The sequence below is a fragment of the Microvirga sp. 2YAF29 genome (assembly GCF_052114605.1).
In the GTDB taxonomy this organism is placed as follows: domain Bacteria; phylum Pseudomonadota; class Alphaproteobacteria; order Rhizobiales; family Beijerinckiaceae; genus Microvirga.
The window spans coordinates 56,366-159,756 of the sequence record NZ_JBFRFB010000009.1 but is presented as its reverse complement, the minus strand read 5'-3'; the positions used below and the strand labels follow the sequence as shown (position 1 = coordinate 159,756).

Genomic DNA, 103,391 nt, shown 5'->3' with positions numbered 1-103,391 from the left:
GTCTTTTCCTTGCGCTCGCCGGTCGCCTTGTCCTTCCAGGTCTCGGACGTGGCGATGCGCAGATTGACGATGGGATCGCCGTTGTTGGTACGGCGCACCTCAGGGTCACGCCCCAGATTGCCCACCAGGATTACCTTGTTCACACTGCCCGCCATCGGAGCCTCTCCTCAATCACATGAGGGTGTTCTGGGGCCTCGGACGCCGGGCGACAAGTCGGATGGGCCATTCTGTCCCCAGATTAGATTTCGCCGCATTCCCTTACGAAATGCAGAGACAGGAAAAAGTGTCTCCTGCTTGGCTAGGCGGCTTACCTTGCCATGGCGCGCAGTTCTTCGAGCGCCCGCTCGCATCCGGCCGCATCGCCGGCTGCATCGGCCTTGCGCGCTTGCGCCAGCAAAGCCAGCGCGGTTTGCGCCCTGGAGCCATCCCCGCTTTTGCGCTCCGCGTTGGCGATCGAGCCTGGAGTGGGTTCATGATGCAGCATGGCGCCTGTGCTTTCTGGAGCAGCGGCTCCGCTCCCAGCCTGGGCGTCGATACGGGCATCGACCTGCTCTTGGGCCCGGTCGATCATCGGCGCGCAGGGGCCGGCGGCGGCATAAGAAACCGGAAACATCGTCACGGCGAGTGCCGCAAAGGCCTGAATGCGAAGGATCATGGCTTCTCTCCCGGCAAGCCCTTCGGATCTTCTCGTTCAACCTATGCCGGGCATGACAGATGTATGTGCGCTCAAACACATAATGTGCCCTTTTCCCCTTATGCTCCCCTGTTGCGTCTCGTACCCCGTTTGTTCTAGGATGAGGCACCTGGAATCATCCGCCGCATTGCATTGGCGGATGAGGCATCACATATCCGGAACCGGCCGCCGGTGGCCGTTTTCCCCTCAAATAAGGCTTGAAGCTAGGCCATGGCTAAACTCGACGATCTGTTCAACCGCGCCAAGGCGGGAGACCCGAATGCGCGCGTGATCTCCGTGCGCGGCGCGCGGGAGCACAACCTCAAGAACGTCGACCTGATGGTGCCGCGCGACCAGTTCGTGGTGTTCACGGGCCTGTCCGGCTCGGGCAAGTCGTCGCTGGCCTTCGACACGATCTATGCCGAGGGGCAGCGCCGCTATGTGGAATCACTGTCTGCCTATGCCCGCCAGTTCCTGGAGATGATGCAGAAGCCGGATGTGGACCAGATCGACGGCCTCTCCCCGGCCATCTCCATCGAACAGAAGACCACCTCGAAGAACCCGCGTTCGACCGTGGGTACGGTCACCGAGATCTACGATTACATGCGCCTGCTCTGGGCGCGCGTCGGCATTCCCTATTCCCCCGCCACCGGCCTGCCGATTGAGAGCCAGACCGTGAGCCAGATGGTGGACCGGGTGCTCGACCTGCCGGAGAAGGCCCGCCTCTATCTGCTGGCCCCCGTGGTGCGTGGCCGCAAGGGCGAGTACCGCAAGGAAATCGCCGAATTTCAGAAGAAGGGCTTCCAGCGCCTGAAGATCGACGGCGAGTATTACGCCATCGACGAGGCCCCTGCCCTCGACAAGAAGCTCAAGCACGACATCGACGTGGTGGTGGACCGCATCGTGGTGCGCGCCGATATCGCCGCGCGCCTGTCGGAATCCTTCGAGACCGCGCTCGAGCTGACGGACGGCATCGCCGTCATCGAATATGCGGACGAGAAGGATGAGAAGGGCAAGCCGAAGCGCATCGTCTTCTCCTCCAAGTTCGCCTGCCCGGTTTCCGGGTTCACGATCCCCGAGATCGAGCCGCGCCTGTTCTCGTTCAACAATCCCTTCGGCGCCTGCCCCACCTGCGGCGGCATCGGCCATGAAATGCGCATCGACGAGGCGCTCGTCGTGGACGAGACCCTGTCGCTGAAGCGCGGGGCGATCATGCCGTGGGCGAAGTCCTCCTCGCCTTATTACGGGCAGACGCTCGAAGCCATCACCCGGCACTACAAGTCGTCCATGACGAAGCCCTGGACCGAGCTGTCGGAGGACGTGCGAGAGGGAATCCTCTACGGGACTGAGAAGGCCATCCGCTTCGCCTATGACGACGGCATGCGGGCCTATGAAGTGCGCAAGCCCTTCGAAGGCGTGATCCCGAACCTGGAGCGCCGCTACAAGGAAACCGAGAGCGATTGGGCGCGCGAGGAAATCGGGCGCTTCATGAGCGAGACGCCGTGCGAGGAATGCGGCGGCAAGCGCCTCAAAGCCGAAGCCCTCGCGGTGAAGATCGCAGGCTCCGATATCGGCGAAGCTACGGCCCTGTCGGTGAAGGATGCGCATGAGTGGTTCGGAAGCCTGTCGAAGAAGCTCACGAAGAAGCAGAACGACATCGCGGGCCGCATCCTCAAGGAGATCCGCGACCGCCTGACCTTCCTCGTCGATGTCGGCCTGGAATACCTCACGCTTGCCCGCGCCTCCGGCACGCTCTCCGGCGGCGAAAGCCAGCGTATCCGCCTCGCCTCACAGATCGGTTCGGGCCTCACCGGCGTTCTCTACGTACTCGACGAGCCATCCATCGGCCTGCATCAGCGCGATAACGAGCGCCTGCTCGGCACCCTCAAGCGCCTGCGCGATCTCGGCAACACCGTGATCGTTGTGGAGCACGACGAGGACGCGATCCTTCATGCCGATTACGTGTTCGATATCGGGCCCGGCGCCGGCATCCATGGCGGCAAGATCGTCGCCGAGGGAACGCCGGACGAGGTCATGGGAAATCCGAAGTCGCTCACCGGCAAGTACCTCACGGGCGAACTCTCCGTGAAGGTGCCGGGCGATCGCCGCAAGCGCGACAAGAAGCGCATGCTGAAGGTCGTGGGCGCGAAGGGCAACAACCTTAAAAATGTGAGCGCGGAGATTCCTCTCGGCACCTTCACCTGCATCACCGGCGTGTCCGGCGGCGGCAAGTCTACGCTCGTCATCGACACGCTCTACAAGGCCGTCGCGCGCAAGCTCAACGGCGCGCTGGAGCATCCGGCACAGCATGACCGCATCGAGGGCCTTGAGCATCTCGACAAGGTCATCGACATCGACCAATCGCCCATCGGCCGCACGCCGCGCTCGAACCCGGCGACTTATGTCGGCGCCTTCACGCCGATCCGGGAATGGTTCGCCGGCTTGCCCGAGGCGAAGGCCCGCGGCTATCAGGCGGGCCGTTTCTCGTTCAACGTAAAGGGCGGGCGCTGCGAGGCCTGCTCGGGCGACGGCGTGATCAAGATCGAGATGCACTTCCTGCCCGACGTCTACGTGACCTGCGATGTCTGTAAGGGCAAGCGCTACGACCGCGAGACGCTGGAAGTGAAGTATCGCGAAAAATCCATTGCCGACGTGCTCGACATGACGGTGGAGGAAGCCCGCGAGCTGTTCAAGGCCGTGCCCTCGATCCGCGAGAAGATGCAGACGCTCGCCCGCGTCGGCCTCGACTATGTGCATGTGGGCCAGCAGGCTACCACGCTTTCGGGTGGTGAGGCGCAGCGCGTAAAACTCTCGAAAGAGCTGTCGAAGCGCGCCACCGGCCGCACGCTCTACATCCTCGACGAGCCTACCACGGGCCTGCATTTCCACGACGTGGCGAAGCTGCTCGAAGTGCTGCACGAGCTGGTGGACCAGGGCAACACCGTCGTGGTGATCGAGCATAATCTCGAAGTCATCAAGACCGCCGACTGGGTCATCGACATGGGCCCCGAAGGCGGCAATGGCGGCGGTCAGATCGTGGCCCAGGGAACGCCCGAGGACATCGCCAATTCCAAGGAAAGCCACACCGGCCGCTTCCTGAAGGAAGTGCTCGCGCGCAGGCCCTTGAAGAAGGAGGCCCCTGCGAAGGAGACCGCGAAGAAGCCGAAGAAAGCTGCGCGCCAGGAGGCGGCGGAGTAAAGCCCTGCCTCCCCCGCCGTACCTCGGATTCCTTTGCATGACTTGGGTCTACCGCCAATGACCCAGCGCCCCGCCATGAAGCCGCCGCCATCCGTCTGATGATGGCGGTGTTTTACGGCGGAGGAGACCATGGGCTCCAGCGACGCTGCTTTTGCCGGCTCGATTCCTGCGATCTACGAGCAATATCTTGGCCGGCTGCTGTTCGAACCCTATGCGGCCGATTTGGCCGCGAGGCTGGGGGAGATGCCGAAAGGCAGGATCCTCGAAGTCGCTGCGGGCACCGGGATCGTCACGCGTGTGATGGCGAAGGCGCTGCCCAAGAATGTCGAGATCCTCGCGACCGACCTCAATCAGGCCATGCTCGATCTTGCCGCCAAGAATCTCGATGCGCCCAACGTGACCTGGCGGCAGACCGATGCCCAGACCCTGCCTTTCGACGATGAGAGCTTCGACGTGGTGGTCTGCCAGTTCGGCGTCATGTTCTTTCCTGACAAGCAGGCTGCCTATCGCGAGGCGCTGCGTGTTCTCAAGCCCGGTGGGCTTTACCTGTTCAATGTGTGGGACAGGCTCGACGCCAACCAGCTGAGCAAGGTCGTCTCCGACGTAACGGGTGCGGCTTTTCCTGACGACCCCCCGAAATTCATCGAGCGTGTGCCCTTCGGTTATTTCAATCACGACACCATTCGACGCGCGCTTCAGGATGCGGGGTTCGGGCGCATCGACATCGATGTGGTCGAGAAAATCAGCGAGGCCCCTTCCCCGCTCCATCCGGCGACGGGTCTTACGCAAGGAACGCCGCTCCGTATGGAGATCGAGGCTCGCGGAGCGAACCGCCTGGAAGAAATCACGCACAAGGCGGAAGAGGCGCTGAAGGCCAGGTTCGGCGATGGTCCCATCGAGAACCGAATGAGCGCCATCGTGGTGACGGCTCAACGATAGGGGGTCAGGCCGAGATCACGACGTTGCGGCCATAATCCTTGGCCTTGTAGAGAGCCGTATCGGCCTCCTGCAACAGAATGCCGACGGACTTGCCCGAGAGCGAGCTTGCACAGCCGATGCTGACCGTCACCTGGGCCTGAGCCCCCAGCAGGGCGTGCCCCGCAGCGCAGAGCGCATGGCGAATGTCATCGGCCACGGCAATGGCTTCCCCACTGTTCATGAGCAGAACCGCAGCGAACTCTTCCCCTCCCAGACGCCCGAAAGATTGCGGCGGCAGATGCCGGGCGAGCACGTCACCGAACGACATGAGCACCCGATCACCCGCATCGTGACCGTAGCCGTCATTGATGGACTTGAAGTTGTCGAGATCGAACAGAAGGCAGGTGATGGGCCGGCCAGCTCGTCGTTCGATCAGCCGCATCGCGTAGTTCATGAAAGCTCGGCGATTGGGCACGCCCGTCAACGGATCGGAAAACGCAGCCTGCTTGTAGCCGTACTCGACCTTCTCCTTTGCCATCGACAGGAAGATGAAGGCCATGGTGGGCGTGAAGACCACGAGGAACAATGCCATCTCCGATGACCAGCGGCTCGCGAAGGCATCGATCCAGGGGATCGAGGTGAGGGTTATGCCGAGCCACCCGCGCAGGAAACTTAGACAACCCAGCCCGGCCAGCAGCAATACGGCGACACGCTGCGAGGCCAGCGGCTGCGGCGCGTTCTTCCAGAGTTCCCAGGCCGAGAACGATGCATATACGCCCGTGAGAAAGGCGACGAGCATCAGGCGGATCTGCGGCTCGTCCGCGATGAACGGGAAGGCTGCGATCCACACGAGGGGGCCAGCCGCGGCAGGCAACAGAATCCCCCTGCGGCCATTAAATCTCACGCACCCGGCATAGAGAGCGCCGTGAGAGAGCACGCCCAGCGCGTTTCCCGCCAGAAGCGCCATCGGCGTTCCGGAGATCTTACCGTGATTGACGAGGCCGATGCCGAGGCAGATCAGGCAGAAGGCCGCTCCCCACCATGCCAGCGCCTCGACTTTCCGGTTCTGCCGCCAGGCGAAAATGAGAAGAAGCCCGAGCACAGCCGAGAGAAGGACGAATGCGACATGAAGGGTGGCTGGATCAAGCTTCATCAAGGCTGCGTTTGGAAGGTGGCTTGGCGTTTTGCCCACCTTCCGCACAGGAAGGTATTCTTCAGCTATGGGCTGCTCTCCTTGAAAAGTCCAGTTTTCATGGCCGCATAAGGGGAGGCCCATACCGAAGTCAAAACGACGCAGAGCGATTGATGTGGAGCTTGTGCCGCTACCCAATGGACCTTTAGAATGCCGCCATGAAACGGTATCTGTTCATCATCGGAGCCCTCTGGCTCTGCTCGGGATCGGCGGCATTGTCAGCCTCGTCGTGTCCGCCCGGCTTCGATCTCTTGCAGAATTCGGATACCTGCGTCCGTGTCAGCGGGCGCGTTCGCGCGGAAACCATTCTCGGCTCCTCCCACAGGCGTAGCGAGGATACGAGTCGCATGAGGGCTACCGGAGAGGTTCGTCTCGATGTGCGCAAGCCGACGGAATACGGTCCGTTGCGTGCCGTGATCGGGGTGAAGGGCGCCAACCGTCTCGATTGAAAGAACCCTCGGCAAGGTTTCTCCTTGGCCGAGGGTTTGAGAGGCGCGTTGGCCTGAAGTTATTGCGGCTTCGTATCGCCGTAAGTCGCCGGGTTCGTCGTCTGCGAGCCGCTGGCATTCGGCACCGGCGGAACGGTTCCGATGGAGCCAGTCGCGGAAGGAGCCTGGAGGACCGGGTCGCTCGCCGTCGAGCCGTAGCTGCAAGGATTTGTCGCCTGCGAGCCGCTGCCGTTCGGCACGGGGGCGCAGGTGCCGCTCATACCGGGAGCGACCGTATTCATCCGGTCGGCGGGTGTCGCCGTGTTGCCATAGGAACCTGGGTTCGTCGCTTGAGAGCCGCTTGCGTTCGGCACCGGCGGCATAGTCTGAGCTATCGCACCAGCGGCACCGAATGCAAGCAGACCAACAGTCGTCAAAAGAATGCGTCGCATAACCTACTCCATGATGAAGCACGATGAGAATGAAATCGTGCCTTCGAGACCGGGGGCTAACGCAACCATTCGGACAAAGTTTCGGCGATTTCGAAGTTATCCCGCTGAGCGAACTTGGCAATACAGCCCTCGCAAGCTGTGCTGAAATGGCTTCCATCTAGGCCAATTCTCAAGCTTCAGGCATATGCGGTTCGCTCTGCCTTTTGCCTTCTACGAATACATGTCCGCGCAGTGCCGAGAGCATGTTTTGCAACGCCGCACAGCTTAACGATTCCTTTCGTCACTGTGCAGCTTAAGTTCACATTCACTCCTATAGGCTAATTCCTGTTCACGACCTCATCAGGAACAACGCCGCCATGGCCATTTTTCAAGCGTTCAATGCCGCAGGTGCGGGCTTCAACATGACAGACACGAGCAGCTCCGGCTGGACTTTCGTGGGGTTGAATCCATGGATCGATACGGTGATGACTTACGATAACGGAAGCCTCGCGAGCTACGATGTCTATGGCAGCACGATGGTGGACAGCTACCACGCCTGGTACTGGAGCAACGGCTACGACGTCATCATCGACGACCTGCTCTACGAGAATGGCGGCGCTGCGGTTCTCTCCATCAAGGACTTGAGCCTCTACACCAATGTGGACGGACTCGCGGACTACGCTTGGTACATGATGCTGAACGGCGCCAGCGACATTTTCTATGGCAACGACTATGCGGATGTGATCCGTGGCGGCAACGGCAACGACGATATCTATTCCTATGGCGGCGACGACATCCTGTTCGGCGATGCGGGCAGCGACAGGCTCTACGGCGGCTTGGGCGATGATGACCTCTACGGCGGAACGGGCCGCGATCTCCTGGTCGGCGATTTCGGCAGCGACTACTTGAGCGGCGGCCTGGACAGGGACACGCTTTATGGCGGCGCGGGCAAGGACTATTTCGTCTTCGACTCCACGCCCTCGACGGGCAATATGGACATCATCAAGGACTTCCGGCCCGTTGACGACACGATCATGCTCGACAACAATATCTTCACCCGCGTCGGCCGTGACGGCTGGCTCTCGGCAGCCGCCTTCAGGGTCGGATCGGCCGCACTGGATTCCAGCGATCGTATCATCTACCAGAAATCGACCGGCACACTGCTCTATGACCCGGATGGTGTCGGCGGAAAGTCCGCCATCAAGTTTGCCCAGGTCCAGGCCGGGCTGACGCTGACGAAGGCCGATTTCTTCATCCTCTGAAGCTCCCCGCCCCGTCATTCCATCCAGCAGCCCCGGTCCCAGCCGGGGTTTTTTTGCATCGTGCCATCTGCCCCCATACCCACCGGGCAGGGCCGTTAACCTGGCGTTAGGGCGCTATGCTACTAAAGCATAACAGACCTACATTATTACCACTCCTCTTTCGCATCGCACGTCCTTATATGCTGCATTGCACACGCAAGAACAAACGCCGCCGGTCACAGGGGCCGGCCTACTGAAGGAGTTCCCAATGTTCGTGTCCTACATGCTTGCTAAAGTCCGCGCCTATATGCGTTATCGCGACACTGTCCGTGAGCTCTCCATGCTCTCCGACCGTGAGCTCGACGATCTCGGCATCTCGCGCTTCCAGATCGACAGCATCGCTCGCGAAACCGCTGTCGCCTAAAAAATAGCTGCATCGCAGCAAAGGTCCTCGCCCGCTTCCAGCGGGCGTTTTCTTTTGTGCCGGGCGTTTGCCCGCTCAGGCCGAATTCTCCTTGATCGGAGCAAATTCGCTCGCTACTCCGTGCCCATGAGCACGATTGAACCCATTCACGTCATCGGCGGCGGCCTTGCGGGGTCGGAAGCGGCCTGGCAGATTGCCCAGGCTGGCGTTCCCGTCATTCTCCACGAGATGCGCCCGGTGCGCGGCACCGATGCCCACAAGACGGAAGGGCTAGCCGAGCTCGTCTGCTCCAACTCCTTCCGCTCCGACGACGCCGAGACCAATGCGGTCGGCCTGCTCCACCAGGAAATGCGCCGCCTCGGTTCGCTCATCATGGCCAAGGGCGACGCCAATCAGGTGCCCGCCGGCGGCGCGCTGGCAGTGGACCGCGATGGGTTCTCGGATGCGGTGACCGCAGCTCTCGAGGCGCATCCCCTCGTCACCATTGAGCGCGGCGAGATCGGCGGTATTCCGCCGGAGGAATGGTCCTCCGTCATCGTCGCAACGGGTCCCCTCACCTCGCCGGCTCTGGCAGAGGCGATCCTTGGTCTGACCGGTGAGACATCGCTCGCCTTCTTCGATGCCATCGCGCCCATCGTCTACCGCGAGTCCATCAACATGGACATCGCGTGGTTCCAGTCGCGCTACGACAAGGTCGGACCGGGCGGCACGGGCAAGGATTACATCAACTGCCCCATGACCAGGGAGCAGTACGAGGCCTTCATCGACGCGCTGATCGAGGGCGACAAGACCGAGTTCAAGGAATGGGAGGCCAACACCCCCTATTTCGACGGCTGCCTGCCTATCGAGGTCATGGCCGAACGTGGCCGCGAGACCCTGCGCCACGGCCCCATGAAGCCTGTCGGCCTCACCAACCCGCGCGATCCCGACGTGAAGGCCTATGCCATCGTGCAGCTGCGCCAGGACAATGCGCTCGGCACCCTGTTCAACATGGTGGGCTTCCAGACCAAGCTGAAATACGGCGCACAGACCGGCATCCTGCGCATGATCCCCGGCCTGGAGAACGCCGAGTTCGCGCGTCTCGGCGGCATTCACCGCAACACCTATCTCAACTCGCCAAAGCTTCTCGATCCGACGCTGCGCCTGAAAGCCATGCCGCGCCTGCGCTTCGCCGGCCAGATCACCGGCTGCGAGGGCTATGTGGAGAGCGCGGCGGTGGGTCTCATGACCGGACGCTTCGCCGCCGCCGAGCGGCTGGGCCGTCCCATCCAGCCCCTGCCGCACACCACGGCGCTCGGCGCGCTCATCAACCACATCACGGGCGGCCACATCGAGACCATCGATGAGGGCCCGCGCTCCTTCCAGCCGATGAATGTCAATTTCGGCCTCTTCCCGCCGCTCGATGTCGCGCCGAAAGCGGAAGACGGCAAGCGCCTGCGCGGCGCGGCCAAGACGATGGCGAAGAAGAAGATGCTCACGGATCGCGCGCGGGAGGATCTCACTGCCTGGATGGCTGCGGGCGAAATGCCGGCGGCTGCAGAGTAACTTGCTCTGCCGGCATGGCCGTCCCCGGACTTGATCCGGGGACGGCCATCCACGTCTTCTCACCGATAGCCCTCATCCTGAGGGATCGCGCAGCGATCGTCTCGAAGGACGAGGGCGTCTCCAGAGCTCTCTGGACAATCCTTCGAGACGCAGCCTAAAGGCTGCTCCTCAGGATGAGGTCGGTGGGGTGGAAATGAAGGCGTGGATTCCCGGAACAAGTCCGGGGATGACGCTGTGAAGACGGCTTGTTCCTAAAACGGCCCGCGCCAGAGCACCCAGATCTTCCGCCATTGCGGAAGATCCACCATCGTGTTGAGCGGATCGTAGTCGCTCCGTTCCATCGCCTTGAGATATGGCTCCACGAGAGAAAGCTGCCGAAAGGCTGGCTCGGCGGCTGAAAGAATCTTCGGACGCAGGGTTCGCACATTGGCGAGGTGCCTGCGGGCGACGGCGCGCAGATCGGCAAGCGCCCCTTTCAACCCAGGCCCACCACGTCCCGTCACCACATCGTCGCGAACGACGCCATGACGTCCGAGAATATCGGTCGGAACGTAGAGCTGGCCCTGCCGCGCATGGATCGGGAAGGCGCGCAGCAGACCCGTGATCGCATAGGCCACGCCCGCATGACCCGCGGCATCCGCGGTCCCCGGATCCTTGCCGTCATTGAGGATGATGCTGGCGAGCTGGATCAGGCTCGATGACGTTTCCCCGCAATAGCCTTCGAGATCGTTCAAAGAGGGCATGGGATCGTCGTAGAGATCGAACATCCGCGCATCGATCAGATTCACGAATGTCTGCCGGGGCAGGCGGAACTTGACGATGGTATCGTCGAGGGCGGCAGCAACCGGGTTGGCCCGCACATCGCCCCTCGCCTCGCCCTGCAACGCATCGCGCCACCATTGCAGGCGGATCTCGCCGAGCATCGGCTCGCGCACGGATTCCCTGACACGGGCGATCTCGTAGTTGAAGGCGTAGAGAGCATGGAGATAGCCGCGCTTATCCTCCGGCGCGAAGAGGCTCGCCCAATACCGGTCGGAATCCGCCTCGCGGACGAGCGCTTCGCAATGGGCGAAGTTGGATGGTGCCTCAGCCATATCAGCCAACGGCGATCAGGGCGGCGGCGACCTTGCGGTTCTCGGCCAGGAGAATGTTGTAGGTGCGCGCGGCAGCCCCCGTCTGCATGACGTCGAGGCCGATGCCGGCCTCGCGGAATCGCTCGCGGAAGACATTGGGAAGCGCCGCAATGTCGACGCCTGTGCCGAGAAGCAGCAGTTCGATCTCGCCAGCCTCGGCGATGATCGGCTCCAGCGCCTCGTCCGTCAGCTCTACGATGGAGGCCACCGGCCAAGCCTTGATGCCGGACGGCAACGCAAGAACCGACCCGCGATGGGACATTTCCGCGAAGCGGAACCCGCCGTTGCCGTAGGCATCGATCGGGTAGCGCCCGGGAACGAAACCATCATAGAGACGGCCTGTCATGACCTTACTCCGCCGCGACGGCCTTGCCTTCCGATACCTTCACGCTCTCGGAGCTGCGCAGGCCGATATAGATCAGCATGGGTGACGAGATGCAGATCGCCGAATAGGTACAGATCACCACGCCGTAGAGCATGACCTGGGCGAAACCCTGGATCGCCTGACCGCCGAACAGCACCAGCGCGAGCAGCGAAAGCGCCGTGGTCACCGCCGTCATGATCGTGCGGGACATGGTGTGGTTGATCGACAGATTCAGAAGCTCTTCTGTCGGCATGGTCTTGTAGCGGCGCATCAGCTCGCGTGTACGATCGAACACCACCACGGTCTCGTTAAGCGAATAGCCGACGATGGTGAGGATCGCCGCGATCGAGGTCATGTTGAACTCGTGCCGCGTGATCACGAAGAAGCCGATGGTAAGCACGATGTCGTGCAAGGTGCCGATGATCGAGGCCACCGCCAGCTCACGCTCGAAGCGGAACCAGAGATAGAACAGAACCGCGAGAACCGAGAGAACGATACCGATAGTTCCGGACTGCACCAGCTCGCCGGATACGCGCGGACCGACCGTCTCGACGCGGCGGAAATCATACTCGGCGCTGAACGTATCGCGCGCCTTCTGCACCACCGCCGTCTGCGCGGCCTCGCCGCCTGCTTGAGTCGGGAAGCGCAGCGAGACCTCGCCGACTGCACCGAATTCCTGCACCTCCACCTCGCCGAAGCCGAAGCCCTCTGCGGTCTGGCGGATCTGGGCGACATTGGCCTGGCCGGACTTGGCCTGGATCTCCATGAGCGTGCCGCCCGTGAAATCGATGCCGAAGTTCAGGCCCATGGTCATGAGCATGATCGCCGTCGCAATGGAGATCACCGCCGACAGCGGGAACGAGAAGCGCCGGAAGCGCATGAAGTCGAAATGGGAGTTTTCGGGCCAGAGGCGAATGAGGCGCACTGTACGCACTCCTTAGAACGGAAGGACTTTGGGACGCGTCCACTGATACCAGAGCGCAATCATCATGCGCGTGAGGGTCACAGCGGTGAGAACCGTGGTCAGGATGCCGAGAATGAACACGACCGCGAAGCCGCGCACGGGACCGGAGCCGAGGAAGAACAGGATCACGGCGGCGATCGCCATGGTGCTGTTCGAGTCCACGATGGTCGCGAAGGCGCGGTCGAAGCCGGCCTGAATGCCGGAGACGATAGAGCGGCCCGACCTCACCTCTTCGCGGATGCGCTCGTAGATCAGCACGTTCGAATCCACTGCCGTGCCTATGGTGAGCACGATGCCCGCGATGCCCGGCAGCGTCATCGTGGCTTCTAGCACGGACATGAGGCCGAGGATGAGGCCCACATGGACGAGGAGCGCGATGTTGGCGATGAAGCCGAACACGCCGTAGGTGGCGAACATGAAGATCACGACGAAGATGGCGGCCACATAGGTAGCCATCTTGCCCGCCTCGATGGAGTCGCGGCCAAGGCCGGGACCGACGGTGCGCTCTTCCACGATGGTGAGCTTGGCGGGAAGCGCGCCGGAGCGCAGCAGAACCGCGAGGTTGTTGACCTGCTCCAGGGTGAAGCTGCCCGAGATCTGGCCCGAACCACCGGTGATCGGTGACTGGATCGTCGGCGCCGAGATCACGCGGTTATCGAGGACGATCGCCAGTTGCCGCCCGAGATTTTCCGTGGTCGCCTGCCCGAAGCGCTGCGCGCCGCGGATATTGAAGCGGAAGTTCACGATGGGCTGACGGGTCTGGGAATCGAAAGCCGGCTGCGCATCGGTGAGGTCGCCGCCTTGGGCGATGACCCGGCGGTCCACGGGCACCCGCTGGCCGCCCATGTCTTCCATGGGAAGCATATCGACATCCGTCGCGCCGGCCTGAGCCAGCAGGCGGAATTCGAGATTGCCCGTCTCGCCGAGCAGCGCCTTCAGCTGCTGCGGGTCCTGAAGGCCGGGAACCTGGACGAGAACGCGGTCCGCGCCTTGGCGCTGGATGCTCGGCTCCGTCGTCCCGGTGGCATCGATACGGCGGCGGATGACCTCGATGGATTGATCGACGGCGCGGCGCACGCGCTCATTGATGCCGGCTTCCGTGTAGGTCAGCGTGATCACGCCTTCCGGCGTGGTATTGATCTCAATGGAGTTGTTTCCGGTCTGGCCCAGCACGGCACTACCGACGGGCTGCGCCAATTCCCTCAGGCGCGGCATCAACCGGTCACGGTCTGCTGCATCCGGAACCCGGATCTGCACGCCCCGCTGAACGGTCTGAATGCCGTTCTGAGACGAAGCGCGGGCATCCCTCAGGATACGGCGGACGTCGTCGCGCAGAATCGTGATCTGGCCGCGCAACAGGTCCTGTGCATCCACTTCGAGCAGGACGTGCGAGCCGCCCTGCAGGTCGAGACCGAGAACGATGGCGCGGGACGGCACTAGCCAGGATGGAACCCAGCTGGGAACGGCGGCTAGATAGGCCTTGCGCTGCTCAGGCGACATCATGCTCGGCACGGCCAGGACAAGGCCGATGATGATGACCGCCAAGGTCAGGAAGATCTTCGATTTCGAGAAGCGCAGCATCGTCCGCTCAACCTTTCTCAAACACTTTGCCACGCCTCGAACAGCGCGGCGAACCGGTCCCCGGAAGCCGAGGACCGGTAAACTCGTTAGGCCTTCACCGGCTCGCTCTTGGAGCGGACCTCGGAGATCATGGCGCGGGCCACCTTCACCTTCACGTTATCGGCGATCTCGACCTCGATATCGGCCGAATCCTCGAGCACCTTCGACACCTTGCCGATGATGCCGCCCGAGGTGACGACGGTGTCGCCGCGACGCACATTCTTGATCATTTCCTGGTGAGCCTTCACCCGGCGCTGCTGGGGACGGATGATCAGGAACCACATGATGATGAAGATGAGCACAAACGGAGCAAAATTCGTGATCAGGGACATCGTGTCACCCCCGGCGGGGGCCCCTTGTGCGAAAGCGGGGGAAATGAACAAGCGGCTCTCCATGGATAAAGGCGCGAGGCGGGCCTCATCGGTCCCACCCGCGCCATACGGGATTAGAAGTGGCGGGACTATACCCATCGACTCCGCGAAATCAATGAAGTTGGAGGGCTTTCCCAAGCCTCTTATCCTGTTTGGACCGCCTGATGCATGGACCACGGGCGTCTTTTCGGGCTAATCACGGGTTGTTCACCGGTTCTTGATCCATGTCCCAGCTGCCCGCCGACCTCACCTCCCCCGAATCCATTGCCGTTTTGAAGCGTATCGCCGACGCACTGGAGCGCCTGGTGCCTCCGGCGGTCCCTCAGGCAGACCTGAAGGCGGCGGACGCCTTCGTCTGGCACGCGGTGGGGCGCAAGCTCTCTCCCGTTCCCAAGGTAAACCGGGTCGAGATGAACCTTCTCCGGGGCATCGACCGGGTTCGCGACCAGCTTGCCGAGAATACCGGGCGCTTCGCCAAGGGCCTGCCGGCCAACAACGCCCTGCTCTGGGGCGCGCGGGGCATGGGCAAATCCTCTCTCGTGAAGGCGGTCCATGCGGAGATCAACGCAACGAAGATCGCGGGCGCCTTGCCCCTCAAGCTCATCGAGATCCACCGGGAGGATATCGAGACCCTGCCCGACCTCATGAGCCTCCTGCGCGCGGACCCGCATCGCTTCATCATCTTCTGCGACGACCTCTCCTTCGACGCGGACGATACCTCCTACAAGTCCCTCAAGGCGGTTCTGGAAGGTGGCATCGAGGGACGGCCGGACAACGTGATCTTCTACGCCACCTCCAACCGCCGCCACCTGCTGCCTCGCGACATGATGGAAAACGAGCGCTCGACCGCCATCAATCCCGGCGAGGCCGTTGAGGAAAAGGTCTCGCTCTCGGACCGTTTCGGCTTGTGGCTGGGCTTCCATAAGTGCAGCCAGGACGAATATCTCGACATGGTCTTCGGCTATGTGGACCACCTGGGCCTGCAAGGCGAGCGGGAGGCCATCCGCGCCGAAGCGCTGGAATGGGCCACGACCCGCGGCGCACGTTCGGGCCGCACGGCCTGGCAGTTCATTCAGGATCTGGCGGGACGGCTGGGCAAGGCGATCTGAGCCTTATCGCACTGAGCATTCTTACTCCCGCACGTCATCACCGGCCTTGTGCCGGTGATCCCGATTGCGTGAAGCGCCATACCTTTCCGATCGGGATGGCCGGGACAAGCCCGGCCATGACGTGAGAGTTAATCGCCCGCAATTACACCATGCCAAAAAGCAAAAGGACGGTGGCTGAGCTCCACCGTCCCCTTACTTGACCAGCCTTCGAATTCCGAAAGCCGGCCTAATCTTGTTACCGCAATCAGTCGGCGAGATGCTTCATCGGGTCGACAGGAGTCGCGCCCTTGCGGATCTCGAAGTGCAGCTGCGGCGAGGTCACGTTGCCGGTCTGGCCGGAGGTCGCGATCACCTGGCCGCGCTTCACCTGCTCGCCGCGCTTCACGTTGAGCGAGCCGTTGTGGGCGTAGGCCGAGACGAAGCCGTTCTCGTGGCGGACGAGGATGAGGTTGCCATAACCCTTCACCTCGCTGCCAGCATAGGTCACCGTTCCGGCCTCGGCGGACTTCACGGGAGTACCTTCCGGCACGGCGATGTTGATGCCTTCGTTGCCGCCATTGGCACCGAAGCCTGCGATGACGCGACCACGGGCCGGCCAGCGGAAGTCACCGACGGAGACGCTTGCGGTCTGCTCGGGTTCGGCCACGGGAGCCTTGGCTTCCGGCTGAGGAGCGGGTGCCACGGCCTGAGGCACGACGGGAGCGGGCTTTACAGGCTGCGCCGCGGGCAGTGCCGCGACCTGCTGGGGATGCTGCGGCTCGAGAGGACGCGGCGCGGAAACCAGCGGCTCGGGAGTGGCGGATGCCACCTGCGGCAAGGGGGCGGGCTTCAGCGGAGCGGGAGCCTGCATGGGAGCTGTCATACCGGGGCGGGTACGCGCGGCGGGCTGGACCGCGACCGGCTGCTCGTTCACGGCAACCTTGGTCTGATCGACAAAGCGAACCTTCGGCTGCGCGGCCGGCTGGGCCATGGGCACCGGGCGCGGCTGCTGCATCATGGGAGTGGGGGATTGTGCGGCGGCCATGCGGGTCGGCTGGGACAGGGGCTGAGCCTGAACCGGGGGAAGCGCCTGGGCCTGCACGGAAGAGGTCGGCATCGGAGCCGCCGCATAGGACGGAGTGGACTGGGACGCGGTCGGCGTACCGGGCGCCACGCGCTCGCTATTGGCGAAAGGATTGGAGAACGGGTTCTCTGAGAACCTCATGCTATCTCCGCTGCAGGCTGCCGCAGCACTTCCGATCAAACTGACCAACGCGATCCGCGACACCGCAACCCAATGCCCGGAACCCACACGCAAACGCATGACTCAAAACCCCAACCGCACGCAACTCGATGGGGCTATTAAAAGCCTGTTCAGGTTAAGCAACGGTTGACGACGCGAATTTTGTCGTAACTGTGTCAGAAAATTTTTTGGCGCCCTCGGTCAAAGAGTCGCCGCGACACCGGTGAGGAGCGGCGAGATCCGCAGGCTGCCGCCGATATATTGGTTGCATTCGCCGTCCGCGAGGCGTTCGATCTGGAGGAGATGCGGCCCATCCTCCTGTGTGACGGCTCCGACGATGCGCCCGCCCGGACCGATCAGCGACGTCAGGTTGCCTGGAATTTCAGGCCTCGCCCCATTCAGGAGAATACGGTCGAACCGCTCACGCACGCGCGTCGCAAGCCCATCGCCCACTTCCATTTGGACCTTGCCCGCCTCGACGATCTGAAGATGCTGAGCCGCGCTCGCGGCCAGCGTGTTGAAACGCTCGACCGTCGTCACCTCCGCGCCGAGCTTTGCAAGAAGCGCGGTGACGTAACCCGTTCCGGTGCCGACTTCGAGGATGCGCTGGCCGGGCTCGACGCGCAAAGCCAGGAGCATGGCCGCAACCGTTTGCGGGCTGGTCATGGTCTGGCCGCAGGGAAGCGGCAGGGCGACATCGGTGCGCGCGAGATCGCGGAAGCGGCGCGGTGCAAAGACATCCCTCGGCACAAGCTCCATCGCCCTTAAAAGAGCGATATCGCGAATGCCTTTCGCACGCAGGGAAAGAACGAAGGACGCAACGCCGATGGCCTCTTCCTCGTTGCGCAACTCCGCATCCGATGAATAAGGCATCTGGCTCATCGCGCCCTCACCATGGTTAGTCGAAAGCCTGCGCGTAACGCGTCAATGTCGGCTCGTCGGTCATGTCGATCCGCAAAGGCGTGACGGAGATGCGCCGGTTCGCGAGCGCCCAGAGATCCGTGCCGTTGCCGGGCGTGAAGGGCCTTCGGTCGAAGGCGATCCAGTAATAGGGATTGCCGCGCCCATCCTGCCGCGCATCCAGGTGCAGAAGCTCCTGCGTGCGCTGCCCCTGATTGACCACCGCCGTGCCTTCGACCTCGCCGGGCTCGCAGTCGGGGAAGTTGACGTTGACGAGGACGCCCTTGTCGATGCCCGCATCGAGAATCTTAGCAATGATCTTGGGACCGTGATGCTCTGCGCATTGCCAGCGCAGGTCATTGCGGCTCTTCGGACCATAGGCCTGCGAGAGCGCGATGGAGGGGATGCCGAGCAGCGTGCCTTCGATAGCACCCGCAACCGTGCCGGAATAGGTGACGTCCTCGGCGGCATTCTGCCCGCGATTGACGCCGGAGAGAACGAGGTCGGGCTTGTGCTCGCGCATCAGTTCGCGAACGCCCATGATCACGCAATCGGTGGGCGTTCCCTTCACGGCGAAATGCCGGTCTGAAATCTCGCGAAGACGCAAGGGATCGTTGAGCGAAAGCGAATGCGCGACGCCGCTCTGATCCGTCTCGGGGGCCACCACCCACACGTCGTCGGAGAGAGCGCGTGCAATAGTCTCCAGGGTCTTCAACCCTGGAGCATGAATGCCGTCATCGTTGGTGCAGAGAATGCGCATGTTATGCCTGACGCTCGATGCGGGTGACGCCGCCCATATAGGGTTGCAGTACGGCAGGCACGGTAACGCTGCCGTCCTCGTTCTGGTAATTCTCCAGAACCGCGACGAGCGTGCGGCCGACCGCAAGGCCGGAACCGTTGAGCGTATGCACGAAGCGCGGCGACTTCTCGGACGGGGTGCGGTAGCGCGCGTTCATGCGGCGCGCCTGGAAATCGGAGCAGACCGAGCAGCTCGAAATCTCGCGATACATGCCCTGCCCCGGCAGCCACACCTCGATGTCGTAGGTCTTGGTGGAGGAGAAGCCCATGTCGCCTGTGCACAATGTCATCGTGCGGAACGGAAGCTCCAGTTTCTTGAGCACGTTTTCCGCGCAGGTGAGCATGCGCTCATGTTCGTCGGCGGACGTCTCCGGCGTCGTGATCGACACGAGCTCGCATTTCACGAACTGATGCTGGCGGATCATTCCGCGCGTATCGCGACCGGCGGAGCCTGCCTCGGCGCGGAAGCTCGGGGTAAGCGCCGTGAAACGCAAGGGCAGCTCTTCCTCGGAGAGGATCTGCTCGCGCACGAGATTGGTGAGCGTAACCTCCGCCGTCGGGATCATGCCGTAGCGGGTGTCTTTGATCATCTTGGCGATGGTATCGCGCGGCTGGCATTCAAGGGCAGCACTCACGATCTGCTCAAGCGAATTGCCGGGGAAAGACCAGAACTGATCGTCCTCGAATTTCGGCAGCTGCGCGGTGCCGAACATGGCCTCGTCGCGCACCAGCAGCGGCGGGTTCACTTCAGTGTATCCATGCTCATTGATGTGCAGGTCGATCATGAACTGGCCGAGCGCGCGCTCCATGCGCGCGAGCTGGCCCTTCAGAACCACGAAGCGCGAGCCGGACAGCTTGGCGGCGGTCTCGAAATCCATGAGGCCCAGCGCCTCGCCGATCTCGAAATGCTGCTTGGCGCTGTTGATCGTCGGCGGCGTGCCGATGCGGTGGCGCTCCACATTGCCGTGCTCATCCGAGCCGACCGGCACATCCTCCTTCGGGATGTTCGGGAGGGAGCTCAGCACATCGAACAGGGCCTTTTCCGCAAAGCGCTCGGCTTCCTCAAGGGCGGGCATCGATTCCTTGATGGTCGCGACCTCGGCCATCAGCTCCTGCGCGCGAGCCTCTTCCTTCTTCGCTTTGGCCTGGCCGATCTCCTTGGACATGGCATTGCGGCGCTCGGTGGCGGCCTGCAGCGCGGAGATCGCGCTCTTGCGGGCATCGTCGAGGGCGATCAGCTTCGCGGACAGAGGCTCCATGCCCCGGTTCAGGAGGCCTTTGTCGAAAGCCGCGGGGTTTTCGCGGATGGAACGGATGTCGTGCATGGGACTGACTCGGATCTGCTTGATAACGCGGCCCTGCCCTTAGCACAGACCGCTCCTTTATTCACGCCAAGGATAGCGGCCTTTTGGAAGCTCTTTGGGAGCCTACCCTTCCGCCGCCCGCGCCGCCTCGGCTTCCGCGCGCTTCCTCTCAACCATGCGGACGGAGAAGATGGACGCCTCGTAAAGAAGCAAGGTGGGGACCGCAAGGGCGAACTGGCTGATCACGTCCGGCGGGGTCAGAACCGCCGCGAGGATGAAGACGAACACGATCGCATAGCGCCGCTTGCTCTTCAGGAACTCCGAATCGATGATCCCGGCCCGGGCCAGCAGGGTCAGGATCACAGGGAGCTGGAAGCAGATGCCGAAGGCGAAGATCAGGGTCATGATTAGCGACAGGTACTCGCTGACCTTGGGCAGAAACTCGATGGCCGGCGTGGTATCGGTAGCCAATTGCTGCATGCCGACAGAGAAACGCATGAGCAGCGGCATGGCGACGAAATACACGCAGGCGGCGCCGACGGCGAAGAGAACTGGCGTCGCGACGAGATACGGCACGAAGGCGCGCCGCTCGTTCTTGTAGAGCCCCGGCGCCACGAACTTGTAGACCTGACCGGCGATGACGGGGAATGCGAGGAAGCCCGCGCCGAACGCCGCCACCTGGATCTGCGTGAAGAGATATTCGAGGCCGTGCGTATAGACCAGATGCGCCCTTTCAGGCGAACCGACCGCGTATACGTAAGGCCACACGAGAATATTGTAGATGTACTTCGCGCCGGCAAAGCAGATGAAGAACATCAGCACGAACGCGATCAGCGCCTTGATCAGGCGCGAGCGCAGTTCGGTCAGATGCTCGATCAAAGGCGCGCGCGATGCCTCGACCTCATCCTCTTCAACGGCCATGGTCATCCGACTTTCGCGTCCGATTTGTCCTGAGAATTGGCTGGGGCTGTTTCGTCAGCGGCAGGCATCTCCTGCGCCGCAGCCATCTTGCGAGCCTCGATCTCCGCCTCGCGGCGAAGCGATTCCTGGATCTCCGCAGCCGGGTCGTCCATGGGTGGGGGCGGCAACTCGACCAGCGGATCGGCCGGCGCGGGCACCCTACCCTCCACGATGGCCTGGATAGAGGCATCGCCCGAGGGCTCGACAGGCTCAGGCTTGTCCGCCGTGACCGGAGCCTCGACGGAGGTCTTCAGCTCGTCGCGGATGCTCTGGATCGGGTTGAAGGGCTTGCCCTGCATGGACGTGACGGAGTCATTCACGCCCTGGATCTGCTTCTTCACATCGTCGAGCTCGGCTTCGCGCATGGCCTCGTTGAACTGGCCCTGGAATTCCGCCGCCATACGGCGCAGCTTTCCCGTCACCTGTCCGACCGTGCGCAACGCACGCGGCAGGTCCTTCGGGCCAATTACGATCAGCGCGACCGCGCCGATCACCATGACCTCACCCCAGCTCATGTCCAACATGGCGTGGCCTCGACCCTGCCTTTACGCATGGCAGCCCCGAAGGCTGCCGACAAAAACTCAACCGACCTTATGGTCCGTCGTGGCGGCATTCGTGGGCGTGCCGACCTGATGATCGATGTTGCGCACCGGCTCGACGGGCTCGACCGGCTTCGCAGGCGTGTCGTCCTCGGACATGCCCTTCTTGAAGGCTTTGATGCCCTTGGCGACATCGCCCATCATGTCGGAGATCTTGCCGCGTCCGAATAACAGGACAACGATCAGACCGACGACGATCCAATGCCAAATACTCGCGCCACCCATGGCAATCCTCCTGCGCCTCGATGAGGCGCGGCTTCGAAATGTAAACTTGCGGCCAACCTATGCGTCGGACGCGGCGAAAACAAGGACATCCTTTGGATCAACCTTGACCCCGATATCCTGTCCTTCCTTCAATCCAACGTGATCGTGAACCCTGGCCTGCAAAGGCCTGTCCACGCCTTGAACGTCAATATGGACCAAATCGACTTCCCCGAGAAAGCGACGAGACACCACACGTCCCGCCAGGCAGAAGCCTGGCGGTTTCAGCTTGATGCCCTGCGGACGCACGCAAACGACCGCCGGCCCGTCGCTGAGCCCGGGTGCCAGGAAGATGCCCACCGGGGAGCTGACCTGACCGTTGCGCACCACGCCTTCGATCTCGTTGAAGTCGCAGAAGAAACGGGCTGCGAAGAGGCTGACTGGTTTCCGGTAGATCTCCTCCGCCTCGCCCTGCTGAATAATGGAGCCGGCGCGCATGAGCACGATCCGGTCCGCGATCCGCATGGCCTCTTCCGGGTCGTGGGTCACGACGATTGTCGTAGCGCCGGTTTCTCTCAGGATTGCGACAGTCTCGTCGCGGATCGCATCGCGCATGCGGCGGTCCAAGTTCGAGAACGGCTCGTCCATCAAGAGCACACCCGGACGCGGCGCGATGGAGCGGGCGAGCGCTACACGCTGCTGCTCGCCGCCCGACAATGTATGTGGATATTCGTTGGCGTAATGCTCAAGGCCGACGCGGGAGAGCGCGCGGCGCGCGGCGACATCGGCCTCGAAGGCCGAGAGATCCTTCAGTCCGAACTTCACGTTCTGAAGAATCGAGAGATGCGGAAACAGAGCGTAGTCCTGAAACATGAGGCCGATGCCCCGCCGCTCAGGCTCAACGAAGGCCCTCGATCCGCTGACCTCCAGCCCATCCATGAGGACGCGACCGGAGGTCGGCACCTCGATCCCCGCCGCTATGCGCAGCAGCGTAGTCTTGCCGCAGCCGGAATGACCCAGCAGGCACACGAGTTCGCCCGGCTCGACCGTGAGAGATACGCCCTTGAGCGCTTCCGTGGAATGATAGGTCTGGACGATGTTCTCGAAGGTCAGCTGGGCCGGGATCGATGCCCCCGCCGTGCCTCGCAAACCCCAGCGGGGCAGACGGAAGCGGTCGCGGGCTCCTGAGCCGCCGCTCATTCTTCGCTGGCCTCTGCCTCGCCGGTCTCCGTCTGGTGCATATCGAGGGGTTCCTGGAACAGGTCGTCCTGGTCGAGCGGATCCTCGTCCTCTCGCAGAGCATCGGCATCGGAGGGCACCGGCACCGTGAGGTCCGAGGGAACGCGGCCTTCAATGAAGCCTGCACCTTTCAGCTCTTCAAGGCCCGGCAGGTCCTCGATGGCGTCGAGGCCGAAATGCTCAAGGAAAGCCGGAGCCGTACCATAGGTGACCGGGCGGCCCGGTGCCTTGCGGCGGCCGCGCAGGCGGATCCAGCCGGTCTCCAACAGGAGATCGAGGGTGCCTTTCGAGGTCGCCACACCACGGATCTCTTCGATCTCGGCGCGGGTCACCGGTTGGTGATAAGCGATGATCGACAGGGTCTCCATGGCCGCGCGGGAGAGCTTGCGCTGCTCCACCACGTCGCGGGCCAGCACGAAGGACAGATCGCTCGCAGTGCGGAAAGCCCATTTTCCGGCGACACGTACAAGGTTGACGCCACGCAGGGCGTAAAGCTCTTCGAGATCGGTCAGGATCTTCCCGATATCAGCGCCTTCCGGCAGGCGTCCGCCCAACTCGTCGGCACCAAGAGGTTCGGCGGATGCGAAGAGAAGCGCCTCGGCGATGCGCATGGCTTCGCCGTGGTCGGGCACATGAGTTTCCACGGAAGCCTCGGCTTCCGCCACATCAGCGGTTTCGTCCATCATCCTTGGGCTCCTGTTTCGGCTGGGTCCTCGGCGGGCTTGACCCAGACCGGAGCGAAAGCTTCGTCCTGCCTCATAGTCAGCTTGCCCTCGCGCACCATTTCGAGCGTCGCGGACAAGGCGGAGGCCATGACGGTCGACCTCATGGAGGGCTCGACCATGTATTCCATCAGGTAAGTATCCAGCGTGACCCAATCGCTCAAGTGCCCGACCAGCCGCTCCAGGGCATCGCGGGCGTCGATCAGGGACCAGACATTACGCTTATGCAGGGAAACGCGGCTGTTGAACTGTACCTGGCGCTGCTGGGCATAGGCCTTCAGCAGATCGTAGAGGGAGGCCTCGTAGCGGGCATCCCGGTGGATCACGACCGGCTCGGGCGAGCCCCTAGCGAAAATGTCGCGACCAAGGATCGAGCGCTCACCCAGCTTCTGGGCGACCTCGCGGATCGCCTCCAGGCGGCGCAGGCGCAAGGCAAGCGCGGTCGCCAGATCCTCGGCGCTCGGCTCCTCGCCCTTCGGGGGCTCGGGCAGCAGGAGACGTGACTTCAGGTATGCGAGCCAAGCCGCCATGACGAGGTAATCGGCCGCAAGCTCCAGGCGCATGCGGCGCGCTTCCTCGATAAAGGCGATGTATTGCTCGGCGAGCGCGAGGATCGATATGCGATGCAGGTCCACCTTCTGGCGGCGGGCGAGCTCGAGCAGAAGGTCAAGCGGCCCCTCGAAGCCGTCCACATCCACAAGGAGCGCGGGTTCGGTCTCGCCCCGCTCGGCGGCGGGTTCTGTATCCTCGAAGGGTAAGGGCTTGGCCATAAATGATACTCAACGCGTTGGGCGTAACCTTGGAGCCCTCAGGCGATCATCGCAAGGGCGGCGTCGAGTCTTGCACGGGCATCCACAGGATCGAGCGGCTCCGGCTCGTGCCTGATGCGCGCTAGAGCAGCATCGGCCCGGCGAAGCGCCTCACCCTCGAGAACCGGGGTGCCCTCGGCCACCTCGTTCATTTCCTCCATATCGCCATTGCAATGGAGCGCCATATCCACGCCTGCCGCAAAGGCAGCCTCGGTCTTCTCCCGGAAAGTGCCCGACAAGGCCTTCATGGAAAGGTCATCCGTCATGACGAGACCGTCATAGCCGATATGTCCGCGGATGATCTCCTTCATGATCACCGGCGAGGTGGTGGCGGACCGCTCGGGGTCGAGCGCCGTGTAAACCACGTGGGCTGTCATCGCGAGGGGCATGTCGGTGAGCATGCGGAAGGGTGCGAAATCGTGCCTCTCCAGTTCTTCGCGAGTGGCATCGACCACAGGCAGCGACAGGTGGCTGTCTGCACCTGCGCGGCCATGGCCCGGGATATGCTTCACCACGGGCAGGACGCCGCCCGCGATCAATCCCTCGGCGGCGGCACGGCCCAATACAGCGACCTTGTCCGGCGTCTTGCCGTAGGCGCGGTCGCCGATCACATCATGGGCCCCCGGCGACGGCACATCGAGAACCGGCAGGCAATCCACATTGATGCCGACGGAACGCAGATCATGAGCGATCAGGCGGGCGCCTAGCCGCGCCAGTTCCCTTTGGACCAGAGGATCGTTAGCATTGATGCGGCCATAGGCGGCTCCGGCCGGGTACTTCGGCCAATGGGGAGGCCCCATGCGCTGCACCCGCCCGCCTTCCTGATCGATAAGGATCGGCGCATCCTCGCGCCCGACCGCTTCCCTAAGGGAGGCGCAGAGCGCCTTCACCTGATCGGGCGTGCCAATATTGCGGCGAAACAGAATGAATCCCCAGGGAGCCGCCTCTTTGAAGAAGGCAACTTCGTCGGGGGTCAGCTCGAGGCCGGAACAGCCAGCAATAAAGGCGCGGGTTTTCATGCCCGCGCCTTACGTCCCTTAGTTACAAGGGTCAAGAAGTCTTCTCAGTCAAGCTGGCCCGATATTTCAGGCCAGACTTAATTCTTTCAGCTCAGTTCTTGGCAACGAAGCACTGGCCGCCCTGCCCCTGAAGCTTGGAGCAGAGGGAAGAGGCTTCCTCCCGCGACATCGGTCCGACGCGCACGCGGTAGATCTCTTTTCCGTTCACCTCGGCCTTGCGGATCAGAGAGGGCATGCTTTCGAGATCCGAGTACTTGCGCTGGTACGAGGAATAAGCCGTCTCAGCCGCCCCCTCGGAATTGGCAAGGCCCAGCTGGACAGAGAAGCCGCCGGTCACGGTCGTGGTGGCCTCAGGCATAGCCTGCGCCGGAGCGACAGCCACCGGCTGAGCCGAAGCGACCCGCTGCGGCGCGGGCGTGGCAGCTGGCGTGGCGGGCGCTGCCGTTGGCGTGGCCGCGACAGGAATGGGCTTCGGCGCCGCCGCAGGTGTAGAGGATGCGGGCCTGGGCTGAGCGGAAGCCATCTGCGGCGGGGTCGCCTGGGCAGCCTCCGGCAGGGTCAGGGTCGGGACCGGCGCTGGGCCATTGGAGCGCGCGGGCGCAGCATGGGCCTCGGGTGCGGCTCCTGCGACAGTGCCGTCGGGACGGATCGTCACCGTGCGGACCTTGCGGGGCTCGCCGAGGTTCAAGCTGTTGCCGTTCTGACGATGCGCGCCGTGAGCGGTCGCGCCGGTAGCATCGGCCACGGCGCTGCCGCCATTGTTGCGAACGGCCTGGCCAACATCGACCGGCTGCTCCTCGCGGTTCACGATCTTGGTCTCGGATTGCTGAGCGCGCTCGTAGATCTGCTTGTTCTGGTTCGGGATTTCGACCCCGCCCGGATTTTGCGGCTCTACCTTCACCGGCTCGGTATTCGCTACAACGAGGGGCGGTTCACCACCTGCGCCGACCGAGGTGCCGCTGAACAGATAGGCTCCGCCGCCGCCGATCACGATGGCACCGACGACCGCGCCCATGGCAAGGAGGCCCTTGCGGGACCGAGGCTTTTCTACAGGCGGATAATTCAGGCGCTCCGGCTGGCCATAGCCCTGGTCATCATAGCCCTGACCATTGTCGTCGTAGTAATCGTCGGCATAGGCCTGATTGTCGTACGAACCTGCCTGGGCAGCCTGAGCCGGCTGCTGATAGGCATGAACCTGGGCGCTGGTGGGCGCCTGGGGCTGAGCGTATTGATCGAGCTCGAAATCGGACACCTCGAACGCGGGCTGACGGGCTGGAGCCTGCGCCGGACGCGCTCCGGGTGTCATAGTGTCGCGGGTCGCAAAAAGATCGTCGATAGGCGAGGTCTGCTGACGCGGCGTGGCTGCACCGTCAGTAGCCAGAATGGCCTGAAATGGGTCGTCCTGCCCTACGATTCTGGCCAATTCGGCCAGGGGATCGCTCCGCGTAGCGGCGAAGGGCTGGGCCTGGGAGGCACCCGCCTGGGCGAGCTGCCGCTCGATGTCGTTCATATCGACAGCGAAACGGGGCTTCACTGATTCGTTCATGCGCCGGTTCTCCAGTTACGCGACAGGAGCTCGCAATCGCTCCGCCGGCACGACGTGACAACATCCGGTGCAAACGGTCCTTAAGCGGCTGATCCGCATAGGAAAACGTTAACGCATTTCATCGGGTGCCGTGACGCCCAGGATGGTGAGACCGGATGCGAGCACCCCCTTCAGGGCATGCACCAGAGCCAGCCTCGCTCTTGTTGAATCTTTATCAGTTTGATTAACAAAGCGTAATTGCGGCAAGTCTTTGCCCTTATTCCATAGAGAATGGAACGCGCTGGCCAGATCGTAGAGGTAGAATGCCACCCTGTGAGGCTCATGAGCCTCGGCCGCAGCCTCCACCATGCGCGGGAACTGGGCGATCCGGTGGATCAGTTCCATCTCCGACTCGTCCGACAGAATCGAGAGGTCGGCCTTTTCGAGCGCTTGTCCTGAGAAATCCTCGCCCGGGAACGCTTCCGACGCCTGCCGGAACACAGAGGCGCAGCGGGCATGGGCGTATTGCACGTAGAAGACCGGGTTATCCTTGGACTGCTCGACCACCTTGGCGAGGTCGAAATCCAGGGTCGCGTCGTTCTTGCGGAAGATCATCATGAAACGGGTGGCATCGCGGCCTACCTCATCCACCACGTCGCGCAGGGTCACGAAGTCGCCGGAGCGCTTGGACATCTTCACCGGCTCGCCGCCGCGCAGAAGCTTGACCAGCTGGCAGAGCTTCACGTCGAGGTCGCCCTTGCCATCCGTCACGGCTTTCGTAGCCGCCTGCATGCGCTTCACGTAGCCGCCATGGTCCGCGCCCCACACGTCGATCATGGAGGCAAAGCCGCGCTCGTACTTGGAGCGGTGATAGGCGATATCGGAGGCAAAATAAGTGTAGGAGCCGTCGGACTTCAGCAGTGGACGATCCACCTCGTCGCCGAAGGCGGTGGCGCGGAACAGCAGCTGCTCGCGATCCTCCCAATCCTCGTCCTTCTGCCCTTTGGGGGGCGGAAGGCGGCCCATATAAATCAGGTCGCGGCTGCGCAGATCCTCGATCATCTTCTTCACATGATCTTCCGCACCGAGTTGCAGTGAGCGCTCGGAGAAGAATACGTCATGATGGATGTTGAGCACCGCGAGATCGGCGCGGATCATGTCCATCATGGCATTGATGGAAGCCTCGCGCACGAGCGGCAGCCACTCGCCCTCCGGCTTGGTCAGAAGGCTCTCGCCGTGCTCCTTGGCGAGCATTTCGCCCACCGGCTTCAGGTAATCGCCGGGATAAAGACCTTCCGGGATCGCGCCGATGTCCTGGCCAAGTGCCTCCTTGTAGCGGAGGTAGGCCGAGCGGGCGAGCACATCGACCTGCGCACCGGCATCGTTGATGTAATACTCGCGGCTCACCTTATAGCCCGCGAAATCGAGGAGGCCTGCCAGCGCATCGCCGAACACCGCGCCACGGCAATGGCCCACATGCATGGGGCCCGTGGGATTGGCGGACACGTATTCCACGTTGACGGCCCGGCCCGCGCCCTGCCCGCTGCGACCGAAGGCATTGGCATCGACGACGGCGGCGCGCAAAACCTCGTGCAGCACCTGCGGATTCAGGCGGATATTGATGAAGCCGGGACCGGCGATCTCCACCTTGGTGACGCGCGGGTCATCCTGAAGATCGGCAACGAGAAGCTCGGCCAGGGCGCGCGGGTTCATCCGCGCTTCCTTGGAGAGCACCATGGCCGCATTGGTCGCCAGATCGCCGTGAGACGGATCGCGCGGCGGCTCGACCACGACGCGGCTGACATCCAACCCCGAGGAAATCTTCCCCTCACCGGCCAGACGGCCCAGCGCATCGGCAACCCGCTTCTCAAACAATCCGAAAATGTTCATGGTACTCTGTCTCTGAAGGACCCACGGCCCTGAATTCTGTTGTGCCGCCTAACGCAGGTCCGGCGTTACGTCAAACAAACGTCGGTGTTCGAGGATGGCATAACGATCCGTCATCCCCGCGATGTAATCCGCCACGCGGCGGGCGAGGCGGGACTCGTCGTCCCTCGGTAGATCCACCTGCCATTCCTCCGGCATCAGCTCCGGCTCGGCCTTGAAGCGGCTGAACAGGTCCCGCAGCACGTTGTCTGCCTGGGCACGCACCCGCATCACCTCGGGGTGGCGGTACATGTGGGCATAGAGGAAGCGCTTGATGGAGGCATCGGCCTCGCGCATCGCCTCCGAGAAGCAGATCACCGTCTCGGAAGCCTTGCGGATATCCTCGGCGCTCTTCGGGCCCAAAGCCGCGATCCTGCGGTCGCCCTCGGCCACCACGTCCTCCACGAAGCGGGTGATCAGCCGCCTGGTCAGTTCGTGGATGCGGCGGGACAGGTCGAGCCCCGGCCAGCGCCCGTCGATCTCGTCCAGAAGCCCGGCGAGGAACGGCACCTCGCGCAGGTCTTCGATCTTGAAGAGCCCTGCCCTCAGGCCGTCGTCGATGTCGTGGGCATCATAGGCAATATCGTCGGCAATGGCCGCCGCCTGAGCCTCGCCGCCGGCATAGGTCGCGAGTTCCAGATCCTGCAGGGCGTTGTATTCCATGATGGCGAGCGGCACGCCGCGCGCGGTATAGCGCATGGTAGGCTGGCCGTTGGCGTCGAGGAGCGGGCCGTTGTGCTTGACCAGGCCTTCCAGAGTCTCCCAGGCAAGGTTGAGGCCGTCGTAATCCGCGTACCGCCGTTCCAGCCGGGTCACGACTCGCAGGGCCTGGGCGTTGTGGTCGAACCCGCCGAAGGCCGCCATGCACTCCTCCAGCGTATCCTCGCCCGTATGGCCGAAGGGTGTATGGCCAAGGTCGTGGGAGAGCGCCAGAGCCTCAGCCAGGTCCTCGTCGAGGCCCAGCGAGCGGGCGAGAGCGCGGGCGATCTGGCTCACCTCGATGGTGTGGGTCAGGCGGGTGCGGAAATGATCGCCCTCGTGATAGACGAAGACCTGGGTCTTGTGCTTGAGGCGGCGGAAGGCCGAGGAATGGATGATCCGGTCCCGGTCGCGCTGGAACTCGCTGCGGGTCGGCGAAACGGCTTCAGGATACAGCCGCCCACGGCTGGCCCATGGATCGCAGGCATAGGGGGCACGCCATCTCTCGCCAAAGGGCCGCACGATCATCCTCGGGTTGAAGCCTTGTCAGGGTGCACTTACTTTGGTCTTAAGAGCTTGTCCAAGACTTATGTCCTTATGAGGACCTGGAAGACCCCATGGCTGGAATTTCCCTGACCGAACGCGCCGCCCGCCGCATCAACGAGATCATGACCGCAGAGCCTGCGGGTTCGATGCTGAGAATCAGCGTCAACGGAGGCGGCTGCTCAGGCTTCCAATATGCCTTCGACGTGGACAGCACCCATCAGGACGACGATCTCATCATCGAGAAGGACGGGGCCAGGGTGATCGTGGACGAGGTATCGATCCAGTACATGGACGGCTCGGTCATCGATTTCGTGGACGACCTGATCGGCCAGTCCTTCAAAATCGAGAACCCGCACGCCACTGCCTCCTGCGGCTGCGGCACGTCGTTCTCCTTGTGAAACCGGGTATCGGCTCAATATAGTCTCCCCAACCGCTCTTCCGATTGAGCTTTCGACTGGGGATTCGCATGAAGTTTCGTCACCGAGCCGGTGTCTGTGCGCTTGCTCTCGCTGCCGGCATGGCCGCCCTGCAGGTCGAGCCTGCCGTCATCCGCAACCTCTCCTTCGAGACGGCATCGGGACGCGTGAGCATCGGAGCGGTGAAGGTTCCCCTCTGGAGTGCCGCACTCGCCCAAGGCGCCGACAGCTTCTCGCTTGAGAACGTCAGCTTCACCCGGGGCTCGGCTACTTATGAGCTTAAGCGGATCGATCTATCGGGCGTCACGTCTTCGCGGGCCGAGATCGAGGCGCTGTTTGGCGCAGGCTCAACCGAACCGATGGCGGCCCGCCTTGCGAAGATCAATGCCAAGCGGATTGAGATTCCTGAAGCGAAGGTCAAGCTGACGCTCCCAGCCGAAACGCAGACGACTACCTATCGGAATACGGTTCTGTCCGACATCGTTGCCGGACGCGTTGCGTCGGCGACGTTCGAAACGGCGGCTGTCGAGATATCGAACAAGGATGCAACGATCCTGGCCAGCGTGGGCAAGTCATCGATCAACGATCTCGATGTGGGCGCATTGGCCGGCCTATACGAAGCGAAGGCGAAAACGTCATCCGAGCCCATGACCCGAATTTATGGGGCATTCGCTATCGATAACATCGATGTCACCGATACCAAGGGCACCTTCGCCTTCAAGTTCGCCCGCCTCAACGGACGCGACTTCCTCGCAAGGCCGACGCTCGAATCGTGGACGGGTACGGAATCCATCCTGTCCGAGTTGAGCGGCAAGGACACTCTCTCCGACGAGGAAACGTCACGGCTGTTCACCTTGGTAGCGGATATGATCAACGCCTTCCAGATCGGCCATGTCGAGGCCACCGGAATCGAGATGAAGAACCTCGTGCCGGATCCCGCCCGCAAAGGAACCGCGCCTGCAACCGGGCGCATCCAGCGCATGGCTTATGCGAGCGGATCGGGGCAGCAGCCTGCGGACATGCGCATCGAAGGCTTCGAAGTCGTTGAGAGCAAGAGCACCGTCAAGATCGGCACCATGGCCCTGACGGGTTTTTCCATCGCGCCCACGCTCGATGGCTTGAAGAACCTGCAAGGCAAGAAGATCGAAGAGCTCGATACTGCAACCCTGCGCACGCTCATTCCCACTCTCGGCACGCTCCGCTTGTCCGGCATCGATGTGGACGCCATGAGCAAATCCGAAGAAGGGAAGCAGCCGGAGCGGGCTAAGCTCACCGTCGAGGACTTCGCGCTGACAGGGGACAAGCCCCTGAATGGCATTCCCACGAATTTCAGGATCGAGCAGCGCAACGCCACCTTCGCCCTTCCAGCTGAGAGCAGCGACGAGCTAGTGCAGCAGCTTCTCGCGCTTGGCTACAAATCCGTGACGTCCTCCTTCACCGTCGCGGCCAATTGGAACGAGGCCGCGAGCGAGATTGCGGTGAGCGAAGTCTCGCTGCAGGGACAGGAGATTGGCGGCCTGATGCTGACCGGGCTGATCGGCAATGTCAGCAAGGATCTTTTCAGTACGGATGATGCGACGGCGGCAGCCGCAGCGATCAACCTGAAGGCCAAGCAGGCGCATGTGGTGATAGAGGACAAGGGCCTGCTCGACCGCTATCTCACGCAGGCCGCGAAGGACCAGAAGACCAAGCCCGAAGCCCTGCGCAAGCTTTATGCGGGCGCCGCACCTTTGGTGCTCTCCTCCATGATCGGCAGTTCCGAACAGGTTTCGATCCTGGCGGAAGCGATTTCGAAATTCATCGCGAAACCCGGCAAGCTCACAATCGATGCCACGCCGAAGAATCCGACCGGATTCGGCTTCATGGATGCAGTGCTGGCACCGGAGCCGGCGGATATGCTGGAGAAGCTGAATATTTCGGCGAAGGCGGAGTAAAGAGAGGGTCGTCATGGACGGCGGAGCCGATCCGGGATCGCATGTAGAATAGAGCACGGTCTTCCCTCCCCCTTGCGGGGAGGGATCGAGGGCGGGGTTCGCAAAGTCAGAGCGCTTCGCTTTGTCGGTGAATAGGAACAGCCCTAACCGTCATGGCCGGACTTGTCCCGGTCACCCCGATTGGTAGAGCGCAGCACTTCACCGCACGTCATCACCGGCACAAGGCCGGTGATGACGTGCGGAGTCATACTGGTTTCTTCTCTCACCCAGCCGAACCACCCCACCCTAACCCTCCCCCACAAGGGGGAGGGAGTAACCATGGCGTCTGATGGATCTCGCTCAGATCAATGTCGGCTGATCCTGCTCCAAGGCCTGTGCCTCCACCACGGCAATCGCGGTCAGGTTCACGATGCCGCGCGCCGTCACCGATGGCGTGAGGATATGCGCGGGCTTGGCCGGGCCGATGAGGATCGGGCCGACGGGGAGTGAATCCGCCAGGATCTTCGTGAACTGGAAAGCGATATTGGCCGCATCCAGGTTCGGCATGATGAGAATGTTCGCCTCACCCTCGAGGCGCGAGCCGGGGTTCACCCGGTCGCGGATCATCTGAGAGAGAGCGGCATCCGCCTGCATCTCACCGTCGACTTCGAGATCCGGCGCGCGCTCGTTGATGCAGGCGAGTGCCGTGCGCATCTTCACAGCGGAACGTGTATCGGCGGCGCCGAAATCCGCATGCGACAGCAGGGCGATCTTCGGTTCCATGCCGAAGCGGCGCACATGGCTCGCGCAGGCAATCGTCATATCGGCGATCTGCTCAGCATTCGGATCGAACTGCACATGGGTATCGGCGAGGAAATACGCGCCTTTCGACGTGATGACGAGCGACAACGCTGCCATCTCATGCACGCCGGGCGCAAGGCCGATGATGTCCTTGATGTGCTTGAGGCGGGACTGGAAGCGCCCTTCGAGACCGCAGATCAGCGCATCGGCATCGCCGCGCCGCACGGCGAGCGCGCCGATGACGGTGGAATTGGTGCGCACCAGCGTCTTCGCTGCATCCGGGGTGATGCCCTTGCGGCCTGCGGCTTCCACATAGGTCGCTACGTAATCGCGATAGCGCGGATCGTCTTCCGGGTTTACCAGCTCGAAGTGACGGCCGATCTCCATGGAGAGGCCGAAGCGCTTGATGCGCGCTTCCACAACATTCGGGCGGCCGATGAGGATGGGCTTCGCAAGCCCCTCCTCCACGATCACCTGCACGGCGCGCAGCACCCGCTCGTCCTCGCCCTCGGCGTAGATCACCCGCTTCGGGTTGCCTTTCGCCTGCGAGAAGAGCGGCTTCATGATGAAGCCGGAGCGGAAGACGAAGCGGCCGAGAGAATCGGCATAGGCCTCGAGATCCTCCAGCGGCCGCGTGGCGACACCGGAATCCATGGCGGCCTTCGCCACAGCCGGCGCGATGCGCAGGATCAGGCGCGGATCGAAGGGGCTCGGAATGAGAGACTTATTGCCGAAGGGATGCGCCTCGCCGCCATAGGCGCGCGCCACCACTTCGGACGGGGCTTCGCGAGCAAGGCTCGCAATCGCCTTCACGGCTGCGGCCTTCATCTCCTCGTTGATGGTCGTAGCACCCACATCGAGGGCGCCACGGAAGATGTAGGGGAAGCACAGGACGTTGTTGACCTGGTTCGGATAGTCGGAGCGGCCCGTGCAGATCATCGCGTCGGGACGCGCGGCCTCGGCCTCTTCCGGCATGATTTCGGGGTAAGGATTGGCGAGCGCCATGATCAGCGGACGCGGCGCCATCTTGGCGAGCAGTTCCGGCTTCAGGATGCCGCCGGCCGACAGGCCGAGGAACACGTCCGCGTTCGGGATTACATCACTGAGCGTGCGGGCATCGGTCTTCTGCGCATAGACCGATTTCCAGCGGTCCATGAGCTCGTTGCGGCCGTCATGGACCACGCCTTCGATATCCGTGACCCAGATGTTCTCGCGCCTGGCACCGAGCGACACCAGCAAGTTGAGGCAGGCGAGCGCCGCAGCGCCCGCGCCCGAGGTGACGATCTTCACGTCCTCGATGCGCTTGCCTGCAAGCTCCAGCGCGTTCGTGACGGCGGCGCCCACGATGATCGCGGTGCCGTGCTGGTCGTCATGGAACACCGGAATGCCCATGCGGGCCTTCAGCTGCTCCTCCACCTCGAAGCATTCGGGGGCCTTGATGTCTTCGAGGTTGATGCCGCCGAAGGTGGGCTCCAACGCAGCGATCACCTCGACGAGCTTGTCCACATTCTTTTCCGCGACCTCGATGTCGAACACGTCGATGCCGGAGAACTTCTTGAACAGGACAGCCTTGCCTTCCATCACGGGCTTGGAGGCGAGCGGGCCGATATCGCCGAGGCCGAGGACCGCCGTGCCGTTGGAGATCACGGCCACGAGGTTCTGGCGGGATGTGAGATTGGCGGCCTGCGCGGGATCGGCGGCAATGGCCTCGCAGGGGGCCGCAACGCCCGGAGAATAGGCCAGAGCCAGGTCGCGCTGATTGCCGAGAGGCTTGGTCGGCTGGATCTCTAGCTTTCCGGGGCGCGGGTACTGATGGTAGAACATCGCTCCCGATTTCAGATCCTGCGAGATGTTGTCTCCCATCCCCAACGCTCCTTGCACCAACCGTTACGTTCTGGAGGCTCTTGTGCGCGCCCTGCCCCCTTGTCGTCAATGTTCTTCTCACCCGGACGGCGTTGCCAGATGAAACTCGGCCATCGTCTGAAGAATTGGCGCAACCCGCACAACCAGACCCGCCTGCACCTCGCCCGCATGGCCGGGCGCTACGGCTACGACATCGGGGAGTTCTCCTATGGCCGTCCCAAGGTGCGTTTTCCCGAATCCGGCCGGAAGCTGACCATTGGGCGCTATTGCTCCATCGCTGACAAGGTCGAGATCCTGCTCGGTGGCAACCACCGGACCGATTGGGGCACGACCTTCCCCTTCTCCGCCTTCCGGGAGCTCTGGCCCCATGCCCCCGCGACCGAGGATTACCACACCTCAAGGGGCGACGTGGTCATCGGCCATGACGTGTGGCTGGGCTCGGGCGCGATGATCATGTCTGGTATCACTGTCGGCCACGGGGCCGTCGTAGCGGCACATGCATTGGTGACGAAGGACGTGCCGCCCTATGCCATCGTCGGCGGCAACCCGGCCAAGGTGATCCGCTATCGTTTCGACGAGGCGACCATCGCGGCGCTGTTAGAGGCACGCTGGTGGGATCTGCCGCGTGAGAAGATCGCGACGCTCATTCCGCTTCTGCAGAGCGACCGGATCAGGGAGTTGGTGGCGGCGGTGAAGGTGCTGCACACGCAGTGTGGTTAAGGTGACCACTTCTGCCATTTCGGGGCGCCGCAGGCGAGCCCGGAACCTATAACCACCGCACATGCAGAATAAAGCGAGCGAATGCCGCAGCACTCTTCTTGGAGACGCCGTGGTTATGGGTTCCGGGCTCTCGCTCTCGCTCGCCCCGGAATGACAGAGGGGCGTGTTTAAAACGCCTTACGCCCCATCATCGCAGCCCAGGCGCCCGCTGCCGAACCGCCGTAGCGCTCGATGAGCTTGCGTTGAAACGTGAGGTAGGCCCCGAGTGCCTTGAGCCCATTGACCGCGAACATGCCGGGCGCCGGGTTCGGCAGGCCGTATTTGAGGCTTACATAAGCCCGCGACCAGGCTTGGTGCCAGCGGGAGGCGTAGATCCGTCCGCGCTTCGGTTCGCTCGACCGGCCACGCCCGTGACGCACGCCGGCCTGGGGCACATAGATAAGTGCTGAACCGACATCCGCGATGCGGCGGCAGAGATCGTCGTCTTCGTAGAACAGAAAGATGTTCTCGTCGAAGCCGCCGAGTTTGAGGAAGACATCGCGCCGAACGAGAAAGCACGCGCCCGAGAGAAACGCCGTGCAGGCCTCGCCTTCCGGCAGCACGAGCTTGCCGGTTGGATTGTGGAGATAGGGCGAGAGCAGCGAGCGGGGCTGGAAGAACACGCGTCCGTTTGGCTCGATGATCTGCGGCGCGAAGAGCGCGGCATCGGGATAGCGCCGCGCCGCATCGATGAGCGTAGCGACTGCACCAGAATCCACAATGCAATCGGGATTGACGACGAGCACGAACTCCGTGTCCGCCGCCCGCGCGCCGCTGTTATTGGCGCGGCCGTAGCCTTCGTTGCGGGGATTGCGGATGACGCGCGCGCCCTGCCCTTCGGCTATCGCGATGGTGTCATCCGTGGAGGCGTTGTCCACCACGAGCATGGGCACGCCATCCGCCCGCAACGCGCCGAGACACTCCGGCAGCGCATGGGCGCTGTCGAAGGTCACGACGATAGCGGTGACGTCGCTGCGGGTCATTTCTCCTGCAGATTCGTCCGGATGTGAAGCTCACGCAGCTGCTTGGGTGTCGCCTCGGAGGGTGCGCCGAGCAGCAGATCTTCCGCCTTCTGGTTCATGGGGAAGAGCGTGATTTCGCGCAGGTTCTGCGCGCCGCAGAGCAGCATCACGATGCGATCCACGCCCGCCGCCATGCCGCCATGCGGAGGCGCGCCGTACTGGAACGCGCGGTACATGCCGCCGAAACGGTCCATGACTTCCTGCTCGCCGTAGCCTGCGATCTCGAACGCCTTCACCATACGGTCAGGGCGGTGGTTACGGATCGAGCCGGAGGCCATCTCGTAGCCGTTGCAGACCATGTCGTACTGGAATGCCGTCATCTTGAGGATCTTGTCCTTGTCCGACGGATTAAGCGCCATGAACTCGTCGTGGTCCATGTTGCCCATGGAGAACGGGTTGTGAGAGAAGTCGATCTTCTTCTCTTCCTCGTTCCACTCGTATTGCGGGAAGTCGACGATCCAGCAGAAAGCGAACTGGTCCTTGTTGCCGAGACCCAGCTCGTCGCCGATGCGCACGCGCGCCTTGCCGGCGAGCGAGGCAGCCTTGTCCTCATTGCCTGCGGAGAAGAACACCGCGTCGCCTGCCTTGATGCCCGCCTTCTCACGGATGACGGCCTGAGCCGCTTCCGGAATGAACTTGGCGATCGGGCCCTTGGCGACGATCTGGCCGCCCTCTTCCTCGAACACGATATAGCCGAGGCCGGGCGCGCCTTCCGAGCGGGCCCAGTCGTTGAGCTTGTCGAAGAAGGAGCGCGGCTGCGAGGCTGCGCCCGTGGCCGGAATGGCGCGCACGACGCCGCCACCCTTCACCACGTTCTTGAACGCGTTGAAGGTCACGTCCTCGCGCTCGAACACCTCCGACACATCGGCGATGATGAGCGGGTTGCGCAGGTCCGGCTTGTCGGAGCCGTATTTCAGCATGGACTCGAAATACGGGATGCGCGGGAACACGTCCGTCACCGGCTTGCCGTCCGCGAATTCCTTGAAGGTGTCGCGGATCACCGGCTCCATGGTCTGGAAGATGTCTTCCTGCGTGACGAAGCTCATCTCCACGTCGAGCTGATAGAACTCACCGGGCAGACGGTCGGCGCGCGGGTCCTCGTCGCGGAAGCAGGGCGCGATCTGGAAGTACCGGTCGAAGCCGGACATCATGATCAGCTGCTTGAACTGCTGCGGGGCCTGCGGCAGCGCGTAGAACTGGCCGGGATGAATGCGCGAGGGCACGAGGAAGTCGCGAGCGCCTTCGGGCGAGGAGGCCGTCAGGATCGGTGTCGTGAACTCGAAGAAGCCGCTGGTCTTCATGCGGGTGCGAAGCGAGTCGACGATGGCGCCGCGCTTCATGATGTTGTTGTGCAGCTTCTCGCGGCGCAGGTCGAGATAGCGGTACTTGAGGCGCGTCTCTTCCGGGTAGTCCTGGTCGCCGAAGACAGGCATCGGCAGCTCATCCGCCGGGCCGAGCACTTCGATATCCGTGATGTAGACCTCGACCATGCCGGTGGGAAGCTCGGCGTTCTCGGTGCCCGCCGGGCGCTTGCGCACCTTGCCGTCCACGCGGATCACCCACTCGGACCGGGCCGTCTCGGCGAGCTTAAAGGCCGGGGAATCCGGGTCGATCACGCATTGCGTCATGCCGTAATGGTCACGCAGGTCGATGAACAGTACGCCGCCATGGTCACGGATGCGGTGGCACCACCCGGAGAGGCGGGTGACCTGCCCGACATCGGATTCGCGGAGCGCGCCGCAGGTATGGGAACGGTAACGGTGCATGGAGGCGGACATGGAAAAAGCCTGCTGGTTCGAAGTTACGCGCAACATCCATGGGAGGCCGGGGAAGTCAAGGACGAAGGGCGAAATGAGGGGCATGTTCCGGCGTTCCCGCCTATTCGGGCGAGTGGCTTCCGGCTAGTCCTGGCTTGGTCCGTCGTGGAGAGGGACGCGCGGGACGCGGTTTGAAGCCTCGCGATCCTTGGCGGGAGCGCGAAGATGGGTCGGGACGGGAGATCCGCCCGGAGGGGAAGCTGCAACCGCCTCCCGCGCACGGCTTTTCGATCCCGGCCTCGACGCTCCGGCGCCATCAGGGACGAACCCTCAGAGACGCTTCACGGCGCTTGTTCAAGCGCGGCCCTGGAGATCCAGCTCCAGCACCGGCGAGGCTGGGGGAGCGTCGACGCAGCCTGCCCGAACAAGCTCAGCGCCTCTTCCTCCCCGCTCGAAACCCTGACCGTCCGGGGATGCGACGCCCCTTTCCGTCAGAACCGTATCCAGCCTCCGCAACCGACGCCTCGGGCGCGTCCCTCGCGAAGCTGGACCGGGGAACCTTAGCCATAGGGGAAGGCTTTTGTCAAGAACAAATGCAGAACATGACACTTGAGTATTACCGTTGTCATTCCGGGGCCGCGCAGCGGAGCCCGGAACCCATAACCGCGACGATTGAAAGAAAGCACTCCGAGCCGGACAGCCTTATTCAGCACCTTCGGTGTTTATGGGTTTCGACGCCTGCGGCGCGGCCCTTCGGGTCGGGCTCTCGCTATCGCTCGCCCCGGAATGACAGAGGATATTGACACCTCCTGCACGCGATCCCGGATCTCCGCTCCGCTCCGTCCGGGATGACACCCCCCTCTCGATCATCCCCTTTTTCACCCTCAACCCCTTATTTTCCAACGCCTTTTCCCTTGCGGAACAAACCATGAATACCCATATCTTCCTTATGATCCAGAACCCTGCATCCGCCCTGCTGAATCCCGGCCGGAACGCTCCGAATGAGGAGCGGATCGAGGGGAATTGGCATGTCTATCCCTTCGATGGCGCCCTCGAGATCGACTACGTGGACCAGGCCGGAAATCCGACCCGGCGCTGGGTGATCGCGCGTGAGCTGAAGGTCGGCCCCGGCAAGATGCTTCTGGGCGGCATCGATATGGCCGATGACGGGTATCGTGGCTTTCGGGTGGACCGGATCGAGCGCCTGGAGGATGCAGAGACCGGGATCGAGGTCGACCGCAATATCCTTGACTGGCTCATGAAGCGGGCCGAGCGGCAGGCGAAGGAGCGCAGAAAAGCGCTCAAAAGGCTCGGACGCACCATTTGATGCGGAAAACCGTGCCTATGGGTCCGTGCCATGCACCGGGAGGGGTCGCACAGACCAAAAGCTTAAGCTAAAAGACCTTATGGACTTGATCACCTCCACAGACGCCCTGGCCGCTGCCTGCGCCCGCCTCGCCGCCCATCCGTTCGTCACCGTCGATACGGAGTTCCTGCGAGAGACGACCTATTACCCCAAGCTCTGCCTGATCCAGATGGCAGGGCCGGATCCGGTCGATTCCTATCTCATCGACCCGCTGGCCGAGGGAATGAGCCTTGAGCCCTTCATGGCGCTCATGGCCGATCCGAAAGTGGTGAAGGTCTTCCACTCGGCCCGCCAGGACCTGGAAATCATCTGGAACCTGGGCGGCATCGTTCCCGCCCCGCTCTTCGATAGTCAGGTCGCCGCCATGGTCTGCGGCTATGGCGATTCGGTCTCCTACGAGCAGCTGGTGAACGATCTCGCCAAGGCCAAGATCGACAAATCCTCCCGCTTCACCGACTGGTCCCGCCGTCCGCTGAGCGATGCGCAGCTCACCTACGCGATCTCGGACGTGACCCACCTCGTGCAGGTCTACGAGGCCCTGATGGCGCAGCTCCAGAAGAACGGCCGCCTCGACTGGCTGGCGGAGGAGATGTCGATCCTCACCTCGCCCGAGACCTATCAGGCCGATCCCGACAATGCCTGGCGTCGCCTTGCCGGCCGCCTGCGCAAGCCGAAGGAGATCGCCGTCCTCATGGAGGTCGCCGCCTGGCGCGAGCGCGAGGCTCAGAACCGGGACGTGCCGCGCGGACGCATTCTCAAGGACGACGCGATGATCGACGTGGCCACCTCCGCTCCGCGCAGCGTCGAGGCCCTGGGCCGCCTGCGGTCGATCCCCAACGGCTTCGAGCGCTCCCGTACCGGCGGCGAGATCCTGGAAGCCATCGAGCGCGGCCTTTCCCGCGATCCCTCCACTGTCCCCGTTCCTGAGCGCAGCCGGGGTCGCGGCAATACCGGCGCCGTCGTGGATCTGCTGAAGGTCCTGCTCAAGGCGGTCGCCGAGCAGGAAGGCGTCGCGCCGAAGATCGTCGCGACCGTCGAGGAGCTGGAGGCCATCGCCGAGAACGATGCCGCCGATGTGCCGTCCCTCCACGGCTGGCGCCGCGCGCTGTTCGGTGAGAAGGCGCTCGCCCTCAAGAACGGCCAGCTCGGGCTGGTTCTAGAGCGTGGACGGGTGAGGCTGCGGGAAATCGCGTCGGCTTAGGAATTGGCGCAGCTGCCTCTCACGTCATGGCCGGGCTTGTCCCTCACTCCATAGCCCTCGTCATAAGAGTCTGGCCCTTAAAGGATGCGGCGCGTGCTTCCCTCCCCCTTACGGGGAGGGATAAAGGGTGGGGGTCGGAGAGTCGGGGCACGCGCTTCATCCAGTGAGCGCGACAGCCCTACGTGTCATGGCCGGGCTTGTCCCGGCCATCCCGATGGGAAAAGCGCATCGCTCAACGTGATCGGGATCACCGGCACAAGGCCGGTGATGACGTGAAGTGGTCAATGCCGATCAAAGCATCCCCTTCAGCCGCAACAGCCCTAGCGTCGCCACCGTCGCGGCGTCCTTGATGATGCCATCGGTGATCATCCTCAGAACTTCCTCGACCGGGAAGGCGCGGCTGATCATGTCCTGCTCGCTGTGCTCCCGGTCCACCTGCCCCGGCTTGAGCCCTTTGGCGAGATAGATGTCGAACCCTTGGGTCGAGTAGCCGTAGCACTCGAACAGGTGGCCGGCATGGATCATGGTGTCGGCGGAGAGGCCCGTTTCCTCGCGCAGCTCGGCACGGGCCAATGCCAGCGGATCAACATCGGAATTCTGCTCCCATGAGCCTTGCGGCAGCTCCCAATAGCGGCCTTTGACCGGATAGCGGTATTGCTCGACCAGATGGATCACGCCATTATCGATGGGCGCGATGATCGCGAAGTCGGTCTTCTCGACGACGCCGTAAATCCCGGACGAGCCGTCTTGCCGGCGAATGGCGTCCTCGCGCACCCGCATCCAACGGTTTTCGTAAACGATGCGCGTCGCAGTCGTTTCAATCTCAGCGACCATGCCCCTGCCCGACCGTGATAAGTTTATGGCCGAGCATAGCCCGGCCATATCTATCTTTCCAATGCCGCCAGAGAGCTTTACCGCCCGAAGATGCCCTTGAAGAACTGAGCCAGCTTGTTGTTCTTCTTCTTGCGATCCACATCGGCCTGACTCTTTACCCAGGCGATCTGGATGACGCGGCGCTCGCCGGAGAACGGCAGGTGACCGTGCCAGGAATTGTCGGAGCGCAGGAAGGCGAACATGGTGCCCATGACCGGCGGCACCTCGAGCTTGTAGGGCTCGAAGTTCTTTCCGTCATAGAGCACGCGCAGGCGTCCACCCTCGTCCTGCTCCCACTCGTCGTTCATGTAGACGAGCATGGTCATGACCTTGGACGGGCCGTCCGTATGGATCGCGCCGTATTTCGGCTGCGAGCGCTTCATGATGGTGGTGAGTCGCGGAAAGGGGCTCAGATCGATCCCGAACTTTTCCGACAGGGCCGCAGTCAGCTCGGGGCCTTCGAGTTCCTCGATGAGCTGCTTGAAGCGGCCATGGAGATTGACCTCATCGACGGTCAGATAACCGGGCTTGTCGATTTGCGGAAAATCTCGCCGGATATCCTCGATGGCCTCCTTTTTCAGGAAGCCGGACGTCAAAAGGTGATCGTAGGGTTCGCGGGAATGCTCGGCATTCTGAACAGCGGACAGGTTGATAAGGCTCATAAGTCACTCCCACTGTGCCCCACCTTCTTGTTTTGACCGGGGCTCACCAGATCACCTGAGGTTGCACCGGCCTTTCAAAAAAATCAAATCCCCGTGAAGCCTTATGCCCCGATCTCGATCACCGGCTCCATATTGAGGAGCTTGCCGAGGGCTTTCATGCGGCCGCCCAGGCGCTCGTTGGCGAGGTCCTGCATGTGGGATGGGAGTTGCAGCACAACCTGACTGCCGCGTGCGCGCAAGGAGGCCTGCGGGAGAATGCCCTCCATGGAGACCGAGACCGGATAGGCGACGCGCATGAGGGCCGCGAGCAGGCGGGCGCGTTCGATATAGCGCGGACCGGCGAGCGACTTGATGCGCGAGCCTACCTTGTCCGGCGATAGGCCCTCGTGACGGAAGAAGATCGCCAACGCCAGATAGGCCCGGCCCGGATGGTCGAGCCCGGCGAAAGCGCCATAGGCGATGAGGTTGAGGCTCTGCTCGCCGCGATAATCGGGGTGGGCGCGCCATCCGATATCGGCGAGCAGGCAGGCCGCGCGGCGCAGGCGGGTTTCGGTTTCCGATTCGGTGAGCCCGAGGCTTCTCATGAAGGTCTCGGTCCACTCGCACAATTCCTCGCCATGGCGCGGCGAACGGGAGCGCAGCAGATTCAGGTCGCTCGCCGCGGCAATCAGCGGATCGCGCTTCTGAGTCTCAGGATCGAGCTTGTCGAAGAGCACGCCTTCACGCACGCCGTAAGCGGAGATCGCCACTTCTTTCGGCTCCCCGAGGCGGATGATCTCCTCCAGCACGATGGCGCCATAGGCCAGCAACGGACGGCGGGCCTCGGAGACGCTTTCGATATCCTTGAGAGTCTTGGTGTCGGCCCCCTCCACGAGCTGAAGGAAGTCGAGTCCGCTCTTCGGATCGAGGATGTAGCTGTGCATGATGTGGAGCGGATAATCCGTCGCCGCCTGATGCAACCGCGCGAGCGCGCGCCACGTGCCGCCCACCGCATAGAACGTCCGCCCATGCAGGCTTTCGAGATATTCCGGCGCCCGTTCGAGCGCGGCGCGGACGATCCGCTGCGCCTTTCTTAAAGAACCGCCGCTCACGTCCTGCAGGGCAAGGCCGCCCAGCGGCATCGTGGTGCCCTGCCCGATCGTCGCGCCCTTCACATCGACGAGTTCGAGGCTGCCGCCGCCCATGTCGCCGACGATCCCGTCAGGCTGAAAGAAACCCGCAACGATGCCGAGCGCCGACGCCCGCGCCTCTTCCGCGCCCGACAGCAAGCTGATGGGACGCCCGCAGGCCTTTTCCGCCGCTTCGAGAAAGGCAGGTCCGTTGGAGGCATCGCGCGCGGCTGCGGTAGCGAGCACGAACACGTCGGAGACCTGCATCGTCTCGCAGAGCACGCGGAAGCGCGCGAGTGCGCGAAGCGCCCGGTCCAAGGCATCCTCGTCCAGACGCCCGGTTGTCGCGACGTGGCGGCCGAGACCGCAGAGCACCTTCTCGTTGTAGATGGGCGTAAGCGCGCGCGCCATGCCCTCATAGGTCACGAGGCGGACCGAGTTCGATCCGATATCGATGATGGCGACGGGACGGCCGATCTTGAGCCGCCCCTGAGCCTCGCGGACGATGGTGTCCATGTCAGCGTTGTCCCCGCTTCGCAAGCGCCTTGGGGCTGGAGGTTTTGAGGGATTTGCCACGGCCTGACAGGCTTGGATTGGTCATGAAATACTTGTGGGCGTTGAATGGTTCCTCGCCCTTGGAAGGCACGACCCGGCGGCTGGTGCCGTCGGGCAGCACCGTCCAGCTCTGCTCGTTATCGAGCAGGTTGGCGAGCATGATTTGGTCGAGGACCTGCTGGTGCACGGTCGTGTTGACGATGGGCAGCAGCGCCTCGACACGCCGGTCGAGATTGCGCGACATGAGGTCGGCGGAGGAAATGTAGACGTGCGCCTTCGGATTCGGCATCCCATGCCCGTTGCCGAAGGCATAGATGCGCGTGTGCTCCAAAAAGCGCCCGACGATGGACTTCACCCGTATGTTCTCCGACAGCCCCTTGATGCCGGGACGCAGGCAGCAGATGCCGCGCACGATGAGATCGACCTGCACGCCCGCGGCACTCGCGTCGTAGAGCGCGTCGATGATGTCGGCATCCACGAGAGAGTTGCACTTGCCCCAGATCGCCGCCGGACGTCCCGCCTTCGCATGCTCGATCTCTTCCCCGATATGCTGGAGGAGACGCTTCTTCAACGTCAGCGGAGAAACCGCCATGCGCTCCAGCTCAGCAGGCTCCGCATAGCCCGTCACGAAGTTGAAGATGCGCGAGACATCGCGCCCGATCACCGGATCGGCGGTGAAATAGGACAGGTCCGTATAGATGCGCGCGGTGATAGGGTGATAATTGCCCGTACCCACATGGCAATAGGTGATGAGCTGGCTGCCCTCGCGCCGAACCACCATGGAGAGTTTGGCGTGAGTCTTCAGCTCGATGAAACCGAACACGACCTGCGCGCCAGCGCGCTCCAGATCGCGCGCCCAGCGGATATTCGCCTCCTCGTCGAAGCGCGCCTTCAGCTCCACGAGCGCCGTGACGGACTTGCCCGCCTCCGCCGCCTCGGCCAGCGCAGCGACAATGGGTGAATCCGAGGATGTGCGATAGAGCGTCTGCTTGATCGCGACCACGTTCGGATCGCACGCGGCCTGGCGCAGGAACTGCACCACCGCGTCGAAGGATTCATACGGGTGATGGACGATGATGTCCTTCTCGCGGATCGCCGCGAAGCAATCGCCACTATGTTCGCGGATGCGCTCGGGAAAGCGCGGATTGTACGGCTTGAACTTCAGGTCTGGGCGTTCGAGCGCGACGAGCTGCGAGAGATCGCGCAGGCCCATCATGCCCTCGACGACGAAGACCTCGTCCGCGGCGACTTCCATCTCCTCGGCCACGAAGAGGCGCAGGTCTTCAGGCATGGCGGCTTCGACCTCGAGACGGATCACGCTGCCGCGCCGGCGCTGCTTGAGCGCCGTCTCGAAGAGCTGCACCAGATCCTCGGCCTCCTCCTCCACTTCCAGATCGGAATCGCGGATGACGCGGAACGCGCCCTGCCCTTGCACATTGTAGCCGGGGAACAGGCGGCTGGTGTAGAGCACGATCATCTGTTCGAGCGCGATGAATCGCGACGAACCGGTTTCTGCGAAATCGGGCAGGCGGATGAAGCGCTCGCCCCGCGACGGCAGGCGGATCAGCGCATTCAGCACCTTGCCGTCGCTCTGGCGCACCAGTTTCAGCCCGATGGACGAGCCGAGATTGGGCATGAACGGGAACGGGTGCGCCGGGTCGATGGCGAGCGGCGTGAGCACCGGGAAGATGTGGTTGAGGAAGTAATCCTCGAGCCAAGAGGCCTCGGCCTTCGTCAGCCCCGGCCCTTCGACCAGAATGATGCCCTCTTCCTGCAGGATCTCGCGCAGCTCGCCCCAGCGGCGCTGCTGATCGGAAGCGAGATTCGAGACCTCGACCGAAATCTTCGTCAGCTGCTCCTGTGGCGTCAGCCCGTCCTGCGAGACGCTGGACACGCCGGAGCGCACCTGCCCCCGCAGGCCCGCGACGCGGACCATGAAGAACTCGTCCAGGTTCTCGGCGGAAATCGACAGGAAGCGCAGTTGCTCCAGAAGCGGGTGAGTGCGGTTGGAGGCTTCTTCCAGGACACGGCGGTTGAACTGGAGCCAAGATAATTCGCGATTGATATAGCGCTGCGGGAACCGCCGCAGCACCGCGCCGTCGAGCTCGATATCCGGCGGAGCCTTCGGCAGCGGGGCTTCGCTGACGGTCTCGACTTCCTTCAATGCAATCTTGCTACGCACCTCGATCTCCGCGTCATCCTGGTCCGGCTTCCGTTTTGCTTTGGACTTTGCGACGGTTTCACGACGGTTCGGGGCCAGGGCGTTCTGATCGGGCTTCACTCGTTGTCATCCGTTTCCTGCGAGGCTCCAAGGATCTCGGCGGCTATCGCCCGCGATACGCGCCGCCCCCGGCTGAGCGCCTCCCTGTCGAGAAGCGTCACAAACTCGGAAGCCCGCGCCAGTGAGCGTTCGATCCTCAGCGAAATATAGTCGACAACGGACGTGTCGACCACGAGTTGCCTGTCCACGAACAGCTTGACCAGGACGGCCTTGAGCAAGGCATCGTCGGGCGCGTCCAGGGTGACGCTCGGGGCAAGGCGCAGACGGGACAGGAGATCGGGCGTGCTCAAGCCCCAGCGGTCGGGCGGGGTCTCGCAGGTGATGAGCAGCGCGGCCTTCTTCTCCCTGGCGAGATTGAGGAGATGGAAAAGGGCCGCCTCGTCCCGCGCTCCCCGGTCCATGTCCTCGATGGCGAGCGCGCCGTTCGAGACGAGGTGCGGAACCTTGTCCTGCGTGATCTCGGCGGCATCGACGGTCCAGGCATGGGCGTTGGTGGCCCAGATGGAAGCCAGATGGCTCTTGCCGCTGCCGCGAGAGCCGATCAACAGGAGAATGCTGTCGGGCCATTCGGGCCAGCTCTCGATCAGCCCATAGGCCTGCTCGTTCGACGGGCTGACGAGGAAGTCCTCCGCGCCGAACCGGGGATCGAGCGGCAGGTCGAAGGCAAGCTGCTTGGGTGCATCAGGCATCGAGCTCGGTCTTCCGGTTGGCTTCGATTTCGAGATGCGGGCCGGGCGGTGCAATAGTGGGTCCGGCACCACTATAAAGGGGGCTCGCTAGATATCTACCCAAGGAGAACCGGGCGATCACGCCCATGGCGGCGGCGAGCGGCACCGCGAGCAGAAGCCCCACGAAGCCGAAAAGCGCGCCGAAGGCGAGTAGCGCGAACATGAGCCAGACCGGGTGCAGCCCCACGGAATCGCCCACCAGCTTGGGAGAGAGGATGTTGCCCTCGACGAACTGCCCGAAGATGAAGATGCCAAGAGTCGCTGCGATCATGGTCCAGTCCGGCCAGAACTGCACGATGGCGACGCCCATGGAAATGATGAGGCCCGTGAGCGAGCCCACATAAGGGATGAAGCTGAGGAGGCCCGCCGTCATGCCGATGAGGGCGCCGAAATTCAGCCCGATCACGGTGAGGCTGACCGCATAGAAGGTCCCGAGAATAATGCAGACCAGCGCCTGCCCGCGCACGAAGCCGGCAATGGCCCGGTCGATGTCGCGGGCGATGCCGCGGATGGTCTCCCGCTGGTGCACCGGCATCCAGGAATCGATGGTCAGCACCATGCGGTCCCAATCGACGAGCATGTAGAAGGCGACGACCGGGGTCACGACCAGCAGGGAGAAGATGCCGATAAGCGCCTGCCCGCCAGACCAGAGACCTTGAAGGAAGGTCGCGATCCAGGCGATGCCCTGGCTGATCAGATTGCCGACCGAAGTCTGCATTTCCGGCAGGGCGCCGTTGGCGCCGAGCCGTTCGAGAAGAGGCTTCAGCTGCTCGTTCGCCAGCTCCTGAAGCCTCGCCACATAGCTCGGCACGCGTTCGACGAAAGCCCCCACCTGCTGGGCCGCGAAGGGCACCAGAATCATGAGGGTGATGATGAAGACCAGGACGAAGATGACCAGGATCAGGAGGCTGGCGCCCAAGCGTCCGATGCCGACATTCTGAAGCTTGTCGGCCAGGGGATCGAGCAGATAGGCGAGCGCAAAGCCCGCCACGAAGGGCAGAAGGATACCCCGCAGCACGAACAGCAGAAGCACTGCCACCGCCAGCGCCGCAAGCCAGAATCCGATCTGCCTTTGGATCGTCATCGGTACTCCATACCCTTATAACGCGGCGTCACACGGCCATGTGCCGCAGCCAGCCCCCGAGATAGGCACCGGCGGATGCCACGGTCAAGGTGGCGACCGCCAGCATGGCGATATCTTCCAACCCTCCAAGCTCCGCCCCGAACGCATTGGCGGCAAGGGCAAAGGCCGCAAAGGCAATCTGCGCCACGGTATTGAGCTTGCTCACCATCAGCGGCTTGATCTCCACCGGGCGGCTCATGACCCAGGACAGGAGCACCGCCGCCACGATCATCGCATCCCGCGAGACCACGACGATGGCAAGCCAGCTCGGAATCGCCCCGACCACGGCGAGCGTCACATAGATCGAGACCAGGAGCGACTTGTCCGCCAGGGGGTCGATATAAGCCCCGAACTCGCTTTTCATGTCGAAATGCCGGGCGATGAACCCATCCACCGCGTCCGAGATCCCCGCCGCCACGAACAGGACGAACGCTGCCATCCACCGGTGCTGCATGATCATCACGATCACGATGGGGACCATGATGAGCCGGGCGATAGTGATGATATTCGGGATCGTCATCAGGAAGGATGATGGCGGTTTAGGCGGCGGAGTTCAATGTTGGATAAGCGGTCAAGTTTCCAATGCACAGCCATTGCAAGGAAAGACTACATATATCAGTTGCTTACATGAAAAATTGGTGCCAGATTGCCACAATATTCACAAAATTGGAAATCGCATGAGCTTGCGTTGGGTGGCCAAATTTAGGGGCATGCTATCGCTTGCTCTGATCCTCATCCTAATACCGGTCTCACAAGCATTCGCCTGCCGAGGGAAAGGTTATGAGGAAAAGGAATCGTCGTCGATGATTCAAGGTTTTCCGTTTCCAGACTCCCTCGAAGGCTTAGTACGGAAAGAGTTACGTGTCCCAACCTGCAACTTCCTCGATGAAAGTTTTAGCGTTGTTTATGGGGCTGAAGGATCACGCCAGTTGGAGATCACCATCATGGATCGTGATCCAGAAGTACCTGCCGACAAAGTCACTCGTGTGAATGCCGCAATCGCCTATAAAATCGCTGAGCTCTACAGCATGAAGTTCAATAAGAAGGCGACGCTTCTGTCGAACGATGTTGGCGGCAAGGGCGGCATTAGCATTCTTGCCTATCGAGATGATGGGACTGAATATAAAATTGTCCTATTCACAGTCCTGATGCAGTCTCAAGTGATCAAGATCAAATACGGCACGTCCGATCTGCGGCTAGCTGAAGAAAATGCCTTGGCTGTCAGAAATGCCTACTTTTCTCAGCTCAGGGCCTCATCTCTACAGGTTTGGGAACCCTGACAAATCCTCTGAGTCAGATCGTACCCTGAGACCCTCAAGCCATAGATACATCCATTGGGCCAAGATGGCTTAGAGCAGCTTGCATCTAAATCCCCTTGCCTCTCGCCCCCCTTCGCCTTACTCCCCACCCAACACGGGGTGTGCCATGACGACCGAGAAACCCGAGAAGCAGACGAACGGCCTGACCTATGCCCAAGCGGGCGTCGATATCGACGCGGGCAATGCCATGGTCGACCAGATTAAGCCCCTGGTGCGCTCGACGCGCCGCCCCGGCGCGGATGCCGAGATCGGCGGGTTTGGCGGCCTGTTCGATCTCAAGGCCGCAGGCTTCAAGGACCCGATCCTGGTGGCCGCCAATGACGGCGTCGGCACCAAGGTGAAGATCGCCATCGACACGGGCATCCACGATACGATCGGCATCGATCTCGTGGCCATGTGCGTGAACGACATCATCGTCCAAGGCGCCGAGCCCCTGTTCTTCCTCGATTACTTCGCTACCGGGAAGCTCTCCCCCGAGGTCGGCGTTCATATCGTCAAGGGCATCGCAGAGGGCTGCCTTCAGGCGGGCTGCGCGCTGATCGGCGGCGAGACGGCGGAAATGCCGGGCCTTTACGCCAAGGGCGACTACGACCTCGCCGGATTCGCCGTGGGTGCTGCCGAGCGCGGCACCCTGCTGCCTAAGGATGTGACGGTCGGTGACGTTCTGATCGGCCTGCCCTCCTCCGGCGTCCATTCCAACGGCTTCTCCCTGGTTCGGCGGATCGTCGAGCATTCTGGCCTTGCTTGGGATGCGCCTGCGCCTTTTGCGGCGGGCAAAACCCTTGCCGAGGCCCTGCTGGAGCCGACCCGGATCTATGTGAAGGCCCTGCTCGAAGTGCTGAAGGGCGGCGACGGCATCAACGCGCTGTGCCACATCACCGGCGGCGGCTTCCCCGACAATATTCCACGCGTCCTGCCGGACGGCGTCGGCGTGCGGCTCGACCTCGATGCGATCAAAGCCCCGCCCGTTTTCGGCTGGCTTAGCCGTACCGGCGGCGTCGCCGACTCCGAGATGCTGCGCACCTTCAACTGCGGCATCGGCATGATCGTGGTCGCCAGCGCCGACAAGACTGACGCGGTAATCGAGCGTCTGCGCGAGGCCGGCGAGAACCCGGTGCGCATCGGCGAGACCATCGCCCATACCGGCGGCGAGCCTGTGCAGACGTCCGGCTCACTGAAACTCTAATGTCCCGCCGCGTCGCCATTCTGATCTCAGGGCGCGGGTCCAACATGGTCTCGCTGATCGAGGCCGCTGGCAGCGCCGATTTCCCGGCCGAGATCGCGCTCGTCGTCTCCAATCGTCCCGATGCGGAAGGTCTTGAGCATGCGCGGGAAGCCGGCATCGCCACGGTGGCCTTCGACCACAAGACCCATCCCACCCGCGAGAGCTTCGAACAGGCGATGGATGAGGCGCTTGTCGCGCACGGCATAGAGTTCATCTGCCTCGCCGGCTTCATGCGCGTGCTCACGGACGGCTTCGTGGAGCGCTGGGCCGGTCGGATGATCAACATCCACCCTTCCCTCCTGCCTTTATTCCGAGGCGTGCACACTCATCGTCGGGCGCTGGAGGAAGGCGTTCGCGTTCATGGCTGCACGGTGCATTTCGTGGTGCCTGAACTCGATGCCGGCCCGATCATCGCGCAAGCCGCCGTGCCGGTGGTGCCGGGCGATACGGAGCAAAGCCTCGCCGCCCGCATCCTTGTGCAGGAGCATATCCTCTACCCGAAGGCGCTGCACATGATCTGCGACGGCAGCGCGCGGTTGGACGGTGGGCGCGTGGTGTTTTCGGGGCGGTGGGATGCCGGCTGCGCGTTGCGTTCGCCGGGTTAAATCACCCGTCATGGCCGGGCCTGTCTCAGCCATCCCGATCCGAAAGGCGCGGCGTTCGACCTTATCGGGATCACCGGCACAAGGCCGGTGATGACGTGGAGAGGTTAAAGCTGCGGCCGCTGCAGCTTGCAGGAATCGATGGCCGCCAGGGCCTTTCCGCGGGCGGTGTCGTTGAACACGCCCGTATCGCGATAGGCCTGAACCTCGTCGGCGCTCAGCGAACGCATGGTGCGGCCTGCATAGCAATCGCATTTACGGCTCAGCGAGATTTCCGTCACGTTCTGAGCCTTGGCCTGCGTGATGGTGCATGCCTCGCTCACACGTGCGCGCAGATCGGCCATGCTGGCGGTCTTCAGCGCCGGATCGAGCTGGTACTGGGTGGGCATGTTGGAGGCGGCGGCGAAGGCGGCGGCCGAGCCCGTGGCGATGGCGGCCACGGTCAGCAGCACGCGCAGAATGGATGTCATGGAAAGCTCCCGAGCGACAATATCACGTCGACGCTTAAGAATAGGCTCGGGCGCTCAGGATCAAGGGACAGTCGCAAATAGGCTTAAGAAGGTCTCAATGCTTGGTTTGTGCGGGAGGCCTCCACAGAGGCCGCCAAAAAGGATAAGGCGCAAGTTCCCCCTCCCCCTTGTGGGGAGGAGAGCTGCCGGCGCTTGATCGGCCAGGCTCTCAGGATGAGGGCTATGTTGTCAGGTTAATCGGGTCAGCTCAAAACCGGTTCGGTCCGACCGCGAATAACCGCATGCGCCGCTTCCGGCACGAGATCGGCAGGGGCCTTCTCCAGCGCCACGCGGTTGTCGTGGAAGGCCGCGCCGCCATAAGGCGCAACCTGATCGCCGCCGGTAAGCGTGTTGATGCCGCGTCCCAATGGATGCGCCTTGTTCGGCCAGATGCCTTCCGCGATCAGCACGCCGCGCCGCACGCCCTCGAACAATTTTGCGCGTAAGAATACCTCGCCGCGATGGTTCTTCAGCTTCACCCAATCGCCATCCGCAATGTTCAATCGCTCCGCATCGAACGGATGCACCATCACCTCGGGCCTGCCCTCCTTCGCGATGGAACCGGGCGTCTCGGTGAAGGATGAGTTGAGGAAGCTGCGCGCCGGGCTTGTGGCGAGACGGAACGGGTATTCCTCCGTTGCGGCTTCAATGACGCCCCAATGGTCGGGGAATGCCGGCATGCTGGCCCATGGCCCCATAGGCCCGTCATTGTAGGACGGCACCTTTGTCCAATCGGGCTTGAAGCGGAACTTGCCGTCGGGATAACCGAAGCCCGTCAGGTAATGCGATTCATCGAAGGGCGGCTGCACATCCTTGTGCACTGCGACTTCCAGTTCCTCGATGCTGCCCCAGCCGGAATTGCGCAGGGTCCAGTCGATGATCTCGCGCGGCTCCATGTCGAAGCCGCGATGCGTGGCGCCGATGCGCTTGGCGAGTGCGCGCGTGACCTCGTGGTTCGACCGGCATTCGCCCGGCGCGTCGATGAGCTTCGGTCCCATCTGGAAATGCTGATGCCCGCCGCCGGAATAGAGATCGTCATGCTCCATGAACATGGTCGCGGGCAGCACGATATCGGCCATCATCGCCGTCTCGGTCATGAACTGCTCGTGCACGCAGACGAACAGATCCTCGCGGGCGAAACCCTGCTTCACCAGCTCCTGCTCCGGCGCGACGGAAACGGGATTGGTATTCTGGATCAGCATGGCCTTGATCGGCGGGCCGCTGTGCAAAGCTTCCGCATCGCCCGTGAGCACGCGGCCGATCTGCGACTGATCAAGATTGCGGATCGCCGGGTCGCGCGCGTCATGCGCCTCGATCAGCGCCTTGTTCCAATGGAAGATGCCGCTGTTCGAATGAAACGCACCGCCACCTTCGTACTGCCATGCGCCTGTAACGGCCGGGATGCACGAGGCCGCATGCATGTTCACCGCGCCGTTGCGCTGGCGGCCGAAGCCGTATCCGAGGCGGAAGAAGGTGCGCTTGGTCTCGCCGACGAGCCTTGCGAAAGCCTCGATCTCTTCCACCGACAAACCGGTGATGCTCGATGCCCAGGCGGGATCGCGTGTCTTCAGATGCTCCTCAAATTCACGCGGATGATCGGTGTAACGCTCCAGATAATCCCGATCCGCATGCCCGTCGCGGAACAGCACATGCATGACCGCGCAGGCGAGCGCGCCATCCGTTCCCGGCTTCACGAGCAACGCCATATCGGCCTGCTTCATGGTGGCGTTCATGTAGATGTCGATGGCGACGATCTTCGCCCCGCGCTCCTTGCGGGCGCGCATGGCATGCGTCATCACATTGACCTGGGTGTGAACCGGGTTCGTGCCCCAGATCACCACGCAATCGGACACGGCCATCTCGCGCGGGTCCGCGCCCGCGAGCTTGCCGGTACCGGCGACATAGCCCGTCCAGCCCATGGGCGTGCAGATGGTGGAATACTGGCCGGAATATTTCTTCACGTGGCGCAGGCGGTTGATGCCGTCGCGCATCACGAGGCCCATGGTGCCCGCATAGTAATAGGGCCAGACCGATTGCGCGCCGAAATCCCCTTCCGCCTTCAGAAACTCACGAGCGACGATGTCCAGTGCCTCATCCCAGGAGATGCGCTCGAACTGTCCCGAGCCCTTCGGACCCGTGCGCTTGAGCGGATGGAGCAGCCGATCCGGATGATGGATGCGCTCGGCATAGCGCGCCACCTTCGCGCAGATCACGCCTGCCGTGTAGCTGTTGGTCTTGGCCCCATGAACGCGCCCAATGCTCTTGCCCTCGATCACCTCGACATCGAGGGAGCAGACGGACGGGCAGTCATGCGGGCAGACGGAGGCGCGGCGGTCGACGCGGGGCGCTTGGTTCATGGCCCACCTTTGGCAAGATCCTGGAAATTGTCTCTGAGCACCTGCACAGCGCTGCTCATGGGAAGATTCAACATCTCCTCGTACATGGCAATCGCTAGGTCACAATATCGCGCCCGATGAGAAGGGCTGAGATTCCCTTGGGTCAGCAATTCAATCTCATTAGCGCCGAAGCGTTTCGCGAGCTGTCCCCCGACGATGCTCCAAAGCGGCTCTGCAGCCTTGGCGGAAACGGTCTCACGTGCCGTAGCAGTCTTCAGAATACGCTCGCTGAGTTCAACCTCCCTCTGCCGCATAGGCCCAGGCAGATAAGCAACGTAGTTTTTGGTGGCATCGACACCTGAGGCGTATTCATAGCAAAGCTGCTTATCGACCGCGGACAGGGCCTTGTACTGATCAAGAAGGAGCCTGCCTTGGTCGAGGATGGTTTGGTCGTCCGCAAGAGGGCGATATTGGATAATGATCGGCAGCATCTGCGCCCGAGCAGCATCGATGACGGCCCCTTCGGACTCGCCGAAGAGATAGCCGTTCGTCACCCGGTCCACCATTTTGGTAAAATCCTGAGGACGAGCACTCTTGAGCGCGGCAAAAACGGAGCCGACCTTGAGGAGTTGCTCCTCGATCTCCGCGCGGCCGACATTCGCCCCCCAGCCCGAGACCGCAAACTTGTAGTTATCCGCAACACCGGTAGCCGCGCGGGCCGTCACCAGCTCTTCACGGGTGGGATACCACATGGTGCTGTTGGGCGTCGCAAGAGCGCGTGACACGAACTCCGAAGGCACGCCCGCCTCGATCATGAATTTCCTTTGGCTGCTTGAGGCCTCCGCTGCATCCGAGGCGCCCATGCCGGGGAATGTCGGCGCATGGAAACCCAGCCGTCCGTTCGGATGAATCCAGCGCTCGCGGCCCGCCATGAAGGCCATCGTGCAGGCTGACGCGCAGCGCCTGGACGTATAGGTGCTCAAACCCAGCTTCCGGATTGTATTATAAAGCTTCTCGGCTTCTCCAAGCCGTCCGCCATCGCTGTTGAGGTGAACCACTTTGACCTGAGGGGCGGCCTTAAGAATGCGGACGAAGTCGTCATTGAGGCCATATTTGAATCCGCCCGACACCTCAACTTCCGTGCCGTTCCTCATAATGCGAATGGCATAGGCCGGAATGTCCGGATCGTCGAAGAAGGCCATTCTCACGGTCTCCGTGATTTGCGGGTATCCGACCTGCCCGAACTCGAGCACCATGCGCAGGATGCCGAGCACCACTGCGATTTTCGCCAGGCCTGCCCATACCCTCGAACCTTTCCGGCTCACATGTCGATCCGCCGACCGCCAGATGCCCACGAGCTGCCACACGGCGATGAGACCGATCCCAACCCAGATGGACACGAGAACGATCAGAATCTTTGTCGGGTTGTAGTCTCCACCTTCGGAAAGCACGCCGCTGACCGCGACGACGAAGATGGTGGCGACAATATTCGCGAGGAAACCGAAAACCCAGTACGAGACCCAGAGGGGCAGCTCCCCACGCCAATGACGCGCGATGAAATTCGCCTTGGGCTTTTCAGTCCCCCTTTTTGGAAGTTCTTGCGGCGCGGCGAACGGAGCCGAATGGTCGTCGGCAGAGAGCGCAACTTGGGCCTCGGAGGGGAGAGCAACGGACAGAGGCGTCGCATTAGCATCGGATTGCGATGATGGAGAGTTTGCAGGCACGGCTGCGGCAGCCTCGCCTTTCTCTACGCGCCGGACCTTCCGGCCGTCGCGAACGAGGCCGATGACGAGCCATGCGAGCTGAGGAATGGCAAATGAAGCGAAAGCCGCCTGAAATTTGGGCTCGCCACCATCAGCTTTCCCGAAAGCATTGAGCAGGCTGATCACGAAAAGGGAGAGCCCATTGGCGACCAGCAAACGCGGCACCGAGGCATTCCAATGTTTCAGGAGCCAGAGGAAGAATTGCGTTATCAGTGCAACAATCAGGAGAGCCGTTACAAAGAAACCAGTAGCGTAGCCGACACTATACATTTTGCCCATTCTCGTCTTTGCAATGGTTCATACAGTAAAAAGCAGCGCGCAAAAATACCGTCTATTCAGCAAAAAGGCCGCCCGGGGGGCGGCCTTTTCGTTCAGGGTCGGAAGCCTAAGGCTTAGCCGACGATCTCGTTGCCCGAGAAGAACTGGGCGATCTCGATCTTGGCATTGTCCTGGCTGTCGGAGCCGTGGACGGAGTTCTCGCCGATGGACTTGGCGTAGAGCTTGCGGATCGTGCCCTCGGCAGCGCTCTCCGGGTTGGTGGCGCCCATGATCTCGCGGTAGCGGAGAACGGCGTTCTCGCCCTCGAGAACCTGCACGACGACCGGAGCGGAAATCATGAAGTCCACGAGCTCACCGAAGAAGGGGCGCTCCTTGTGGACAGCGTAGAAGGTCTCGGCCTCGCGGCGGGACATGAGAATGCGCTTCTGCGCCACGATGCGCAGGCCGGCTTTTTCGATGACGGCATTGACGGCGCCGGTCAGGTTACGCTCGGTCGCGTCGGGCTTGATGATGGAGAAAGTGCGCTCGATGGCCATGATATTGCTCTTCAAGAGGGAAAATCGGAAAGTGCGGCGCTTATAGCGGCGCGCCCCCCTGCTCTCAAGCGCCTTTTCGGACTTAAGTTTAATGGCGGGCGCCCTTCTCTTGGAAAGCTTAACCCGCTGGTCTAGCCTCACCCCGGACGACAGGCTCCGAGGGAGAAATTCGTGAAACCTGCAACCCTTTCTGTTCTTTGCCTTTTTCTGACCCTTGGAGCAGCCTGGGCCCAGCCCTCCGACCCGAGCGGCACCTATTTGAGCGAGACTGGGGAGACCAGGGTTCGGATCGCCAGATGCGGCGAGGTTCATTGCGGCACCATCCTCTCGGTGCAGGGCGAGACCAAGGATGTGCACAACCCTGATGCGGGCCTGAAAAACCGTAATCTCGTCGGGGTCCAGATGATTGCCGACATCCGGCCTGCCCCGGAAGGCTTCACTGGAAAGCTCTATAATTACAAGGACGGCCGGACCTATACCGGCAAGATGACCTTCGCCGGAAAGACCATGCAGCTCTCAGGCTGCGTCCTCGGCGGCCTGATCTGCCGCTCTCAGACCTGGGCGAAGTTGAATTGAGCTCCTAAACGGTCATCCCGGACGGCAAAGCTGATCCGGGATCGGGTGCAGGATGAGGCGCCCGAATTTCCCTCTGTCATTCCGGGGCTAGCGCTAGCGAGAGCCCGGAACCCATAACCGCGACGCTGCCAAGAAAAGCCCGGCGATCCGAGCTGCTTTCTTCTGCATCTGTTGTGGGTATGGGTTCCGGGCTCGGCTCTGACGAGCCGCTCCGGAATGACAGCGGTGGGTGCACTCATCCTGCCAGCGACTCCGGATCGGTTTCGCCGTCCGGGATGACGCCGGTTGATTACCGCGCCTTCTGGCCGAAAAGGATGGCCTGAACGGCGGGGTCCTTCATGTCGTTCGATCCGCGATCCTCGGCTCCGACCACGAGAGCCCTCTTCACCGCCGGGCGCTCCATTACCGCTTTCAGCCAGCGCTTCACATGCGGGAAGTCCTCGATGTTCTGGCCCTGGCGCTCCCACAGCTTCGCCCAGGGGGCGATGGCCATGTCGGCGATGGAATATTCGCCGGCCACGAATTCCCGGTCCGCGAGGCGCTTGTTGAGCACGCCGTAGAGGCGGTTGGTCTCGTTGGTGTAGCGCTCGATGGCGTAGGGCACCTGCTCCGGGGCGTAGATGCGGAAATGGTGCGTCTGGCCGAGCATGGGGCCGAAGCCGCCCATCTGCCAGAACAGCCATTGATCGACCTCGACGCGCCCGCGCTCGTCCTGCGGGTAGAACCGGCCCGTCTTGCGTCCGAGATATTGGAGGATGGCGCCGGATTCGAACACCGAGATCGGCTGCCCGTCAGGCCCGTCATGGTCGATGATGGCCGGCATCTTGTTGTTGGGGGAGAAGGACAGGAAATCCGGCTTGAACTGATCGCCCTTGCCGATATTCACCGGGTGAATGACGTAAGGCAGCCCGCATTCTTCGAGCATGATGGTGATCTTCCAGCCGTTCGGGGTCGGCCAGTAGTAGAGATCGATCGGTTGCTGCGTGGAAGCTGCCATGGCATGCCTCTCCTTCGGTAACAATACAGGTCTGGCGCGGACGTTAACGCATCAGGCGGAAAAGTGGACCCGATTTTCCGCTTAAACGATGCGCGACTGTAGAAATAAGCATCGCCTCCCGCACCCTCATGACAATGGTTTGCAGTGGATAGAGGGCATGGCCGAGCCCGCGGCCTTGCATGTTTCATTGTTTCATATGAGATGAATCGAGCGCAGGTTGAATGCGCCTAAGGGGAACCCGATGATCAAGAAACTTGCTGCAACAGTGCTTGCAACCGCCATGACCCTGTCTCTCGCCGTTCCCGTCCAGGCGGCTGGAGAGGCAAAGCCGAAGAAGGAACCGACCGCCGCCCAAATGGCCGCCCGCGAGCGCATGACCAAGTGCAGCGCCGAGTGGAAGGAAGCCAAGGCCGGCGGCAAGGTCGAGCCCGGCATGAAATGGCCGAAGTTCTGGAGCGCCTGCAACACGCGTCTCAAGGGCGGCACGAAGGCTTAAACAACCAAGCATCTCGGACTTTTTCCATAAAAGAGTCCGAGATGCCAAAACTGGCCAAAAGAATTGCTCATGAACCGACGAGTGAAAGTACTTCTTTTGATCGCCTTATGCATTGTTGCAGTTGCATACTGGCTATATGGGCTTATTCACTTCGACGCCTGCCTTGATCGCATCAATTACGACAGAGCTTTTTGGCACCTGTGCGAAGAGGACTACAATTATCAACCCGAACTCTGATCAGTAGAGTTTGGCAGCCGCTCACCTAGGTGGCTCTCAAAGCTTCTTCTTGAACCCCTCGTGACTCCGCGAAAACCCGAGCCGCTCGTAGAAACGGTGCGCGTCCTTGCGGGTCTTGTTGGAGGTCAGCTCCATGGCGGCGGCGCCTTTGGTGCGGGCGTAATCCTCTGCGAAGGCCATCATTCGGGCCCCGATGCCGCCGGAGCGGCGGGAGGCTTTCACCTTCACGCTCTCGACCTTCACGCGCATCGTTCCGCGCCCGGTGAGATTGGGAATGAAGGTAAGCTGAAAGGTGCCGATGACCTCGCTGCCATCGGTCGCCACGAAGAGCGTGTTTTCCGCCGAGCGGGCGATGGCCTGAAACGCTGCCTCATAGACTGGCTTCGTCTCAGGGTTCCACACGTCGCCGTGCGTTCCCAACGTGTCCTCTTCATGCAGGCGGATGATCGCCTCGAGATCCTCGAAGCGCGCTTCCCGAACCAGAATCCCGCTCATGCGGCTGACCTGGATTCCATGGGCAGCATGGCCTTGGGAGCCTTGAACCCCGGCAAGGCCTCGACGCGCGCCGCCCAGGCCTTCACCTGAGAGTATTCGGTCAAGTCGATGCCCGCCTCGCCCGCGAAGGCCACAACGCCGTAGATGTCGATATCGGCGATGGTGACGCCCTCGCCCACCATCCAGGTGCGTCCGGCGAGATGCGCCTCGACGACAGCGAGCCCAGCCCTGGCATTGGCGCTGCAATCCTCGAACACCTCGGGTGGAGCCTGCCGGATGCCGAGCTTGATGACGCGGGCCCGATAGAGGGGTGCGGCAAGACGGTCGAAGTCCCAGTAGAGCCATTCACGAACTTGGAGGCGTTCGTCCAGGCTCGCGCCGCCGAATTTGCCCAGGGTGTCGGAGAGATATTCGAGCAGAGCCGCCGACTGGCAGAGATGCCTGCCATTGTTGCGGTCCAGGAGCAGCGGCACCTGGCCGTAGCGCTGGCGCGACATGTGCGGGGGCTGCTTGTGCTCGCCGGCCATCATGTTCACGTGCACATAATCGAAAGGCTCAGCCGTCAGCGAAAGCATCAAGGCAACCTTGTAGGTCGGTCCGGAAAACGCGAACCCGTGAAGTTCGAAACGTGCGGTCATGAGCCCCTCTGTGCGCAAAAGTCTAGCTGAGACTTTATTGGATTGCTTCGCAGCCAGAAAGGTTGAAAATCACACCGAAGGTTCGGCTCACCAGTCTCTACGCTCATCCTGAGGGGTGCGGAGCGACCGTCTCGAAGCACGAGGGCCTAGCCTTCTGAGGATGGTGCCATGGCCAAGATGGATAGCGAACGCAAGCTTCTGCAGCAGAGTGTTGCCGTCGTGGCGACGGTTCCCGTGGCGATCGGGCTCTATGGCGTTCTGTTCGGCCAGGCGCTCACGGGCGATGCGGTGAGCATTTCGGCGGAAAGCCATTTTCGGTTCCTGTCCGGCCTGCTTCTCGGCATCGGCCTCTGTTACTGGAGCACCCTGCCCCGCATCGAGACCAGAACTGGCCGTTTCCGGCTCCTCACGCTCCTCGTGGTGATCGGAGGTCTTGGGCGCCTCATCGGCCTTGCCCTGACCGGCCTGCCGTCACTCTTCATGATCGGCGGCCTCGTCGTCGAACTCGTCGTCGCCCCCGTTCTGTGCATCTGGCAAACGCGGATCGCGAACCGCTACGCTGAGGAATACGGGGTCGCATGACCGCCTTCGGGCAGTGAAAGATTATGATTTATGCCCGATTTCTTGCGGAATTCGGCGGTTCACCTTGAACTTTGCCATGTTCTGGAGCCACATTCTCAGGATGTGACGAGGCGTTTTGCCTGAATTTTCCTGACACTGCCGGCCTCGCCCGCCCCTCCAGGGAGGTGGCACCATGAACGAGAACCAGAATCTCTTCGCCATTTTACGACAATCGGCGAATAGTGCCGTTGTCGATCAGATCGAGCGCCTTATCCAGGATGCCCCCGATCATGAGTTGAACCGCGTGAACGTTCTTGCGTTCGCGGCGAAGCACAATCTCGATGAGGAGAGCACCATTGCCGCCTTCCTGCACGCGGCGCGGCCCGGGATCTTCGAGATGTCCTGGAACGTCCTCTGCCCGGGCTGCGGCGGAGTGCTGGATGCAGGCACCAGCCTGAAATCCCTCAGGCAGGAGGAATACAGCTGCGCCTTATGCGCGGCTGGCTATGAGCCGACCCTGGACGAGATGGTGGAAGTCACTTTCACGGTCAGCCCAAGAGTGCGCAAGATCGCAGCCCATGAGCCGGATACGCTCCCGATGTCGGAGTATCTGCGGCAGGTGTTCTGGAGCTCAGGCGTCGATCTGCCGGAAGATTTCGAGCAGCGGCTCGAAGACATTGTTCTCGATGCGGTCGAGCTTCCCGCTGGCGAGCGGGTGATCCTGTCATTGCAGCTGCCGCCGGGCTTCGTGATCGTCTTCGATCCTGTGACTCACGCAGCCCAGTTCCTGGATGTGAAGGGTGAGCCGACACGCGAGCGCCAGAATTTATCGATGATCCTGAGCGAGCTTCACGCGGATAACCGGATACTGGAGGTCCGCCCCGGTCCTGTAAGGCTCCTGCTGGAAAACCACGCCAAGCACCGGACCCTTCCGGCCGTCTGGCTCGCGGGTGACGAGCTACACAAGTTGATGGAGCGGCGGCGTCCCTTCCTGACCGCCAAGCGCCTGCTGACGAACCAGACCTTCCGCGACATCTACCGCACGGAAACGCTCGATATCGACCAGCGCCTCAAGATCACCAGCCTCACCTTCCTGTTCACGGATCTGAAGGGCTCGACGGAACTCTACGAGCGCGTCGGCGATCTCGTCGCCTACGACCTCGTGCGCGAGCATTTCCGCGTGGTCAACGAGATCGTGGCATCCGAGGCCGGAGCCGTGGTGAAAACCATCGGCGATGCGGTCATGGCCACCTTTCCCAACCCGGAACATGCCATCGCGGCGGCGCTCAGGATGCGCGATGCCATGCGCAGCCTCAACGAGGAACGCGGGGAGGAGGATCTGCTCCTGAAGATCGGCATTCACGAGGGGCCATGCCTTGCCGTGGTTCTCAACGACCGGCAGGATTATTTCGGGCAGACCGTCAACATCGCCTCGCGCGTGCAGGGGCTGGCGGACTCACGCTCGATCTACGCCACCGGAACGGTGATCGATAACCCGGAGGCGCTGGAATTGATCGAAACGAGAGGCCTTCACCCCAATTTGCAGAAGACGACCCTGCGCGGGATCAACGACGAGTTCGCCGTTTACGAGATTCCTTGAGGCTTTAATCTCCGACGTCATCACCGGCCTTGTGCCGGTGATCCACGTCTTGCCACCAACGATGCCCTCATCCTGAGGAAGCGCGTAGCGCTGTCTCGAAGGAGGCTCCAGCGCACACTGGACGATCCTTCGAGACGCCGCTTTCAGCGGCTCCTCAGGATGAGGGCGGAGGATTGGAAGCGAAGACGTGGATCGCCGGGACAAGCCCGGCCATGACGAAGGGTGAATGAACAGCCTCAGAGATTCTTCTCGAAGAAGTATTCGACCGAGTTGGAAATGTCGCCGAGATCCCGCTGTGCGCCTGTCTGCGTGAAGCCGAGGCGCTTGCCGAAGAGATCCTGCGCGTCCTCATCGACGACGGAACGAAGAACGGGCACATCGATCCTCAACGCCACGGTCAATTGGTCCTCTCAGGCAACACGGCGGCCACTGTCTCTGCCAACATGTCGTGCATCAGGCGATACCCCTCAGGCGAGAGATGAATGCCATCCACGGTCATTCCTTCGCGCGCGGCGCCCTCATCGTCTGACAATGCCGATTGCAGATCGACGATGGCGGCGGCGCGGCCATCGCAGGTCTCGACAATGCGGCGGCTCATATCTGCAATGGCATCGGTGGAGTAGAAGCTGGTGACGCGCTTGGCTTTCTCGATGGGCGGCGGCGTCATCGCGATGAGAGGCACGCCCGCCTCATCGAAATGACTGATGATCCGGTCGAGATTTTTGACCGCATCATCGAGGCCGTCTTCGCTGCAATCCTTCTTCGCATCGTTGGTGCCGACAAGAAGAACCGCGAGCGAAGGCTCGGCAGATTTAAGGAGAAGCGGAATCCTGGGCTCCAGAGCCTCCGCCCAGATGCCGGAATAGCCGGCGTTCAGCACCGGAAGCGATCCAAGGCGGTTCCAGTAGAACCCTTCGACGATGGAGTCGCCGACGAACAGCAACCCGCCCGGCCCGACCGCGGAACGATGCGCGCTGATCACGATATCGCGGATCAGCCAATGAGGAGCGAAGGGATTGGGTTGCGTTGCCACCGGTTCCTGCTTCGAAAAAACCCGGCAGGGCTGCGAGCCTTTGCCGGGTTTTTCGATTGCCTTACTCGATCCCGAGCTTCTGCTTCAGGATTTCGTTGACGGCCTGCGGGTTGGCCTTGCCGCCGGTCTGCTTCATCACCTGGCCGACGAACCAGCCGAGCAGCGTGGGCTTCGCCTTCGCCTGCTCCACCTTGTCCGGGTTGGCTGCGATGATCTCGTCCACGGCCTTCTCGATGGCGCCGGTATCGGTCACCTGCTTCATGCCGCGCTTCTCGACGATCTCGCGCGGGTCGCCGCCTTCGGTGAAGACGATCTCGAACAGGTCCTTGGCGATCTTGCCGGAGATCACGTTCTCGCCGATCAGCTCGATGATGCCGCCGAGCTGGGATGCTGAGACCGGAGACTCGGTGATGTCCTTGCCGTCCTTGTTAAGGCGGCCGAACAGCTCGTTGATGATCCAGTTCGCGGCGGCCTTGCCGTCGCGGCCCTTGGCGACTTCCTCGAAGAAGTCGGCGGAGGAGCGCTCGGCCACCAGCACACCCGCGTCGTAGGACTGCAGGCCGTAATCGGCCATGAAGCGGGCCTTCTTCTCGTCCGGCAGTTCCGGCAGATGCTGGGCGAGTTCGTCCACATAAGCCTGGTCGAACTCGAGCGGCAGCAGGTCCGGATCTGGGAAGTAGCGGTAATCGTGCGCCTCTTCCTTCGAGCGCATGGAGCGGGTCTCGCCCTTGCCCGGATCGTAGAGGCGGGTTTCCTGGTCGATCTTGCCGCCATCCTCGATGATCGCGATCTGGCGGCGCGCCTCGACCTCGATGGCCTGTCCGATGAAGCGGATGGAGTTGACGTTCTTGATTTCGCAGCGCGTGCCAAGCTCCTCGCCGGGGCGGCGCACGGACACGTTCACGTCGGCGCGGAGGCTGCCCTTGTCCATGTCGCCGTCGCAGGTGCCGAGATAGCGCAGGATGGTGCGCAGCTTGGTCACATAGGCGCGCGCCTCGTCGGCCGAGCGCAGGTCCGGCTTCGACACGATTTCCATGAGCGCGACGCCCGAGCGATTCAGATCCACGAAGCTTAAGGTCGGGTGCAGGTCGTGGATCGACTTGCCGGCATCCTGCTCCAGGTGCAGGCGCTCGACGCGTACCGTGATCGTCTCGCCGCTCTCCGGCACATCCACGATCACTTCGCCCTCGCCCACGATGGGGCTCTTGTACTGGCTGATCTGGTAGCCCTGCGGTAGGTCCGGATAGAAATAGTTCTTACGGTCGAAAGTGCTCTTGAGGTTGATCTCGGCCTTCAGCCCCAGGCCCGTGCGGATCGCCTGACGCACGCATTCCTCGTTGATGACGGGCAGCATGCCGGGCATGGCCGCATCCACGAGGGAGACATTGCTGTTGGGATCGTTGCCGAAGGTCGTGGAGGCGCCGGAGAACAATTTCGCCTGGCTCGTCACCTGGGCATGAATTTCCATGCCGATGACGATTTCCCAATCGCCTGTCGCGCCTTTGATGAGCTTCTTAGGGTTGACCGGAGCATTCATGAGCCGTGCGCCTTTGATATCTTGCGTTTGACTTGGGAGTAAGAGCGACGCGAAACCGGGTCAACCCCTTTCAAGATGAACAGGCATTCAGATTAGTGCGTCATAAGGCCGAGATTAATTATGGTTTGTGCACAGGGATTTAAGATAATTGCCACGCTGGGATGAAACCGCATCCAAGATTGGGCGTTGAACGGAAGGTAAAACGGTCAAGGAGCTTAAAAATGGCTATGGATCCCATGGATCGCGAACCGAACGTCTACAATCGTGAGACAAATGTCTACGAAACTGATCGTCGCGGTTCCAACACTCTTGCCTACGTGATCGGCGGACTTGTTGTCGCGCTGGGCCTTCTTGCCTTCCTCTTCTATGACGGCGGCAACGAGCCGAGCACGACCGGCAGCACGACCGGCACGCAGACGGAACGCTCCTCGCCGAGCACCAGCCCGTCCCCGGTCACCCCGATGACTCCGTCGTCCCCCGCGGCCCCCGCCGCTCCGGCCTCGCCGTCGGCCCCGGCTTCCCCGCAGCAGTAAAAGTAGTCTGGCGTAACTTCTGCGTCACAAGGGCCTGACCTCGGTCAGGCCCTTTTTCATGCGGTCATGCTGGAACGGCAACAACGCGCTTTCTTTCCGGAAGGGTCATGAGAGCGACCCCGACCAGGATGCAGACCAGCCCGACCAGAGCCGTCGTATCGGGAACTTCGTCGAGAAAATATGCGCCAATGGCCACACCTAGCGGCACCCTGAGATAAGCCTGCGCCGTCGTGCCGACCGATCCTAAGGTATGGATCAGCCGGAAATAGATGACGAAGGCCAAGGCGGTAGAGAAGATGGCCAGCGCGATCAGCGCCATGATCGAGGCGCCAGACGGTGCCAGGGTCCAGGGTCGATCGACCACGAGGCTGATTGGGATGAGGATCATCGCACCCGACAGGAGAGACCCGGCGGCGGGCGCCATGGGATCGAGATTCTTGAAATTCCGCCCAAAGATTGCGGCTCCCGCATAGCATGCGGCAGCCAGAACCACCGCGAGCTGCGCGTAAAGCTCCTGGCCCACATGGGTGAGAGCCTGATTGCCGATGATCACGCAGGTCCCCGCAAGCCCCACCACGACACCGGCGAACTTGCGGATGCCGGTCGTCTCATGCCGGGTCCGGACCAGTGTGATCATGAAGGTGAAGACCGGCGTCATGGAATTGAGGATCGCGGCCAAACCCGCATCGATGGATGTCTCCGCCCAGGCGATGAGCGTGAAGGGAACGGCGCTGTTGAGGCAGGCCTGGATCATGAAATTGCGCCAGCTTGCGCGGTCACGCGGAAGGCTCACTCCTCGCAAGTGCATGATCAGGACCAACAGGCTTCCGGCGATCAGGGTGCGCGTCGCGATGAAGGTGATGGGCGGAATGGTCTCGACCCCGACCTTGATGAAGGTATAGGCCGCCGCCCACAGGCTGGCGAGGGTTGCCAACAGGGCAAGCTCAAGAGCGTAATTGGTCTTCTGGTGTTGGCCTGTCGGCATGGGAATCGTACCTGCTCTTGCTGTTTCGATGCGGCGCGAAACTGGCACGGGGCCGCGCCGCTGTCGTCATGGAATGCTTCGGCCGCGACCGAAATGTTGCTTGGTGACCGACGTGCCTCCATTCCCTAGGATCAGGTCCATGGCATCCATGGTCTCAGGCATCACGCTCGCGGAAATCGCCGCCCTGATCGGCGATGTGGCCCGCGCCAATATCCTCTCCGCCCTCATGGACGGACGGGCGCTCACCGCCGGCGAGCTGGCGTGGCATGGCGGCGTCGGCGCTTCGACAACGAGCGGACACCTCGCCAAGCTCAGCGAGGCCAACCTGATCGCCCTGGAGCGCCAGGGCCGCCACCGCTATTACCGCCTCGCCTCTCCCGAGGTGGCACAGGCCATCGAGGCGCTGATGGCCGTCGCCTCATTCGGCCCCAGGCGGCACCGCCCGGTCGGCCCGAAGGACGAGGCGCTGCGCAATGCCCGCACCTGCTACGACCATCTGGCAGGACGCCTCGGCATCGCCATCGCGGATTCGTTGAGTCTCAGAAACCATGTGGTTCTCTCGGAGAGCGCCGGCGTCATTACGGAGGAAGGTCAGCGCTTCCTCTGCGATCTCGGCATCGATCTCGATGCCGGGCCTAAAGGCTCACGCGCGCCCTGCCGCACCTGCCTGGACTGGAGCGAGCGCCGCCCTCACCTGTCGGGACGTTTGGGAGCCGCGCTCTGCACGCGGTTTTTCGAGCTGGGATGGATCGCGCGCATCAAGGACAGCCGGGCGCTATCTGTCACGGCAGAGGGGCGCGGCGGGTTGAAATCGACGTTTGGAATCGAGATTGGGTAATCTCTCCCCTTTGTCATTCCGGGGCGCCGGAGGCGAGCCCGGAACCCATAACCACCGTGGGCGCAGAATAAACTATTCGGGTCAAAGCGCTTTTCTTGAAACGTCGTGATTATGGGTTCCGGGCTCCGCTACGCGGCCCCGGAATGACAAGGGTAGTGCTTTTCCGAAAGGTCTTTCAGCGCTTCGCCAGCCGGCGCGCGCCATAAGCGATGCTGGCCCAAAGAATCGCCGACCCCACCCGCACCGGGAACAGCGTCAGCGCATCGGAGCGGATCGGCGCGATCCAGGGAATGCCGAGGCTGGTGACCAGCCACGAGAAGAGCACCGACACGCCCAACGCCGCGATTGCCGCGATGAGCACCTTGCCAAACTGATCCGCCTTCCAGCCGAGAGTGACCGCGACCAGGATCAGAACCGGATCGAAGGCGGCGGGCAGCCAGTCCCACAGGTGGATGACGGGAACGGTGGGATGCACGTGATTTAAGCCCACCAGGCCTGAGGCAGCTTGATGCGGCCCGCGGCATCCTCGATCACCTGACCGACGGCGAAGAGGGTCTCCTCGTCGAAGGCGCGGCCGATGAGCTGGAGGCCGAGCGGCAACCCTTGAGCATCGAGACCGGCGGGAACCGCGAGACCTGGCAGGCCCGCCATGTTCACCGTCACCGTGAAGATGTCGTTGAGATACATCTCGACCGGATCGCCCGAGCCCTTCTCGCCGATGCCGAAAGCGGCGGACGGGGTGGCGGGGGTCAGGATGGCGTGAACTCCTTCAGCATAGACCTTCTCGAAGTCCTGCTTGATGAGCGTGCGGATCTGCTGCGCGCGCACGTAATAGGCATCGTAATAGCCCGCCGAGAGCACATAGGTGCCGATCATGATGCGGCGCTTGACCTCACGGCCGAAACCGGCGGCACGGGTCTTTTCGTAGAGTTCGACGATGTCCTTGCCGTTCTCACGCAGGCCGTAGCGCACGCCGTCATAACGGGCGAGGTTCGAGGAGGCCTCCGCCGGGGCCACGATGTAATAGGCCGGCAGAGCGTATTTCGTGTGCGGCAGGGAGACGTCGACGATCTCGGCGCCGGCCGCGCGCAGCCACTCGATGCCCTGCTGCCAGATTTTCTCGATCTCGGGCGACATGCCGTCGATGCGGTATTCCTTCGGAATGCCGATCTTCAGGCCCTTCACGCCGCGCGTGACGGCGGCCTCGTAATCCGGGACCGGCATATCCACGCAGGTGGTGTCCTTGGCGTCAGCGCCGGACATGGAGCGCAGCATGATCGCGGCATCGCGCACGGTGCGGGTGATGGGGCCTGCCTGATCGAGCGACGAGGCGAAAGCCACCGTGCCCCAGCGGGAGACGCGACCATAGGTCGGCTTGATGCCGACCGTGCCGGTGAAGGCTGCGGGCTGGCGGATCGAACCGCCGGTATCGGTGGCAGTCGCACCCAGGCACAGGTGAGCGGCCACAGCCGCCGCCGAACCGCCGGAGGAGCCGCCGGGCACGAGCTTCCTGTCGCCCTGCTTCCAAGGCGAAACCACAGGGCCGAAGGCGCTGGTCTCGTTGGAGGAGCCCATGGCGAACTCATCCATGTTGAGTTTGCCGAGCATCACGGCGCCGTCGTTCCACAGGTTCCGGGTGACGGTGGATTCGTAGGGCGGGTTGAAGTTGCCGAGGATCTTGGACCCGGCGGTGGAAACCACGCCTTCGGTGCAGAACAGGTCCTTGATGCCGAGCGGAATGCCTTCCAACGGGCGGACCTCGCCCTTGGCGATCTTCTCGTCGGAGGCCTTCGCCATGGCGAGCGCCTTCTCGGGCGTCTCGAGCACATAGGCGTTCAGCGCCCTCGCCTTCTCGACGGCGGCGACATGGGCCTGAGCCAGTTCGGCGGCGGAAAAGGTCTTGGCCTTCAGGCCGTCGCGGGCTTCGGCAATCGTGAGATGGGTCAGTTCGGTCACTGGATCATCCTGTCATCCCGGGGCTACGCAGTAGAACCCGGGATCGTCTGGAAGAAGAAACTGGATTTGGCGATCCCGGCTCTTAAGCTCATGCTACAGCCGGGATGACGGGTTCTTATTCGACCACTTTCGGCACCAGGAAGAAGTTGTCTTCCGTAGCGGGGGCGTTCTGGACGATTTTGTCCGGATAGCCGCCATCGGTCACGCCGTCCTGGCGCTTCTTCATGACCATGGGGGTCACGGAGGTCATAGGCTCCACGCCGTCCACGTTCACTTCGTTGAGTTGCTCGACGAAGGAGAGAATCGCATTGAGCTCGTCCTGGAGGTGAGGCACCTCCGCATCCGTCACGGCAATGCGCGCCAGATGGGCGATGCGGCGGACCGTTTTCTCATCGACCGACATGGATGGTCATACCCTTTGGAATTCCGATGGGCGGGCTATAGCACCCGCCCGCCCAAAGCCGCAACTTCGGATGCAACGGAAGTCTGCCCCTTACCATCCTGACAGAAGATGCGACCAGGGGGAAAAGGGGCCTAACGCTCGGAGGGGATCCCCCGGCATAGGGGCTCACCAGGGCTGGACAGTCCCGCATCAATGTTACATTTAACAATCAGGAAAAATTGCAAATCGGCTTGCCGAAGGGGTTGGGTTATGAGTGCTGGTTGGGTGAAAATGGGTTTTCTGGTGGCCATTACCGCCGTCCTCGGAAGCGCCTCGCCCAATGCAGTAGCGAAAGAAGCGCCCCAGAAAGGTTCGCAGCGCCAAGCACGGAGTAGCGAGCCAGCCATCATTCTCGTCCGTGTCCAGAAAGATGGGGAAGGCTGCAGAGGCGTCGCACGACTACGACCGATTAATCGTGGGCAAATGGACATGAGCCGCTTTGTCGATATCGGCTACGTCACAGACTTGGATAGGAAACCCCAGTTACAGGCCATGGGTGAATTTTTTGCCAAAGGAATAACCCTGGATTTCAAGGGACTTTTTGCTGACACGAACAAAGGCCGCAAGGACCAGTTCGTTACCATCGTGCCCGGTTCCTACGTTGTAACCAATATCCTCTGTGAGCAAGGTCGAAAGAAGACCTGGATTGGCGGCGACCACTCCAACCTGTTTGCGGCAGAGACCGGCCATGCCGCTCCCATCAAAGGCGCAAACGTGATCGAGGTGAAGTCCGGTGAAATCCTGGATGCGGGCATTCTCGAAATCAAAAGCGACGAAGTAGGCTTCTTCGAGACGAAGACGGCTTCAGTCATCGCAGCCCTTACATCCGCGGACGAACAGGCTCAGCTCCGCGAAATCTTCCAGGAGGCAGGAAAGCGGCTCCGCTTCACGACCTTCCGCGCAGGCGTCAAGTAGGTTCGCGAAACGAAGCGCTTGGCTTCTATCCTCCGCGCTCCTGGCTTTCAAACCAGGGGCGCGAATTGCTTATACGATGTGATTAAAACTTCACCGCCACCGTCTTATGCGGCACCACAACCTGGACGCCCTTCCCTTCCATGGTGGCCACGAAGCGGTCCGCGTTCGGCACGAGGAGCGGGAACGTGGCGTAGTGGCAGGGGATGACCGCCTTCGCGTTGCTGAAGAAGCGCTGGATCGCGAGGGCGGCGACCTCGGGCCCCATGGTGAAGCGGTCGCCGATGGGCACAATGACCACGTCCGGCTGATGAATTTCGGCGATCAGAGCCATATCGCCGAAAATATCCGTGTCACCCATATGATAGACGGTGGGTTCGCCCGGGGCCTTCACGATAATACCGTTGGCGCTACCGAGGGGATAATTCACCCCCATCTCTACAAGGCCCGCCGAATGATCCGCCCGCACCAATGTAACGGTGAAGCCGTCCTGATCCGTCGTGCCTCCCGTATTCATGGGGTCGAAGTTCTTCAGGCCCTGCTCGGCCAGGTACATGCACAGCTCGAAATTCGTGACCACCTTGGCGCCGGTCTGCTTCGCGATCTCTAATGTATCGCCCACGTGATCCCCGTGGCCGTGGGTCAGGAGCACATGGGACACGCCGTCGAGGATCTTCGCGCGGTCGCCCTCGAAGGCCGGGTTCCCCGTAAAGAACGGATCGATGAGAACGGCCTTGTCGGCGAAGTCGAGACGGAAGGCGGAATGGCCGTACCAGGTGATTTTCATGAGGGTATCCTTCGATTCCAGGAGCATGGAGATGGGGCGATGCCTGCGAACGGCCATGTTCCAAAGGAACAAAAAGTTCCGTCGAGTCTTATGAAGCTAAGCAATAATTCTTAAAGCCGTTGGAGGATAGCCATGTCACGCCTGCTCACCTCTCTCACTCTTGCCGCTGGACTTCTTGCATCGGCGAGCGCCTCCGCCGTCGAAGTCTCGATCTCATGCAGCGCGCTCGGCAAGGAATATGAGATCTGCAAGCAGGGTGTCGATGCCTGGGCCAAGAAGACAGGCAACACTGTCAAGATCGTATCGACCCCCAACTCCGCCACCGAACGCCTCGCGCTTTATCAGCAGCTTCTGGCCGCTGGTGCGGGTGACATCGACGTGTTCCAGATCGACGTGGTGTGGACGGGAATTCTCGGCCAGCATCTGCAGGACCTGACCGCCAAGGGCCAGAGCGTGGTCGGCCAGCACCTGCCCGCCATGGTGGAAACGAGCCGCGTCGACGGCAAGCTCATGGCGATGCCCTGGTTCGCCGATGCGGGCCTGCTTTATTACCGCACCGACCTGCTTCAGAAATACAACCGCCAGGTTCCGCAGACTTGGGCCGACCTGAGCGAGACCGCCCGCATCATCCAGGACGGCGAGCGCAAAGCGGGCAAGGGCGATTTCTGGGGCTATGTCTGGCAGGGCCGTGCCTATGAGGGCCTGACCACCGTCGCGCTCGAATGGATCGCCTCCTACAACGGCGGCACCATCGTGGATGAGAAGGGCGAGATAACGGTCGATAATCCGAAGGCTGCCGAGGCCCTGAAGGCGACCAGCGGCTGGGTCGGCACGATCACGCCCGAGGGTGTTCTCAACTACACGGAAGAGGAAGCACGCGGCGCCTTTCAGGCCGGTAATTCCGCCTTCATGCGCAACTGGCCCTATGCCTGGGCGCTGGCGCAAGGCGGCGACAGCACCATCAAGGACAAGGTCGGCATCGCACCACTGCCGAAAGGCGGCGCGGATGGCCGCCATGCGGGTACGTTGGGCGGCCAGCTTCTCGCCGTGTCGAAATATTCGAAGAACACTGACGCCGCGACCGATCTCGTCATGTATCTGACGAGCACGGAAGAGCAGAAGCGCCGCGCCATCGAGGGCTCCTTCAACCCCACCATCGTGTCGCTCTACACCGATGCGGACGTGACGAAGGCGAGCCCCTTCATCGGCGATCTGCGCGACGTGTTCACCAACGCGGTGGCGCGCCCTGCATCCGTGACGGGCCAGAACTACAACAAGGTCTCGACCGAGTTCTTCAACGCGGTGCATCAGGTGCTCTCGAAGCGCTCTCAAGCAGAGCAGGAGCTCAACCGCCTCGACCGTGACCTGAAGCGGATCAAGCGCAACGGCTGGTAATCGTCATGAGCAGCGCGGTTGCCCAAAAGTCGGCTCAAGAGCCGGCCCTTGCGCGGGAGACCGCGCAGGGCAGCCGCTCCTCCCTCACCCGCTCGCGCATCAGGGCAGCGTGGATCTTCATCGCCCCGACCCTGATCATCCTCGCGCTCATCGCAGGCTGGCCTCTGGCGCGGACCATCTGGTTCAGTTTCACCGATGCCAGCCTGAACAATCTCAACGACTATGAATTCATCGGCTTCGAGAACTACCTCGCCAATTATGACGGCGAGTGGCTGGGCCTGCTTACCGATCCCGATTGGTGGCACTCCGTCTGGAATACGGTGTGGTTCACCCTCGTCTCCGTCTCCATCGAGACCGTTCTCGGCATCATCGTCGCGCTGATCCTCAACGCATCCTTTCCCGGACGCGGCATCATGCGCGCCGTCATTCTCATTCCATGGGCGATTCCGACCGTCGTCTCCGCCCGGATGTGGAACTGGATGCTGCACGACCAGTTCGGCGTCATCAACGACATGCTCCTGCGCCTCGGCCTGATCGCGGCACCCATCACATGGACCGCGAACCCCGACACGGCCCTGTGGACCGTCGTCATGGTCGATGTGTGGAAGACCACGCCCTTCATGGCGCTTCTCATCCTCGCGGCCCTCCAGATGCTGCCCGGCGATATCTATGAGGCCGCGAAGGTGGATGGCGTGCACCCGGTCAGAGTGTTCTTCCGCGTGACGCTGCCGCTGATCAAGCCAGCGCTCATCGTCGCGGTTATTTTCCGCGCGCTCGATGCGCTTCGCGTGTTCGACCTGATCTATGTGCTCACCGCCAATTCGCGCGACACGGCCTCCATGTCCGTCTTCGCCCGCCAGCAGCTCGTGGACTTTCAGGAGGTTGGATTGGGCTCCGCCGCCTCAACCCTCATCTTCCTCATCATCGCCCTTCTCATCGTCATCACCATGGCGGTGGGGCGTGTTCGTCTCGATGGAGATGCGCGATGAAAATCCTCACCCGCATCGGCTTCTGGCTTCTCGTCGCCATCATCGGCCTGTTTTCCATCTTCCCGTTCTACTACGCGGTGATCTCATCCTTCCGGTCCGGCGCGGCGCTCTTCACCATCGCCTATTGGCCTGAGAGCTTCGACATCTCGAACTACATCGCCGTGTTCGAGCGCCAGCCCTTCGGCACGAACATCTTCAACTCCATAGCCGTCGCGGGCTCGGTCGTCGCGATCTCGTTGGGCCTCGGCATCACGGCGGCCTATGCCTTCGGGCGCATTCGCTTCGGGGGGCGCTCGCTGCTGCTCATGACGATCCTCGGGGTCTCCATGTTCCCGCAGGTGGCGGTGCTCTCCGGCATGTTCGAGCTGATCCGCAGCTTCGGGCTCTACAACACCCTGCCCGGCCTCATCCTCGCCAATCTCATGCTCACCCTGCCCTTCACGGTCTGGGTGCTGACTACCTTCATGCGTGAATTGCCGAAGGAGATCGAGGAAGCCGCCTTCGTCGATGGCGCGACGCCCTGGATCGTGGTACGCCGGGTATTCCTGCCGCTCATGGCGCCCGCCGCCGTCACCACGGGGCTTCTCGCCTTCATCGTCTCGTGGAACGAGTTCCTCTTCGCCCTCACCTTCACCCTGACCAACGAGCGGCGCACCGTGCCGCCCGCCATCGCGCTCATGAGCGGCTCGACCGCTTACGAGCTGCCCTGGGGCACGATCATGGCGGCCTCCGTCATCGTGACCCTGCCGATCATTGCGCTCGTGCTCGTGTTCCAGCGCAAGATCGTGGCGGGCCTCACCGCCGGCGCGGTCAAAGGGTAACGTCAAGGAATTTCGATATGGCTGATGTCGTTCTCAAAAATGTCCGCAAATCCTTTGGGAAAGCCCATGTGATCCATGGCGTCGATCTCGACATCAAGGACGGCGAGTTCATCGTCTTCGTCGGCCCGTCCGGCTGCGGAAAATCGACCCTGCTCCGCCTGATCGCGGGCCTCGAAGACATCTCCGCCGGCGATCTCATGATCGGCAATGAGCGCGTGAACGATCTGCCGCCCGCAAAGCGCGGCATCGCGATGGTATTCCAGTCTTACGCGCTCTATCCCCACATGAATGTCTACGACAACATGGCGTTCGGGCTGGAGCTGGCGAAATCCTCCAAGTCCGAGATCGACGCCAAGGTCCGCGAAGCCGCCCGCATGTTGCAGATCGAAACCCTCCTCGACCGCAAGCCCAAGCAGCTTTCCGGCGGTCAGCGTCAGCGCGTCGCCATCGGCCGCGCCATCGTGCGCGATCCGAAGGTGTTTCTCTTCGATGAACCGCTTTCCAATCTCGACGCGGCCCTGCGCGTGCAGACCCGCATCGAGATCGCGAAGCTTCACACTGATACCGGCGCCACCATGATTTACGTGACGCACGATCAGGTGGAAGCGATGACGCTCGCCGACCGCATCGTGGTGCTCAATGCAGGCCGCATCGAGCAGGTCGGCACGCCGCTTGAGCTATACCACCATCCCGCCAACCTGTTCGTCGCAGGCTTTCTCGGCTCCCCTCAGATGAACTTCATCGAGAGCGAGGTCGTGCAGGCGGGTGCTGACGGCGTGCAGGTTCGCCTGCCGAACGGGAGCACGATCTCCGTTCCTGTTGCAGGCGATGGCGTGAAGCCTGGCGAAACCGCGACGTTGGGCATCAGGCCGGATCATGTCGAGGTAAGCCCGCAAGGCAGTCTCAGTGGCCAAATCGAGCTGGTCGAGGAACTCGGCGAGAACCATCTTCTCTATGTGGATGCGGGCCACGGCAACCGCATGACCGTCCGCATGCCGGGCGATGCCGATATGAAGGCCGGAAGCGAGGTCACGCTCGCGCTCTCGCGGGAATCCTGCCACCTCTTCCGGCAAACGGGTGAAGCTCTGCCGTCTCTGAGCCGTGCGACGAGCCCGGCTCCCTCCTCGCCGCGTCTCACAAGCAGCGCCGCCTGATCGCCCTCGTGTCATTCCCGGCCGAACGTAGTGAGCGGAAGGGAATCCACCCCCACACGATGCGCTATGGATCCCCTTCCCTCGCCTTCGGCTCGCCGGGGATGACACTGAATGCCATAAACCTCTCGCTCGACGCGAGCGAACTTCCTCTATACTGGCTGTGACCGGTCAGGATGTAAGGAGGCCGCCCATGCTCTCTCGGGACGACGAGCTGATAGCGTTCATCGAAGGTTTAAGCCCCCGCGCGCGCCTCATCGGGGTCGATCTCGGCACCAAGACCATCGGCCTTGCCCTCTCCGACGTGGAGCGGCGGATCGCGACGCCGCTGGAGACCGTGAAGCGGGTGAAATTCACGCCCGACGCGCAACAGATCAGGGCGCTCGCCGAGCGTCATGACGTCGGCGGCCTGGTCTTCGGACTGCCCCTCAACATGGACGGCACAGAGGGCCCACGCTCCCAGGCGACCCGCGCCTTCGTCCGCAATCTCAAGCCCATCCTGCCCCTGCCCGTCCTGTTCTGGGACGAGCGCATGTCCACCATGGTCGTCACCCGCACCCTGCTGGACGCGGATGCCTCCCGTGCCAAGCGCGCCGACGCCGTGGACAAGATGGCCGCCGCCTACATCCTCCAGGGCGCCCTCGACCGCCACGAGCGGATCGCCGCCGACGCGGCGGACGCCGAGGATGAGGCGAACTACCGGGCAAGCCTCGGCATGGATCGCACGCCGGAAAGCGGTTCCCTGGACGACTGAGCCGGGCCGATCCCGACGAGGCGCTTTTTAAACGCAAGAAGAACGCTGCCAGCTCGTCGGAATCCGTCAGGGCACAGGCAGTCAGCGGCCACGCTGTTAGGCTGTTCCCGACTAAGGATCTCTGAGATTGAAATTTGGGAATGCAATGTTCAGGACAAGCAGGCCTTGGCCCTGAAAGACGGCGCTCATCTGCGGGCGAAGTGCATTCGCTAGTGTGGAATTATATTACACGTTTAGTTTCAGAGAGCAAGATAGCCTCGCGCAGGAGAGGGCCGCGCTTTTGCCGCTGCTCAATCAGCAATAGGTCTCTTAAATTCGCGCCCAGGGAGCAAAAGATGCGATCTGGACAAATGACGAAATTGGTTAGAATTCTCGGGATGCTCGGTTCTGATCACCCGGGAGAGCGGGCCTCCGCAGCTCTCGCGGCCCACCGCCTGATTAAATCGCTGAATACAACGTGGTGGGATCTGCTGAATCCGAAGACAGTGGAGAGTTCGGGAAACGTTATTATCAGGACAGTGTACGAATGGGGGATTGATCATGCCAAGGCGGCGGAGTCGAGAATCCGGCAACTCAAGGAGGAAAACGAACGGCTGATGCGGGAGCTCAAGAAGCTTCGAAACTAAGATTATTGACGGTCGCCTGCCCGAATTTCAAAAATGAAACCCCGCCAGCCGAAGCCAGCGGGGTTGGTATTCCACTCAGCCAAATACTCTTTGTCTTAGATGACGAAGAAGTCCTTATAGGTGAGCTTGAGGTTCTTGGAGAGCGTGGCGATCTGAACCTGCGCCTGCGATCCCGTACCGTCTGCATCGTAGTACAAGGCCCCCGTCTTCTTGTCGTAGATGACGTGATCGTCCCGGTCGTGCGCCTTGGTGCCCTGGTAGAACTCGCCCGACTTGATCACACCCTTCTTCGCCATCTTCGTGAACACGCTCTTCGCCAGATGGATCGTGTCGTCCTTCACGCTGAAATCGACGATCCGGTCGATGTTCGCCTTGTTTACCTTCGACGACTTCGACAACTTGGTATCGAACACGAAGATGTCCTGACCGGCCCCGCCGGTGAGCACGTCCTTGCCCGCTCCGCCAGAGAGTTTGTCGTTACCCGCCTCACCCAGCAGGGTATCGTTGCCGGCCAACCCGTAGATCACGTCATTGCCCGCCTCACCTTCAAGGCGATCCACGCCGGCCGTGCCGCGCAAGGTGAACGGGGTCGTCTCGACTGCATCGAGCACATTTACGGTGAACACCGACGTCGAGGTGCCGCCAAACGGATCGGAGGCCCGGACCGTCACGCTGTGCTGGGCCTTGGTCTCGAAGTCGAGAGAACCAGTCAGCACAAGCAGGTTGCCATCAATCCGGAACGGCCCGTCGGTCGCGTCCAGGCTGTAGGTGAGCGGATCCCCGTCGGCATCAGCACTCGCAAGCGTCGCCACAATTGAGGTCGTGAGCATGTCCTCGGACGCTTGCGTGCTCGACAGCGAAGGCGCCGATGGAGCAGTATTTCCTGCCGGCAACACAGTCTGGTCCTTGAATTGCAGGATGCGGATATTCTTGAGGGTGTCGGTGCCGTCCGGACCGGTGACTGTGGTGGTTCCATCGCTGTTTTGAGTCACCGTATAGGCGGACGCATTCCCGGAGAAGATCGCTGTATTCGTGCCGCCGCCGCCCTCAAGGGTGTCGTTGCCGCCAGCGCCCGTGAAGGTGTCGTTCCAAGCGGTGCCATAATAGTGGTCGGCTCCAGCCGTGCCTTTGACGGTCACGGCGCTGGTGCGCATGTCGAAGATCTGGCCGCGAATGTCGACGCCGTCATTGGTGCCGGTCGAGTTTTCTGTCCAGGCGAACATGATGCGTCCGTCAGCCAGGCCCGTAATGGTGGGGCCGTTCTGACCGTGGGTGGCGAAGATGCGCTCGTCATTGCCCTGCGGAACGCCTTTAGCGTCGAAGGTGCGGATGCGGGCGACGTCGTTGCTGTCAACATAGTCGTTGAAGACGATCGCGAAACCGCCGGTGGCCAACGCCGTCACTTGAGGCGTGGTCTGAGCACCTGTGGTAGACGAGTTGACCTGGAAGTCGGAGCCGAACAACGTGCCGTCGTTGTTGAACATCTGCGCCCGGATCGAGCTGCTGGACCCATCGACAAGGTCCGTCGTGCGGTAGACCAGCACGAACTTGCCATCCGCCAGCACAGCCGTGTCTAATTGGTCCTTAGCGTAATTGGCTGTCGAGGCTGGCAATGCAATCCTATGCGAAGCACCATCAGTCCTAAAAATGTTAAGGGCGAAGCTTAGCCCTCTCCATTTACTGAAGATAGCGTAACGATCTCCTAATCCGACCATCTCGACCTCGGATGTAGGAGCATAGTCATTGTTAGTAGACTGATACGCTTGAACAACAGATGTTGGCTCGAGGCGATAACCAGTTCGATACACCTGATCAGCATAATAATCACTATTACCGACAATCAACCAATCTTTGTTATTGCCATCTTTCACAAAAGCAGCTTTGGAATATTTCTGTTGGCGGCCAATGAACGAAAAGACAAGCTTTTCCGTATCGAAAAGTAATCCTTCGGAATTAAATACACTTGCACGAATGCCACCAGTGGTACCTTGTACACTCTCCCATGTGACAGCGAAGCGGTCATCGTCCAATACGGCCAGCTCCGGGTTCATCTGATCGCCAGCCGTCGTCGTGTTGATCAGAAGCTCCCCGCCCTTCGGTGAGCCGTCAGCTTTAAACAACTGTCCACGAATGGCCCGGCCGCTGGTGTCGCCACCCGTTCCGCTCAGGTCCTCCCACACTGCCACGAAGCTGCCGTCCTTGAACGCCTGCAGCTTGACATTGAGCTGAGCGGCCGCATCAGTCGCATTGAGCTTGAAAGGCTGGCCCCACAGTGTCGGCTTTGGCATTGTCACGGTTTCCTTTTGGAGAGGGTCTGGCAAACACAAGCTCGATCCATGCCATGCCTTCCGCTGGGGTGTCTCTCGTTGAACAGATAGGTTCTACAGTCATGCCGACGCAGGGCACGCCGCTATAAACGGGCCTTCTCCGATACAGCCTAAGCGAGAGTAACGCAGACTATCGCGCGAGCCTGGGCCTGAACCAAGTCCGTGAGAGACTAGCTCATACAGGCTTGTCGCTGTGGTGCGTCTGCCGAGCATAAAAGAAACACGCGTCACGCCCAATTAGCGATACCCTGAGGACGGCTCCCTGGATGACTGAGCCCTGGAGCGCGCCCTGAGACGGTTACGCTTCCACATTTTTAGACCCCAAAAGCGCATAGAATGGGGTTGACGCCCCCGCAAAAGCAGCCTATCTGCACCCATCCACGACGCCGTTGGAGACTCCTTCGCACCGGATCGAACATTTCTCCGGAAGAGTGAAGGATTTCAAAAGCTTGGTGGGGAATAGTTTAATGGTAGAACAGCGGACTCTGACTCCGCTAGTCTTGGTTCGAATCCAGGTTCCCCAGCCACTTTCGTTTTCAGTAACTTAGCGGCACTTCCAGACAATTCGAGAGAAGCGTTCAGACACCCGTTTTACGGCTGTTTAGACATATTGGCCTTCGCTCGCAGTCCCCTCACGACTTTTGAAGTCGGCTCTTCTTTTGGTTCATCACGCCGGTCGTACCTCCATTTAGCTTCTAGGCACCCGTGCCGAACCGGTGGACTTTGGTTGCGGTGCAATTTCCCACTGTCGGGGCGGCCCGGCTAGTAACGCTTAGGCATGATCATGCTCCTAACCGGCTCCGGCCTGATGCAGGCAACCCTCGATGGGGTCGACTTCGATGTCTACACTTACAGGCCGAGCGGCACGATCAACGGTATCCTGCTCGTCTATCACGGCAATTCGCGCACGGCTGGGAACTACCGCGACTACGCCATCGACCTCGCCGACCTCGAGGGCTTCGTGGTCGCTGCGCCGCTGTTCGACAAAGGCCGGTTTTCCGGCCACGACTACCATCGTGGCGGCCTGATAAACGCCTCCGGCGATCTTAAGCCTCCCAGGCAGTGGACCACACGCTTCGTCGCTCTCCTCGCCGAATGGGCGCGGAAGGAGATGGACTCGACACTGCCTTACTGGTGCTGGGGTCACTCGGCCGGCGGGCAGTTTCTGTCGCGCGTTGCCGCATTCGAGCAGATCGAGGCAGAGCGTATCATCATCGCCAATGCCTCGACGCATGTGCTGCCGCTGCTGGGCAGCTATCCTGATGGCGAGGCGGTTCCTTTCGGCATGGGCGGCGTCTACGATGGCGCAAAGGAGCAAGAGAGGCTGCGGGCCTATTTGGCAGCGCCAATCACAATCTATCTCGGCACCGACGACGACGATCCCGACGACCCCGAATTGACCATGATGCCTGAGGCACAGCGTCAAGGGGAGCAACGCAAGGATCGCGGCGAGCGGACCTTCGAGCTTGGCCAGAGCCAGGCGGTTGCTTTGGGCTGCCCATTCGGATGGGAGCTGGTCTACGCGCCGAAGACCAAGCACTCGGACTTCCAGATGATTCATTCCCTGAGCGTGCTCAAGGCCATAGACTAGTATTCTGTCGCCCTCTCCCGACACGACCTGTTCGCGCACAACCGCTGCGTCGCCCTTTCGCGTCCTGGCAGCGACTTCAATGCGGTTTCGTCCGGATCTTCTTGCCCGGTACAGCGCCGTGTCTGCGCAAGCGATCCCTGCATCAACTCGCGAGATGATACCTCCGTTGCGATCAATGCGAACTCATCAGCGCCATGGAGACCGACCGTTCCAAAGGCTGCAAGATGATCGGCAGACCCGTCAATCGATTGGCCATTCCAGGCGGAACATTCATCTCCTCCGCTGGCACCTCACGCAATGAACGTTGGCACGCTCAAAAATCATGAGTATCCTCTTCGGGTTGATCGAGAGTGAGTGTAGGGTCTTTGCAGGATGGGCACGATCGACAATTATCTTCTCGCCACATTGAGCTCCGAGGACTACCGGTGCCTGGAGCCGCACCTTACGCAGATTGAGCTGCCTCATGGTGCGGTCATCGCTCAGGAAGGCGAGATCCTGCGGCATATTTATTTTCCCACCACAGCGATCATAGCCCTGGTTTGCGATTTGAAGGACGGCGGCGTTGCCGAGATGGCCACCTTCGGCCGCGAGGCCATGGTGGGGCTGCTCTTCAGCGGCATCCGTGTTGAGACATTGGGTCGTTATTTGGTGCAAATCCCGGGCAGCATGTTGCGTATCCCCAGCGAGAAGTTTCAAGCAGCGCTCGCTTCCCGCCCCGGCATCCAGCTGATGGCCGCGCGTTACACGGAAGTCCTGATGGTCATGACCTTGCAGTCGGTTGCCTGCAATGCCGCTCACAACGTCGAGTCGCGCTGTTGCCGCTGGATCGTCAGCACAGCTGACCGAACAGGACGGATGGAGCTTCCCCTCACCCATGAATTCCTGGCTGAGATGCTGGGCGTTCAGCGCTCGACGGTGAGCGAAACAACCCGCGCCCTTCAGCAGAAGGGGCTGATCAGCCAAGGGCGAGGAACGATCAGGATTCTCGACCGCCCGCGCCTCGAGGCAAACGCCTGCGAGTGCTACGGCCGCCTACGGGAGAAATACCTGCAGCTTCTTCCCTTGAACGCGCCAATCGATAAATGAGGCGTCATGGCAGGCTTGGGGGATTGGAAAGAAGCGTCTGGCCGATGCCCCATGGAAAAGGGCCGCGCCTGATCTTTTGACCATGTGCGCGACCCGCCGGTCCGTAGTGCCCCTACGGGAGCTTACCGTATAGATACCTACAAAGAGGTATGCAATAAGTATGAATGCCTAGATCAGGGCACGTATCCTACAGAAGTTGAAGCAGATTTATTTATTAGTGTCGGGTATCCGACTGACACCTTGCCTCACGTAGAGTAATCATAATGCCAACGGTCCCAATACTTGCCCCTACGGACCGAACCTTATAGCGCCCGCACTTTCGGGCGCTTTCTTTTTGCCTGATTACTGCGCAGTTGCCAGCATTTACGGCGTATTCGCACCCGAGCATTCACGAATAATGTAACCTGATTGCTGCTGATGCTATTGGCAGACATCGACCCAATCGGCTCCGACGAGATCCGCCATGCGCTTTGGATCGATGCGGACCGCAGCATGGATGGAGCCGGCGGCGGGCACCACCTCTTCGAAGTCCTTCAATGAGACATCGCAATAGACGGGTAAGGATGTTGCCAAACCGAAGGGGCAAACACCGCCTACGGGATGACCTGTGAGAGCGAGAACCTGCTCTGCATCCAACATGGATGCCTTGCCGCCGAAGGTCGATTTTACCTTACGATTGTCCAGGCGAGCTGTGCCGCTCGTCACCACAAGGAAGTGGCGCTCGCCCACCCGCAACGACAATGTCTTTGCAATCCTTTCCGGCCCAACTCCATGCGCTTCGGCCGCCTGAGTCACGGTGGCGGTGCTGGTCGGCATCTCGATGATCTTAAGGTCGGGTGCGTTCTGAGCGAGAAATGCGCGAACGGATTCAAGGCTCATGCCGGATAGGCTCCTTGCGGGTAAGGTCAGCCGAACCAATACCACACACCCGCAAGAAGTCCGACGAGAACCAAGAAGAAGATCGGGAACCAAGGTGGCAAAGGTCGCTGGTGCCCATGGTAAGCCATTCAGAGGTACTCCGTAAGGAAAAGCTGCTTACGGCTGCAATGGCGATGGGGCGGCCTTTGTTCCTGCAGGCACGCCGCGAAGTTCCGCTGTCCCTAAAGCATCGGGCGGACTCGATGAGCCGCCCGATGCACTGCTTCAACAGCGTGAACATTGGACCCAAACGGGGATTCCACTTGGGGTCCGATGCTCTAGATGACGAAGAACTCGTGGTGGCTCATGGGAAGCCCCTTCTTCAGCTGAGCGAACTTCACCTGCGCGGCTGCTCCATTCCCATCCCGGTCGTAGTAGAGCGCACCATTCGAGGGATCATAGATGATCCGGTCGTCGGCATCGTGCGCCTCGCTCCCTTTCCAGAAGAACTTGGCTTGAAGTTTGAGAGGCTTTTCCAGCGGCCCTGCTCGACCGATTCCCTTGAAAACGGTGTTCTCGAGCCAGATCGAATCGTCTCTGACCCGATAGTCGAGGATCTTGTCGAAGTTTGCGCGGCTGTGAGGCCGGGTGTCGAACACGAATGCATCTTTTCCAGGCCCGCCCATCAGCAGGTCTTTCCCCGCTCCGCCATAAAGCTTGTCGTTGCCGGGCCCACCATTGAGCCTGTCGTTGCCCGCTCCTCCATAAAGCCAGTCGTTGCCGAGCTCGCCATAGAGAATGTCATTGCCTTGGGCGCCGAACAGTCTGTCGTCTCCGCCTGCCGCGAAGAGCCGATCGTTTCCGCGCAGACCTTCGATCGTGTCGTTGCCCGCCCCGATATGGGCATTGATGCCGCGTCCGAGCAGGATGGTATCGTGGCCATCGGTCCCGATGATGTGCACGCCGGTGACGGCGGGGGCAGCCCTCTCGCCAGAAACCTGCACCTCGACGCCGTCATTGCCGCCGCCATCGTCACCGAAATAGAGGTACTTGCCTCCCCCTGACAGGGCTTGGTTCAGCAAGGCGGTGAGCGATCCGCCTTCGCCAAGGGAGACGAATTTATCATCGTTGATACCGAGCGTGGACAGATCCGAACTATAGGTGTTGGCTCCAACCGTGCCGAAAAGATTGGGCGCGCTTCTGGATGGGGGCTCGGTCGGATCCCACGGCTGCAGGAATCCAGGCCGATAGACGACGCCGCCGAGGAAGTCGAAGATGGTGTCTCCCACCAGTCCGGATGCCGTGGATGGATCACTCGTGAATGTCGACGAGACTTTCATGAAATCCAGATCGAAACCCGAGGCCGCTCCCGTTCCACCCGAGATGACTTTGTCGTCGTAGACCGAGATGGCCCCGATAGAGGCCAAGCCACTCTGCGAGAGATCGACACGATAAATGCCAGTATCACCAATCGCACCAATGTAAGTTGCGTTTAATTTAACGGTAGCCATGAACCGGGCCTCATGTTTCCAGAGAACTCACCGAAGTGAGATTCCGTTATAAGGCCTAAGATTTGAGGGGCCGTGGGCTCTTCAGGGCTACTCCATCGCCGAAACTAGTCCTTTTGTCGTTGTGCGCCGCACGCGTTCATAGCCCCAGCGACGCCGCCACCGAAGCAAGATGCGTTTGGGATGCAAGACGGATAGGAGCGTTTATGGCGCCATAACCACGATAGTCGCGCCGCTCGACGATCTCGAAGAAGAAGCCTCCGCCGAGCGTCCTCGTATAGACCTGGAAATACTCGGACGCTCCATCGCGATCATAGAGAATATTGCCTTCCCGCAGGCGCTCCAGGTCATCGCTTGAGAGATCCACTCGGACTTCGAGATCGTCGTAATAATTTTCCGGAATCGGCAGAAGTTCGACACCATTCGCTTTCAAATCCTCCACGGTCGCAAAGATATTGTCCGTCGCCAGCGCGATATGCTGCACGCCCGATCCGAAGAGTTCGGTGAGGAAGCGCGATGACAAGGTGCGCTGGCTCTGCGAGGCGTTGAGGATAAGGCGAAGCGACCCGTCAGTGGTCTCGATGGCTTGGCTCTGCACCACGCCGCCCGGATCGATCACGGTCTGCACGGGCGCCTTCCGCACATCGAGGAGAGAATTGTAGAACAGGAGCCAGGTCAGCATTTCCTCGTAATGCATGGACTGGGATACGTGATCGACCGACGTGAGCCCGGCTCCCGTGAAATCGCTTACCTCTGTCGGCGCGAAGTCCACGTCCCAGAGCTTGTCCAGCCCTGTCTTGTTATCCACGAAGTAGAGAAGGCTCCCGCCGAGGCCGCGCACGGCCGGAATGTTCATCTCACCGGGCGCAACAGGCTGCTGGAAGGGCTGGTCGAGGAGCGCAAGGGCGCGGTCCCCCGTTTTCGGCGCATCGTCGACCCGCAGCGCCAAAGCGCAGACCGACGTGCCATGCGTGATGTTGAAGGAATGTGCGAATCCCTCCTTATCCGCATTCACGACGATGTTGATGTCACCTTGCCGCCAGCGCGTCACCGCCTTGGAGCGATGACGACCCGCTTTCTGGAATCCAAGCGTGCTCAAGGTCTTCTCGAACCCGACGGCATTGCGCTCGTCGATGGCGAATTCGATGAACTCGATGCCGGAGCATTCCGCTTTGGGTGGAAGCAATGGAGCCAGGCCCGAGCGCTTTCGCAAATCGTCAAGCATCACGGTGAGCGAGCGCTGTCCATCGATGGCGACGCTGCGCGCGGAGCCCGCGCGGAAACGGTCATTGAAGATTTCCAGGGAGAGGAGCCCGTCGAAGCCCGTAGCATGGAGCGCATCCATGAACTCGTTGATGGGCAGATCGCCCTGCCCCGGGAAACAACGATAATGCCGGCTCCAGGACAGGTAGTCCATATCAAGCTTCGGCGCGTCGGCCATCTGGACGAGGAAGATCTTGTCCGAGGGAATGGAGCGGATCGCCGACAGGTCGGTTCCACGCGCGAGGATGTGAAAGGAATCGAGCACCAGACCGACCGACGGATGGTTTGCCCGCCGCACGACCTCCCAGGAATCGCGGTAATCATGGATATGCCGTCCCCAGGACAGCGCCTCGAACGCCACGCGCATGCCGCGCTTGGCGGCGCGCTCGCCGAGCTCGTGAAAATCCGCCGCGGCTCTCTCGATTCCGCCGAGGGAATCCGGGGAGACGTTGCTGCAGATCATCAGAAGATCGCAGCCGAGTTCCTGCATCACATCGAACTTGCGCTCGGCCCTGGCGAAAACCTTGGAGCGTTGCGGCTCCGGCATGCCCTCGAAATCGCGGAACGGCTGCAAAGTAACTGTCTCGAGGCCGAGGCCTTCGATCATGCGCCTTGCATCAGCGGGCGTGCCGTTGAAGGAAAGAAGATCGTTTTCGAAGATCTCCACGCCCTTGAACTGCGCGGCCGCGATGGCCTCGATCTTCTCGGTCAGAGTGCCGCTCAGGCAGACGGTGGCAATGGCTTTACGCATCCTCGTCGGTCCGTTTTCTCTGTGGTGACGGGAGCTTGATTGCCCCCCCTTTTAGCTGATGGTCCCCGTGGCCAGGGCGTGCTCGACGCCGCCCGCCACGTGGCGGGTCAGCACCTCGCAGGCGCGCGCCGCATCGCGCTTCAAGGCGCAATCCAGCAACTCGGCATGTTCGTTGGAGGCGATGTCGCCGCGATAGCTGAGTGCGATCATCTGGTAACGCAGGTACTTGTCGAAAACCGCCGCATGGTTGTCGATCAGCATCTTCGATCCGCAGGCGGAGATGAGCGCCTGGTGGAATTGCCAATCATAGCGTTTCCATTCCTCGGTATGGTCCCTCTCGCCGTCGGCCATCCGCTCCTCCATCCGCGCGAGGCGGTGATGGGCGGCGACAACGCGGCCTTCCCATTCCATGTCGCCCGCGCGGAACGACTGCTCCAGCGCGCGGCATTCGAGAAGTTGGCGCAAAGCCGCGATCTCCTTAAGACCGGCAATGGAAACGGGCGCCACTTCGAAACCCTTTTGACCTTCGGCGACGACGAGCCGTTCGGAATGCAGACGATTCAGGATCTCGCGCAGGGTGCTGACACTCGCACCGTAACCGCCCTTCAGCTGTTCGAGCTTCAGCTTTCTGCCCGGCGGCAGGCGACCGAAGATGATATCGGCCCGGATCTTCTGATAGGCGCTCTCTCCGACCGTGGCGGGCGGCGCAATAAGCACATCGTCACTCATGCCAGCGCTCCGCTTTCCAGCGTGTAGGCCACGCATCCGTTCACATGCTGTTCGAGCACGGCGCAGGCCCGGTCGGCATCCCGCGCCAGGGCGCATTCCAGCAGCACCTTGTGTTCCTTCGCCGCGATCTCTCCGCGAAACACCACCGCCACCATCTGATAGCGGAGATATTGGTCGAAGACGCCGCCATAGAGATCGAGAAGGGTCTGGGATCCGCATGCCTCGATCAGCACCTGATGAAACTCGCGATCATATCGCTTCCAAAGCTCCGTCCCCTCCTGGTCGCCAGCGATCATACGGCGCTCCATGAAAGCGAGCTTGTGATGGGCCGCCACGACGCGGCTCTCCCATTCCAGATCGCCCGCCGCGAAGGACAGGGGAAGCGCATAGGTTTCGAGCAGCAGGCGCATCGCCGCCACATCCTCGAAACCGGCAGGCGAGACAGGAGCCACCCGGAACCCGCGCTGACCCTCGGCAAGGACAAGTCCTTCCGAAGACAGGCGGCTCAGGATCTCGCGCAGGGTGCTGACACTCGTTCCATACTCCGCCGCCAGCCGGTCCAGCCGCAGCCGGAGTCCCGGCTCCAGGCGGCCGAACACGAGGTCGGACCGCATCCGGTCATAGGCACGATCCGCGATGGATGCCGCCACCAGTTCGATGCTCATGGGGCCACCGCCCGGCTGTGAGCCTTCATCAGGTTCTCCAAGGCCGCCCTGCCCTACAGGCAAGGCGTCATCATATGTTGAAATCAAAAATATCAGATGTTTTTTAAAATGCCTATTGATTTCGAGATTATCGGAGCGGATGATGCCCCCAAGACGCAGAACAAGGCGCGGCAATCTAAAGGAGAGGAAACCATGGGACTTGAGATCAACCGGCGTATTCTGATGGCTGCAGGCGCGGCCGTTTTTGCATGCGGCCTGGCCGGAGCGGCTTCGGCGCAAACGGCACCGAATTTGAGATTTTCCGCCGTCTTCTCGGAGCAGGACATCCGAGCCGAGATGATGAAGCGCCTTAGCGCCGACCTGAAGACACAGAGCTTCAATCTCCAGCCTTATTACGGCGGCACCCTGTTCAAGCAGGGCACCGAACTCGTCGCCATGCAGCGCGGCAACCTGGAAATGGGCAACATCGCCCCGCAGGACATTTCCAACCAGGTTCCCGAGTGGTCCATCGTCACCTCGGCCTATCTCTTCCGCGATGCCGATCACCTGAAGAAGGTCTTCGCCAGCGATGTCGGCAAGCAGCTGAAGCAGATGGCCTCCGACAAGCTCGGCATCCATATTCTCGGCCCGACATATTTCGGCGCCCGCCATGTGGGCCTGAAGTCCAACAAGAAGATCAACAAGCCTGAGGACCTTGCCGGCATCAAGCTGCGTATGCCAGGTGGCGACGCCTGGCAGTTCCTCGGTCAGTCGCTCGGCGCCAATCCGACGCCGATGGCCTATGCGGAGGTCTATACCGGCCTCCAGACGGGCGCCATCGACGGGCAGGACAACCCGCTGCCGAACGTGCAGAACATGAAGTTCTACGAGGTGATGTCGCAGATCGCGCTGACCTCGCACCTCGTCGGCTTCGACGTTCTGGCCGTGTCCAACAAGGTCTGGGACGCCATGTCGCCGGAAAAGCAGGCCGCCTTCCAGGCCGCCGCCGACAAGGCCATCGAGTGGAGCAATCAGGAGCACCTGAAGCAGGAGGCTCAGCTTGCCACCTTCTTCAAGGAAAAGGGCCTCGACATCTACACGCCCGACCTGAAGGCCTTCCGCGAATTCGCACAGAAGAAGTATCTCGCCTCCGATCTCGCCAAGAGCTGGCCCGCTGGCATGGTGGACAAGATCAACGCGATGTAAGGCGCATGTTCCCCTCCCCCTTGTGGGGAGGGGGCTGCCGGAGCTTTTCCGGCAAGCTCTCAAGACGGAACCGCTCTCATGAATCCATCAACGCGGGCAATCGGCTCGTGGCTTGCGCAGCGCGCGGAGAACATCGCCGCCGCCATGCTGGCCACGATGTTCGCGGCCTTCCTCCTGCAGATCGCCTTCCGCTATCTGTTCGGCCTTCCCATCGGATGGACGCACGAGATCAGTGTCGTCCTATGGCTCTGGCTCGTTCTGTTCGGCGCGGCCTTTGTTGTCACCGAGAAAGAGGAAATCCGCTTCGATATCATCTACGGCGCGGTCGGCCCCAAACCTCGTCGCGTGATGGCGCTCATCAGCGCCTTCGCGGTGATCGCGCTCTACACCCTCTCGCTCCCTGCCGTCATCGATTACGTGACCTTCATGAAGGTGGAGCGGACAAGCTATCTCAAGATCAGGTTCGACTGGCTGTTCTCGATCTACGTCATCTTCGCCGTCGCCACGATCATCCGCTACATCTGGATTGCCTGGCAGGCCATGCGAGGCGTGGCGCCGGATGAATTCGATCCCACCAAAGCGAGCTCCGGCGTATGAATCTGACAAGCCCTTTCTCGATCTCGCTCGTCGCGATCACCGCCCTCGCCTTCCTCGGGCTGCCCATCGGCCATTCGATGATCGCAGGCTCGATCCTCTATCTGTTTCTCGCAGGCCTCGACATGGGAACCGCCGCCGAGCAGCTGCTCAACGGCATGTATTCCAACTACATCATTCTCTCGGTGCCGCTGTTCATCCTAGCCGCCGAGTTCATGAATATCGGCTCCATGACGGACCGCCTCATGGCGTTCTGCAATGCGCTCGTGGGCCGCTTCCGGGGAGGTCTTGCACAGGTCAACATCCTGCAGAGCATCATCTTCGCCGGCATGTCAGGCTCGGCCATTGCGGACGCCGCCGGCACGGGCCGCATGATGCAGGCCATGATGACCCGGGACGGACGTTATCCGGGAAGCTACGCGGCCGCCCTCACTGCGGTGTCTTCCGTCATCGGCCCGATCATCCCACCCTCGATCCCGATGGTGCTCTACGCCCTGGTATCCGATGCCTCCATCGGCTTCCTCTTCCTCGGAGGCGTCGTTCCTGGCCTGCTGATGGCCTTGAGCCAGATGATTATCGTCGCCATCACAGCCCGACAAAAGAACTTCCCCGTCGAAAAGCCGGTGCCGCTTCGCAAGCTGCCGCGCATCACGTGGGATGCCTTCCCCTCACTCATGATGCCCGTCGTCCTTCTCGGCGGCATCTATAGCGGCGTGATGACGCCAACCGAGGCAGCCGCCGTCGCGGCAGGCTATGCGCTCCTTATCTCGGCTGGGCTCTATCGCAGCGTGAGCTGGCGCAATTTCTATCAGTCGCTCGCCATCAGCGCGCGGACCACCGCCTCAATCGGCATGCTGATCGCCGGCGCGCTCGTCTTCAACTACGTCATCACCGTCGAGAATATTCCCGAGGGTGTGAAGGCGATGCTCGAAGGGTGGAACCTCTCCCCGGTCGGCTTCCTGATCTTCGTCAACGTCCTGCTGCTGCTCCTCGGCTGCGTGCTAGAAGGAACGGCGATCCTGCTGATCGTGGTGCCGGTCTTCATCCCGACTGCGCAAGCGCTCGGCATCGACCTCGTGCATTTCGGCGTCGTGGTCGTCGTCAACATCATGATCGGCCTGATCACACCACCTTATGGGCTGCTCCTGTTCATCATGGCGAATATCTCGGGCGAACCTCTGCGCGACATCGTGCGCGATACGCTGCCCTTCCTCTTCGCCATGATCGTCTCTCTCGCGATCATGACTTTTGTGCCCGAAACCGTGCTCTGGCTGCCGCGCCTCTTCGGCTACCAGGGATAAGTTTTCCAGAGATCCATGCCGATGAGCAAGCCGATCTACATTCTCAACGGGCCCAATCTCAACCGTCTCGGCATCCGCGAGCCTGCGATCTACGGGCGCACGACGCTCGCCGAGGTCGAGGCGAAATGCCGGGCCGCCGCGCCGGGCCAAACAATCGTCTTCCGCCAGTCCAACCGGGAATACGAGATCATCGACTGGGTGCATGAAGCCATCGACGAGGGCAGCGGCCTCATCATCAATCCGGCTGCCTTCACCTTCACATCCATGGCGATCATGGATGCGCTCAAGATGTTTCCCGGTCCCCTGATCGAGCTGCACATCTCGAACATCCATAAGCGCGAGCCGATCTATCACAAATCCTATGTCTCGCCGGTGGCGACCGCCGTCATCGCCGGGCTCGGCACCAACGGCTATCCGATTGCGGTTCGTGCAATGCTCGACATGATCGACCAGCCGGCCTCGACGCCATGACAGGCGAGCGATTGCGAGACAGCGCCTCCGTTCTCGTCGGCCTGATCGGCAGCGGCATCCAGGCGTCAAGAACGCCAGGGCTGCACGAGCGCGAAGGCGCGGAGCAGGGATTGCGCTACCTCTACAAGCTGATCGATCTGGAGACGCTTGGCCTCGATGCGAGTGCCCTCCCCGATCTGCTCACGGCAGCCCAGCGTTTCGGTTTTGCCGGCCTCAACATCACCCATCCCTGCAAGCAGGCCGTCATCCCGCTGCTCGACGAGTTGTCGCCCGATGCGGCAGCGCTCGGTGCCGTCAATACGGTTGTGCTGAAGGATGGCCGTCGCATGGGGCACAACACGGATTGGTGGGGCTTCGCTGAGAGCTTCAAGCGCGAGCTGTCGGATGTGAAGATCGGCCGGGTCGTCCAGTTCGGCGCTGGCGGCGCTGGCGCCGCGGTGGCACACGCGCTTCTCACCCTCGGCGCAAACGAGGTTACGATCATCGACACGGATGAAGCCCGAGCCGAGAGACTCGCGGCCGCCCTCTGCTCGCGGTTCGGGCCAGGCCACGCCATGACCGCGACAAGGATCGAGGATGCCGTCGCCAGGGCAGACGGCATGGTCAACACCACGCCGCTCGGCATGGCGAAATATCCCGGCGCGGTTGTCCCAGTGAGCTTCCTTCGCCCCGAGCTCTGGGTCGCGGATATCGTCTACTTCCCCCTGGAAACCGAGTTGCTGCGCATGGCGCGGACGCGAGGATGCCGCACCATGCCCGGCGGCGGCATGGCGATCTTTCAGGCCGTGGGCGCGTTCAGATTGTTCACGGGCCTGGAGCCCGACGCCGAGCGGATGCTTCGGCATTTCAGCGAAATGTAGCGCGTCGGATCAGGCCGACATGCGCTTAGCCTAGGAATGGCGAAGCTTGTGCAGGCCCCACCATGACAGGGTGAGACAGGTGCAGGAGCGCGGCCTTGTCCACGCGGCCGGTAGAGAGGATGTGCCTGCGGCACCGCCGAACAGACTGCACGGCTCCAGCACCCGACGATGCGCGTCCTCCTCGCCGTGATGGCGGCAGCAGACATCGGATAGGCTCTCCAATGCGAGAGCGGCCTCGTCGGCTTCCTGAGGTGTGGTGAAATAATAGACGGCTTGGCCGTTGGTCATGACCGACCAGAGATCTTCCTGGTGTCGAACGATGTCGAAACGCTGCATGGCTCACTCCCATGATACGACCAAGCTAATCCGTTGACAGCGGCGGCGCACATTCTCTGAGGGAGTAAGTCGGCTGCCTGAAGGGTGACCCCTTCGGACTCCGTAGCCTATGAGCCGAACGTGATCTTCATCACGGAATGCCGCGCGCCCTCGTGAGACAAGGGCGCGGCGCAAGGACGGCTCCCATGGTACAGCACATGCTCTCATTCATGCTCGGCACCGTCGCTCCCCTGATGGTCGTAGGATGGCTCTTCGTTCATTAGCAAAAGCCAACGAGGGAAGGTTTTTCCGGCACCCTTTCGTACCATTCGTCCGAGAATTCAACGCGCATTAATCCTTTATTAACCACGTTCCGGCGATCATCATCGTGTTGATCGTTTCCCTTCGATCAGCACTCTCTCAAGTGAAAGCGGGGCGCGGATGTACCGCCTCGTTTCGCTTGGGGAGCAGAGATGACGTTTCTTCTGTTTTGAGTGATTGGCGTGAAGGAGCTCTGCGGCGGTTGAGCATCCTGGTTTGCGTTCATTGAATTCGACAGAGACCTTCGGAGTTGACTTCCAACTTCCGTGCCGGGGCAACACGGCTATGGCCGCGAACACAGCAAGGCTGGGCGCGGCCTTTTTCTTGACCGCTGTTCGAGACGGCGCGTTTTCTCACCTGTGTGTTTTCGCTGCCCTATCGTCAAGCTTGTGCCGATGATACAGCACATGATGTGCAATCACGTAGGACGACAATGTTTCGCCTTTTCGTTTCTTCCTTCATGACGATGACCTGCATCGGCGCGGCTCAGGCCCAGAGCACGCAATGCTATGTACGTATCGGCGCGAATTCCGCGCAATACGAGGGGAAGTGCCCGAATTCGAACCTCAAATGGGAAACGTTCGAAAACCAATCAGGCGCCTTCGGCCGGAATTGCCAGGACGAGCCGTGGACCTTCGACCGGGCGAAAAGATCCTACACCAACAATCGGACCAAGGTCTCCCTGCCAATGACGGATTGCGCCGCGCAGCGGTGATCAATCCTACTGACTGACGCAGAATTCTCCGCCGGGACTCGCCTTGTAATTCGAGGGACATGCCGGCTTTGCCCTCACCCATTCCTTGCGCGGCGCGAGGATGCAATAGGTCCCGTCCGCTGTGCTGACATATTCAGCCGGGCACGAGCCTGGATTGCGGATCGAGCCTGGAACGCCGATCTGACAGAGAGCACCATTGGCGCGAGTATTGGGCGGACATTCATTGCCCGAATATCCGTTCTGCGCATGCGCCGACACGGCAAAGCCGCTGGCGAGCAGCGCGGCAATAGCTACTCTATTACGCATTGGGGCCCCTCATTGATCGTCGTTGTTATAGCGCCGCTTCCTTAACACGAGATCCATCAGGCTGCATGGCCTCCGAGTCCAATGCCCGCGCATTAACGCAAATTGGAATTCAAGGTGCCGGTGCCAGCACTCTCCTGTTAGGCTTGGAAAGTTCGTCGCCCGGATCGGATGCGCCCATGTTCGACTATCTTCTCGTCTATTACCTCCTCGCTGCAACGAGCGCCGCGCCGCAGCCTTCGAACATGCAGGTCAACAATCCCGCTCTTGTAAACCGCCCCGGTGCCGTAAGTGCCCAGGAGCGCTTCACCTCTCTTGAACAATGCCAGCAGCGGATCGAGGCCCTGCGCATGCAGGTGGCGCAGGTCGGTGCCATAAGCGAGCGCTTCGAGCTTGATTGTCATCCCGTCCAGAAATCCGGCGCGTCGTCCTGAAGACGCGCGGAGGCGGCTTCAGCGCAGCTTAACTTAGGTTAGTGCGCCCGACTGGATAGCGTCGTCCTCTGATCACGGATGAGAGAGCAGCGTTCGTGAACTCGCGCAAAGTTGCGCAGCTGTCATCGTTTCGCCGCAGCTTTGAGACTCAATCCGCCCCAGGGCGCGACAGGCAGCAGGAGTGTCCGGATGGACTCCGCCTCGCTCTGCCAAGATTCGTCGCATCGTTCGATGACGGAGGCGCAGATGCAGCAAGTATTTCAGGTCGGACAGCTTGTCCGTATCACGAACTCCTCCACCAGCTACGGGGATCGCCGCATTTATTGCGTCATCTGCCAGGTTCCACAGGCGGAAGGGTTCGAAATCTACCGGATCAAGAATGCGGTGGGTGTCGAGCGCCTTGTCCGCAGTGAGGAGATCGAGGCCGCCGCCCTCACGTCCCTTCCCTGACGGCTTCACCGACGCCTCCCTGCAACGCTTTAAGCCTGCAACATATTAGCCCATGGTATTGGTGGGCTGCGCCTTGTCGCGGGTGCAACGGCACGACACAATACCCTCCATAAAGCTCGACAAAGAGCAGCCGGTTCAAGCCGGCGAAACGCGCGGGGCCTGATCACCGCGCGACAGAGGAAACGAAGCCAAACCGCGCGCTGTAAGGCGCGTGGATCGTGGGAGGAGACGTCGGTGCCGGCGGCTGCGGATTCGCGCGACGATACGTTCCCTAAGCTGCTGGCGCGGAATGCCCGTGTCCGCCCCCATCGCACGGCCTTTCGCCATAAGGATCTCGGCATCTGGCAATCCTGGACCTGGGCGCAAGTGCACGAGATCGTCCGCGCCTATGCGGCGGGGCTCCAGGCTCTCGGGCTCCAGCGCGGCGGCAAGATCGCGGTCATCGGCTATAACCGCCCCTACCTCTATTGGACCATCTGCGCCGCCCAATGGATCGGCGCGATACCGATCCCCGTCTATGCGGATTCGGTGGCCGAAGAGATGGCCTATGTGCTCTCCCACGCGGAGGTGACGCATGCGGCGGTGCAGGACCAGGAGCAGGTGGACAAGCTGCTCTCCGTCTCCGACCAGCTGCCGCAATTGACTCAGGTGCTCTACGACGAGGAGAAGGGCCTGCGGGACTACGACCATTCCCGCCTCCACTCTATTCATTCCGTCGTCGAAGAAGGGCGCGCGCATCTCAAAAGCGCGGGCGAAGCCGAGGCGATCGAGCGCGAATTGCAGAACGGGATAGGCTCCGATCTCGCCATCATCCTCTATACCTCGGGCACGACGGGCCGCCCCAAGGGCGTGATGCTCACTTCCGACGCGGTGATCGCCGCAGCACGCATCGGCTGCGATTTCGACAAACTCGACGAGACGGATGAGATCATGGCCTACCTGCCCATCGCGTGGGTCGGCGACCATATCTTCTCCTATGCCCAGGCCTTCCTGGCAGGGCTCTGCGTGAACTGTCCAGAGAGCCCCGAGACTGTGGCGGAGGATCGGCGCGAGGTTGGCGCGACCTATGTCTTCGCTCCGCCGCGCGTGTTCGAGAGCATTCTCACCCTCACCATGGTGCGGATCGAGGATGCGAGCGCGCTGAAGCGGCGCATGTTCCACTTCTTCATCGAGCACGCCAACAGGGTCGGCGAGAAGATCCTGAACAAGGAGCCCGGCGTCAGCGCCTGGGATCGCCTGCTCTGGCAGATCGGGAACGTGCTGGTCTATGCCCCTTTACGCAACCGCTTCGGCATGACGCGCGTGAAGGTGGGCTACACGGCGGGCGAGGCTATCGGCCCCGAAATCTTCCGCTTCTACCGCTCCATCGGCGTGAACCTGAAGCAGCTCTACGGCCAGACGGAAGCCTCCGTCTACATCACCATGCAGCCCGACGGCGAAATCCGCGCCGACACGGTAGGACGCCCCGCTCCCGAGGTGGAGATCCGCATCGCGGAGAATGGCGAAGTGCTCTATCGCTCACCCGGTGTGTTCGTGGGCTATTACAAGGACGACGAGAAGACCGCCGAGACGAAGACCGCGGACGGCTTCGTGCATTCGGGCGATGCGGGCTTCTTCGATGCCAATGGCCACCTCAAGATCATCGACCGCGCCAAGGACGTGGGCAAGATGCGCGATGGCGCGCTCTTCCCGCCGAAATATGTCGAGAACAAGCTGAAATTCTATCCCAACATCAAGGAAGCGGTGTGCTTCGGCGACGGGCGCGACCATGTGGCCGCCTTCATCAATATCGACCTCGTGGCGGTGAGTAACTGGGCCGAGCGCAACGGCGTCACTTACGCGTCCTATCAGGAGTTAGCCGGCCATCCCCGTGTCTACGAGATGATCGAGAAGCACGTGGGCGAGGTGAACCGCTCCTTGGCCTCGGAGCCGAGAATGGGCGGAGCGCAGATCAAGCGCTTCCTCATCCTGCACAAGGAACTGGATGCCGACGACGGCGAGCTCACCCGCACCCAGAAGGTTCGCCGCGGCTTCATCGCCGAGCGCTACGATCCACTGATCAAGGCACTCTATGACGGTTCGACCGAGGCAGACATTTCGACGGAAGTGACCTTCGAAGACGGTCGCAAGGGCGTGATCTCCGCTCGGCTGAAGATCAAGGACATGAAGCTCTATCCCGTCGACAAAGCCACTCTCATCCCGGAGGCCGCCGAATGAGAGCGCCCGATCATCCCGTTCTCTCGAAAGGCGATGTGCTGCTCGCGGTCGATAACGTGTCCCTGCGCTTCGGCGGCGTGAAGGCGCTCACCGATGTCTCCTTCGACATCCGCAAGAGCGAGATCCGCGCCATCATCGGCCCCAACGGCGCGGGCAAGACCTCGATGCTCAATTGCATCAACGGCTTCTATTACCCGACCGACGGCCGCATCACCTTCAAGGGCGTGAAGCGCCCGAAGATGCGGCCTTACGAGGCCGCGCGCGGCGGCATCGCCCGCACGTTCCAGAATGTCGCGCTCTTCAAGAGCATGTCCACGCTCGACAACATCATGGCGGGCCGCTCGATCAGGATGAAGTCCAACTTTTTCTGGCAGCTCTTCCGCCACGGCCCAGCCATGAAGGAAGAGGTCGAGCACCGGAAGTTCGTGGAGGAGATCATCGACTTCCTCGAAATCCAGCACATCCGCAAGACCCCCGTGGGCCGCCTGCCCTACGGCTTGCAGAAGCGCGTGGAATTGGGCCGTGCGCTCGCCATGGAGCCGGACCTGCTGCTTCTCGACGAGCCGATGGCCGGCATGAACCTCGAAGAGAAAGAGGACATGTCGCGCTTCATCCTGGAGGTGAACCAGCAATACGGCACCACCATCGCGCTCATCGAGCACGATATGGGCGTGGTGATGGACCTCTCGGACCGCGTGGTGGTGCTGGAATACGGCCGCAAGATCGCGGACGGCACGCCGGATGAGGTGAAGCGCGACCAGCGCGTGATCGATGCCTATCTCGGCGTGGCGCATTGAGGGGCGATTGATGGACATTCTCTACAAGGTCTTCATCGAACCCTTCGTATTCATGGGCGAAGCGCCGGACCTTTTAATCCAGACCCTGTGGGAGGGCCTCGTCTCCGGTGTTCTCTATGCGCTGATCGCGCTGGGCTTCGTGCTGATCTTCAAGGCGTCCGGTGTCTTCAACTTCGCGCAAGGCATCATGGTCGTGTTCGCGGCCCTGATCCTGGTCGGCCTCTACGAGAAAGGCGTCCCTGCCTTCCTGGCCCTCGTCCTCGCGGTCCTGGCCATGTTCGTGCTGGCGGTCGTGGTGGAGCGGGTCGTGCTGCGGCCCCTGGTCAACCAGCCCGACATCATCCTCTTCATGGCCACCTTCGGCCTCACCTATCTTCTCATCGGCTTCGGCGAGCTCATCTTCGGCGGTTCTCCGCGCGAGATGATCACGGAACAGCTCCTCCTGCCTCAGGGCACCACGGAGATCGACGCGTTCGGCGGCTCCATCCGCCTCCAGCATCTCGACATCGCCGCCGCCGTGATCGCCTCCATCATGATCGCGCTGCTCGCGGTATTCTTCTCCAAGACCCGTATCGGACGGGCGCTCCGCGCGGTGGCGGATAGCCACAAAGCCGCGCTCTCGGTCGGCATCTCGCTCAACCAGATCTGGGTGATCGTGTGGTTTGCCGCCGGCATCGTGGCGCTTGTCGCGGGCATCATGTGGGGGGCGCGCTCAGGCGTGTCCTTCTCGCTTCAGATCATCGCCCTGAAGGCTCTTCCGGTACTCATTCTCGGCGGCTTCACTTCGATCCCCGGCGCCATCATCGGCGGCCTCATCGTCGGAGTGGGCGAGAAGCTCGGCGAGTTCTACTGGGGCCCGCTGGTGGGCGGCGGCATCGAGACATGGCTTGCCTATGTGATCGCCCTCCTCTTCCTGCTCTACAGGCCGCAGGGCCTGTTCGGCGAGAAGATCATCGAACGGATTTAGGGAGACGCCGACGTGCTCTACCGCGAGGCAGGCCAGTTCAAGACAAGCTACGTCAGCGATTCCTCGATCTTCCCCTTGCGCGAGGACAGGATCGGGATCGGCCTGATCATCATCGCCGCCTATGCGTTGGCCTTCCTCGGCAACAGCTTCCTGCTTCAGGCGGTGATGATCCCCTTCCTGGTGTTCTCGCTCGCCTCCATCGGCTTGAACATCCTCACCGGCTACACGGGCCTGCTGTCGCTCGGTACCGGCGCCTTCATGGGCGTGGGCGCTTATGCCTGCTACAAGTTGATGACGGCGTTTCCGGGCGTGAACGTGATCGTCTGGATCTTCGTCTCCGGATTCTTCTCCGCCGCCATCGGCGCGCTGTTCGGCCTGCCGTCGTTGCGCATCAAGGGCTTTTATCTCGCGGTCGCCACGCTCGCGGCGCAGTTCTTCCTGCAATGGTGCTTCATCCGCATCCCGTGGCTCGTGAACTACAACGTCTCGGGCGCGCTCGATGCGCCCTTACGCACCTTCTTCGGCATCCCGATCATCGGCGCCACCGCCACGCCGCAGACGCGCTATCTCGTGGTGCTCACCATCGTGATCGTGCTCACATGGCTCGCATCCAACCTCGTCCATGGCCGCATCGGCCGCATGTGGATCGCGATCCGCGACATGGACCTGGCCGCCGAGCTCATGGGCATCCGTCCGCTCCAGACCAAACTCTTGGCGTTCGCCGTCTCGTCCTATTATTGCGGCGTCGCGGGCGCGCTCATGGTCTTCATGTGGTACGGCGGCGCGGAATACGATGTGTTCAACATCAACCAGTCCTTCTTCATTCTGTTCATGGTGATCATCGGCGGATTGGGCAGCCTCATCGGCTCGTTTTTCGGCGCGGCGCTCATCTTCATCATGCCGATCGTTCTCGGCATCGTGCTGCCGGCCATGATGTCGCCCTTCGGCATCTCGGTTGGCGCGGACGTCATCGAGCACCTGCGCTTCATGATTGTCGGCGCGCTCATCATCTTTTTCCTGATCGTGGAACCGCACGGCCTCGCGCGGCTCTGGCAGATCGGCAAGCAGAAGCTCCTGGCCTGGCCGTTCCCCTATTGACGGCAAGCCTACCAAGGAGACGGGAAATCAAACCGGCTCGCTGCCGGACAACAACGGGAGGAAACGAACCATGTCGTTTCGTAAAATGAGCCTGAAACTGGTCGCTGCGACCCTTCTCGCCGGCACTGCCCTGCCCGCCTTCGCGCAGGATTCGATCTACGTTCCCCTCTTCACCTACCGCACGGGTCCGTTCGCGGGCTCAGGCACCTTCATCGCCGACGGCATGCACGATTATCTCCAGATGCTGAACCAGCGCGACGGCGGCATCGGCGGCGTGAAGCTCGTGCTGGAGGAATGCGAAACCGGCTACGACACCAAGAAGGGCGTCGAATGCTATGAGGCGGTGAAGGGCAAGAACCCGGTCATCGTCAACCCGTGGTCCACCGGCATCACCCTGCCGCTGATCCCGCGCGCATCCGTGGACAAGATCCCGATCCTGTCCATGGCCTACGGCCTCTCGGCCTCGGCACGCGGCGACATTTTCCCCTGGGTGTTCAATCCGCCGGCCACCTACTGGGATGGTCTGTCGATGATCATCAAGTATATCGGCGAGAAGGAAGGCGGGCTCGAAAAGCTGAAGGGCAAGAAGATCGGCTTCATCCATCTCGACGCGGCCTTCGGCAAGGAGCCTGTTCCGCTGCTCCAGGAATTGTCGAAGGACATCGGATTCGAGGTGGCGCTCTATCCTGTCGCCGCGCAGGACATGCAGAACCAGTCCTCGCAATGGCTCTCAGCCCGCCGCGACCGGCCCGATTACATGATCATGTGGGGCTGGGGCTCCATGAACGGCGCCGCCGTGAAGGAAGCGGTCCGTTCCGGCTATCCCATGGACAAGTTCTACTCGGTCTGGTGGCCGAGCGAGGATGACGCCCGCTCCGGCGGTGCAGGCGCCAAGGGCTTCAAGACCCTCAACTGGCATGCGGTGGGCGCGAACTTCCCGGCGATCCAGGACATCCAGAAGCATGTGGTGGACAAGGGGCTCTCCAAGGCCGCCAAGGACAAGGTCGGCGAGGTTCTCTACAATCGCGGCATCTACAACTCGCTGCTGATCGCCGAGGGCATCGCCCAGGCGCAGAAGATCACCGGCAAGAAGGTCGTGACCGGCGAGGACGTGCGCCGCGGCATGGAGAACATCAAGCTCGATCCGGCGCGCCTGAAGGAGCTTGGTCTCGAGGGCTTCACCGAGCAGCTCGTGCTCTCCTGCGCCGATCACAACGGCCACCGCCCCGCCTTCATGCAGGAATGGGACGGCACGAAATGGGCAAAGATCTCCAACCCCATCGAGCCGATGACAGACCGCACGAAGGCCCAGCTCGACGCCGCAGCGAAGGACTATGCCGAAAAGAACGCCGGCTGGCCCAAGCGCACGGAAGCCTGCGACAAGGCAAGCTGAGGCAAGCGCAACCTGCCCTCCTCCCCCTTGTGGGGAGGAGTTGGAGGTGGGGGTGGCGGCGATAGCCTATCAAGGTCTGGTGCCAACACCCCCACCCTTAATCCCTCCCCACAAGGGGGAGGGAAATCGAGGAAACTGATCAATGTCGAGCGCCGTTCAGATGCAGCCCGCATCCGCCGAGACCGTTCTGACCGTCAACAACATCGAGGTCATCTACGATCACGTGATCCTCGTGCTGAAAGGCGTGTCTCTCACCGTGCCCAAAGGCGGCATCGTGGCGCTGCTCGGCGCGAACGGCGCGGGCAAGACGACGACGCTGAAGGCGATTTCCAATCTGCTCCATGCGGAGCGCGGCGAAGTGACGAAAGGCAGTATCGAGTTCAAGGGCGAGCGGGTCGACAAGCTCTCGCCCAACGAGCTGGTGCGGCGCGGCTGCATTCAGGTGCTCGAAGGCCGCCATTGCTTCGGCCATCTCAACATCGAGGAAAACCTTCTGACCGGCGCTTTTACACGCAAGGACGGCAACGCCGCCATCAAGCGCGACCTGGAGGCGATCTACGAATATTTCCCGCGCCTGAAGCAGCGGCGCACATCCATGGCGGGCTACACCTCGGGCGGCGAGCAGCAGATGTGTGCCATTGGCCGGGCCATGATGTCGAAACCATCCATGATCCTTCTCGACGAGCCCTCCATGGGCCTCGCGCCGCAGATCGTGGAGGAGATCTTCGAGATCGTGCGCAAGCTCAACGAAACGGAGGGCGTCTCTTTCCTCCTCGCCGAGCAGAACACCAACATGGCGCTCAAATACGCCACCTACGGCTACATCCTCGAAACCGGCCGCGTGGTGATGGACGGCCCGGCCCAGATGCTGCGCGAGAACGAAGACGTGAAGGAGTTCTATCTCGGCGTTTCCGAGGGAGACCGAAAGTCGTTCCGTTCCGTGAAGAGCTATAAGCGGCGCAAGCGCTGGCTGGCTTGAGCAACAAAATACAGTACCCCCCAGGGAATGACCGGGCGAATGCTTGACCTCAGGAATTTCCTCTTCTTAGCATCTCGGCGCCCGAGCCATCGTTGGCTCGGCTTCAAGATTCCAATTGGGGGCTACCAATCATGAACTTCACTCAAGCCATCAAGTCCGGCCTATCCAAGTACGTCGACTTCTCCAGCCGTGCCTCGCGCTCCGAATACTGGTTCTACACCTTGTTCGTCATTCTTGTTTCGATCGTTACAGGCATCGTGGACAACATCGTTCTTTCCGGTATGCCGATCACTAACCTGATCACATCGCTGGCCCTGTTGCTGCCATGCATTGCCGTCACCGTGCGCCGCCTGCACGACACAGATCGTTCGGGCTGGTGGATATTGCTGTCCTTCATTCCGCTCGTCGGCGCCATCGTTCTCATCGTATGGTTCTGCACGCGCGGCACCATCGGTCAGAACCGCTTCGGAGCCGATCCGCTTCCGGCTCAGCCTTCACTGACGCAAGCGCAGTCGGCAGTCTGATCAGCGCCCGGATGGGCGTGTAACGGTCTGCCTGTGATGTGCTGCGGATGACAACCATTGTTGGAGTTCGAGGATATCCCATGGCAGACCATTTCGACTCTCTCGAAACGCGCGATCATGCCAAGCGTGAAGCGGACCTGTTTCAGCGCCTTCCGGAAATTCTTCGTAAAGCTTCAGCCGCTCCAGCCTATGCGGAGCGGCTGAAGGGAATCGATCTTGATCGGACCACCAGCCGCGAAGCTCTGGCAAGCC

At 61.8% G+C, this 103,391-nt stretch carries 102 protein-coding genes and 1 tRNA gene (1 of these 103 cut by a window edge); 47 read left to right on the top strand and 56 right to left on the bottom strand.

Going from position 1 to position 103,391, the window contains the following annotated elements; all coding sequences use genetic code 11:
* Positions 1–155: single-stranded DNA-binding protein (gene ssb / locus AB4Y85_RS13860; protein ID WP_441985497.1), on the bottom strand; the 155-nt coding region annotated here is incomplete at its 3' end.
* Positions 156–307: 152 nt separating this feature from the next.
* A complete protein-coding gene (locus AB4Y85_RS13855) occupies positions 308–655 on the bottom strand; it encodes a hypothetical protein (RefSeq protein WP_441985493.1) in 348 nt (115 codons plus the stop codon).
* Between the two features lie 249 nt (positions 656–904).
* Between AB4Y85_RS13855 and uvrA the strand changes: the two genes are divergently transcribed.
* Both uvrA and AB4Y85_RS13845 read left to right on the top strand, forming a co-directional pair.
* Positions 905–3,871: an excinuclease ABC subunit UvrA gene (uvrA, locus tag AB4Y85_RS13850; protein ID WP_441985492.1), complete on the top strand. Its 2,967-nt coding sequence runs from the start codon at positions 905–907 to the stop codon at positions 3,869–3,871.
* 129 nt (positions 3,872–4,000) lie between these two features.
* On the top strand, positions 4,001–4,810 hold the full coding sequence (locus AB4Y85_RS13845; protein ID WP_441985491.1) for a class I SAM-dependent methyltransferase: 810 nt from the start codon (positions 4,001–4,003) through the stop codon (positions 4,808–4,810).
* A gap of 4 nt (positions 4,811–4,814) precedes the next feature.
* Here the strand turns inward: AB4Y85_RS13845 and AB4Y85_RS13840 are convergent, their stop codons facing one another.
* A complete protein-coding gene (locus AB4Y85_RS13840) occupies positions 4,815–5,942 on the bottom strand; it encodes a GGDEF domain-containing protein (protein ID WP_441985490.1) in 1,128 nt (375 codons plus the stop codon).
* Between the two features lie 197 nt (positions 5,943–6,139).
* Between AB4Y85_RS13840 and AB4Y85_RS13835 the strand changes: the two genes are divergently transcribed.
* Positions 6,140–6,430, top strand: coding sequence for a porin (locus tag AB4Y85_RS13835; RefSeq protein ID WP_441985489.1), 291 nt, complete (start codon positions 6,140–6,142; stop codon positions 6,428–6,430).
* Between the two features lie 59 nt (positions 6,431–6,489).
* On the opposite strand, the gene AB4Y85_RS13830 is transcribed toward AB4Y85_RS13835, so the two are convergent.
* The gene (locus AB4Y85_RS13830; RefSeq protein WP_441985488.1) at positions 6,490–6,861 is read right to left on the bottom strand and encodes a hypothetical protein; all 372 of its coding nucleotides are present in this window, start codon (positions 6,859–6,861) and stop codon (positions 6,490–6,492) included.
* A gap of 356 nt (positions 6,862–7,217) precedes the next feature.
* Between AB4Y85_RS13830 and AB4Y85_RS13825 the strand changes: the two genes are divergently transcribed.
* The 3 genes from AB4Y85_RS13825 to trmFO all read left to right on the top strand — a co-directional run bounded on the left by AB4Y85_RS13825 (position 7,218) and on the right by trmFO (position 10,050).
* Positions 7,218–8,102 carry a calcium-binding protein gene (locus AB4Y85_RS13825; RefSeq protein ID WP_441985487.1) on the top strand — a complete coding sequence of 295 codons (885 nt, stop codon included), beginning with the start codon at positions 7,218–7,220 and terminating at the stop codon, positions 8,100–8,102.
* Positions 8,103–8,349: 247 nt separating this feature from the next.
* A complete protein-coding gene (locus AB4Y85_RS13820; RefSeq protein ID WP_441985486.1) occupies positions 8,350–8,505 on the top strand; it encodes a DUF1127 domain-containing protein in 156 nt (51 codons plus the stop codon).
* A 126-nt stretch (positions 8,506–8,631) separates the two neighbouring features.
* Complete coding sequence (gene trmFO, locus AB4Y85_RS13815) at positions 8,632–10,050, top strand: methylenetetrahydrofolate--tRNA-(uracil(54)-C(5))-methyltransferase (FADH(2)-oxidizing) TrmFO (RefSeq protein WP_441985485.1); 1,419 nt, start codon at positions 8,632–8,634, stop codon at positions 10,048–10,050.
* Between the two features lie 251 nt (positions 10,051–10,301).
* Here the strand turns inward: trmFO and AB4Y85_RS13810 are convergent, their stop codons facing one another.
* The 5 genes from AB4Y85_RS13810 to yajC form a co-directional block, all read right to left on the bottom strand.
* Positions 10,302–11,144, bottom strand: a complete 843-nt coding sequence (locus AB4Y85_RS13810) for a phytoene/squalene synthase family protein (protein ID WP_441985484.1) — start codon at positions 11,142–11,144, stop codon at positions 10,302–10,304.
* Between the two features lies 1 nt (position 11,145).
* The gene (locus AB4Y85_RS13805) at positions 11,146–11,529 is read right to left on the bottom strand and encodes an Mth938-like domain-containing protein (RefSeq protein ID WP_441985483.1); all 384 of its coding nucleotides are present in this window, start codon (positions 11,527–11,529) and stop codon (positions 11,146–11,148) included.
* 4 nt (positions 11,530–11,533) lie between these two features.
* A complete protein-coding gene (gene secF / locus AB4Y85_RS13800) occupies positions 11,534–12,472 on the bottom strand; it encodes a protein translocase subunit SecF (RefSeq protein WP_441985482.1) in 939 nt (312 codons plus the stop codon).
* Positions 12,473–12,484: 12 nt separating this feature from the next.
* Positions 12,485–14,092, bottom strand: a complete 1,608-nt coding sequence (secD, locus tag AB4Y85_RS13795; RefSeq protein ID WP_441985481.1) for a protein translocase subunit SecD — start codon at positions 14,090–14,092, stop codon at positions 12,485–12,487.
* An 86-nt stretch (positions 14,093–14,178) separates the two neighbouring features.
* The gene (gene yajC / locus AB4Y85_RS13790; RefSeq protein WP_441985480.1) at positions 14,179–14,463 is read right to left on the bottom strand and encodes a preprotein translocase subunit YajC; all 285 of its coding nucleotides are present in this window, start codon (positions 14,461–14,463) and stop codon (positions 14,179–14,181) included.
* 263 nt (positions 14,464–14,726) lie between these two features.
* On the opposite strand from yajC, the gene AB4Y85_RS13785 reads away from it, so the two are divergent.
* Positions 14,727–15,611: an ATP-binding protein gene (locus AB4Y85_RS13785; RefSeq protein ID WP_441985479.1), complete on the top strand. Its 885-nt coding sequence runs from the start codon at positions 14,727–14,729 to the stop codon at positions 15,609–15,611.
* Positions 15,612–15,855: 244 nt separating this feature from the next.
* On the opposite strand, the gene AB4Y85_RS13780 is transcribed toward AB4Y85_RS13785, so the two are convergent.
* From AB4Y85_RS13780 to AB4Y85_RS13715, 14 genes are all read right to left on the bottom strand, one after another.
* Entirely contained in the window at positions 15,856–16,815 is a 960-nt protein-coding gene (locus tag AB4Y85_RS13780; protein WP_441985478.1) for a peptidoglycan DD-metalloendopeptidase family protein, read from the bottom strand.
* 219 nt (positions 16,816–17,034) lie between these two features.
* The gene (locus AB4Y85_RS13775) at positions 17,035–17,715 is read right to left on the bottom strand and encodes a protein-L-isoaspartate O-methyltransferase family protein (protein ID WP_441985477.1); all 681 of its coding nucleotides are present in this window, start codon (positions 17,713–17,715) and stop codon (positions 17,035–17,037) included.
* Between the two features lie 16 nt (positions 17,716–17,731).
* Complete coding sequence (gene surE, locus AB4Y85_RS13770) at positions 17,732–18,493, bottom strand: 5'/3'-nucleotidase SurE (protein WP_441985476.1); 762 nt, start codon at positions 18,491–18,493, stop codon at positions 17,732–17,734.
* Position 18,494: 1 nt separating this feature from the next.
* Positions 18,495–19,856 (bottom strand): serine--tRNA ligase, encoded by a 1,362-nt coding sequence (serS, locus tag AB4Y85_RS13765; protein ID WP_441985475.1) that lies wholly within the window; start codon positions 19,854–19,856, stop codon positions 18,495–18,497.
* 102 nt (positions 19,857–19,958) lie between these two features.
* Positions 19,959–20,762, bottom strand: coding sequence for a twin-arginine translocase subunit TatC (tatC, locus tag AB4Y85_RS13760; RefSeq protein WP_441985474.1), 804 nt, complete (start codon positions 20,760–20,762; stop codon positions 19,959–19,961).
* On the bottom strand, positions 20,759–21,319 hold the full coding sequence (tatB, locus tag AB4Y85_RS13755) for a Sec-independent protein translocase protein TatB (RefSeq protein WP_441985473.1): 561 nt from the start codon (positions 21,317–21,319) through the stop codon (positions 20,759–20,761). The genes tatC and tatB overlap by 4 nt, the downstream gene beginning before the upstream one ends.
* A 57-nt stretch (positions 21,320–21,376) precedes the next feature.
* Positions 21,377–21,619 (bottom strand): twin-arginine translocase TatA/TatE family subunit, encoded by a 243-nt coding sequence (locus AB4Y85_RS13750; protein ID WP_441985472.1) that lies wholly within the window; start codon positions 21,617–21,619, stop codon positions 21,377–21,379.
* A 57-nt stretch (positions 21,620–21,676) separates the two neighbouring features.
* A complete protein-coding gene (locus tag AB4Y85_RS13745) occupies positions 21,677–22,795 on the bottom strand; it encodes an ABC transporter ATP-binding protein (protein ID WP_441985471.1) in 1,119 nt (372 codons plus the stop codon).
* Positions 22,792–23,520 carry an SMC-Scp complex subunit ScpB gene (gene scpB, locus AB4Y85_RS13740; RefSeq protein ID WP_441985470.1) on the bottom strand — a complete coding sequence of 243 codons (729 nt, stop codon included), beginning with the start codon at positions 23,518–23,520 and terminating at the stop codon, positions 22,792–22,794. Before scpB ends, AB4Y85_RS13745 begins: the two co-directional genes overlap by 4 nt.
* Positions 23,517–24,326, bottom strand: a complete 810-nt coding sequence (locus AB4Y85_RS13735; protein ID WP_441985469.1) for a segregation and condensation protein A — start codon at positions 24,324–24,326, stop codon at positions 23,517–23,519. The genes scpB and AB4Y85_RS13735 overlap by 4 nt, the downstream gene beginning before the upstream one ends.
* A 38-nt stretch (positions 24,327–24,364) precedes the next feature.
* Entirely contained in the window at positions 24,365–25,384 is a 1,020-nt protein-coding gene (gene nagZ, locus AB4Y85_RS13730) for a beta-N-acetylhexosaminidase (RefSeq protein ID WP_441985468.1), read from the bottom strand.
* Positions 25,385–25,475: 91 nt separating this feature from the next.
* Positions 25,476–26,930: an SPOR domain-containing protein gene (locus AB4Y85_RS13725; protein WP_441985467.1), complete on the bottom strand. Its 1,455-nt coding sequence runs from the start codon at positions 26,928–26,930 to the stop codon at positions 25,476–25,478.
* 108 nt (positions 26,931–27,038) lie between these two features.
* Entirely contained in the window at positions 27,039–28,799 is a 1,761-nt protein-coding gene (gene argS, locus AB4Y85_RS13720) for an arginine--tRNA ligase (protein WP_441985466.1), read from the bottom strand.
* Between the two features lie 48 nt (positions 28,800–28,847).
* Positions 28,848–30,062, bottom strand: a complete 1,215-nt coding sequence (locus AB4Y85_RS13715) for a deoxyguanosinetriphosphate triphosphohydrolase (protein ID WP_441985465.1) — start codon at positions 30,060–30,062, stop codon at positions 28,848–28,850.
* A gap of 89 nt (positions 30,063–30,151) precedes the next feature.
* On the opposite strand from AB4Y85_RS13715, the gene erpA reads away from it, so the two are divergent.
* Positions 30,152–30,478 (top strand): iron-sulfur cluster insertion protein ErpA, encoded by a 327-nt coding sequence (erpA, locus tag AB4Y85_RS13710; protein ID WP_441985464.1) that lies wholly within the window; start codon positions 30,152–30,154, stop codon positions 30,476–30,478.
* A gap of 68 nt (positions 30,479–30,546) precedes the next feature.
* Entirely contained in the window at positions 30,547–32,430 is a 1,884-nt protein-coding gene (locus tag AB4Y85_RS13705) for a hypothetical protein (protein WP_441985463.1), read from the top strand.
* A gap of 339 nt (positions 32,431–32,769) precedes the next feature.
* On the opposite strand, the gene AB4Y85_RS13700 is transcribed toward AB4Y85_RS13705, so the two are convergent.
* A complete protein-coding gene (locus tag AB4Y85_RS13700; protein WP_441985462.1) occupies positions 32,770–35,073 on the bottom strand; it encodes an NADP-dependent malic enzyme in 2,304 nt (767 codons plus the stop codon).
* A 99-nt stretch (positions 35,074–35,172) separates the two neighbouring features.
* Between AB4Y85_RS13700 and AB4Y85_RS13695 the strand changes: the two genes are divergently transcribed.
* Positions 35,173–35,793, top strand: coding sequence for a CatB-related O-acetyltransferase (locus AB4Y85_RS13695; RefSeq protein WP_441985461.1), 621 nt, complete (start codon positions 35,173–35,175; stop codon positions 35,791–35,793).
* A gap of 167 nt (positions 35,794–35,960) precedes the next feature.
* On the opposite strand, the gene AB4Y85_RS13690 is transcribed toward AB4Y85_RS13695, so the two are convergent.
* Entirely contained in the window at positions 35,961–36,815 is an 855-nt protein-coding gene (locus AB4Y85_RS13690; protein WP_441985460.1) for a glycosyltransferase family 2 protein, read from the bottom strand.
* On the bottom strand, positions 36,812–38,620 hold the full coding sequence (gene aspS, locus AB4Y85_RS13685) for an aspartate--tRNA ligase (RefSeq protein ID WP_441985496.1): 1,809 nt from the start codon (positions 38,618–38,620) through the stop codon (positions 36,812–36,814). Before aspS ends, AB4Y85_RS13690 begins: the two co-directional genes overlap by 4 nt.
* A gap of 919 nt (positions 38,621–39,539) precedes the next feature.
* Here aspS and AB4Y85_RS13680 point away from each other — a divergent pair.
* The gene (locus AB4Y85_RS13680) at positions 39,540–39,938 is read left to right on the top strand and encodes a hypothetical protein (protein WP_441985459.1); all 399 of its coding nucleotides are present in this window, start codon (positions 39,540–39,542) and stop codon (positions 39,936–39,938) included.
* Between the two features lie 79 nt (positions 39,939–40,017).
* Positions 40,018–41,178: a ribonuclease D gene (gene rnd, locus AB4Y85_RS13675; RefSeq protein WP_441985458.1), complete on the top strand. Its 1,161-nt coding sequence runs from the start codon at positions 40,018–40,020 to the stop codon at positions 41,176–41,178.
* 291 nt (positions 41,179–41,469) lie between these two features.
* On the opposite strand, the gene AB4Y85_RS13670 is transcribed toward rnd, so the two are convergent.
* From AB4Y85_RS13670 to AB4Y85_RS13640, 7 genes are all read right to left on the bottom strand, one after another.
* Complete coding sequence (locus tag AB4Y85_RS13670) at positions 41,470–42,012, bottom strand: NUDIX domain-containing protein (protein ID WP_441985457.1); 543 nt, start codon at positions 42,010–42,012, stop codon at positions 41,470–41,472.
* 77 nt (positions 42,013–42,089) lie between these two features.
* The gene (locus tag AB4Y85_RS13665; protein WP_441985456.1) at positions 42,090–42,713 is read right to left on the bottom strand and encodes a 2OG-Fe(II) oxygenase; all 624 of its coding nucleotides are present in this window, start codon (positions 42,711–42,713) and stop codon (positions 42,090–42,092) included.
* A 101-nt stretch (positions 42,714–42,814) separates the two neighbouring features.
* Positions 42,815–44,338, bottom strand: coding sequence for an exopolyphosphatase (ppx, locus tag AB4Y85_RS13660; RefSeq protein WP_441985455.1), 1,524 nt, complete (start codon positions 44,336–44,338; stop codon positions 42,815–42,817).
* Between the two features lies 1 nt (position 44,339).
* Entirely contained in the window at positions 44,340–46,658 is a 2,319-nt protein-coding gene (locus AB4Y85_RS13655) for an RNA degradosome polyphosphate kinase (RefSeq protein ID WP_441985454.1), read from the bottom strand.
* Positions 46,655–47,347, bottom strand: a complete 693-nt coding sequence (locus tag AB4Y85_RS13650; RefSeq protein WP_441985453.1) for a hypothetical protein — start codon at positions 47,345–47,347, stop codon at positions 46,655–46,657. The genes AB4Y85_RS13655 and AB4Y85_RS13650 overlap by 4 nt, the downstream gene beginning before the upstream one ends.
* The gene (locus AB4Y85_RS13645) at positions 47,340–48,470 is read right to left on the bottom strand and encodes an AI-2E family transporter (RefSeq protein ID WP_441985452.1); all 1,131 of its coding nucleotides are present in this window, start codon (positions 48,468–48,470) and stop codon (positions 47,340–47,342) included. Before AB4Y85_RS13645 ends, AB4Y85_RS13650 begins: the two co-directional genes overlap by 8 nt.
* A gap of 28 nt (positions 48,471–48,498) precedes the next feature.
* A complete protein-coding gene (locus AB4Y85_RS13640; RefSeq protein ID WP_441985451.1) occupies positions 48,499–49,029 on the bottom strand; it encodes a CDP-alcohol phosphatidyltransferase family protein in 531 nt (176 codons plus the stop codon).
* Here AB4Y85_RS13640 and AB4Y85_RS13635 point away from each other — a divergent pair.
* From AB4Y85_RS13635 to purN, 3 genes are all read left to right on the top strand, one after another.
* Positions 49,010–49,789 (top strand): hypothetical protein, encoded by a 780-nt coding sequence (locus AB4Y85_RS13635; RefSeq protein WP_441985450.1) that lies wholly within the window; start codon positions 49,010–49,012, stop codon positions 49,787–49,789. The two genes, AB4Y85_RS13640 and AB4Y85_RS13635, sit on opposite strands and share 20 nt — an antisense overlap.
* Before the next feature lie 145 nt (positions 49,790–49,934).
* Positions 49,935–51,014: a phosphoribosylformylglycinamidine cyclo-ligase gene (gene purM / locus AB4Y85_RS13630; protein ID WP_441985449.1), complete on the top strand. Its 1,080-nt coding sequence runs from the start codon at positions 49,935–49,937 to the stop codon at positions 51,012–51,014.
* Complete coding sequence (gene purN, locus AB4Y85_RS13625; RefSeq protein WP_441985448.1) at positions 51,014–51,658, top strand: phosphoribosylglycinamide formyltransferase; 645 nt, start codon at positions 51,014–51,016, stop codon at positions 51,656–51,658. The genes purM and purN overlap by 1 nt, the downstream gene beginning before the upstream one ends.
* Positions 51,659–51,762: 104 nt before the next feature.
* On the opposite strand, the gene AB4Y85_RS13620 is transcribed toward purN, so the two are convergent.
* The 4 genes from AB4Y85_RS13620 to ndk all read right to left on the bottom strand — a co-directional run bounded on the left by AB4Y85_RS13620 (position 51,763) and on the right by ndk (position 57,078).
* Entirely contained in the window at positions 51,763–52,125 is a 363-nt protein-coding gene (locus AB4Y85_RS13620) for a hypothetical protein (protein WP_441985447.1), read from the bottom strand.
* A 242-nt stretch (positions 52,126–52,367) separates the two neighbouring features.
* Positions 52,368–54,521: a molybdopterin oxidoreductase family protein gene (locus tag AB4Y85_RS13615; protein WP_441985446.1), complete on the bottom strand. Its 2,154-nt coding sequence runs from the start codon at positions 54,519–54,521 to the stop codon at positions 52,368–52,370.
* Positions 54,518–56,533, bottom strand: coding sequence for a hypothetical protein (locus AB4Y85_RS13610; RefSeq protein ID WP_441985445.1), 2,016 nt, complete (start codon positions 56,531–56,533; stop codon positions 54,518–54,520). The genes AB4Y85_RS13615 and AB4Y85_RS13610 overlap by 4 nt, the downstream gene beginning before the upstream one ends.
* Positions 56,534–56,655: 122 nt before the next feature.
* Entirely contained in the window at positions 56,656–57,078 is a 423-nt protein-coding gene (ndk, locus tag AB4Y85_RS13605; protein ID WP_196264062.1) for a nucleoside-diphosphate kinase, read from the bottom strand.
* A gap of 171 nt (positions 57,079–57,249) precedes the next feature.
* Here ndk and AB4Y85_RS13600 point away from each other — a divergent pair, with 171 nt between their 5' ends.
* Positions 57,250–57,654 carry a DUF2147 domain-containing protein gene (locus AB4Y85_RS13600; RefSeq protein WP_441985444.1) on the top strand — a complete coding sequence of 135 codons (405 nt, stop codon included), beginning with the start codon at positions 57,250–57,252 and terminating at the stop codon, positions 57,652–57,654.
* Positions 57,655–57,943: 289 nt separating this feature from the next.
* On the opposite strand, the gene AB4Y85_RS13595 is transcribed toward AB4Y85_RS13600, so the two are convergent.
* A complete protein-coding gene (locus tag AB4Y85_RS13595) occupies positions 57,944–58,651 on the bottom strand; it encodes a glutathione S-transferase N-terminal domain-containing protein (RefSeq protein ID WP_441985443.1) in 708 nt (235 codons plus the stop codon).
* Between the two features lie 241 nt (positions 58,652–58,892).
* Here AB4Y85_RS13595 and AB4Y85_RS13590 point away from each other — a divergent pair, with 241 nt between their 5' ends.
* Complete coding sequence (locus AB4Y85_RS13590; RefSeq protein ID WP_441985442.1) at positions 58,893–59,147, top strand: hypothetical protein; 255 nt, start codon at positions 58,893–58,895, stop codon at positions 59,145–59,147.
* A 273-nt stretch (positions 59,148–59,420) separates the two neighbouring features.
* On the opposite strand, the gene AB4Y85_RS13585 is transcribed toward AB4Y85_RS13590, so the two are convergent.
* Positions 59,421–59,879: a GNAT family N-acetyltransferase gene (locus tag AB4Y85_RS13585; RefSeq protein ID WP_441985441.1), complete on the bottom strand. Its 459-nt coding sequence runs from the start codon at positions 59,877–59,879 to the stop codon at positions 59,421–59,423.
* Positions 59,876–60,517 (bottom strand): glutathione S-transferase family protein, encoded by a 642-nt coding sequence (locus AB4Y85_RS13580; RefSeq protein WP_441985440.1) that lies wholly within the window; start codon positions 60,515–60,517, stop codon positions 59,876–59,878. The genes AB4Y85_RS13585 and AB4Y85_RS13580 overlap by 4 nt, the downstream gene beginning before the upstream one ends.
* A gap of 177 nt (positions 60,518–60,694) precedes the next feature.
* Here AB4Y85_RS13580 and AB4Y85_RS13575 point away from each other — a divergent pair, with 177 nt between their 5' ends.
* Both AB4Y85_RS13575 and AB4Y85_RS13570 read left to right on the top strand, forming a co-directional pair.
* On the top strand, positions 60,695–61,099 hold the full coding sequence (locus AB4Y85_RS13575) for a DUF4345 domain-containing protein (protein WP_441985495.1): 405 nt from the start codon (positions 60,695–60,697) through the stop codon (positions 61,097–61,099).
* A gap of 172 nt (positions 61,100–61,271) precedes the next feature.
* On the top strand, positions 61,272–62,678 hold the full coding sequence (locus AB4Y85_RS13570; RefSeq protein WP_441985439.1) for an adenylate/guanylate cyclase domain-containing protein: 1,407 nt from the start codon (positions 61,272–61,274) through the stop codon (positions 62,676–62,678).
* Between the two features lie 236 nt (positions 62,679–62,914).
* On the opposite strand, the gene AB4Y85_RS13565 is transcribed toward AB4Y85_RS13570, so the two are convergent.
* From AB4Y85_RS13565 to gatB, 3 genes are all read right to left on the bottom strand, one after another.
* On the bottom strand, positions 62,915–63,073 hold the full coding sequence (locus AB4Y85_RS13565; RefSeq protein WP_441985438.1) for a hypothetical protein: 159 nt from the start codon (positions 63,071–63,073) through the stop codon (positions 62,915–62,917).
* Between the two features lie 2 nt (positions 63,074–63,075).
* Entirely contained in the window at positions 63,076–63,711 is a 636-nt protein-coding gene (locus tag AB4Y85_RS13560) for an SGNH/GDSL hydrolase family protein (protein ID WP_441985437.1), read from the bottom strand.
* Positions 63,712–63,772: 61 nt separating this feature from the next.
* A complete protein-coding gene (gene gatB, locus AB4Y85_RS13555) occupies positions 63,773–65,248 on the bottom strand; it encodes an Asp-tRNA(Asn)/Glu-tRNA(Gln) amidotransferase subunit GatB (RefSeq protein ID WP_441985436.1) in 1,476 nt (491 codons plus the stop codon).
* 221 nt (positions 65,249–65,469) lie between these two features.
* Here gatB and AB4Y85_RS13550 point away from each other — a divergent pair, with 221 nt between their 5' ends.
* Positions 65,470–65,781 (top strand): hypothetical protein, encoded by a 312-nt coding sequence (locus tag AB4Y85_RS13550; RefSeq protein ID WP_441985435.1) that lies wholly within the window; start codon positions 65,470–65,472, stop codon positions 65,779–65,781.
* A 64-nt stretch (positions 65,782–65,845) separates the two neighbouring features.
* Here AB4Y85_RS13550 and AB4Y85_RS13545 read toward each other — a convergent pair whose 3' ends face one another.
* A complete protein-coding gene (locus tag AB4Y85_RS13545) occupies positions 65,846–66,766 on the bottom strand; it encodes a DMT family transporter (protein WP_441985434.1) in 921 nt (306 codons plus the stop codon).
* A gap of 139 nt (positions 66,767–66,905) precedes the next feature.
* Between AB4Y85_RS13545 and AB4Y85_RS13540 the strand changes: the two genes are divergently transcribed.
* Positions 66,906–67,604 carry an ArsR/SmtB family transcription factor gene (locus tag AB4Y85_RS13540; RefSeq protein ID WP_441985433.1) on the top strand — a complete coding sequence of 233 codons (699 nt, stop codon included), beginning with the start codon at positions 66,906–66,908 and terminating at the stop codon, positions 67,602–67,604.
* Between the two features lie 175 nt (positions 67,605–67,779).
* Here AB4Y85_RS13540 and AB4Y85_RS13535 read toward each other — a convergent pair whose 3' ends face one another.
* The 3 genes from AB4Y85_RS13535 to gatC form a co-directional block, all read right to left on the bottom strand.
* Positions 67,780–68,094 carry a hypothetical protein gene (locus tag AB4Y85_RS13535; RefSeq protein ID WP_441985432.1) on the bottom strand — a complete coding sequence of 105 codons (315 nt, stop codon included), beginning with the start codon at positions 68,092–68,094 and terminating at the stop codon, positions 67,780–67,782.
* Entirely contained in the window at positions 68,085–69,560 is a 1,476-nt protein-coding gene (gatA, locus tag AB4Y85_RS13530) for an Asp-tRNA(Asn)/Glu-tRNA(Gln) amidotransferase subunit GatA (protein ID WP_441985431.1), read from the bottom strand. Before gatA ends, AB4Y85_RS13535 begins: the two co-directional genes overlap by 10 nt.
* A 115-nt stretch (positions 69,561–69,675) precedes the next feature.
* Entirely contained in the window at positions 69,676–69,963 is a 288-nt protein-coding gene (gatC, locus tag AB4Y85_RS13525) for an Asp-tRNA(Asn)/Glu-tRNA(Gln) amidotransferase subunit GatC (protein ID WP_441985430.1), read from the bottom strand.
* Positions 69,964–70,212: 249 nt separating this feature from the next.
* On the opposite strand from gatC, the gene AB4Y85_RS13520 reads away from it, so the two are divergent.
* The gene (locus AB4Y85_RS13520) at positions 70,213–70,917 is read left to right on the top strand and encodes a hypothetical protein (RefSeq protein ID WP_441985429.1); all 705 of its coding nucleotides are present in this window, start codon (positions 70,213–70,215) and stop codon (positions 70,915–70,917) included.
* A gap of 82 nt (positions 70,918–70,999) precedes the next feature.
* On the opposite strand, the gene AB4Y85_RS13515 is transcribed toward AB4Y85_RS13520, so the two are convergent.
* Positions 71,000–71,701: a metal-dependent hydrolase gene (locus AB4Y85_RS13515; RefSeq protein ID WP_441985428.1), complete on the bottom strand. Its 702-nt coding sequence runs from the start codon at positions 71,699–71,701 to the stop codon at positions 71,000–71,002.
* Between the two features lie 132 nt (positions 71,702–71,833).
* Between AB4Y85_RS13515 and AB4Y85_RS13510 the strand changes: the two genes are divergently transcribed.
* The 6 genes from AB4Y85_RS13510 to AB4Y85_RS13485 all read left to right on the top strand — a co-directional run bounded on the left by AB4Y85_RS13510 (position 71,834) and on the right by AB4Y85_RS13485 (position 77,437).
* The gene (locus tag AB4Y85_RS13510; RefSeq protein ID WP_441985427.1) at positions 71,834–73,096 is read left to right on the top strand and encodes an ABC transporter substrate-binding protein; all 1,263 of its coding nucleotides are present in this window, start codon (positions 71,834–71,836) and stop codon (positions 73,094–73,096) included.
* A gap of 5 nt (positions 73,097–73,101) precedes the next feature.
* A complete protein-coding gene (locus AB4Y85_RS13505; protein ID WP_441985426.1) occupies positions 73,102–74,085 on the top strand; it encodes a carbohydrate ABC transporter permease in 984 nt (327 codons plus the stop codon).
* Positions 74,082–74,906: a carbohydrate ABC transporter permease gene (locus AB4Y85_RS13500; RefSeq protein WP_441985425.1), complete on the top strand. Its 825-nt coding sequence runs from the start codon at positions 74,082–74,084 to the stop codon at positions 74,904–74,906. The genes AB4Y85_RS13505 and AB4Y85_RS13500 overlap by 4 nt, the downstream gene beginning before the upstream one ends.
* 17 nt (positions 74,907–74,923) lie before the next feature.
* Positions 74,924–76,060: an ABC transporter ATP-binding protein gene (locus tag AB4Y85_RS13495; RefSeq protein ID WP_441985424.1), complete on the top strand. Its 1,137-nt coding sequence runs from the start codon at positions 74,924–74,926 to the stop codon at positions 76,058–76,060.
* Positions 76,061–76,250: 190 nt separating this feature from the next.
* On the top strand, positions 76,251–76,811 hold the full coding sequence (ruvX, locus tag AB4Y85_RS13490) for a Holliday junction resolvase RuvX (protein WP_441985423.1): 561 nt from the start codon (positions 76,251–76,253) through the stop codon (positions 76,809–76,811).
* A 350-nt stretch (positions 76,812–77,161) separates the two neighbouring features.
* Positions 77,162–77,437: a hypothetical protein gene (locus AB4Y85_RS13485; protein WP_441985422.1), complete on the top strand. Its 276-nt coding sequence runs from the start codon at positions 77,162–77,164 to the stop codon at positions 77,435–77,437.
* Between the two features lie 95 nt (positions 77,438–77,532).
* Here AB4Y85_RS13485 and AB4Y85_RS13480 read toward each other — a convergent pair whose 3' ends face one another.
* The gene (locus AB4Y85_RS13480; protein WP_441985421.1) at positions 77,533–79,725 is read right to left on the bottom strand and encodes a hypothetical protein; all 2,193 of its coding nucleotides are present in this window, start codon (positions 79,723–79,725) and stop codon (positions 77,533–77,535) included.
* 492 nt (positions 79,726–80,217) lie between these two features.
* Here AB4Y85_RS13480 and AB4Y85_RS13475 point away from each other — a divergent pair.
* The 3 genes from AB4Y85_RS13475 to AB4Y85_RS13465 all read left to right on the top strand — a co-directional run bounded on the left by AB4Y85_RS13475 (position 80,218) and on the right by AB4Y85_RS13465 (position 82,441).
* Positions 80,218–80,291: transfer RNA gene (locus tag AB4Y85_RS13475), tRNA-Gln, on the top strand.
* A gap of 257 nt (positions 80,292–80,548) precedes the next feature.
* On the top strand, positions 80,549–81,355 hold the full coding sequence (locus AB4Y85_RS13470) for a hypothetical protein (protein ID WP_441985420.1): 807 nt from the start codon (positions 80,549–80,551) through the stop codon (positions 81,353–81,355).
* Positions 81,356–81,727: 372 nt separating this feature from the next.
* Positions 81,728–82,441, top strand: a complete 714-nt coding sequence (locus tag AB4Y85_RS13465) for a Crp/Fnr family transcriptional regulator (protein ID WP_441985419.1) — start codon at positions 81,728–81,730, stop codon at positions 82,439–82,441.
* A 420-nt stretch (positions 82,442–82,861) separates the two neighbouring features.
* Here the strand turns inward: AB4Y85_RS13465 and AB4Y85_RS13460 are convergent, their stop codons facing one another.
* The 5 genes from AB4Y85_RS13460 to AB4Y85_RS13440 form a co-directional block, all read right to left on the bottom strand.
* Positions 82,862–83,320 carry a YbaK/EbsC family protein gene (locus tag AB4Y85_RS13460; RefSeq protein WP_441985418.1) on the bottom strand — a complete coding sequence of 153 codons (459 nt, stop codon included), beginning with the start codon at positions 83,318–83,320 and terminating at the stop codon, positions 82,862–82,864.
* Between the two features lie 317 nt (positions 83,321–83,637).
* Complete coding sequence (locus AB4Y85_RS13455) at positions 83,638–84,810, bottom strand: calcium-binding protein (protein WP_441985417.1); 1,173 nt, start codon at positions 84,808–84,810, stop codon at positions 83,638–83,640.
* 136 nt (positions 84,811–84,946) lie between these two features.
* A complete protein-coding gene (locus tag AB4Y85_RS13450) occupies positions 84,947–86,821 on the bottom strand; it encodes a bifunctional sugar phosphate isomerase/epimerase/4-hydroxyphenylpyruvate dioxygenase family protein (protein WP_441985416.1) in 1,875 nt (624 codons plus the stop codon).
* Between the two features lie 51 nt (positions 86,822–86,872).
* Complete coding sequence (locus AB4Y85_RS13445) at positions 86,873–87,550, bottom strand: GntR family transcriptional regulator (RefSeq protein WP_441985415.1); 678 nt, start codon at positions 87,548–87,550, stop codon at positions 86,873–86,875.
* Entirely contained in the window at positions 87,547–88,215 is a 669-nt protein-coding gene (locus AB4Y85_RS13440) for a GntR family transcriptional regulator (RefSeq protein WP_441985414.1), read from the bottom strand. The genes AB4Y85_RS13445 and AB4Y85_RS13440 overlap by 4 nt, the downstream gene beginning before the upstream one ends.
* Before the next feature lie 192 nt (positions 88,216–88,407).
* Here AB4Y85_RS13440 and dctP point away from each other — a divergent pair, with 192 nt between their 5' ends.
* The 5 genes from dctP to AB4Y85_RS13415 all read left to right on the top strand — a co-directional run bounded on the left by dctP (position 88,408) and on the right by AB4Y85_RS13415 (position 92,626).
* Entirely contained in the window at positions 88,408–89,400 is a 993-nt protein-coding gene (gene dctP / locus AB4Y85_RS13435) for a TRAP transporter substrate-binding protein DctP (RefSeq protein WP_441985413.1), read from the top strand.
* 78 nt (positions 89,401–89,478) lie between these two features.
* Positions 89,479–89,997, top strand: coding sequence for a TRAP transporter small permease (locus AB4Y85_RS13430; RefSeq protein WP_441985412.1), 519 nt, complete (start codon positions 89,479–89,481; stop codon positions 89,995–89,997).
* Positions 89,994–91,295, top strand: coding sequence for a TRAP transporter large permease (locus AB4Y85_RS13425; protein ID WP_441985411.1), 1,302 nt, complete (start codon positions 89,994–89,996; stop codon positions 91,293–91,295). Before AB4Y85_RS13430 ends, AB4Y85_RS13425 begins: the two co-directional genes overlap by 4 nt.
* A 21-nt stretch (positions 91,296–91,316) precedes the next feature.
* Positions 91,317–91,766 (top strand): type II 3-dehydroquinate dehydratase, encoded by a 450-nt coding sequence (locus tag AB4Y85_RS13420; RefSeq protein WP_441985410.1) that lies wholly within the window; start codon positions 91,317–91,319, stop codon positions 91,764–91,766.
* Positions 91,763–92,626 carry a shikimate dehydrogenase gene (locus AB4Y85_RS13415; protein WP_441985409.1) on the top strand — a complete coding sequence of 288 codons (864 nt, stop codon included), beginning with the start codon at positions 91,763–91,765 and terminating at the stop codon, positions 92,624–92,626. Before AB4Y85_RS13420 ends, AB4Y85_RS13415 begins: the two co-directional genes overlap by 4 nt.
* 30 nt (positions 92,627–92,656) lie before the next feature.
* Here AB4Y85_RS13415 and AB4Y85_RS13410 read toward each other — a convergent pair whose 3' ends face one another.
* Positions 92,657–92,962, bottom strand: a complete 306-nt coding sequence (locus AB4Y85_RS13410; RefSeq protein ID WP_441985408.1) for a hypothetical protein — start codon at positions 92,960–92,962, stop codon at positions 92,657–92,659.
* Between the two features lie 733 nt (positions 92,963–93,695).
* Between AB4Y85_RS13410 and AB4Y85_RS13405 the strand changes: the two genes are divergently transcribed.
* Positions 93,696–93,977, top strand: coding sequence for a hypothetical protein (locus tag AB4Y85_RS13405; RefSeq protein ID WP_441985407.1), 282 nt, complete (start codon positions 93,696–93,698; stop codon positions 93,975–93,977).
* Positions 93,978–93,983: 6 nt separating this feature from the next.
* Here AB4Y85_RS13405 and AB4Y85_RS13400 read toward each other — a convergent pair whose 3' ends face one another.
* The gene (locus AB4Y85_RS13400; RefSeq protein WP_441985406.1) at positions 93,984–94,283 is read right to left on the bottom strand and encodes a hypothetical protein; all 300 of its coding nucleotides are present in this window, start codon (positions 94,281–94,283) and stop codon (positions 93,984–93,986) included.
* A 176-nt stretch (positions 94,284–94,459) separates the two neighbouring features.
* On the opposite strand from AB4Y85_RS13400, the gene AB4Y85_RS13395 reads away from it, so the two are divergent.
* From AB4Y85_RS13395 to AB4Y85_RS13350, 10 genes are all read left to right on the top strand, one after another.
* Positions 94,460–94,714 (top strand): hypothetical protein, encoded by a 255-nt coding sequence (locus AB4Y85_RS13395; RefSeq protein WP_441985405.1) that lies wholly within the window; start codon positions 94,460–94,462, stop codon positions 94,712–94,714.
* Positions 94,715–94,960: 246 nt separating this feature from the next.
* Entirely contained in the window at positions 94,961–95,164 is a 204-nt protein-coding gene (locus AB4Y85_RS13390) for a hypothetical protein (protein WP_441985404.1), read from the top strand.
* A 234-nt stretch (positions 95,165–95,398) separates the two neighbouring features.
* On the top strand, positions 95,399–97,381 hold the full coding sequence (locus AB4Y85_RS13385; RefSeq protein WP_441985403.1) for an AMP-dependent synthetase/ligase: 1,983 nt from the start codon (positions 95,399–95,401) through the stop codon (positions 97,379–97,381).
* Positions 97,378–98,178 (top strand): ABC transporter ATP-binding protein, encoded by an 801-nt coding sequence (locus AB4Y85_RS13380; RefSeq protein WP_441985402.1) that lies wholly within the window; start codon positions 97,378–97,380, stop codon positions 98,176–98,178. Before AB4Y85_RS13385 ends, AB4Y85_RS13380 begins: the two co-directional genes overlap by 4 nt.
* A 10-nt stretch (positions 98,179–98,188) precedes the next feature.
* Entirely contained in the window at positions 98,189–99,145 is a 957-nt protein-coding gene (locus AB4Y85_RS13375; protein WP_441985401.1) for a branched-chain amino acid ABC transporter permease, read from the top strand.
* Between the two features lie 12 nt (positions 99,146–99,157).
* On the top strand, positions 99,158–100,243 hold the full coding sequence (locus AB4Y85_RS13370; protein ID WP_441985400.1) for a branched-chain amino acid ABC transporter permease: 1,086 nt from the start codon (positions 99,158–99,160) through the stop codon (positions 100,241–100,243).
* 70 nt (positions 100,244–100,313) lie between these two features.
* Positions 100,314–101,636: an ABC transporter substrate-binding protein gene (locus tag AB4Y85_RS13365; protein ID WP_441985399.1), complete on the top strand. Its 1,323-nt coding sequence runs from the start codon at positions 100,314–100,316 to the stop codon at positions 101,634–101,636.
* Positions 101,637–101,778: 142 nt separating this feature from the next.
* Positions 101,779–102,615, top strand: coding sequence for an ABC transporter ATP-binding protein (locus AB4Y85_RS13360; protein WP_441985398.1), 837 nt, complete (start codon positions 101,779–101,781; stop codon positions 102,613–102,615).
* 131 nt (positions 102,616–102,746) lie between these two features.
* A complete protein-coding gene (locus tag AB4Y85_RS13355) occupies positions 102,747–103,139 on the top strand; it encodes a DUF805 domain-containing protein (RefSeq protein WP_441985397.1) in 393 nt (130 codons plus the stop codon).
* A gap of 80 nt (positions 103,140–103,219) precedes the next feature.
* Positions 103,220–103,391, top strand: partial view of a phenylacetate--CoA ligase family protein gene (locus tag AB4Y85_RS13350; protein ID WP_441985396.1) — the 5' portion only. 1,058 nt of this gene lie beyond the right edge of the window; the window shows 172 of its 1,230 coding nt (coding positions 1–172); its start codon is at positions 103,220–103,222; its stop codon lies off the right edge, out of view.

Bases quoted from the DNA above. Each gene is read 5' to 3' on its own strand.
- AB4Y85_RS13855 (WP_441985493.1), bottom strand. From the start codon at position 655: ATGATCCTTCGCATTCAGGCCTTTGCGGCACTCGCCGTGACGATGTTT.
- uvrA (WP_441985492.1), top strand. From the start codon at position 905: ATGGCTAAACTCGACGATCTGTTCAACCGCGCCAAGGCGGGAGACCCG.
- AB4Y85_RS13845 (WP_441985491.1), top strand. From the start codon at position 4,001: ATGGGCTCCAGCGACGCTGCTTTTGCCGGCTCGATTCCTGCGATCTAC.
- AB4Y85_RS13840 (WP_441985490.1), bottom strand. From the start codon at position 5,942: ATGAAGCTTGATCCAGCCACCCTTCATGTCGCATTCGTCCTTCTCTCG.
- AB4Y85_RS13835 (WP_441985489.1), top strand. From the start codon at position 6,140: ATGAAACGGTATCTGTTCATCATCGGAGCCCTCTGGCTCTGCTCGGGA.
- AB4Y85_RS13830 (WP_441985488.1), bottom strand. From the start codon at position 6,861: ATGCGACGCATTCTTTTGACGACTGTTGGTCTGCTTGCATTCGGTGCC.
- AB4Y85_RS13825 (WP_441985487.1), top strand. From the start codon at position 7,218: ATGGCCATTTTTCAAGCGTTCAATGCCGCAGGTGCGGGCTTCAACATG.
- AB4Y85_RS13820 (WP_441985486.1), top strand. From the start codon at position 8,350: ATGTTCGTGTCCTACATGCTTGCTAAAGTCCGCGCCTATATGCGTTAT.
- trmFO (WP_441985485.1), top strand. From the start codon at position 8,632: ATGAGCACGATTGAACCCATTCACGTCATCGGCGGCGGCCTTGCGGGG.
- AB4Y85_RS13810 (WP_441985484.1), bottom strand. From the start codon at position 11,144: ATGGCTGAGGCACCATCCAACTTCGCCCATTGCGAAGCGCTCGTCCGC.
- AB4Y85_RS13805 (WP_441985483.1), bottom strand. From the start codon at position 11,529: ATGACAGGCCGTCTCTATGATGGTTTCGTTCCCGGGCGCTACCCGATC.
- secD (WP_441985481.1), bottom strand. From the start codon at position 14,092: ATGCTGCGCTTCTCGAAATCGAAGATCTTCCTGACCTTGGCGGTCATC.
- yajC (WP_441985480.1), bottom strand. From the start codon at position 14,463: ATGTCCCTGATCACGAATTTTGCTCCGTTTGTGCTCATCTTCATCATC.
- AB4Y85_RS13785 (WP_441985479.1), top strand. From the start codon at position 14,727: ATGTCCCAGCTGCCCGCCGACCTCACCTCCCCCGAATCCATTGCCGTT.
- AB4Y85_RS13780 (WP_441985478.1), bottom strand. From the start codon at position 16,815: ATGAGGTTCTCAGAGAACCCGTTCTCCAATCCTTTCGCCAATAGCGAG.
- AB4Y85_RS13775 (WP_441985477.1), bottom strand. From the start codon at position 17,715: ATGAGCCAGATGCCTTATTCATCGGATGCGGAGTTGCGCAACGAGGAA.
- surE (WP_441985476.1), bottom strand. From the start codon at position 18,493: ATGCGCATTCTCTGCACCAACGATGACGGCATTCATGCTCCAGGGTTG.
- serS (WP_441985475.1), bottom strand. From the start codon at position 19,856: ATGCACGACATCCGTTCCATCCGCGAAAACCCCGCGGCTTTCGACAAA.
- tatC (WP_441985474.1), bottom strand. From the start codon at position 20,762: ATGACCATGGCCGTTGAAGAGGATGAGGTCGAGGCATCGCGCGCGCCT.
- tatB (WP_441985473.1), bottom strand. From the start codon at position 21,319: ATGTTGGACATGAGCTGGGGTGAGGTCATGGTGATCGGCGCGGTCGCG.
- AB4Y85_RS13750 (WP_441985472.1), bottom strand. From the start codon at position 21,619: ATGGGTGGCGCGAGTATTTGGCATTGGATCGTCGTCGGTCTGATCGTT.
- AB4Y85_RS13745 (WP_441985471.1), bottom strand. From the start codon at position 22,795: ATGAGCGGCGGCTCAGGAGCCCGCGACCGCTTCCGTCTGCCCCGCTGG.
- scpB (WP_441985470.1), bottom strand. From the start codon at position 23,520: ATGATGGACGAAACCGCTGATGTGGCGGAAGCCGAGGCTTCCGTGGAA.
- AB4Y85_RS13735 (WP_441985469.1), bottom strand. From the start codon at position 24,326: ATGGCCAAGCCCTTACCCTTCGAGGATACAGAACCCGCCGCCGAGCGG.
- nagZ (WP_441985468.1), bottom strand. From the start codon at position 25,384: ATGAAAACCCGCGCCTTTATTGCTGGCTGTTCCGGCCTCGAGCTGACC.
- AB4Y85_RS13725 (WP_441985467.1), bottom strand. From the start codon at position 26,930: ATGAACGAATCAGTGAAGCCCCGTTTCGCTGTCGATATGAACGACATC.
- argS (WP_441985466.1), bottom strand. From the start codon at position 28,799: ATGAACATTTTCGGATTGTTTGAGAAGCGGGTTGCCGATGCGCTGGGC.
- AB4Y85_RS13715 (WP_441985465.1), bottom strand. From the start codon at position 30,062: ATGATCGTGCGGCCCTTTGGCGAGAGATGGCGTGCCCCCTATGCCTGC.
- erpA (WP_441985464.1), top strand. From the start codon at position 30,152: ATGGCTGGAATTTCCCTGACCGAACGCGCCGCCCGCCGCATCAACGAG.
- AB4Y85_RS13705 (WP_441985463.1), top strand. From the start codon at position 30,547: ATGAAGTTTCGTCACCGAGCCGGTGTCTGTGCGCTTGCTCTCGCTGCC.
- AB4Y85_RS13700 (WP_441985462.1), bottom strand. From the start codon at position 35,073: ATGGGAGACAACATCTCGCAGGATCTGAAATCGGGAGCGATGTTCTAC.
- AB4Y85_RS13695 (WP_441985461.1), top strand. From the start codon at position 35,173: ATGAAACTCGGCCATCGTCTGAAGAATTGGCGCAACCCGCACAACCAG.
- AB4Y85_RS13690 (WP_441985460.1), bottom strand. From the start codon at position 36,815: ATGACCCGCAGCGACGTCACCGCTATCGTCGTGACCTTCGACAGCGCC.
- aspS (WP_441985496.1), bottom strand. From the start codon at position 38,620: ATGCACCGTTACCGTTCCCATACCTGCGGCGCGCTCCGCGAATCCGAT.
- AB4Y85_RS13680 (WP_441985459.1), top strand. From the start codon at position 39,540: ATGAATACCCATATCTTCCTTATGATCCAGAACCCTGCATCCGCCCTG.
- rnd (WP_441985458.1), top strand. From the start codon at position 40,018: ATGGACTTGATCACCTCCACAGACGCCCTGGCCGCTGCCTGCGCCCGC.
- AB4Y85_RS13670 (WP_441985457.1), bottom strand. From the start codon at position 42,012: ATGGTCGCTGAGATTGAAACGACTGCGACGCGCATCGTTTACGAAAAC.
- AB4Y85_RS13665 (WP_441985456.1), bottom strand. From the start codon at position 42,713: ATGAGCCTTATCAACCTGTCCGCTGTTCAGAATGCCGAGCATTCCCGC.
- ppx (WP_441985455.1), bottom strand. From the start codon at position 44,338: ATGGACACCATCGTCCGCGAGGCTCAGGGGCGGCTCAAGATCGGCCGT.
- AB4Y85_RS13650 (WP_441985453.1), bottom strand. From the start codon at position 47,347: ATGCCTGATGCACCCAAGCAGCTTGCCTTCGACCTGCCGCTCGATCCC.
- AB4Y85_RS13645 (WP_441985452.1), bottom strand. From the start codon at position 48,470: ATGACGATCCAAAGGCAGATCGGATTCTGGCTTGCGGCGCTGGCGGTG.
- AB4Y85_RS13635 (WP_441985450.1), top strand. From the start codon at position 49,010: ATGATATTCGGGATCGTCATCAGGAAGGATGATGGCGGTTTAGGCGGC.
- AB4Y85_RS13640 (WP_441985451.1), bottom strand. From the start codon at position 49,029: ATGACGATCCCGAATATCATCACTATCGCCCGGCTCATCATGGTCCCC.
- purM (WP_441985449.1), top strand. From the start codon at position 49,935: ATGACGACCGAGAAACCCGAGAAGCAGACGAACGGCCTGACCTATGCC.
- purN (WP_441985448.1), top strand. From the start codon at position 51,014: ATGTCCCGCCGCGTCGCCATTCTGATCTCAGGGCGCGGGTCCAACATG.
- AB4Y85_RS13620 (WP_441985447.1), bottom strand. From the start codon at position 52,125: ATGACATCCATTCTGCGCGTGCTGCTGACCGTGGCCGCCATCGCCACG.
- AB4Y85_RS13615 (WP_441985446.1), bottom strand. From the start codon at position 54,521: ATGAACCAAGCGCCCCGCGTCGACCGCCGCGCCTCCGTCTGCCCGCAT.
- AB4Y85_RS13610 (WP_441985445.1), bottom strand. From the start codon at position 56,533: ATGTATAGTGTCGGCTACGCTACTGGTTTCTTTGTAACGGCTCTCCTG.
- ndk (WP_196264062.1), bottom strand. From the start codon at position 57,078: ATGGCCATCGAGCGCACTTTCTCCATCATCAAGCCCGACGCGACCGAG.
- AB4Y85_RS13595 (WP_441985443.1), bottom strand. From the start codon at position 58,651: ATGGCAGCTTCCACGCAGCAACCGATCGATCTCTACTACTGGCCGACC.
- AB4Y85_RS13590 (WP_441985442.1), top strand. From the start codon at position 58,893: ATGATCAAGAAACTTGCTGCAACAGTGCTTGCAACCGCCATGACCCTG.
- AB4Y85_RS13585 (WP_441985441.1), bottom strand. From the start codon at position 59,879: ATGAGCGGGATTCTGGTTCGGGAAGCGCGCTTCGAGGATCTCGAGGCG.
- AB4Y85_RS13580 (WP_441985440.1), bottom strand. From the start codon at position 60,517: ATGACCGCACGTTTCGAACTTCACGGGTTCGCGTTTTCCGGACCGACC.
- AB4Y85_RS13575 (WP_441985495.1), top strand. From the start codon at position 60,695: ATGGATAGCGAACGCAAGCTTCTGCAGCAGAGTGTTGCCGTCGTGGCG.
- AB4Y85_RS13570 (WP_441985439.1), top strand. From the start codon at position 61,272: ATGAACGAGAACCAGAATCTCTTCGCCATTTTACGACAATCGGCGAAT.
- gatB (WP_441985436.1), bottom strand. From the start codon at position 65,248: ATGAATGCTCCGGTCAACCCTAAGAAGCTCATCAAAGGCGCGACAGGC.
- AB4Y85_RS13550 (WP_441985435.1), top strand. From the start codon at position 65,470: ATGGCTATGGATCCCATGGATCGCGAACCGAACGTCTACAATCGTGAG.
- AB4Y85_RS13545 (WP_441985434.1), bottom strand. From the start codon at position 66,766: ATGCCGACAGGCCAACACCAGAAGACCAATTACGCTCTTGAGCTTGCC.
- AB4Y85_RS13540 (WP_441985433.1), top strand. From the start codon at position 66,906: ATGGCATCCATGGTCTCAGGCATCACGCTCGCGGAAATCGCCGCCCTG.
- gatC (WP_441985430.1), bottom strand. From the start codon at position 69,963: ATGTCGGTCGATGAGAAAACGGTCCGCCGCATCGCCCATCTGGCGCGC.
- AB4Y85_RS13520 (WP_441985429.1), top strand. From the start codon at position 70,213: ATGAGTGCTGGTTGGGTGAAAATGGGTTTTCTGGTGGCCATTACCGCC.
- AB4Y85_RS13515 (WP_441985428.1), bottom strand. From the start codon at position 71,701: ATGAAAATCACCTGGTACGGCCATTCCGCCTTCCGTCTCGACTTCGCC.
- AB4Y85_RS13510 (WP_441985427.1), top strand. From the start codon at position 71,834: ATGTCACGCCTGCTCACCTCTCTCACTCTTGCCGCTGGACTTCTTGCA.
- AB4Y85_RS13505 (WP_441985426.1), top strand. From the start codon at position 73,102: ATGAGCAGCGCGGTTGCCCAAAAGTCGGCTCAAGAGCCGGCCCTTGCG.
- AB4Y85_RS13500 (WP_441985425.1), top strand. From the start codon at position 74,082: ATGAAAATCCTCACCCGCATCGGCTTCTGGCTTCTCGTCGCCATCATC.
- AB4Y85_RS13495 (WP_441985424.1), top strand. From the start codon at position 74,924: ATGGCTGATGTCGTTCTCAAAAATGTCCGCAAATCCTTTGGGAAAGCC.
- ruvX (WP_441985423.1), top strand. From the start codon at position 76,251: ATGCTCTCTCGGGACGACGAGCTGATAGCGTTCATCGAAGGTTTAAGC.
- AB4Y85_RS13485 (WP_441985422.1), top strand. From the start codon at position 77,162: ATGACGAAATTGGTTAGAATTCTCGGGATGCTCGGTTCTGATCACCCG.
- AB4Y85_RS13480 (WP_441985421.1), bottom strand. From the start codon at position 79,725: ATGCCAAAGCCGACACTGTGGGGCCAGCCTTTCAAGCTCAATGCGACT.
- AB4Y85_RS13470 (WP_441985420.1), top strand. From the start codon at position 80,549: ATGCTCCTAACCGGCTCCGGCCTGATGCAGGCAACCCTCGATGGGGTC.
- AB4Y85_RS13465 (WP_441985419.1), top strand. From the start codon at position 81,728: ATGGGCACGATCGACAATTATCTTCTCGCCACATTGAGCTCCGAGGAC.
- AB4Y85_RS13460 (WP_441985418.1), bottom strand. From the start codon at position 83,320: ATGAGCCTTGAATCCGTTCGCGCATTTCTCGCTCAGAACGCACCCGAC.
- AB4Y85_RS13455 (WP_441985417.1), bottom strand. From the start codon at position 84,810: ATGGCTACCGTTAAATTAAACGCAACTTACATTGGTGCGATTGGTGAT.
- AB4Y85_RS13450 (WP_441985416.1), bottom strand. From the start codon at position 86,821: ATGCGTAAAGCCATTGCCACCGTCTGCCTGAGCGGCACTCTGACCGAG.
- AB4Y85_RS13445 (WP_441985415.1), bottom strand. From the start codon at position 87,550: ATGAGTGACGATGTGCTTATTGCGCCGCCCGCCACGGTCGGAGAGAGC.
- AB4Y85_RS13440 (WP_441985414.1), bottom strand. From the start codon at position 88,215: ATGAGCATCGAACTGGTGGCGGCATCCATCGCGGATCGTGCCTATGAC.
- dctP (WP_441985413.1), top strand. From the start codon at position 88,408: ATGGGACTTGAGATCAACCGGCGTATTCTGATGGCTGCAGGCGCGGCC.
- AB4Y85_RS13430 (WP_441985412.1), top strand. From the start codon at position 89,479: ATGAATCCATCAACGCGGGCAATCGGCTCGTGGCTTGCGCAGCGCGCG.
- AB4Y85_RS13425 (WP_441985411.1), top strand. From the start codon at position 89,994: ATGAATCTGACAAGCCCTTTCTCGATCTCGCTCGTCGCGATCACCGCC.
- AB4Y85_RS13420 (WP_441985410.1), top strand. From the start codon at position 91,317: ATGAGCAAGCCGATCTACATTCTCAACGGGCCCAATCTCAACCGTCTC.
- AB4Y85_RS13415 (WP_441985409.1), top strand. From the start codon at position 91,763: ATGACAGGCGAGCGATTGCGAGACAGCGCCTCCGTTCTCGTCGGCCTG.
- AB4Y85_RS13410 (WP_441985408.1), bottom strand. From the start codon at position 92,962: ATGCAGCGTTTCGACATCGTTCGACACCAGGAAGATCTCTGGTCGGTC.
- AB4Y85_RS13405 (WP_441985407.1), top strand. From the start codon at position 93,696: ATGTTTCGCCTTTTCGTTTCTTCCTTCATGACGATGACCTGCATCGGC.
- AB4Y85_RS13400 (WP_441985406.1), bottom strand. From the start codon at position 94,283: ATGCGTAATAGAGTAGCTATTGCCGCGCTGCTCGCCAGCGGCTTTGCC.
- AB4Y85_RS13395 (WP_441985405.1), top strand. From the start codon at position 94,460: ATGTTCGACTATCTTCTCGTCTATTACCTCCTCGCTGCAACGAGCGCC.
- AB4Y85_RS13390 (WP_441985404.1), top strand. From the start codon at position 94,961: ATGCAGCAAGTATTTCAGGTCGGACAGCTTGTCCGTATCACGAACTCC.
- AB4Y85_RS13380 (WP_441985402.1), top strand. From the start codon at position 97,378: ATGAGAGCGCCCGATCATCCCGTTCTCTCGAAAGGCGATGTGCTGCTC.
- AB4Y85_RS13375 (WP_441985401.1), top strand. From the start codon at position 98,189: ATGGACATTCTCTACAAGGTCTTCATCGAACCCTTCGTATTCATGGGC.
- AB4Y85_RS13365 (WP_441985399.1), top strand. From the start codon at position 100,314: ATGTCGTTTCGTAAAATGAGCCTGAAACTGGTCGCTGCGACCCTTCTC.
- AB4Y85_RS13360 (WP_441985398.1), top strand. From the start codon at position 101,779: ATGTCGAGCGCCGTTCAGATGCAGCCCGCATCCGCCGAGACCGTTCTG.
- AB4Y85_RS13355 (WP_441985397.1), top strand. From the start codon at position 102,747: ATGAACTTCACTCAAGCCATCAAGTCCGGCCTATCCAAGTACGTCGAC.